The organism is Flavobacterium fryxellicola, assembly GCF_900143245.1.
Classification (GTDB): domain Bacteria; phylum Bacteroidota; class Bacteroidia; order Flavobacteriales; family Flavobacteriaceae; genus Flavobacterium; species Flavobacterium fryxellicola.
Window position 1 is genome coordinate 230,687 of sequence record NZ_FRDK01000003.1, and the last position, 115,343, is coordinate 346,029.

107 protein-coding genes, 3 tRNA genes and 1 pseudogene (2 of these 111 running past the window's edge) are annotated in these 115,343 nt (G+C 35.2%); 59 read left to right on the top strand and 52 right to left on the bottom strand.

The genetic code is table 11. The features are described 5' to 3' along the window. Both BUA03_RS07145 and nadE read right to left on the bottom strand, forming a co-directional pair. Positions 1-41, bottom strand: the 5' end (the start) of a protein-coding gene (locus BUA03_RS07145) for a response regulator transcription factor (protein ID WP_066079986.1). 589 nt of this gene lie to the left of the window's left edge; only the first 41 of its 630 coding nucleotides appear in the window; the start codon lies at positions 39-41; its stop codon lies off the left edge, out of view. A gap of 100 nt (positions 42-141) precedes the next feature. Next, entirely contained in the window at positions 142-942 is an 801-nt protein-coding gene (gene nadE / locus BUA03_RS07150) for an NAD(+) synthase (protein WP_066079983.1), read from the bottom strand. A 100-nt stretch (positions 943-1,042) separates the two neighbouring features. On the opposite strand from nadE, the gene gldB reads away from it, so the two are divergent. Further along, on the top strand, positions 1,043-1,999 hold the full coding sequence (gene gldB / locus BUA03_RS07155) for a gliding motility lipoprotein GldB (RefSeq protein WP_066079980.1): 957 nt from the start codon (positions 1,043-1,045) through the stop codon (positions 1,997-1,999). Further along, positions 1,999-2,337, top strand: coding sequence for a gliding motility protein GldC (gene gldC / locus BUA03_RS07160; protein WP_066079977.1), 339 nt, complete (start codon positions 1,999-2,001; stop codon positions 2,335-2,337). The genes gldB and gldC overlap by 1 nt, the downstream gene beginning before the upstream one ends. Before the next feature lie 229 nt (positions 2,338-2,566). Here the strand turns inward: gldC and yihA are convergent, their stop codons facing one another. Together yihA and BUA03_RS07170 are read right to left on the bottom strand one after the other, a co-directional pair. Continuing rightward, complete coding sequence (gene yihA / locus BUA03_RS07165) at positions 2,567-3,187, bottom strand: ribosome biogenesis GTP-binding protein YihA/YsxC (RefSeq protein ID WP_066079974.1); 621 nt, start codon at positions 3,185-3,187, stop codon at positions 2,567-2,569. A gap of 31 nt (positions 3,188-3,218) precedes the next feature. Then, on the bottom strand, positions 3,219-3,992 hold the full coding sequence (locus BUA03_RS07170) for an alpha/beta fold hydrolase (RefSeq protein ID WP_066080767.1): 774 nt from the start codon (positions 3,990-3,992) through the stop codon (positions 3,219-3,221). A 380-nt stretch (positions 3,993-4,372) separates the two neighbouring features. Here BUA03_RS07170 and mraZ point away from each other — a divergent pair, with 380 nt between their 5' ends. From mraZ to BUA03_RS07245, 15 genes are all read left to right on the top strand, one after another. Continuing rightward, positions 4,373-4,846 carry a division/cell wall cluster transcriptional repressor MraZ gene (gene mraZ / locus BUA03_RS07175; RefSeq protein WP_066079972.1) on the top strand — a complete coding sequence of 158 codons (474 nt, stop codon included), beginning with the start codon at positions 4,373-4,375 and terminating at the stop codon, positions 4,844-4,846. Beyond that, positions 4,821-5,729 (top strand): 16S rRNA (cytosine(1402)-N(4))-methyltransferase RsmH, encoded by a 909-nt coding sequence (rsmH, locus tag BUA03_RS07180; protein ID WP_175542099.1) that lies wholly within the window; start codon positions 4,821-4,823, stop codon positions 5,727-5,729. The genes mraZ and rsmH overlap by 26 nt, the downstream gene beginning before the upstream one ends. A 101-nt stretch (positions 5,730-5,830) precedes the next feature. Further along, a complete protein-coding gene (locus BUA03_RS07185; protein ID WP_066079969.1) occupies positions 5,831-6,178 on the top strand; it encodes an FtsL-like putative cell division protein in 348 nt (115 codons plus the stop codon). Then, positions 6,169-8,172, top strand: coding sequence for a penicillin-binding protein (locus BUA03_RS07190; protein ID WP_066079966.1), 2,004 nt, complete (start codon positions 6,169-6,171; stop codon positions 8,170-8,172). The genes BUA03_RS07185 and BUA03_RS07190 overlap by 10 nt, the downstream gene beginning before the upstream one ends. Further along, positions 8,169-9,632 carry a UDP-N-acetylmuramoyl-L-alanyl-D-glutamate--2,6-diaminopimelate ligase gene (locus tag BUA03_RS07195; RefSeq protein WP_066079963.1) on the top strand — a complete coding sequence of 488 codons (1,464 nt, stop codon included), beginning with the start codon at positions 8,169-8,171 and terminating at the stop codon, positions 9,630-9,632. Before BUA03_RS07190 ends, BUA03_RS07195 begins: the two co-directional genes overlap by 4 nt. 97 nt (positions 9,633-9,729) lie before the next feature. Then, the gene (gene mraY / locus BUA03_RS07200) at positions 9,730-10,959 is read left to right on the top strand and encodes a phospho-N-acetylmuramoyl-pentapeptide-transferase (protein ID WP_066079960.1); all 1,230 of its coding nucleotides are present in this window, start codon (positions 9,730-9,732) and stop codon (positions 10,957-10,959) included. Position 10,960: 1 nt separating this feature from the next. Continuing rightward, the gene (gene murD, locus BUA03_RS07205; protein ID WP_066079956.1) at positions 10,961-12,292 is read left to right on the top strand and encodes a UDP-N-acetylmuramoyl-L-alanine--D-glutamate ligase; all 1,332 of its coding nucleotides are present in this window, start codon (positions 10,961-10,963) and stop codon (positions 12,290-12,292) included. 47 nt (positions 12,293-12,339) lie between these two features. Continuing rightward, positions 12,340-13,629, top strand: coding sequence for an FtsW/RodA/SpoVE family cell cycle protein (locus BUA03_RS07210; protein ID WP_066079953.1), 1,290 nt, complete (start codon positions 12,340-12,342; stop codon positions 13,627-13,629). Positions 13,630-13,684: 55 nt separating this feature from the next. Next, positions 13,685-14,782, top strand: a complete 1,098-nt coding sequence (murG, locus tag BUA03_RS07215; protein WP_066079950.1) for an undecaprenyldiphospho-muramoylpentapeptide beta-N-acetylglucosaminyltransferase — start codon at positions 13,685-13,687, stop codon at positions 14,780-14,782. Positions 14,783-14,805: 23 nt separating this feature from the next. Beyond that, a complete protein-coding gene (murC, locus tag BUA03_RS07220; protein WP_066079948.1) occupies positions 14,806-16,155 on the top strand; it encodes a UDP-N-acetylmuramate--L-alanine ligase in 1,350 nt (449 codons plus the stop codon). After that, a complete protein-coding gene (locus BUA03_RS07225; protein WP_066079945.1) occupies positions 16,142-16,864 on the top strand; it encodes a cell division protein FtsQ/DivIB in 723 nt (240 codons plus the stop codon). Before murC ends, BUA03_RS07225 begins: the two co-directional genes overlap by 14 nt. 6 nt (positions 16,865-16,870) lie before the next feature. Then, positions 16,871-18,253, top strand: a complete 1,383-nt coding sequence (ftsA, locus tag BUA03_RS07230) for a cell division protein FtsA (RefSeq protein WP_066079942.1) — start codon at positions 16,871-16,873, stop codon at positions 18,251-18,253. Positions 18,254-18,307: 54 nt separating this feature from the next. Beyond that, complete coding sequence (ftsZ, locus tag BUA03_RS07235) at positions 18,308-20,257, top strand: cell division protein FtsZ (protein ID WP_066079939.1); 1,950 nt, start codon at positions 18,308-18,310, stop codon at positions 20,255-20,257. Between the two features lie 267 nt (positions 20,258-20,524). Further along, positions 20,525-20,974: a GatB/YqeY domain-containing protein gene (locus tag BUA03_RS07240; protein ID WP_066079937.1), complete on the top strand. Its 450-nt coding sequence runs from the start codon at positions 20,525-20,527 to the stop codon at positions 20,972-20,974. A 72-nt stretch (positions 20,975-21,046) separates the two neighbouring features. Then, a tRNA-Arg gene (locus BUA03_RS07245) sits at positions 21,047-21,120 on the top strand. Positions 21,121-21,179: 59 nt separating this feature from the next. Here the strand turns inward: BUA03_RS07245 and BUA03_RS07250 are convergent. From BUA03_RS07250 to rplU, 3 genes are all read right to left on the bottom strand, one after another. Beyond that, complete coding sequence (locus BUA03_RS07250) at positions 21,180-21,662, bottom strand: hypothetical protein (protein ID WP_066079934.1); 483 nt, start codon at positions 21,660-21,662, stop codon at positions 21,180-21,182. Positions 21,663-22,287: 625 nt separating this feature from the next. After that, positions 22,288-22,554 (bottom strand): 50S ribosomal protein L27, encoded by a 267-nt coding sequence (gene rpmA / locus BUA03_RS07260; RefSeq protein WP_066079927.1) that lies wholly within the window; start codon positions 22,552-22,554, stop codon positions 22,288-22,290. 22 nt (positions 22,555-22,576) lie between these two features. Continuing rightward, on the bottom strand, positions 22,577-22,999 hold the full coding sequence (gene rplU / locus BUA03_RS07265) for a 50S ribosomal protein L21 (protein ID WP_066079924.1): 423 nt from the start codon (positions 22,997-22,999) through the stop codon (positions 22,577-22,579). 227 nt (positions 23,000-23,226) lie between these two features. Between rplU and BUA03_RS07270 the strand changes: the two genes are divergently transcribed. Further along, positions 23,227-24,552 (top strand): M16 family metallopeptidase, encoded by a 1,326-nt coding sequence (locus BUA03_RS07270; RefSeq protein WP_066079921.1) that lies wholly within the window; start codon positions 23,227-23,229, stop codon positions 24,550-24,552. An 11-nt stretch (positions 24,553-24,563) separates the two neighbouring features. After that, entirely contained in the window at positions 24,564-26,612 is a 2,049-nt protein-coding gene (locus BUA03_RS07275; protein WP_066079918.1) for an insulinase family protein, read from the top strand. Positions 26,613-26,796: 184 nt separating this feature from the next. On the opposite strand, the gene BUA03_RS07280 is transcribed toward BUA03_RS07275, so the two are convergent. Beyond that, positions 26,797-27,663, bottom strand: a complete 867-nt coding sequence (locus BUA03_RS07280) for a DMT family transporter (RefSeq protein WP_066079915.1) — start codon at positions 27,661-27,663, stop codon at positions 26,797-26,799. 109 nt (positions 27,664-27,772) lie between these two features. Between BUA03_RS07280 and BUA03_RS07285 the strand changes: the two genes are divergently transcribed. Next, positions 27,773-28,150: a heavy-metal-associated domain-containing protein gene (locus BUA03_RS07285; RefSeq protein ID WP_066079912.1), complete on the top strand. Its 378-nt coding sequence runs from the start codon at positions 27,773-27,775 to the stop codon at positions 28,148-28,150. A 227-nt stretch (positions 28,151-28,377) separates the two neighbouring features. Here BUA03_RS07285 and gldD read toward each other — a convergent pair whose 3' ends face one another. From gldD to mutY, 4 genes are read right to left on the bottom strand one after another with little or no spacing between them, the layout of a single operon-like run. After that, the gene (gene gldD, locus BUA03_RS07290; RefSeq protein WP_066079909.1) at positions 28,378-28,941 is read right to left on the bottom strand and encodes a gliding motility lipoprotein GldD; all 564 of its coding nucleotides are present in this window, start codon (positions 28,939-28,941) and stop codon (positions 28,378-28,380) included. 6 nt (positions 28,942-28,947) lie between these two features. Beyond that, complete coding sequence (locus BUA03_RS07295; RefSeq protein WP_066079906.1) at positions 28,948-30,243, bottom strand: gliding motility-associated protein GldE; 1,296 nt, start codon at positions 30,241-30,243, stop codon at positions 28,948-28,950. Positions 30,244-30,266: 23 nt separating this feature from the next. After that, positions 30,267-30,707, bottom strand: a complete 441-nt coding sequence (locus BUA03_RS07300) for a single-stranded DNA-binding protein (protein ID WP_066079902.1) — start codon at positions 30,705-30,707, stop codon at positions 30,267-30,269. Positions 30,708-30,742: 35 nt separating this feature from the next. Continuing rightward, positions 30,743-31,789, bottom strand: coding sequence for an A/G-specific adenine glycosylase (gene mutY / locus BUA03_RS07305; protein WP_066079899.1), 1,047 nt, complete (start codon positions 31,787-31,789; stop codon positions 30,743-30,745). A gap of 103 nt (positions 31,790-31,892) precedes the next feature. Here mutY and BUA03_RS07310 point away from each other — a divergent pair, with 103 nt between their 5' ends. After that, positions 31,893-32,213 carry an HU family DNA-binding protein gene (locus BUA03_RS07310; RefSeq protein ID WP_262489202.1) on the top strand — a complete coding sequence of 107 codons (321 nt, stop codon included), beginning with the start codon at positions 31,893-31,895 and terminating at the stop codon, positions 32,211-32,213. A 421-nt stretch (positions 32,214-32,634) separates the two neighbouring features. Continuing rightward, positions 32,635-34,179 (top strand): Rne/Rng family ribonuclease, encoded by a 1,545-nt coding sequence (locus BUA03_RS07315; protein WP_066080762.1) that lies wholly within the window; start codon positions 32,635-32,637, stop codon positions 34,177-34,179. A 996-nt stretch (positions 34,180-35,175) separates the two neighbouring features. Here the strand turns inward: BUA03_RS07315 and rpe are convergent. From rpe to BUA03_RS07350, 7 genes are all read right to left on the bottom strand, one after another. Continuing rightward, positions 35,176-35,838 carry a ribulose-phosphate 3-epimerase gene (gene rpe, locus BUA03_RS07320; RefSeq protein WP_066079896.1) on the bottom strand — a complete coding sequence of 221 codons (663 nt, stop codon included), beginning with the start codon at positions 35,836-35,838 and terminating at the stop codon, positions 35,176-35,178. Positions 35,839-36,337: 499 nt separating this feature from the next. Continuing rightward, positions 36,338-37,201 (bottom strand): sigma-70 family RNA polymerase sigma factor, encoded by an 864-nt coding sequence (locus BUA03_RS07325; protein WP_007137700.1) that lies wholly within the window; start codon positions 37,199-37,201, stop codon positions 36,338-36,340. 298 nt (positions 37,202-37,499) lie between these two features. Beyond that, a complete protein-coding gene (locus BUA03_RS07330; RefSeq protein ID WP_066079892.1) occupies positions 37,500-38,126 on the bottom strand; it encodes a hypothetical protein in 627 nt (208 codons plus the stop codon). A gap of 173 nt (positions 38,127-38,299) precedes the next feature. Beyond that, a complete protein-coding gene (locus tag BUA03_RS07335) occupies positions 38,300-40,441 on the bottom strand; it encodes a polyribonucleotide nucleotidyltransferase (protein WP_066079889.1) in 2,142 nt (713 codons plus the stop codon). A 237-nt stretch (positions 40,442-40,678) separates the two neighbouring features. Next, complete coding sequence (rpsO, locus tag BUA03_RS07340; RefSeq protein WP_066079886.1) at positions 40,679-40,945, bottom strand: 30S ribosomal protein S15; 267 nt, start codon at positions 40,943-40,945, stop codon at positions 40,679-40,681. A 134-nt stretch (positions 40,946-41,079) separates the two neighbouring features. Continuing rightward, positions 41,080-42,048 carry an energy transducer TonB gene (locus tag BUA03_RS07345; protein WP_066079883.1) on the bottom strand — a complete coding sequence of 323 codons (969 nt, stop codon included), beginning with the start codon at positions 42,046-42,048 and terminating at the stop codon, positions 41,080-41,082. 37 nt (positions 42,049-42,085) lie between these two features. Beyond that, positions 42,086-42,541, bottom strand: coding sequence for a GAF domain-containing protein (locus BUA03_RS07350; protein WP_066079880.1), 456 nt, complete (start codon positions 42,539-42,541; stop codon positions 42,086-42,088). A 74-nt stretch (positions 42,542-42,615) separates the two neighbouring features. On the opposite strand from BUA03_RS07350, the gene xrtF reads away from it, so the two are divergent. The 8 genes from xrtF to BUA03_RS07390 all read left to right on the top strand — a co-directional run bounded on the left by xrtF (position 42,616) and on the right by BUA03_RS07390 (position 49,712). Further along, positions 42,616-43,161 (top strand): exosortase family protein XrtF, encoded by a 546-nt coding sequence (gene xrtF / locus BUA03_RS07355; RefSeq protein WP_066079877.1) that lies wholly within the window; start codon positions 42,616-42,618, stop codon positions 43,159-43,161. Continuing rightward, positions 43,142-43,585, top strand: a complete 444-nt coding sequence (locus BUA03_RS07360; RefSeq protein WP_066079874.1) for an exosortase F system-associated membrane protein — start codon at positions 43,142-43,144, stop codon at positions 43,583-43,585. The genes xrtF and BUA03_RS07360 overlap by 20 nt, the downstream gene beginning before the upstream one ends. A 47-nt stretch (positions 43,586-43,632) precedes the next feature. Continuing rightward, on the top strand, positions 43,633-44,463 hold the full coding sequence (locus tag BUA03_RS07365) for an ATP cone domain-containing protein (protein ID WP_066079871.1): 831 nt from the start codon (positions 43,633-43,635) through the stop codon (positions 44,461-44,463). Between the two features lie 43 nt (positions 44,464-44,506). Continuing rightward, positions 44,507-45,862, top strand: a complete 1,356-nt coding sequence (locus BUA03_RS07370) for an MBL fold metallo-hydrolase RNA specificity domain-containing protein (protein ID WP_066079866.1) — start codon at positions 44,507-44,509, stop codon at positions 45,860-45,862. A gap of 50 nt (positions 45,863-45,912) precedes the next feature. Further along, a complete protein-coding gene (locus tag BUA03_RS07375) occupies positions 45,913-46,314 on the top strand; it encodes an HYC_CC_PP family protein (protein WP_245792575.1) in 402 nt (133 codons plus the stop codon). Positions 46,315-46,388: 74 nt separating this feature from the next. After that, positions 46,389-48,401 (top strand): TonB-dependent receptor plug domain-containing protein, encoded by a 2,013-nt coding sequence (locus BUA03_RS07380; protein WP_066079863.1) that lies wholly within the window; start codon positions 46,389-46,391, stop codon positions 48,399-48,401. Between the two features lie 15 nt (positions 48,402-48,416). Beyond that, positions 48,417-48,761 (top strand): heavy-metal-associated domain-containing protein, encoded by a 345-nt coding sequence (locus BUA03_RS07385; RefSeq protein WP_066079860.1) that lies wholly within the window; start codon positions 48,417-48,419, stop codon positions 48,759-48,761. 270 nt (positions 48,762-49,031) lie between these two features. Then, positions 49,032-49,712, top strand: a complete 681-nt coding sequence (locus BUA03_RS07390) for a DedA family protein (RefSeq protein WP_066079857.1) — start codon at positions 49,032-49,034, stop codon at positions 49,710-49,712. Positions 49,713-49,784: 72 nt separating this feature from the next. Here BUA03_RS07390 and groL read toward each other — a convergent pair whose 3' ends face one another. The 9 genes and pseudogenes from groL to BUA03_RS16660 all read right to left on the bottom strand — a co-directional run bounded on the left by groL (position 49,785) and on the right by BUA03_RS16660 (position 57,412). Next, positions 49,785-51,413, bottom strand: a complete 1,629-nt coding sequence (gene groL / locus BUA03_RS07395; RefSeq protein ID WP_066079853.1) for a chaperonin GroEL — start codon at positions 51,411-51,413, stop codon at positions 49,785-49,787. A gap of 81 nt (positions 51,414-51,494) precedes the next feature. Next, positions 51,495-51,770, bottom strand: coding sequence for a co-chaperone GroES (locus BUA03_RS07400; protein WP_007137725.1), 276 nt, complete (start codon positions 51,768-51,770; stop codon positions 51,495-51,497). A 139-nt stretch (positions 51,771-51,909) separates the two neighbouring features. Further along, positions 51,910-52,239, bottom strand: a complete 330-nt coding sequence (gene secG, locus BUA03_RS07405) for a preprotein translocase subunit SecG (protein ID WP_066079851.1) — start codon at positions 52,237-52,239, stop codon at positions 51,910-51,912. Positions 52,240-52,242: 3 nt separating this feature from the next. Continuing rightward, positions 52,243-53,094 carry a tetratricopeptide repeat protein gene (locus BUA03_RS07410; protein ID WP_066079846.1) on the bottom strand — a complete coding sequence of 284 codons (852 nt, stop codon included), beginning with the start codon at positions 53,092-53,094 and terminating at the stop codon, positions 52,243-52,245. Between the two features lie 77 nt (positions 53,095-53,171). Then, positions 53,172-53,675 (bottom strand): LptE family protein, encoded by a 504-nt coding sequence (locus tag BUA03_RS07415; protein WP_066079843.1) that lies wholly within the window; start codon positions 53,673-53,675, stop codon positions 53,172-53,174. 97 nt (positions 53,676-53,772) lie between these two features. Beyond that, complete coding sequence (locus BUA03_RS07420; RefSeq protein WP_066079841.1) at positions 53,773-55,029, bottom strand: sigma-54 interaction domain-containing protein; 1,257 nt, start codon at positions 55,027-55,029, stop codon at positions 53,773-53,775. Between the two features lie 49 nt (positions 55,030-55,078). Then, a pseudogene (locus tag BUA03_RS07425) lies at positions 55,079-55,420 on the bottom strand (GxxExxY protein). Between the two features lie 105 nt (positions 55,421-55,525). Then, the gene (miaB, locus tag BUA03_RS07430; protein ID WP_066079838.1) at positions 55,526-56,971 is read right to left on the bottom strand and encodes a tRNA (N6-isopentenyl adenosine(37)-C2)-methylthiotransferase MiaB; all 1,446 of its coding nucleotides are present in this window, start codon (positions 56,969-56,971) and stop codon (positions 55,526-55,528) included. 279 nt (positions 56,972-57,250) lie between these two features. Then, positions 57,251-57,412 (bottom strand): hypothetical protein, encoded by a 162-nt coding sequence (locus BUA03_RS16660; protein ID WP_157492197.1) that lies wholly within the window; start codon positions 57,410-57,412, stop codon positions 57,251-57,253. Positions 57,413-57,655: 243 nt separating this feature from the next. On the opposite strand from BUA03_RS16660, the gene topA reads away from it, so the two are divergent. The 7 genes from topA (at position 57,656) to BUA03_RS07465 (ending at position 67,318) form a co-directional block, all read left to right on the top strand. After that, positions 57,656-60,187, top strand: coding sequence for a type I DNA topoisomerase (gene topA, locus BUA03_RS07435; RefSeq protein ID WP_066079835.1), 2,532 nt, complete (start codon positions 57,656-57,658; stop codon positions 60,185-60,187). An 84-nt stretch (positions 60,188-60,271) separates the two neighbouring features. Beyond that, entirely contained in the window at positions 60,272-61,423 is a 1,152-nt protein-coding gene (locus BUA03_RS07440) for a formimidoylglutamase (RefSeq protein ID WP_066079832.1), read from the top strand. A gap of 127 nt (positions 61,424-61,550) precedes the next feature. Next, positions 61,551-62,951 (top strand): T9SS ring complex lipoprotein PorK/GldK, encoded by a 1,401-nt coding sequence (gene porK, locus BUA03_RS07445; RefSeq protein WP_066079829.1) that lies wholly within the window; start codon positions 61,551-61,553, stop codon positions 62,949-62,951. Between the two features lie 40 nt (positions 62,952-62,991). Next, positions 62,992-63,639 (top strand): type IX secretion system motor protein PorL/GldL, encoded by a 648-nt coding sequence (gene porL, locus BUA03_RS07450; protein ID WP_066079826.1) that lies wholly within the window; start codon positions 62,992-62,994, stop codon positions 63,637-63,639. 46 nt (positions 63,640-63,685) lie between these two features. Next, the gene (porM, locus tag BUA03_RS07455) at positions 63,686-65,230 is read left to right on the top strand and encodes a type IX secretion system motor protein PorM/GldM (RefSeq protein ID WP_066079823.1); all 1,545 of its coding nucleotides are present in this window, start codon (positions 63,686-63,688) and stop codon (positions 65,228-65,230) included. Between the two features lie 47 nt (positions 65,231-65,277). Next, entirely contained in the window at positions 65,278-66,168 is an 891-nt protein-coding gene (gene porN, locus BUA03_RS07460) for a type IX secretion system ring subunit PorN/GldN (RefSeq protein ID WP_066080755.1), read from the top strand. A gap of 97 nt (positions 66,169-66,265) precedes the next feature. After that, positions 66,266-67,318: an NAD(P)/FAD-dependent oxidoreductase gene (locus tag BUA03_RS07465; protein WP_066079819.1), complete on the top strand. Its 1,053-nt coding sequence runs from the start codon at positions 66,266-66,268 to the stop codon at positions 67,316-67,318. Between the two features lie 2 nt (positions 67,319-67,320). On the opposite strand, the gene BUA03_RS07470 is transcribed toward BUA03_RS07465, so the two are convergent. Further along, positions 67,321-67,704 (bottom strand): DUF983 domain-containing protein, encoded by a 384-nt coding sequence (locus BUA03_RS07470; protein ID WP_066079816.1) that lies wholly within the window; start codon positions 67,702-67,704, stop codon positions 67,321-67,323. 73 nt (positions 67,705-67,777) lie between these two features. On the opposite strand from BUA03_RS07470, the gene BUA03_RS07475 reads away from it, so the two are divergent. Beyond that, entirely contained in the window at positions 67,778-69,685 is a 1,908-nt protein-coding gene (locus BUA03_RS07475; RefSeq protein ID WP_066080753.1) for an ABC transporter ATP-binding protein, read from the top strand. 31 nt (positions 69,686-69,716) lie between these two features. Here the strand turns inward: BUA03_RS07475 and BUA03_RS07480 are convergent, their stop codons facing one another. Further along, positions 69,717-70,685: an App1 family protein gene (locus BUA03_RS07480; RefSeq protein ID WP_066079813.1), complete on the bottom strand. Its 969-nt coding sequence runs from the start codon at positions 70,683-70,685 to the stop codon at positions 69,717-69,719. A 64-nt stretch (positions 70,686-70,749) separates the two neighbouring features. Here BUA03_RS07480 and BUA03_RS07485 point away from each other — a divergent pair, with 64 nt between their 5' ends. After that, positions 70,750-71,640 carry a diacylglycerol/lipid kinase family protein gene (locus BUA03_RS07485; protein WP_066079810.1) on the top strand — a complete coding sequence of 297 codons (891 nt, stop codon included), beginning with the start codon at positions 70,750-70,752 and terminating at the stop codon, positions 71,638-71,640. Here the strand turns inward: BUA03_RS07485 and BUA03_RS07490 are convergent. Beyond that, positions 71,633-72,781, bottom strand: coding sequence for an 8-amino-7-oxononanoate synthase (locus BUA03_RS07490; protein WP_066079806.1), 1,149 nt, complete (start codon positions 72,779-72,781; stop codon positions 71,633-71,635). The genes BUA03_RS07485 and BUA03_RS07490 overlap by 8 nt on opposite strands. A 97-nt stretch (positions 72,782-72,878) precedes the next feature. Here BUA03_RS07490 and BUA03_RS07495 point away from each other — a divergent pair, with 97 nt between their 5' ends. Then, complete coding sequence (locus tag BUA03_RS07495) at positions 72,879-73,154, top strand: 4a-hydroxytetrahydrobiopterin dehydratase (RefSeq protein ID WP_066079803.1); 276 nt, start codon at positions 72,879-72,881, stop codon at positions 73,152-73,154. Positions 73,155-73,494: 340 nt separating this feature from the next. Then, positions 73,495-74,349, top strand: a complete 855-nt coding sequence (locus BUA03_RS07500; protein WP_066079800.1) for a leucine-rich repeat domain-containing protein — start codon at positions 73,495-73,497, stop codon at positions 74,347-74,349. A gap of 701 nt (positions 74,350-75,050) precedes the next feature. Here the strand turns inward: BUA03_RS07500 and BUA03_RS07510 are convergent. Further along, a tRNA-Met gene (locus BUA03_RS07510) sits at positions 75,051-75,123 on the bottom strand. A 35-nt stretch (positions 75,124-75,158) separates the two neighbouring features. Then, positions 75,159-75,231 (bottom strand) — tRNA-Met (locus BUA03_RS07515). 118 nt (positions 75,232-75,349) lie between these two features. Here BUA03_RS07515 and era point away from each other — a divergent pair. Continuing rightward, positions 75,350-76,231 (top strand): GTPase Era, encoded by an 882-nt coding sequence (era, locus tag BUA03_RS07520; RefSeq protein ID WP_066079794.1) that lies wholly within the window; start codon positions 75,350-75,352, stop codon positions 76,229-76,231. 297 nt (positions 76,232-76,528) lie between these two features. Here the strand turns inward: era and BUA03_RS07525 are convergent, their stop codons facing one another. Continuing rightward, complete coding sequence (locus BUA03_RS07525) at positions 76,529-77,029, bottom strand: hypothetical protein (RefSeq protein ID WP_066079791.1); 501 nt, start codon at positions 77,027-77,029, stop codon at positions 76,529-76,531. A 108-nt stretch (positions 77,030-77,137) separates the two neighbouring features. On the opposite strand from BUA03_RS07525, the gene der reads away from it, so the two are divergent. Beyond that, entirely contained in the window at positions 77,138-78,448 is a 1,311-nt protein-coding gene (gene der / locus BUA03_RS07530) for a ribosome biogenesis GTPase Der (RefSeq protein ID WP_066079788.1), read from the top strand. 79 nt (positions 78,449-78,527) lie between these two features. After that, complete coding sequence (locus BUA03_RS07535) at positions 78,528-79,319, top strand: SDR family oxidoreductase (RefSeq protein ID WP_066079785.1); 792 nt, start codon at positions 78,528-78,530, stop codon at positions 79,317-79,319. A 97-nt stretch (positions 79,320-79,416) separates the two neighbouring features. Here BUA03_RS07535 and BUA03_RS07540 read toward each other — a convergent pair whose 3' ends face one another. From BUA03_RS07540 to BUA03_RS07570, 7 genes are all read right to left on the bottom strand, one after another. Further along, entirely contained in the window at positions 79,417-79,659 is a 243-nt protein-coding gene (locus tag BUA03_RS07540; protein ID WP_066079782.1) for a hypothetical protein, read from the bottom strand. A gap of 106 nt (positions 79,660-79,765) precedes the next feature. Beyond that, positions 79,766-80,509 (bottom strand): DUF2490 domain-containing protein, encoded by a 744-nt coding sequence (locus tag BUA03_RS07545; protein WP_066079779.1) that lies wholly within the window; start codon positions 80,507-80,509, stop codon positions 79,766-79,768. A gap of 76 nt (positions 80,510-80,585) precedes the next feature. Next, positions 80,586-81,398 carry a TPM domain-containing protein gene (locus BUA03_RS07550; protein WP_066079776.1) on the bottom strand — a complete coding sequence of 271 codons (813 nt, stop codon included), beginning with the start codon at positions 81,396-81,398 and terminating at the stop codon, positions 80,586-80,588. After that, complete coding sequence (locus BUA03_RS07555; protein ID WP_066079774.1) at positions 81,398-81,835, bottom strand: TPM domain-containing protein; 438 nt, start codon at positions 81,833-81,835, stop codon at positions 81,398-81,400. The genes BUA03_RS07550 and BUA03_RS07555 overlap by 1 nt, the downstream gene beginning before the upstream one ends. 93 nt (positions 81,836-81,928) lie before the next feature. After that, complete coding sequence (locus tag BUA03_RS07560; RefSeq protein WP_066079771.1) at positions 81,929-82,516, bottom strand: LemA family protein; 588 nt, start codon at positions 82,514-82,516, stop codon at positions 81,929-81,931. Positions 82,517-82,581: 65 nt separating this feature from the next. Then, positions 82,582-82,914, bottom strand: a complete 333-nt coding sequence (locus BUA03_RS07565; protein ID WP_066079767.1) for a MerR family transcriptional regulator — start codon at positions 82,912-82,914, stop codon at positions 82,582-82,584. A gap of 80 nt (positions 82,915-82,994) precedes the next feature. Continuing rightward, on the bottom strand, positions 82,995-83,972 hold the full coding sequence (locus BUA03_RS07570) for a peptidoglycan DD-metalloendopeptidase family protein (RefSeq protein ID WP_066079764.1): 978 nt from the start codon (positions 83,970-83,972) through the stop codon (positions 82,995-82,997). 341 nt (positions 83,973-84,313) lie between these two features. On the opposite strand from BUA03_RS07570, the gene alaS reads away from it, so the two are divergent. The 4 genes from alaS (at position 84,314) to BUA03_RS07590 (ending at position 89,707) form a co-directional block, all read left to right on the top strand. Beyond that, positions 84,314-86,974, top strand: a complete 2,661-nt coding sequence (gene alaS, locus BUA03_RS07575; protein WP_066079761.1) for an alanine--tRNA ligase — start codon at positions 84,314-84,316, stop codon at positions 86,972-86,974. Between the two features lie 245 nt (positions 86,975-87,219). Continuing rightward, positions 87,220-87,999 carry a hypothetical protein gene (locus tag BUA03_RS07580; protein ID WP_066080750.1) on the top strand — a complete coding sequence of 260 codons (780 nt, stop codon included), beginning with the start codon at positions 87,220-87,222 and terminating at the stop codon, positions 87,997-87,999. A gap of 134 nt (positions 88,000-88,133) precedes the next feature. Continuing rightward, positions 88,134-89,084, top strand: coding sequence for a GSCFA domain-containing protein (locus BUA03_RS07585; RefSeq protein ID WP_066079758.1), 951 nt, complete (start codon positions 88,134-88,136; stop codon positions 89,082-89,084). A 2-nt stretch (positions 89,085-89,086) separates the two neighbouring features. Continuing rightward, on the top strand, positions 89,087-89,707 hold the full coding sequence (locus BUA03_RS07590; protein ID WP_066079756.1) for a DUF4230 domain-containing protein: 621 nt from the start codon (positions 89,087-89,089) through the stop codon (positions 89,705-89,707). Between the two features lie 73 nt (positions 89,708-89,780). Here the strand turns inward: BUA03_RS07590 and BUA03_RS07595 are convergent, their stop codons facing one another. From BUA03_RS07595 to BUA03_RS16665, 6 genes are all read right to left on the bottom strand, one after another. Then, positions 89,781-91,538 carry an aromatic amino acid hydroxylase gene (locus BUA03_RS07595; RefSeq protein WP_066079753.1) on the bottom strand — a complete coding sequence of 586 codons (1,758 nt, stop codon included), beginning with the start codon at positions 91,536-91,538 and terminating at the stop codon, positions 89,781-89,783. Between the two features lie 225 nt (positions 91,539-91,763). Beyond that, positions 91,764-92,897 (bottom strand): esterase-like activity of phytase family protein, encoded by a 1,134-nt coding sequence (locus BUA03_RS07600; protein ID WP_066079751.1) that lies wholly within the window; start codon positions 92,895-92,897, stop codon positions 91,764-91,766. Positions 92,898-92,948: 51 nt separating this feature from the next. Beyond that, a complete protein-coding gene (locus tag BUA03_RS07605) occupies positions 92,949-93,350 on the bottom strand; it encodes a group III truncated hemoglobin (protein WP_066079748.1) in 402 nt (133 codons plus the stop codon). A gap of 59 nt (positions 93,351-93,409) precedes the next feature. After that, entirely contained in the window at positions 93,410-93,946 is a 537-nt protein-coding gene (locus BUA03_RS07610; RefSeq protein WP_066079746.1) for a DUF4136 domain-containing protein, read from the bottom strand. Between the two features lie 49 nt (positions 93,947-93,995). Beyond that, entirely contained in the window at positions 93,996-95,978 is a 1,983-nt protein-coding gene (locus BUA03_RS07615; RefSeq protein WP_066079743.1) for a urocanate hydratase, read from the bottom strand. Positions 95,979-96,097: 119 nt separating this feature from the next. Then, on the bottom strand, positions 96,098-96,274 hold the full coding sequence (locus BUA03_RS16665; protein WP_169807441.1) for a C1orf53 family protein: 177 nt from the start codon (positions 96,272-96,274) through the stop codon (positions 96,098-96,100). Positions 96,275-96,395: 121 nt separating this feature from the next. On the opposite strand from BUA03_RS16665, the gene BUA03_RS07620 reads away from it, so the two are divergent. The 5 genes from BUA03_RS07620 to hemL all read left to right on the top strand — a co-directional run bounded on the left by BUA03_RS07620 (position 96,396) and on the right by hemL (position 102,227). Next, positions 96,396-96,737, top strand: a complete 342-nt coding sequence (locus BUA03_RS07620) for a hypothetical protein (protein ID WP_066079741.1) — start codon at positions 96,396-96,398, stop codon at positions 96,735-96,737. A gap of 452 nt (positions 96,738-97,189) precedes the next feature. Further along, positions 97,190-99,022: a T9SS type A sorting domain-containing protein gene (locus tag BUA03_RS07625; protein WP_082854322.1), complete on the top strand. Its 1,833-nt coding sequence runs from the start codon at positions 97,190-97,192 to the stop codon at positions 99,020-99,022. An 87-nt stretch (positions 99,023-99,109) separates the two neighbouring features. Next, complete coding sequence (locus tag BUA03_RS07630) at positions 99,110-100,006, top strand: 1-aminocyclopropane-1-carboxylate deaminase/D-cysteine desulfhydrase (RefSeq protein WP_139255625.1); 897 nt, start codon at positions 99,110-99,112, stop codon at positions 100,004-100,006. After that, a complete protein-coding gene (locus BUA03_RS07635; RefSeq protein WP_066079735.1) occupies positions 99,999-100,910 on the top strand; it encodes a glucosaminidase domain-containing protein in 912 nt (303 codons plus the stop codon). The genes BUA03_RS07630 and BUA03_RS07635 overlap by 8 nt, the downstream gene beginning before the upstream one ends. 30 nt (positions 100,911-100,940) lie before the next feature. Continuing rightward, a complete protein-coding gene (gene hemL / locus BUA03_RS07640) occupies positions 100,941-102,227 on the top strand; it encodes a glutamate-1-semialdehyde 2,1-aminomutase (protein WP_066079732.1) in 1,287 nt (428 codons plus the stop codon). Between the two features lie 63 nt (positions 102,228-102,290). Here hemL and BUA03_RS07645 read toward each other — a convergent pair whose 3' ends face one another. Then, on the bottom strand, positions 102,291-102,755 hold the full coding sequence (locus BUA03_RS07645; RefSeq protein WP_066079729.1) for a hypothetical protein: 465 nt from the start codon (positions 102,753-102,755) through the stop codon (positions 102,291-102,293). Positions 102,756-103,211: 456 nt separating this feature from the next. On the opposite strand from BUA03_RS07645, the gene BUA03_RS07650 reads away from it, so the two are divergent. The 4 genes from BUA03_RS07650 to BUA03_RS07665 all read left to right on the top strand — a co-directional run bounded on the left by BUA03_RS07650 (position 103,212) and on the right by BUA03_RS07665 (position 108,563). Continuing rightward, a complete protein-coding gene (locus tag BUA03_RS07650) occupies positions 103,212-105,026 on the top strand; it encodes a hypothetical protein (protein ID WP_066079726.1) in 1,815 nt (604 codons plus the stop codon). A 95-nt stretch (positions 105,027-105,121) separates the two neighbouring features. After that, on the top strand, positions 105,122-105,496 hold the full coding sequence (locus BUA03_RS07655; protein ID WP_245792576.1) for a hypothetical protein: 375 nt from the start codon (positions 105,122-105,124) through the stop codon (positions 105,494-105,496). 133 nt (positions 105,497-105,629) lie between these two features. Next, entirely contained in the window at positions 105,630-106,478 is an 849-nt protein-coding gene (locus BUA03_RS07660; protein ID WP_066079723.1) for a hypothetical protein, read from the top strand. Positions 106,479-106,565: 87 nt separating this feature from the next. Further along, positions 106,566-108,563 (top strand): TonB-copper family protein, encoded by a 1,998-nt coding sequence (locus tag BUA03_RS07665; protein ID WP_066079720.1) that lies wholly within the window; start codon positions 106,566-106,568, stop codon positions 108,561-108,563. Positions 108,564-110,357: 1,794 nt separating this feature from the next. Here the strand turns inward: BUA03_RS07665 and BUA03_RS07670 are convergent. The 4 genes from BUA03_RS07670 to lysS form a co-directional block, all read right to left on the bottom strand. After that, positions 110,358-110,735 (bottom strand): amino acid--tRNA ligase-related protein, encoded by a 378-nt coding sequence (locus BUA03_RS07670; RefSeq protein ID WP_394333627.1) that lies wholly within the window; start codon positions 110,733-110,735, stop codon positions 110,358-110,360. A gap of 18 nt (positions 110,736-110,753) precedes the next feature. Next, positions 110,754-111,119, bottom strand: a complete 366-nt coding sequence (locus tag BUA03_RS07675; RefSeq protein WP_066079713.1) for a DUF5615 family PIN-like protein — start codon at positions 111,117-111,119, stop codon at positions 110,754-110,756. Continuing rightward, on the bottom strand, positions 111,119-111,349 hold the full coding sequence (locus BUA03_RS07680) for a DUF433 domain-containing protein (protein WP_066079710.1): 231 nt from the start codon (positions 111,347-111,349) through the stop codon (positions 111,119-111,121). Before BUA03_RS07680 ends, BUA03_RS07675 begins: the two co-directional genes overlap by 1 nt. Positions 111,350-111,444: 95 nt before the next feature. Continuing rightward, positions 111,445-113,154, bottom strand: a complete 1,710-nt coding sequence (gene lysS, locus BUA03_RS07685) for a lysine--tRNA ligase (protein WP_066079708.1) — start codon at positions 113,152-113,154, stop codon at positions 111,445-111,447. Between the two features lie 205 nt (positions 113,155-113,359). On the opposite strand from lysS, the gene BUA03_RS07690 reads away from it, so the two are divergent. Continuing rightward, positions 113,360-114,091 (top strand): hypothetical protein, encoded by a 732-nt coding sequence (locus BUA03_RS07690; RefSeq protein ID WP_066079702.1) that lies wholly within the window; start codon positions 113,360-113,362, stop codon positions 114,089-114,091. 201 nt (positions 114,092-114,292) lie between these two features. Beyond that, positions 114,293-115,343, top strand: the 5' portion of a protein-coding gene (locus BUA03_RS07695) for a glutathione-independent formaldehyde dehydrogenase (RefSeq protein ID WP_066079699.1). The gene runs 101 nt beyond the window's last position; only the first 1,051 of its 1,152 coding nucleotides appear in the window; its start codon is at positions 114,293-114,295; its stop codon lies off the right edge, out of view.

A 115,343-nucleotide genomic window follows, 5' to 3' on the forward strand; every position in this document is an offset into this window, starting at 1 on the left:
TGCACAACAGGGAAATTATCGGCTATACATACTTTAATCATAATTTTTAATTTTTAGAATTGTTTTTAATTGTAATTGGAGCTGTAAAATTAATAAATAAATTCTGTAATTAATTGTAAATCAATATAAAATATGATTTCTTTACTCTTTTATCACAAAACAAACCGGAATTGGTGTCATTTTATGTTGATTAATGGTGTTTAATCGTTTGTAAATTTCGAAAACAATTTTTTCTCTTCCTGAAAAGTCATCCTTATTTTTTCTAGCTTCATCCTGCGTCATTGCCCATTCTAGCTCATCATAACTAGCTCCTAATTGATCTTCATCTGTCCTGTCATCACCAAATAGGCCATCTGTTGGGGAGGCTTCTAATATGGATTCTGGTATTTTTAAAAAACGGCCTAATAAATAGACCTCGGATTTCATTAAATCGGCAATTGGACTCAAATCCACTCCGCCATCTCCATATTTTGTATAGAAACCAACTCCAAAATCTTCTACTTTATTACCGGTTCCGGCAACCAATAAGCCATGAATTCCAGCAAAGTAATATAAAGTGGTCATTCGTAATCGTGCGCGAGTATTGGCTAGTGCTAAGGATACTTTGGCTTCATTTGAATCGCCAGGAACTGCTGATTGGAAGGTGTCAAAAACACGGGTTAAGTCCGCTTCAATACTAGTAACATTAGGGAATCGTTGCTTTAACTGTTCAATATGTTCTCGTCCTCTAGTGACATGACTTGCTGCTTGATGGATTGGCATTTCTACGCATAAAACCTGCAATCCTGTTTGAGCGCACAAGGTTGAGGTAACGGCTGAATCTACTCCACCTGATATGCCTATAACAAATCCATTTACCTTTGCATTCTCAGCATAACTTTTCAGCCAGTTTACAATTTGGATATTCACTTTTTCAACTTGAATTGTACTTTTTTTAGTCATAATAGTTTACGTTTTAAAAAGCAGGAATGTATATTTGCAAAATAGTTGTCTTGTGCTTTCGTTTCCCAGGATTCTTTGGGAACAAATTTAATTAATATATATGAAAAAATATCTGTTTCTTGTAGTCTTTTGCCTCTTCGTTTTGTCTTGTGACAAGAAAAGTAAAGTTGAAAGTGCTGTAATTGCCATTCCTATGGAAGTGAAGGTAGTACGTTTTGACAAAATATTTTTTGAAACACCACCACAGAATTTAGAAAAAGTAAAAAAAGAATTTCCGTTTTTCTTTCCTTTAGGAAATGACAACAGTGTTTGGTTAAATAAAATGCAAGATCCTATTTGGAGAGAATTGTATACCGAAGTTCAAAAAAAGTATGCTGATTTTAAACCCGTGAAAGAAGAATTAGAAACGCTTTTTAAACATATTAAATACTATTTTCCACAAACCAAAACGCCCAAAATAATTACTATAATCTCTGAAATGGATTATAAAAATAAAGCTATCTATGCGGACAGTCTTGTCATCGTATCCCTTGAATTGTATTTAGGGAAGGATCACAAGTTTTATCAGTTTCCAAATTATTTAAAACAAAATTTTGAGCAAAGGCAGATTGCGCCAGATGTAGTTTCAAGTTTTGCTGGCCGTAAAATTGCGCCAATACTAGAGAAGGATTTATTAAGTCAGATGATTTATCACGGAAAGCAATTGTATTTAAAGGATTTATTATTGCCTACTTATTCAGATGCCGAAAAAATGGGATATACTCCTGAACAAATAGTTTGGTGTCAGGAAAATGAAAGTTACATGTGGCGTTATTTTATTGAAAAAGAAATGCTTTATAGCAGTGATCAAAAATTAGTCCCTAGATTTATAAATCCAGCGCCATTTTCTAAATTTTATTTGGAAATTGATAATGATTCACCAGGACAAGTTGGTGCATGGTTAGGTTGGCAGATCGTGCGATCCTATGCAAAAAATAATGATCTGCCTATTGCGGATTTGTTGAAAACAAATGCGAAAGAAATTTTTATTAAATCAAAATACAAACCCAAGAAATAATGTCAAATAAAAACACATCAGAAATTAAGTTTCTAGTCGAATTAGATGAAAATCGTGTTCCAGAAAAATTAATGTGGTCTGCAAAAGATGGAGGAGTCGAGTTAGAGGAGGCAAAAGCAATTATGTTGTCTGTTTGGGACAGCAAAGCAAAAGAAAGTATGCGGATTGATTTATGGACAAAAGATATGCCAGTCGACGAAATGAAAATTTTCTTTCACCAGACTTTAGTAGCGATGTCGGAAACATTTAAACGGGCTACAGATGATGAAAAGATGGCGGATACAATGAAAGATTTCTGCGAATATTTTGCTGAGAAATTGGACCTAAAAAAGCAGTAATGTAGTATGCTTCGGTGCTAATAGTTGGAGGAGAAATTCGACCTCGATTAGGAATTAGTTGATTTTATCTGCATTTCAATTTTTCTGCACGGTCAAAAAATAGTCGGAACAGATATCAAAAAAAACGGAGTCGAATTTTAGTAGTTATGTTAAGGGTGGTACTAAAGCAAAAATCCCAAAACTAAATTAAGTTTTGGGATTTTTTTATTTTATGAAAAGTAGCCTATTTCTAAAACTGAGCATTGTTTTTGAAGACCTCTTGATTTACTTCGTCTATATAACTCAATAATTCTTCCTTCCCAGTAGATTCTGTCGCTGAGGTTACAAAATAATGCGGCATTTCGGCCCAGTTGTTAGCAAACATTTTCTTTTTGTAAGCGGCAACATGAGAATCAATTTTTACCTTACTGATCTTATCTGCCTTGGTAAAAACAATACAAAAAGGAATTTCGCTTTCCCCCATGTACGACATGAATTCGATGTCTATCGTTTGTGCTTCATGACGGATGTCTATCAACACAAAAGCACAAACTAATTGCTCTCTCGTTTCAAAATAATCCGTAATAAATTCTTGGAAAATGGATTTTGTTTTTTTGGAAACTTTAGCATAACCATAACCTGGTAAATCCACTAGAAACCAATTATTATTAATCAAAAAATGATTAATCAATTGAGTTTTTCCGGGTCTTCCAGACGTTTTTGCTAATTTTTTCTGATTTGTTATCATGTTGATCAAAGAGGATTTTCCAACATTTGATCTGCCTATAAAAGCATATTCCGGCAAAAAGTCTTTTGGACATTTGCTTACATCGGAGTTGCTGATAACAAATTCGGCGGTATTAATTTTCATTTTTTCAGGGTATAAGATTCTCCTTCTACGTTTAGTGTACTGCTAAATGAGTATGGGTTAACCAATCTTCTAGTAAGCGATTAAATTCATCGGGATGTTCCATCATAGCGGCATGACCGCATTTGTCAATCCAATACAAAGCCGAATTAGGTAATAATTTATGAAATTCTTCAGCAACATCTGGCGGGGTAACTTTATCATTTTTTCCCCAGATAATGCAAGTTTGAACATGCATTTTTGGCAAATCTTTGGCCATGTTATGACGAATAGCACTTTTGGCAATCGTCAATGTTTTTATTAGTTTTATACGGTCATTTACAGATTCATACACTTCATCAATAAGTTCTTTAGTAGCTACTTTGGGATCGTAGAACACATCCTCAGCTTTTTTCTTAATGTACTCGTAGTCCCCTCTTTTGGGATAACTGTCTCCCATAGCGCTTTCGTAAAGTCCAGAACTACCAGTTATTACTAGTCCAGCTACTTTTTCAGGATACATTTTAGTATGGTATAATGCAATGTGGCCTCCCAAGGAGTTTCCTAAAAGGATCACGCGTTCTAAACCTTTGAAAGTGATGAAATCCTTAACATATTTTGCAAAACTTTTTACATTCGTTTTCAAAATATTTTGCGTGTATATAGGTAAATCTGGAATGATTATTTTGTATCCTCTTGTGGAAAAGTAATTGGCCACAGCGTCAAAATTGCTGAGTCCTCCCATCAGTCCATGCAAGATCACAATTGGAGTTCCTTCGCCAGCTTCATAATAGCTGTATCTACCTTCTTTTTTATAGTGTTTTTCCATTTTTTGTGAAACCGGATTTTCAATTTTGACAAATATAGGATTTAATAAATAAAAATGAATTTTTACAACAATTTTTAATTGTAAAATTATCGAGATAGCTCCTCTATTTGATACTTTTTTTTTCAATTTTAGTCTTCGTTTTATTCTTTTTAAGTGGCCCTCATAGCATTTAAAAACGATAATTCATTGTGTTTTTAATGTCTATTTTTTATAACATTATGTTTCTTACAAATAAGGCAAAGGGAGGCTAATCTTTTGACAGTCTATAAATTAAGGGTTTTTGTCCTAAAGTGGTTAAACTTATTAACAAAGTGGTATATAGTGGTAAATTGTGGTAATATTTTTTATATTTTTGCTCTATATCATTTAATACTTTTTTCTTGGATACAATTGTCGGAACATATGAATGTAAAGTCGATGCTAAAGGAAGGCTGCTTATGCCAGCGCCCTTAAAAAAGCAGTTGGCTACTTCACTTCAAAACGGATTCGTTTTGAAGCGTTCCGTTTTTCAGCCTTGTTTGGAGTTGTATCCCATGAAAGAATGGGATTTAATGATGCAAAAAATCAATAAACTCAATCGATTTGTAAAGAAAAACAATGACTTCATTCGCAGGTTTACCGCTGGTGTTAAAGTAGTTGAGATTGATGCTTTAGGGCGGTTGTTAGTTCCTAAAGATTTGGTGGCTTATTCATGTATTGCAAAAGAGGTAGTTTTCTCTTCAGCTGTAAATATTGTAGAAATCTGGGATAAAGATTTGTATGAAAAATCAATAAGCGGCGATGATGTAGATTTTGCGGATTTGGCCGAGGAAGTAATGGGAAATATAAATGACGACGACAATGGAATATCATAATCCGGTTTTGCTTCAAGCATCAGTAGATGGCCTAAATATCAAGCCTGATGGCATTTATGTAGATGTGACTTTTGGTGGAGGTGGACATTCAAAAGAGATTTTGAAGAGACTCGGTCCAAACGGAAAATTATTTGCTTTTGATCAGGATGAAGATGCTCTGGCAAATGCTCTAACTGATGAAAGATTTACGTTGATCAATGAAAATTTTAGATTTATAAAACGGTTTTTACGCTTTTATGGAGTAAAAAGTGTGGATGGAATTTTAGCAGATTTAGGGGTTTCTTCCCATCAATTTGATGTTGCAGAGCGGGGTTTTTCTACTCGCTTTGATGCCGATTTAGATATGAGAATGAGTCAGAAAAATGATTTGAATGCGTATAGAGTGGTCAATGAATATGATGAGGCTAGTTTAAAAAGAGTGTTCTTGGATTATGGTGAATTGAAAAACGCACCCGTTTTAGCCAGAACAATTATAGAAGCTAGGGAGCAAGATCCAATCAAGACAACGGATGCACTGAAAGAGGTTTTAGCGCGTTTTTTACCAGAGAGAGTCAGAAATAAAATATTAGCTCAGATATATCAGGCCATTCGAATAGAAGTAAATCAGGAGATGGATGTTTTGAAAGAGTTTTTGGAACAGTCACTGGAAATTTTAAATTCAAATGGAAGGTTAAGCGTGATCTCTTACCATTCGTTAGAAGACAGATTGGTGAAGCGATTTGTGAAAAACGGCATGTTTGAAGGAGAACCAGAGCGTGACTTTTTTGGTAATTTTTCGGTTCCGTTCAAAACAGTTGGAAAATTAATCGTCCCCGATCACGCCGAGATCAAAGAAAATAACAGAGCGAGAAGTGCAAAATTACGGATCGCTGAAAAGAGGTAATTCTAAACTTGCGAGGTGGAAAGCAATCTAAAATAGTAACAATAAAATATACCCAATTGCAGATCTTCTCTCCTTTAGAGAGGGGTTGGGAATGATTAAAAATGAAAAACGGAGTATACAGTTTACTAAAAGCAAGGTTCCTTGTCAATGAGGATGCGGTAAAAAACTGGCGTTTTATCGTTTTTATAATTCTGTTGGCTATTCTAATGATAGCAAATACCCAACGATTTGAACAAAAAGTGTTTAAGATTGCTGAATTGACAAATAAAGCCAAAGAGTTGCGCTCAGAATTTGTCGATAGACGCTCAGAATTGATGAAATTGAAAATGGAGTCGACGGTCTCCGAAAAAATGATAGAAAAAGAAATTTTCCCATCAACAGTTCCTCCAGTAAAAATTAAGGTTAAAAAAGAAAAAGAGAAGGGTTTTTTAGAAAAATTATGGCAGTAGAAGATAAACACATATCGTATCGAATCTATCTGGTAGCTTTTGGCATTTTTGTCATGGCTATTGCTATTGCTGTGAAATTAACAAATATTCAGTGGGTCGAAGGTGATTATTATAGAAAGTTAGCCAAGGAAAGAACGGTTAGAAACTTTGTGATTCCAGCTAATAAAGGAAATATTTATTCTGCTGACGGAAGTCTTTTGGCTACATCAATTCCTAATTATGAAATACGTTTTGATGCTGTTACTCCTAAAGCGGAATCATTTGAAAAAAATGTTAAATCACTATCCGATTCATTAGCTACAGTACTAGGCAAGCCGTCTAGTTTTTTTGAAAATGAACTTCGGAAAGCAAGAGCTAACAAAAATAGGTATTACTTAATTGCTCGTAACTTAAGTTATACCCAATACTTTAAAATAAAAGGGTTTCCATTGTTTAATTTAGGTGCTTACAAAGGAGGAATTATAATTGAACAAGAAACAGTGCGAGAGCATCCAATAGGAAAAATTGCTGAGCGTACCGTAGGATATGAACGAACTTCTAATGGTGAGTCTTATGATGGAAAAGGAATTGAGTGGGCATTTAGAAAATATTTGAATGGTAAAGACGGTAAGATTTTAAAACAAAAAATAGCAAAAGGACAGTGGAAACCCATTCGTGATATAAATGAGGTGGACCCTCAAGATGGATACGATGTCATTTCAACAATTGATGTTTATATACAGGATATCGCTCATCATGCCTTATTAAAACAGTTGGAGCTATATCAAGCAGATCATGGCTGTGTTGTGGTTATGGAAACAAAAACAGGTCATGTTAAAGCAATTTCTAATTTGGGAAGAGCTACGGACGGAACCTACTTTGAAACTACAAATTACGCTGTTGCTGAATCTCATGAACCTGGTTCTACTTATAAACTAGCTGATTTAATGGCACTTCTGGAAGATAAAAAAGCAGATACAAGTGCAGTTTATGATAGCAAAGGAGGGGTGATAGTTTATTCCGGGAAAAAAGTACGTGATTCACATCAAGGTGGTTATGGCAAGATTTCGCTAGCAAGAGGATTTGAGTTATCATCAAACACGGTTTTAGTACAAGCAGTATACAATGCATACAAGGATAATCCTTCACAATTTGTAAATCATCTTAATAATTTTGGATTAAATAAACCATTAGGACTTTCCATCAAAGGAGAAGGAAAGCCGTACATTCCGCAGCCAAGCGATAAAAATTGGTCTAATATTTCCCTTCCATGGATGGCTTTTGGTTATGGAGTATCGATCACGCCAATGCAAACTTTAGCTTTTTACAATGCCGTTGCCAATGATGGAGAAATGGTCAAACCACAATTTGTTTCGGAAATTAAAGAATGGAACAGAACCATCAAAAAATATGAAAAAGAAGTTTTGAATCCAAGGATTTGTTCGCCAGCAACTATTGCAAAGCTAAAAGCAGTTTTAGCAAATGTGGTAAAAAAAGGAACGGCTTCGAAATTATATTCTAAGGATTTTTCGATGGCAGGAAAAACAGGGACAGCGGCGGTGAATTATGGAAAGGCTGGCGGAGTTGGAAAATATTATGCCTCTTCCTTTGTGGGTTACTTCCCTGCTGATGAACCTAAATATTCGTGTATAGTTGTCGTGCATAAACCAAGTACAGCACTCAATAATTACTATGGTGCGGATGTGGCAGGTCCCGTTTTTAAAAGAATTGCACAAAAGATTTTTACCGATGCACCTTCAACAAATGAGATTAAAAACATAGACAGAAAAATTCCAAAACAAGAAAATAATTATGACGCTTATTTTGTTAAATCTCAAAAGAACCAACAAATAATTCCAAATTTAAAGGGAATGTCAGGAATGGATGCTGTCGCTTTATTAGGGAATTTGGGCATGAAAGTGAAGGTTATAGGAGTTGGAAAAGTTAAAAAACAATCTCTGGAAGCAGGACAGAATTTAATTAAAAACGCAACGATATTATTGGAATTATCATGAGTGTACTGAAAGACATATTGTACAAAGTAGCTATCGAAGCCATAAAAGGTTCGACAGATATTACCATAAATAAAATGGATTTTGATTCTAGAAAAATAGAAAATAAGGACGTTTTTGTAGCTATTCGTGGATCCATTTCTGATGGGCACGATTTTATTGGAAAAGCAATTTTGCAAGGTGCAGTCGCAGTGATATGCGATACCTTTCCTGAAACTATCGAAAATGGAATTACTTATGTGCGGGTTAAAGACACGAATTCTGCTTTAGCTTTTATGGCTGCAAATTATTTTGGTGATCCGTCGCAAGATTTAAAATTGGTTGGAATAACAGGAACAAATGGTAAAACTACCATCGCCTCTTTATTGTATCAATTGTTTAAAAAAGCGGGTTTTAAAGTTGGTTTGTTATCAACCGTGAAAATACTGGTGGATGATGTAGAATATAAAGCAACTCATACCACTCCAGATTCTATTACGATAAATCATTATCTTAAAGAAATGGTTGCGCATGGGGTTGACTATTGTTTTATGGAAGTGAGCTCTCATGGGATTCATCAAAAAAGAACAGAAGCGCTCCATTTTGTGGGTGGGATATTCACTAATTTATCGCACGATCATTTAGATTATCATCCTACGTTTGCAGAATATAGAGATGTCAAAAAATCGTTTTTCGATCATTTGCCTAAAACGGCTTTTATATTATCTAACATTGACGATAAAAACGGTCAGGTAATGTTGCAGAATACTGCTGCTAAAAAGTGCACTTATGCTTTAAAAACCTATGCTGATTATAAAGCACAAATACTGGAAAACCAATTATCAGGTTTGTTGCTGAAAATAAATGGAAATGAAGTATGGGTTAAGTTGATAGGAACCTTTAATGCTTATAACTTATTGGCTATATACGGTACTGCCGTTGAGCTTGGAATGGAAAGTTTAGAAGTACTCCGTTTGTTATCTGATTTAGAAAGTGTTTCGGGTCGTTTTCAGTTTATCGTTTCTACAACTAACATTACTGCTATTGTGGATTATGCCCATACTCCGGATGCATTAGAAAACGTATTAAAAACAATCACTACTATTCGTACAAAAAACGAACAACTGATAACAGTGGTAGGTTGCGGAGGAAATAGAGACAAAACCAAGCGCCCAATTATGGCTGGGATTGCATCGGAACTCAGTGATAAAGCAATTTTCACTTCGGACAATCCTAGAAATGAAGAGCCAGAAGCTATTATTGCTGAAATGGAGCAAGGAGTAGCGCCTCAAAATTATAAAAAAACATTGACCATAAGCGATAGAAAGCAAGCTATAAAGACAGCTTGCCAATTGGCGCAGCCTAATGATATTATTTTGATTGCAGGCAAAGGACACGAAACATACCAAGAAATTAAAGGAATTCGGCAACATTTTGACGATATGGAAACAGTAAAGGAAGTTTTAGAACAATTAGGGAAATGATGGTTTAATCGGTTGCTATTATTTGTTTTAGCGAATAGTATTTAGATTGAAAAGTAACGAACCGCAAAGCAACGATTAACCAAATAAACAAAGATATATGCTATATTATTTATTTGAATATTTAGATAAAACACTGGATGTTCCTGGAACAGGAGTTTTTCAGTACATCACATTTAGATCGGCATTAGCATTTATGTTATCGTTATTGCTGTCAACTATTTACGGAAAAATAATTATTCGGTTTTTGCAAAGACAACAAGTAGGGGAAACCGTTCGGGAGTTGGGCTTGGCTGGTCAAAATGAAAAAGCAGGAACGCCTACGATGGGAGGGTTAATCATAATTTTTGCAACGTTGGTTCCAGTTTTGCTTTTTGCAAAATTGCATAATATTTACATCGTATTGTTGATAGTGACCACGTTATGGATGGGAACGATAGGGTTTATTGATGATTATATCAAAATATTTAAAAAAGATAAAGCAGGTTTAAAAGGGATATTCAAAGTTTTTGGACAAGTTGGTTTGGGTTTGATAGTAGGAATTGTGCTTTATTTTCATGCAGGTGTTACTGTAAGAACGGATACTGGTAAAACAGATGTTTTTAAAACGGCCACGCAAACCGTGATTATGCCAGCGCCCATCGAAGAAAAATCTACGGCAACTACAATTCCTTTCTTTAAAAACAATGAGTTTGATTATGCCGAATTGCTGGCTTGGACAGGAGACGGATATGAAAAATGGGCTTGGTTAATTTTTATTCCAGTAGTAATTTTTATTATAACTGCAGTTTCAAACGGCGCTAATCTAACAGATGGAATTGATGGTCTTGCTGCGGGAACTTCGGCTATTTCGGTACTCGCATTGGGAATATTTACGTTCGTTTCAGGTAATATTATTTTCTCTAATTATCTGAATATTATGTACATCCCTAATTCTGGTGAAATGACGGTTTTCATAGCAGCATTTGTAGGATCATTGATTGGATTTCTTTGGTATAATTCCTATCCAGCATCCGTTTTTATGGGTGATACAGGAAGTTTGACCATTGGTGGAATAATAGCCGTTCTTGCAATTGCGGTTCGTAAAGAAATGCTGATTCCTTTATTATGCGGAATTTTTCTTGTCGAAAATTTATCTGTGGTTCTTCAAGTAAGTTATTTCAAGTATACTAAGAAACGCTTTGGCGAAGGCCGAAGAATATTTTTAATGTCTCCTCTACATCATCATTACCAGAAAAAAGGGTATCATGAAAGTAAAATCGTAACCCGTTTTTGGATTGTAGCTATTATGTTGGCCATATTGTCAATTGTCACTTTAAAATTAAGATAGTATGCGGCTAGTAATTTTAGGTGGTGGAGAAAGTGGTGTTGGAACTGCTATTCTTGGTAAGAAAAAAGGGTACGAAGTTTTCGTGTCTGATTTTGGAAAAATAAAAGGAAATTATAAAGAGATTTTACTGTTAAACGGAATCTCTTGGGAAGAAGAAAAGCATACGGAGGAGTTGATCTTGAATGCTGCTGTGGTGATGAAAAGTCCAGGAATTCCAGATAAATCTCCAATAGTAAAAAAGCTGCAGGAACGAGGAATTCCAGTAATTTCAGAGATTGAGTTTGCGGCTCCTTTTACGAAGGCAATAATTATAGGGATAACCGGAAGCAACGGAAAAACGACTACAACAATGCTGACACATCATTTGTTGAAATCAGCTGGATTGAATGTAGGATTGGGCGGCAATATAGGGAAAAGTTTTGCTTGGCAGATTGCCGATAATAAATACGATTCCTATGTGCTGGAGTTGAGTAGTTTTCAACTGGATGGAATTATTAATTTCAAACCCCATATTGCTATCATTACGAATATTAGTCCGGATCATCTAGATCGGTACGAATATAAATATGAAAATTACATTGATTCAAAATTCAGATTAACAATGAATCAAACAGAGGATGATTATCTCATCTACGATGCAGATGATGAAGCCATAAGCAATTGGTTCAAAACGCACACAACAAAAGCAAAATTAATCCCTTTTTCATTGACCAAAATTTTCAGCGAAGGAGCCTATATAAAAAACAACAAAATGGAAATTAAGATTAGTCAGGAAGAGTTTACAATGGATACAGATCACATTGCTTTAGAAGGAAAACATAATATGAAAAATGCAATGGCAGCAACCTCTGTGGCTAAATTAATGCAAATAAGAAAGGCTACAATTAGAGAAAGTCTTTCGAATTTTCAAGGAGTAGAACACCGTCTGGAAAAGGTTTTAAAAATTCAAAATGTTCAATATATCAATGATTCTAAAGCAACAAATGTTAACGCAACCTTTTTTGCTTTAGATAGTATGAACACACCAACGGTTTGGATTGTAGGTGGTGTCGATAAGGGGAATGATTATAACGAATTGATGTCCTTAGTTCGGGAGAAAGTAAAAGCGATTATTTGCCTTGGTGTAGACAATAAAAAGATTATAGATGTTTTTGGGAATGTGGTTGACATGATGATTGAAGTTTCTACTATGAATGACGCAGTTCAAATGGCACAACGATTAACTGAAAAAGGGGACTCTGTATTATTGTCTCCAGCCTGCGCTAGTTTTGATTTGTTCGAAAATTATGAAGACAGAGGGAATCAATTTAAACAAGCAGTTAAAAATTTATAGAAAAGTTTTATCGTATTAACGAAAGTAAACTTTAAAAAGAAAGCGGTATGAAACAATTAATAGGCAATCTAAAGGGAGATAAAGGGATTTGGTCATTTGTGGCCTTATTGGCCTTGTTTTCGTTTATGCCTGTTTTTAGTGCAAGTAGTAACTTGGCCTATTTGGGGCATGGAACGGGAAATACGTTAGGGTATTTAGTAAAACATTTGGGTCATATTTTTTTTGGTTTTTTAATCATTTTTTGGGTTCACAAAATTCCGTATCACTATTTTAGATCTATTTCTAAATGGCTGTTGCCCGTTGTTTGGGTTGTTTTAGCCATAACGATGATAAAAGGTACAGTGATAGGTGGAGCCAATGCAAGTAGGTGGCTTCAGATACCATTTGTCGGTATTTCATTTCAACCTTCGGCTTTTGCAGCCTTAGTTTTGTTTGTATTTGTTGCGCGTTATTTGTCTAAAACAAGAGAGAAACCGATTGATTTTGTAGCATCATTGAAGGAGCTTTGGCTTCCGGTTTTTATTACCTTGATTTTTATTCTTCCTTCGAATTTTTCCACTACGGCATTAATTTTTTCGATGATATTAATGTTGGCATTCATAGGGAAGTATCCTATGAAATATATCGCAGTAATTGTAGGTTCAGGCATTGTTTTTCTAACCTTCTTTGTTTTGATTTCTAAAGCCTTTCCCGATGCTAAATTTTTTAGCAGAGTAAGAACTTGGGAAAGTCGTATTGAAAATTTTAGTACCGACAAACCAGATGAAGATGATTATCAAATAGAAAAAGCAAAAATTGCTATTGCATCAGGTAAGATTTATGGACTAGGACCAGGTAAAAGTGTTCAGAAAAATTTCTTGCCACAATCTTCATCGGATTTTATTTATGCAATTATTGTTGAAGAATATGGAATAATAGGGGGAATAGGCGTTTTGTCGCTCTATTTGTTATTGCTTATCCGATTTGTAGTTGCTTCGCATAAAGCCACAACACTCTTTGGGAAACTGGTAGTTATAGGTCTTGGTTTTCCAATGATTTTTCAGGCGATGATTAATATGGCTGTAGCAGTAGAATTATTGCCTGTTACGGGACAAACGCTGCCGTTGATTAGTAGCGGAGGAACTTCTATCTGGATGACCTGCATCGCATTAGGGATCATTATTGGTGTAACGAAGAAAGAAGAAGAAATTGCTCAGGAATTGAAAGATACTGCAAAAAGGGAGGAAGCGCTACAAAAATTAATCGATCGAGAGTTAGACGAAGAGTATGTTTTAGAGGAAGCATATTCTATTGAAGACAAGGCAAAAAATCCAATGCAGGCAGTTTTAAATAAATAAGCCATTTTATAATTTTGAATTTTTAAAATAATTGCAACTTAGGAACTTTAAAAAAATGAAACAGTACAAATTCATATTAAGCGGTGGAGGAACTGGAGGTCATATCTATCCAGCGATTGCTATTGCAAATGAATTGAAGTCTCGTTTTCCGAATGCCGAATTTCTATTTGTTGGTGCCAAAGATAAAATGGAAATGCAAAAAGTGCCGCAGGCAGGTTACAAGATTATTGGACTATGGATTGCAGGATTACAAAGAAGACTGACATTTGACAATACTCTTTTCCCGGTAAAACTGATCAGCAGTTTATTAAAATCACGTACTATAATCGATCAATTTAAGCCAGATGTAGTTATTGGTACTGGAGGTTTTGCCAGTGGTCCACTTTTACAAATAGCGGCAATTGCAGGTATTCCAACGGTGATTCAGGAACAAAATTCCTATCCTGGAATTACCAATAAGCTATTGAGTAAAAAGGCAAAAAAGATTTGTGTTGCTTATGAAAACTTAGAACGCTTTTTCCCAAAAGGAAAAATGATTTTAACTGGAAATCCAGTGCGTCAGGATTTAATTGATATTGATTCCAAAAGAGAAATAGCATTACAGCATTTTGATTTAGACCCTAAGAAAAAAACACTTTTGGTTTTAGGAGGTAGTTTAGGAGCCAGAAGAGTAAATGAGTTAATTGCTAAAGAAATTTTGTTGTTTGCAGCTCATAATGTGCAAGTAATTTGGCAATGTGGCACGTTATATTTTGATGATTATAAACGTTTGGAAGAGAATGAAAACATTCAGATTCATTCTTTTATCGATAAAATGGATCTGGCTTATGCAGCGGCAGATATTGTGGTTTCTCGCGCAGGAGCTTCTTCCGTATCGGAATTATGCATTGTTGGTAAACCCGTGATTTTTATTCCGTCTCCTAATGTAGCTGAAGATCACCAAACTAAAAATGCGCAAGCAATAGTTGATAAAAATGGAGCTATTTTAATGAAAGAAGTAGAGCTGGATTCTCAATTCGGTATTGTATTTGAGTCTTTGATTACAGATGAGGCAAAACAAAAAATGCTAGGTGAAAACATAAAGAAGTTGGCAATGCCAGAAGCAACAAAACGAATTGTTGATGAAATTGTTAAGCTAATAGATAGAAAATAATAGAGATAAAGAAAGAAACGAAAATGAACTTGAATCAAATACATAACGTCTATTTTATTGGAATTGGTGGAATCGGGATGAGCAATTTGGCTCGTTATTTCAAAAATTTGGGAAAACAGGTTTGCGGGTATGATAAAACGCCTTCTGTTCTAACAAATGAATTAATGGAAAGTGGAATTGCAATTCACTTTGAAGATAGTATTGATTTGATACCAAAAGATTTTTTTATCGAGAATACGCTAGTAATTATTACACCTGCAGTGCCAGTTACACACTCGGAATGGAATTACTTCGTGGAAAAAGAGTATGAAATAAAGAAGAGAGCCGAAGTTTTAGGATTAATTACTAAGGATACGTTTTGTTTTGCAGTTGCAGGTACCCATGGAAAAACAACGACATCGGGGATTTTAGGACATATATTACACCAAAGTGGCGCTGATGTCACTGCTTTTATAGGCGGAATAGTTGAGAATTATAATTCGAATTTAATAGGAAGTGGTACAACAGTAACGGTAGTTGAAGCAGATGAATTTGATCGTTCCTTTCTGCATTTACATCCCAATATTGCTTGCATTACATCCATGGATGCTGATCATCTCGATATTTATGGTACAAGTGAAGCTATTGAGGCGTCTTTTATGGAATTTGCAGCTAAAATAGAGGATAAAAATAATCTTTTCATCACAAAAGAATTACCATTAGAAGGGATAACGTGTGCGGTAAATGAAGACGCTATTTATAAAGCGTTTAATATAAGAATAGGAGACGGAAGCTATGTTTTCGACGTACAAACACCTACTGAAATAATTAAAGATTTACATTTTGGTTTGCCAGGACGTCATAACTTAATGAATGCAGTGATGGCTATTGCAATGGCAAATTTATTCGGCACCCCAACCGATGCCATTGCAAAAGCCATAGCATCATTCAAGGGGATAAAAAGACGATTTTCGTATCAAATTAAAACTGATGCTAAGGTGTATATTGATGACTATGCACATCATCCCACAGAAATTAATGCGGTGCATCAAGCGGTTCGGGAATTGTATCCAAACCAAAAAGTATTGGCAATTTTTCAGCCCCATCTGTATAGCAGAACAAGAGATTTTGCTGATGAATTTGCCAAAAGTTTGTCCAACTTTGATGAAGTTCTTTTATTAGATATTTATCCGGCTCGGGAACAACCTATACAAGGTGTAACTTCGCAATGGATCAAGGATAAGATGCTGCTTAATAATAAGAAATTAGTAGCCAAAAATGATTTGGTTACCGCGATATTGGCAAGTGACGCCACGGTCGTTGTCACTATTGGAGCAGGAGATATTGGAGAATTAGTACCATCAATTAAAAAAGCAATCAATGAAACTCTTTAATTGGACCAATATTCGATTGATACTGATGTTTGCATTAGTGGTTTTTCTGTTTTCTTTTACGTCAAAACGAAATGAAAACAGGAAATTGACTAAATCTGAAGTTATTTTTGTTGGAGACAATGACCCTTTTGTTAAACAAGAAACGGTTAATAAATTGTTAATAGAAAATAATAAAGAGGCATCCAGCATTCAAAAAGTTAATTTAGATTTGAATACGCTGGAGACAAATCTCAATGCACAAGAAATGATTGAAAAATCAGATGTCTATGTGAGTATTGATGGTGTGTTAAAAGCAGTGGTGAAACAAAAAACTCCTATTGCTAGAGTTTTTGATAATGGAGGTTCTTTTTATATTGATTACGAAGGGAATAGAATGCCATTGTCAGCTAATTTTACAGCCCGAGTTCCACTTGTTTCAGGGGGAATAAATAAAAATAATAACGAAGATTTAGCCCGCTTATTTCGCGTAATTTATGATGATGCATTTTTGAAAAAAAACATTATCGGAATTGAAATTATGCCAAATGGTAGCTTAAAAATGCACAACAGAAATTTTGATTACCAAATTGATTTTGGTAAATTGATTAATGTGGAGCGTAAATTTAAAAATTACAAAGCTTTTTTTCAAAAAGCAGTTTTAGATAGTTCGTTGTATAAATATAAAAAAATTGACCTCCGGTTTACGGAACAAGTAGTTTGCACTAAATAATAGATAATGGAAAAAGAGAATATTGCAGTAGGTCTAGATATTGGGACAACTAAAATAGTTGCCATGATAGGCAAAAAGAATGAATATGGTAAACTAGAAATTTTAGGTGTTGGGAAATCTAAAAGTTTGGGTGTGGCACGAGGTGTTGTAAATAACATTACACAAACCATACAATCCATACAGCAAGCAATTCAAGAAGCGGAGAATAACTCAGGCTATAAAATAAAAGATGTGGTTGTTGGAATTGCAGGACAACACATCCGCAGTATTCAACACACAGATTATATTAGCAGAAACAATCCCGAAGAAGTGATTGGTGGGAATGATATTCAACTTTTGATTGATCAAGTCAATAAATTGGCTATGTTACCTGGTGAAGAAATAATACATGTTTTGCCACAAGAATTCAAAATTGATGGACAATCTGAAATCAAAGAACCTATAGGAATGTACGGTGGAAGATTAGAGTCTAGTTTTCATGTAGTAGTGGGTCAGGCTTCGTCGATTCGCAATGTCGGTAGGTGTATTCAAAGTTCAGGAATTGAACTGTCAGGTTTGACCTTAGAACCATTAGCTTCTGCCGATGCAGTTTTGAGTCAGGAAGAAAAAGAAGCAGGGGTTGCATTAATCGACATTGGTGGTGGTACAACCGATCTAGCTATTTTTAAAGATGGTATTATTCGGCATACAGCAGTAATTCCGTTTGGAGGAAATGTAATTACAGACGATATTAAAGAAGGATGTTCTATAATTGAAAAGCAAGCTGAATTACTAAAAGTTAAATTTGGATCTGCTTGGCCAGGAGAAAATAGAGATAATGAAATTGTTTCTATTCCCGGTCTACGAGGTAGAGAGCCAAAAGAAATATCGTTAAAGAATCTATCCAAAATAATCCATGCGCGCGTTGTGGAAATTGTGGATCAGGTGTTTACAGAAGTAAAAGCATACGGTCATGAAGATCCTCGAAAGAAACTGATCGCAGGTATTGTATTAACAGGTGGTGGGGCTCAATTGAAACATATTAAGCAACTAGTAGAATATATTACTGGAATGGATACAAGAATAGGGTATCCTAATGAACATTTAGCTGGGAATTCAGATGAGGAAATCTCAAGTCCATTGTATGCAACGGCAGTGGGTTTAGTAATGAAAAGTATTGAGAATAAAACGCAAAGCGCGGTACGCATGGATGCAGTAGAGCAACCAAAAGCGCCCACGTACAGGTCTACAGTTGTTCAAGCTCCAGTACAAGAGGTTTATGAGAACGTAGAAAAGGAAGTAGATCATAATGCGCATGAAAAACAAAATTCTACAGTTAACAGAATTCAGAAAAATTTCTTTGATCGGTATGTAGATAAGATCAAAGACTTTTTAGATAATGCAGAATAAAGGCACGGCCTGAAAAATATAAGAATTAATAATAAATATCAAAAACCCAAAATTATGCCAAGCAACACAGAATTTGGAAGTATTTCATTTGATTTACCTAAAAACCAATCAAATGTAATAAAAGTTATAGGGGTCGGTGGTGGCGGAAGTAACGCTATAAATCACATGTTTAAGCAAGGGATCAAAGGCGTGGATTTTATCGTATGTAATACGGATTCTCAAGCTTTGCAGAGTAGTTCTGTGCCAAATAAAATTCAGTTGGGAGTTCATCTAACCGAGGGACTTGGTGCTGGAGCAAACCCTGATGTTGGACAGCAGTCCGCAATTGAAAGTATTTCAGAGATTGAAAAAATGCTAGATCGCAATACTAAAATGGTGTTCATTACAGCCGGAATGGGCGGTGGAACTGGAACTGGTGCTGCACCTGTCATTGCACAATTGGCAAAAGAAAGAGATATTCTCACGGTTGGGATTGTGACATTGCCTTTCTTATTTGAAGGTAAAGTGCGTCAGGAACAAGCGTTAATTGGTATAGAAAAATTGCGTAAACAAGTCGATTCTTTAATTGTTATCAACAATAATAAATTAAGAGAAGTATATGGGAATCTTGGTTTTAAAGCTGGATTTTCAAAGGCAGATGAAGTTTTGGCGACAGCCTCAAGAGGGATTGCCGAAGTAATTACGCATCACTATACACAGAATATCGATTTAAGAGATGCTAAAACGGTATTGTACAATAGTGGAACAGCTATTATGGGATCTTCTGTTTCTTCAGGCGAAAATAGAGCTAAGGAGGCAATTATTGCCGCTTTAGATTCTCCTTTGTTAAATGACAATAAAATTACTGGTGCCAAAAACGTATTGTTGCTTATCGTTTCTGGAACAAATGAAATTACAATTGACGAAATTGGAGAAATTAATGATCATATTCAAGTGGAAGCAGGACATAATGCTAATATTATTATGGGGGTTGGTGAAGATGAATCTCTTGGAGATGCCATCGCAGTAACTATTATCGCTACCGGATTTGATATTGAACAACAAAATGAAATCGTAAATACGGAGCCGAAAAAAATTATTCACACATTAGAGGATGAACAAAGAAGTGTACATAATCTTAGCAGTAAAACAGTAACGGCATTCGATTTAAATACAGAATCGCCTATAGCAAACACTAGCGAAAGAATCGTTTTCGATCTAGTTGAAGATGTGGTTGTTGCTGAGCCTGCAATAGTTTCTGCACCAGTGATTATAGCCACTACAATTGATAAAGAAGAGTTGATGGTTATGTCTGAATTTATTAAAAATTTAGATGTAACTTTTGAAATCGTTTCTCCTATTACTGATATTGATTTCACAATCACATCTCCTGTAGCCGAAGTAAAAGCAGTACAGCCAAAGGTTATTGAGAGACAAGAACAAACTACTTTCTCTTTTGATTTGCCGCTTTTTAAAACAGAACCAGCAGGTCAAGTGCAAGAAAATAAAGTATTGTATGAGGTAACGAATGAAACTCGTGATATCAAAGTAAATGAGGCCGTTCAATTTGTTCCCGTGACAGAATTAAGTGATAACGGAATCATCAAGTACTCTCTAGAAGAATATATGGATCAAGAGCCTGATTTCATGGCCAAACCAGTCGTAAAAACACCAGAAGTTGTTATTCCGGCTGAGTTAAATATTACCATGAAACAAGTGGAAAGATCGGTACAGGCGCCAGAAGATTTTGAGACAATCTCTCCAATGGAAATGACTATTGAAGAATCGTTGAGAATGAGAGCTGATGAAAGAAGAAAAAAGCTAAAAGAATTCAATTACAAGTTTCACAACAATGTTTCTAAAATTGATGAGTATGAAAAAGAGCCAGCTTACAAAAGATTAGGAATAGATATTTCAAACAATCAGGCGAATAATACAAATTCAAGAATTTCTGTAGGAACAGATAGCAACAATGATTTACAGTTGCGTTCTAACAATTCCTATTTGCATGACAATGTAGATTAAGGACCTCAAGTCAAAAGAAGGTAACCCGAAAATTTATTTTTCGGGTTATTTTTTTTATGCAACGAGAACAAAGTAATCTGTTGTAAATTCCAGTAAATTTCTTTAAATTTGCACTTTCTTAATCCGGTTTTCGTTTCTAGCTTTTGTTGAAAAGAAACTTTTTTACTGAAAGCCTTTTTAGTACCGCTGGTTCAAAAAATAATTGTAAAGTAATAGTTCAACAATCGATTAGCCAATGATCGATTAACCAAATTAATAATAAAGAATATGAGTTTATCAATACAAATCATGGACGAAATCAAAACCGCCATGAGAGCCAAAGATACAGTAGCTTTAGAAGCTTTAAGAGCTATTAAATCTGAGATTTTATTGGCGCAAACAGCAACAGGATCAAAAGAGGAAATTACTGACGATGACGAAATAAAATTGTTGCAAAAGTTAGTGAAAACCCGAAAAGACAGTGCTAAGATTTTTACAGAACAAAATCGTATGGATTTAGCTGAACCAGAATTAGCTCAAATTGCAGTAATAGAAAAATTCTTACCAGCTCAATTAAGCGAAGCAGAAGTAGAAGTAGTAATTGCAAAAATTATTAGCGAAACAGGTGCTTCAGGGATAGCTTCAATGGGTAAGGTGATGGGTTTAGCAGCAGCACAATTAGGAGGAACTGCTGAAGGAAAAACCATTTCTACGATTGTTAAAAAGTTACTAACGTAATAATTAAGAATTCTTGTTAATCGGTTTTAATCGTAAATATAAAATCGTTAATCATAATTTTCAAATTAATTTGACTGCGTAGTTCAACTGGATAGAATATCAGATTTCGACTCTGAGGGTTGCAGGTTCGAACCCTGCCGTGGTCACATAAAAAAAAACCGTAAAGTACTATTTTGAAGTGTTTTACGGTTTTTTTTGTGTCTTTTTACCAATCGCTTTTTGCAGGCTTTTTGATTGTAAACAGCTGTATCAAATGCGGATTTAAAGTTTCAGTACTATTATTGAATAGAGATGGTTTTTTTATGGTTTTATTCCTTTTTAATAAGGCTTGCTCGATCGTATACTCATTAGTAGCTTGAATTAGCAAGCCATCTTTGTTAATAATACGTGGTTCTTCAATAAAGCGTGTGTTAAAAACAGAGACCCGATATTTATTTTTCTTCACTTCAATTTTGAATTCAGCGACAATCGGATGGAGCATTTTGTCACTGAAATTTGTTTTTTTTATAATTCCGGTGGAATCGGTTTTAAACTCTAATCGTGGATTGCTTTTGAGTTTGGAGATGCTTGTTGAATCTTCGTAAATATATCTCCACATTATCAATTCGTCCTCAACTATAAAGTTTTTATTTTGTGCAAATGAAATGGTGGTAATCAATAGGAAAGTGATGGATATTAATTTTTTCATTTGTACTTATTTATAATTGTTTCTTTGCGTTAGTTAATGGTTTTATTTCTTAATGTGATTCATAAGGATGCCATCGTGATTTCTAATTCTTTTTTTAAGCAGTGTAGCAACAAATGATGCATTTAGTTTTTTTATAATTAGTATCATTAAATAGTGGTTGTCTTTGATGTGTTAGCGATACTTTCGTGATATATCTTTAACAAATGTCCCAACCAATATTTAGTCGCTAATAAAAGATAGAATAATGCTATTTATTAGTAATGACTCATTTATCAAATTTCATACCTAAAAAGGAGAATATAAAGGAGTTGTTAAATTCAAGACGCAAACGGTAGCGGTTGCGTTTTGCTTTACAAGCGGTTGGACATGCGAATACAATTGAATTCCTATCACCTTTTTGTTTCTTTTTGAGAACACTTTAAAAATTTGGTATTTCTGCAAATTATAAAGTTTTACGAAACTAGAAGTTTCTGCAGCGCTTTTTATTAGGCTTTCTGATGGTTTTGGTTTCAATTCATTTTTAATTTTGAAATAAAAATCTATAATCAAAGTAGTCTGAAATTATTCTGCAAAAAAAAACCTCTAGATTTCTCTAAAGGTTTTTATTAATTGGAAGGCAATTCAATTATGCTTCAACTTCGAATGGAAGTATGGAAACGTATGATTTGTTATCTCTTTTCTTTTGGAACTTAACAACTCCATCTACTCTTGCGTGTAGAGTGTGGTCTTTACTGATGTAAACGTTTGCACCTGGATTATGTTTTGAACCTCTTTGTCTTACGATGATGTTCCCAGCAATAGCAGCTTGACCACCAAAAATCTTCACGCCTAGACGTTTTGATTCTGATTCTCTACCATTCTTAGAACTACCGACACCTTTCTTGTGAGCCATGACGTATTAGTTTATTTTGTTATTATTCTTGAGTATCTTCTTTTTTAGCTTTAGCTACTTTTTTCGTAGGAGCTTCTACTTCTTCTGTATTAGCTTCTACTGCCGCTTTTTTAGGAGCTGCTTTCTTAGCACCAACACCAGTAATTCCTTCGATTACAATTTGAGTAAGATATTGTCTGTGACCATTTCTCTTTTTGTATCCTTTTCTTCTTTTCTTTTTGAAAACGATAACTTTATCTCCTTTTAAGTGTTGTAACACTTTAGCTTCTACTGAAGCACCTTCTATAGCTGGGGCGCCTAAAGTGATTGTTCCGTTATCATCTAATAAAAGAACTTTGTCAAAAGAAACTTTTGAACCTTCTTCATTAGTCAAACGGTTAACATAAACCTTTAAGTCTTTGCTTACTTTGAATTGTTGCCCTGCTATCTCTACGATTGCATACATACTGAATTGTTTTAATAATTTTTAAGGTTGCAAATATACAATTAAATATTTAACCTGCAATTAGTACTGTAAAAATTATTCTCAATCACTAACCTGTTGCTATGGTTGGAATTTAAATAAAAAGAATGTAATTAAACAGTTGTTAAATTTTTGTTTAGGTTTAGTTTTTATGTAACATTGTTCGCATAATTGCGACTTACAAGTATATTAACAAAATTATTAACCTTATGAAAAATTCATTAATGGCTTTAGGTGCTTTGTTTATGCTAGGAGGGGTCGCTTCAGCGCAAAAAGTAGCTTTTGAGGAATACAAATTAGACAATGGTTTGCATGTGATTTTACACAATGATCCATCTGCTCCTACTGTTATTACATCTGTAATGTACCATGTGGGTGCTAAAGATGAAAATCCCGAAAGAACCGGGTTTGCCCACTTTTTTGAACATTTGTTGTTTGAAGGAACTGAAAACATCAAGCGCGGGGAATGGTTTAAAATCGTTACAGGGAATGGTGGAGTAAATAATGCGAACACTACGGATGATAGAACGTATTATTATGAAGTGTTTCCTTCCAATAATCTTGAACTAGGTTTGTGGATGGAAGCGGAAAGAATGTTACACCCTGTGATTAATCAAATTGGTGTTGACACTCAAAACGAAGTGGTAAAAGAAGAAAAAAGATTGCGTGTTGACAATCAACCTTATGGAAATTTTTTAGCGGAAGTAAAAAAGAATATCTTTAGAAAACATCCATACCGCTGGGCAACGATAGGTTCTATGAGCCATTTAGATGCTGCAACTTTAGAGGAATTTCAAGCTTTTAATAAGAAATTTTATATTCCTAACAATGCTGTTTTGATTGTTGCTGGTGATTTCAAAAAAGAACAAGCGAAGGAATGGATTCAAAAATATTTTGGACCTATCAAAAAAGGAGCGGCTATTCAAAGAGAAACATTTGTTGAAGAGCCAATCACTCAAACCATCAAAGCAAAGTTTGAAGACGCCAACATTCAAATTCCTGCAATCGTAGCTGCGTACAGAACGCCCTCTATGAAAACTAGAGATGCAAGAGTATTGGATATGATATCTTCAATTTTAACAGATGGTAAAAGTTCAAGGTTGTACAAAAAAATTGTCGACGATAAGAAAATGGCCCTACAAATAGGTGCTTTTAGTAACAGTCAAGAAGATTATGGAAGTTATATCATTTACGGCTTGCCGCAAGCTCCAAGTACTGCCGATGACATTCTTGTCGAAATTGACGCTGAAATTGTAAAACTACAAACAGAATTGATAACGGAGAAAGATTTGCAAAAACTGCAAAACAAATTCGAAAACCAATATGTAAATAGTAATTCAACTATTGACGGTATAGCAGATAACTTGGCTTCCTATCACTTATTATACGGTGATGTAAATTTAATTAATACCGAAATCGAAATCTACCAGTCAATTACTCGTGAAGAAATCAGAGATGTTGCCAAGAAATATTTAAATCCAAACCAAAGATTAGTTTTGGATTACGTTCCATCTAAAGACAAAGCTCAAAACTAAGATATCTCATTATGAAAAAATCAATATTAATTTTATCAAGTTTGTTCTTAACAGTACTTATGCAAGGACAAATCATCCCTCAGCCAAAACCCGGAGTTGCTCCAACCATAAAAATTGGAAAACCAGTAACCTTTGAGTTAAAAAATGGTTTAAAAGTTATGGTTGTCGAAAACCATAAGTTACCACGAGTATCCTTCAATCTTACTTTGGATAATGATCCGTATACAGAAGGTGACAAAAAAGGAGTTGCTGATATGACCAGTACTTTAATAGGGAGTGGAACCACTAAAATTTCGAAAACGGCCTTCAATGAAGAAGTAGATTTTCTGGGTGCTAATATCAATTTTAGTTCAAACGGTGCTTCAGCAAGCGCATTATCTAAATATTCTGGACGAGTTTTAGAATTAATGGCTGATGGTGCACTAAATCCAAACTTCACCCAAGAAGAATTTGACAAAGAAAAAACCAAACTTATTGAAGGCTTAAAAGCAAATGAAAAAAGTGTTTCAGCGGTAGCAGCGAGAGTAGTAGATGTTTTGACTTATGGAAAAAATCATCCTGCAGGGGAATATGTAAGTGAAGCTACTTTAAAAAACGTAACACTTGCTGATGTCAAAGCGAACTATAGCACTTATTTTGTTCCTAGCAACGCCTACCTAATTATTGTTGGGGATGTAAAATTCAAGGAAACAAAAAAAATGGTAGAGAAGTTCTTTGGTTCATGGAAAAAAGCTTCTGCTCCTTCAATCACATTTAGCGATCCTAAAGATGTTGCTGTTTCACAAATCAACTTTATTGATATGCCAAACGCAGTTCAATCAGAAGTTGCTGTGGTTAACATGTCGAATCTTAAAATGACGGATCCTGATTATTTTGCGGTCTTAGTGGCGAACCAAATTTTAGGTGGTGACTTTAATAGTTACATCAACATGAATTTAAGAGAAGCTCATGGATGGACGTATGGTGCAAGAACAAGCATCTACGGAGACAAACGCGTTTCTACTTTCAATGCATCAACACAAGTTCGTAACGCAGTAACGGACAGTACTGTTGTTGAGATTTTCAAAGAATTCAAAAAAATCAGAACGGAGAAAGTGACTGATGAAATGTTAGCTAGTGTAAAAGCAGGATACATCGGACGATTTGTAATGCAAATTGAAAAACCACAAACGGTAGCAGGTTACGCTTTAAGAATCCAAACACAAAGCTTACCAGCTGATTTTTATGAAAATTACATTAAAAATATCAGTGCTGTAACTGCTGACGATATTTTGAGAGTGGCTAATAAATACTTCTTGGCTGACAATAGCAGAATTGTAATTGTAGGAAAAGCTGCCGATGTAGCTCCTAGCCTAGAAAAATTAAAATTTCCAGTATCGTACTCCGATAAATACGGAAATCCAACAGCTAAACCAGAATTCAAAAAACCGGTTCCAGCAGGAGTTACTGCCAAAATTGTTATTGATAATTACATCAAAGCTATTGGTGGCGAAAAAGCAGCATTAGCTGTAAAAACAGTAGTAATGAACGGAACTACAACTATTCCACAAGCACCATCACCATTGAACTACACATCAAAAATAGATGCTAAAGGAAAACTTATGGTTGAATTAGCTATGGGAACGATGAGCATAATGAAGCAAGTGGTGAATGAAAAAGGAGCTTACGTGATGCAACAAGGGCAGCGTCAAAATATTGAAGGAACTATGCTTGCTGATTTGAAAGCAGATGCAACACCTTTTGTAGAATTAGCTCTTTCTAAAAAACAAGGTTTAACGCTAGAAACTATTGAGTCTGTAAATGGAAAAGATGCTTATGCCGTTAAAAATGGCAAAACGACATTGTTTTACGATGTAACTTCGGGATTAAAACTTGCGGAATCTAAAGTTATAGAACAAGGTGGACAAAGCATCACGCAAACTACAAATTACGGAGATTACAAAGAAGTAAAAGGAGTTAAAGTTCCTTTTAATATCATCCAGAATGTAGGGTTTGAATTGGATATAAAAATGTCTGACGTAAAAATCAATGAAGGTGTTACAGATGCAGATTTTCAATAATCAAATCTAAAATTTTTATTAAAGGCTGTCTAGAAATAGGCAGCCTTTCTTGTTTTTATCCTATTGTACTCAAAAAAAAGACATCAGTCAATTAGCAAACATAAACTCTAATTACTACAAACAGTACACTGAATGTTGAGCTCTGAACACTACAGACTGAAAACTGAGCTCTGAAAACGTAACACTACTTCTTAGCTGATAAATACACACCAATCAAAATAATAAAGGCGCCAAAAAACTGAACTGGCGTAAGCATTTCATGGTCTAATAGTCCCCAACAAAAAGCGACAACAGGAATCAAATACGTTACTGAAGTAGCAAAAACCGGTGAAGACATTTGGATGAGTTTAAAGAACAAAATATTGGCAATTCCAGTTCCTACAACCCCCAGAATCATTATAAACAAAATGGATTCTTGAACTTTTACAGCACCAATAACTTCAAAAAAACCAGACAAAAACAATACAGTAAAAGCGGGTACAAACAATACCATGAAATTACCAGTAGTGATACTCAATGGACTCAAGTCATGCAGGTATTTCTTGATTAAATTGACGTTGACAGCATAACAGATTGAAGCTATTAAAACTAAGATCGCATAGTAATAATTTTGCTCTGGATGATGAATTGCACCATTCAAAATCAATAAAGCACTCCCTATTAAACCAATTAAAATTCCAAAAATTTGATTTCTCTTGAATTGCAGTCCAAAAACCAGAGCACCTAATATTAAGGTATTCAAAGGTGTCAGGGAATTCAAAATAGAGCTCACAGAACTGTCAATTTCGGTTTGGGCAATGGCAAACAAGTAGGCGGGTATAAATGTCCCAAATAAAGAAGTTAATGCAATATATTTCCATTTATAAGATGGGATTTTAGATAAGCTCTTGAATCCTATCAGTAACAAAAAAATAGCAGCAAAAATGATGCGTAACGATCCCAATTGTAAAGCGGTCAAACCAATTAACCCCTTTTTTATTAATATAAAGGAACTTCCCCAAACTAAGGCAAGAACTACTAAGTAAACCCATTTTAACTGCTTTGATTCCATGAAGATAATTTTGCCTCAAAATTGTAATTATTTTATGAATTAGTCCTCCTTTTTTTAATTAATTTTGTAATTCATAAAACTGATTTTAATCTTTAAAATTTTTATCCTAATGAATATCAAAAAATCAATACTAACGATCGCCTTTGCAACTATTTTATTTGTGGGTTGTAAAGAAAAATCTAACGAAACAGATTTGAAAGAAAGTACAGAAATTGCTGCTCCAGTCGCTAAAAAAAAGATAGCTGCTGCCAACCTTCAGACGGCGAGTTTTTCTGTTGAAGGAATGACATGTGCTGTAGGTTGCGCCAAAACAATTCAAGAAGATTTAACAGGGCTCGAAGGAGTTCAAAAAGCAACAGTAGATTTTGAAACAAAAATGGCTACTGTAAGTTTTGACAAAACAGTCCAGACTCCAGAAAAGTTGACGAAAGTGGTCGAAGCTGCTGCGGATGGCAAGACCTACAAAGTTTCGAATATGAAGTCTTAATTGATTTCCTAAATAGTGTATTAAAAGAAAAGCATTCGTTAACAGCGAATGTTTTTCTTTTAAAACATAAATCTGCTTTGGATTGTTCGCAGTGCAACAAATAAAATCTAAATCCTTAGGACAAGAAGTTAAAGGGAGGCTATTAATCCCTTGAATGTCTTACGGATTCAAAACAGACTATAAATTAGAGAAGGCTGGATTTAATAGCTCGCTATTAGGTCCTAAAATTATTTCCACTTTAAGGTTTCCATTAAGCGCTGCATATCGTTTTTTATGTAACTCGCTGCAGGCATAATAGAATCATAATTTGGTTTAGCGTAAAAATAAACGGAACCCGTTACAAAGTGTTTGGTGCTATCTGTTGCGTAAAACTGTGCATTTGTTGCCGCATTTCCTTCTACTTGATAAAACATTCCGTACACTTTTTTGTTTGCATTTAAATACGGTTGCTCCAGAATGTCGTCTGCTTTTATGACGTGTTCGAATGTTAATTTTTGTGCATCACGCAATAGTTCAGTAATATTTTTTGCTACTGGTTTATAAGTAAGATAAATTGTTGCCTTCATTTTTGGATACGTAATGGTGAAACCACAATCTGCTTCTTTTTTGATAACTGCCTCTGAATTCATATCGAAAGCAAAAGGGCATTCGTTTTCAAAACTCACATATTTTGCTTCGGGATAATCCAATCGTAAGTAACTTGAGGGTTTAGGCAAGACATCGTCTTTGCAGCTAAAACTCAAGAATGAGGTGGTAATTAATAGCGAAAAAGTGATTATTTTTTTTGTCATTAGTACTTATTCAATCGTTACTTTTATTTGTTTCACTCTTTTTTCATCAACTGTTTCTATTGTAAAAAGGCAGTTTCCAAATGCAATTTTTTGATTTTTTTTTGGAAAATTCCCTAGAATTTCGAGGATAAATCCAGCCAGTGTTTCCGCTTCTCCCTTTTTGATCTCGAATGATTCTTCATCAACCTCCATAATTCGGTAGAAATCCTTGAGGTTTATTTTCCCTTCAAAAAGGTAGTTTTTATCGTCAATTTTCGAAAAATTAATGTGTTCATCATCAAATTCATCACTGATATCACCTACGATTTCTTCGATAACGTCTTCAAGAGACACTAATCCAGAAGTTCCTCCATATTCATCAACAACGATTGCCAAATGGCTTTTCATACTTTGAAAATCTTTAAGCAAGTTGTCTAACTTTTTATTTTCAGGAACAAAAAAGGGCTTTCGTAACAGCGATTTCCAGTCAAATTCGTTCGTGTTGATATGCGGAAGCAAATCTTTGACAAATAAAACGCCTTCTATTTGGTCAATATTGTCTCGATATACTGGAATTCTAGAATACCCTTTTTCTATGATTTTGGGACAAATAACTGAAAAAGACTCCTCAATTTCTAAAGCAAAAATATCAATTCTGGGACTCATTACTTGTCTAGTATCTGTGTTTCCAAAGCTTACAATGCCTTCCAATATTTTTTGTTCTTCAGTAGAAGTTTCATCCGAAGCAGTAAGTTCCAGTGCTTGGGATAGTTGATCTACCGAGAAATTTGTTTTTTGCTTTCCTAATTTGTTATGCAGGTAAATTGTAACGGCTCGCATGGGCAAGCTTATTGGCGACAGTAACTTGTCCAAAAAAGCAATAGGGTAGGCAACTAGCTTGGCAAACTTTTTATTATTTCTACTAGCATACACTTTGGGAAGTACTTCTCCAAATAACAAAATCAAGAAGGTGATGATCAATACTTCGACGATGAATTTTAAAAGCGGTGCCGTTATGGTTACAAACAGGCTTTTGCCTACATACGAAAATAATAGTATTATTGATATGTTGATGAAATTATTAGCCACCATAAGTGTTGCTAATAGTTTTTTTGGTTTTTCTAAAAGTCTGGAAATTAAGGTAGCTTTAGATTTGTTTTCCAGCATCATTTCGTCAATGTCTTTTTGTGACAACGAGAACAAGGCGACTCCTGCGCCAGAAATTAATGCAGAACAAAAGAGTAAAGCGACTACTATTGCAAGGCCAAAAGCTAAAGTAGGATCGATAACATAAGTAAAAAACAAACTGGGCTCTGGGTCCACATTAGTAAGGATTAGTTAGACAATTAAAATGGCAAGTCATTAATAGGCAAGACCTTTTTTTCTGGGTCAAAATTAGTGTTTTTTGAAACATCAGCTGCAGTGAATTGCTTGTTAGTTTCCCCCTCTTTTTTGGTGGTGAGAAAAGTAAATTCGGTTACTTGAATTTCAGAGGTGTGTTTGGTGCTCCCGTCCTCTGACTGCCATTGGCGGGACTTAATGCGTCCTTCCACATATATTTTATCTCCTTTAGACAAGTATTTTTCGCAAAGTTCAGCCGCTTTGTTGCGCACAACTAAATTATGCCACTCTGTAGAGGTAATTTTTTCGTTGGTAGTTTTGTTGATGTAGACCTCATTTGTTGCCAATTGAAATCTACCAATACAATTGCCTCCATCAAAATAGTGCATTTTGATGTCGTCGCCAAGAAAACCAATTAGCATTACTTTATTTAATGTTCCGTTCATTTTAGGATGTGGTATTTTATCAAAGATACAGTTTTTTAGAAACTCTGTAATTCCTTTTCAATAAAATTATGAATAACAATTGGGAAGGGAAAACTTCTTAAGGTTTCAATATCTATTCCGTTCTTTAAAGTTTCTGGTACTTGAACATTCCAAAACTTAATGTGTAAATGCTGGTGCGATAATTTATGCAAAATACTTTTAGCGCTGTACTCATATATACTAGCGTTAGTATTCCCTTTGCAATATTCATCTTGAACATGCTTATTTACATAGTCCCAATCTTCTTCTTTTTCTGTTTCTATCAAGGGAAACTCATACAAATTATGCCAAATCCCTTTGCCGGTCCGTTTTTGGATAATTGTATTCTCAACTTCATCGGCAAAAACCAAATAATTAAAATAGCGGTTCCTGACTTTTAGTTTTTTGGATTTGAGTGGCAACTGATCGACTTTATTTTTTTGTAAAGCAGCACAACTTTCGTTGAAAACACAAATGCCACAATTAGGACTTTTGGGAACACATTGTAAAGCGCCAAACTCCATAATGGCTTGATTAAAAATAGCGGGATTATCTTTTGGCATCAATTCGAAAGCTAAGGCAGCGAATTCTTTTTTGGCGGAAGCCAAAGTAATATCAGTTTCAATATCGAAATAACGCGACAAAACCCGAAATACATTTCCATCAACAACAGGCACAGCTTCATTGTAGGAGAAAGAGGCAATAGCTGCAGCTGTATACTCCCCAATTCCTTTTAGTTTAAGCAAATCGATATACTTGTCCGGGAATATACCGCCTAAATCAGAAGCTACGTATTGCGCCGTTTTATGCAAGTTTCGGGCACGAGAATAGTAACCCAGACCTTGCCATAGTTTTAGAACTTGTTCTTCACTCGCCTCAGCTAGGTCAAAAACAGTGGGAAAGGCAGTGGTAAAAGACAAAAAATAAGGTGTCCCTTGAGCAACTCTAGTCTGTTGTAACATGATTTCAGAGAGCCAAATAGGGTATGGATTAGTGGTATTTCTCCAAGGTAATTCGCGTTTATTTTGTAAATACCATTTTATCAGTAGGTTAGAAAATTTCATCTTTTAATATTAGACTGCAAAAGTAAAAGTTTATGTGATTAAAATTTAATCAATTAGCTTGAATAATTGTTTTTTAAATTCCTATATTTGCAAACTCAAAAAAATAGTACAACATTATAAATTAGGAAAGAAAATGACGAAAGCAGATATCGTAGCAAAAATTTCAGAAAAATTAGGTCTTGAAAAAGGAGATGTACAGGCAACTGTAGAGACTTTTATGAATGAAGTAAAAAATTCATTAGAAACTGGAGACAATGTTTATTTAAGAGGTTTTGGAAGTTTTATAGTGAAAACTAGAGCGGAAAAAACAGGAAGAAATATCTCAAAGAATACGACAATAAAAATTCCTGCACACAACATTCCTGCATTCAAACCTGCAAAAGTTTTTGTAGAAGGAGTGAAAACAAATAACGAAGCAAAATAATAATATTAATTAATCATAAAATCGACAAGATATGCCAAGTGGTAAAAAAAGAAAGAGACATAAGGTAGCAACGCACAAACGTAAAAAAAGAGCGAGAGCTAACCGTCACAAAAAGAAAAAGTAGTTTTAAACTACTTTTTTCTTTTTTAAGTTTAAAAGTTCATTGAAATTGAAACGGAATGATTTAAGAATTAAGATTGACGATTGCAGATTGCGGATTTTTTTAAAAATATCTGAAATCAAGAATCAAAAATCAAGAATCAAAAATCTTTAAGTTTCCCCGGGTACAATACCTGTTAAAATATTGTTTAATCCATCCTAACAATTCAGTTATAAGTTCTAAGTTATGAGTTATTAGTTGTAAAGCTAAAGCTGAAAACCGAAAATTGAAAACTAAAAAGTTCGGATAAAAATGTACAGCGTGAATAAAGAATTAATCATCCGATCCAGTTCTGAAGCCGTAGATTTTGCCTTATTAAAAGATGGAAAACTAATTGAATTACACAAAGAAGAAGAGAAAAGCAACTTCCAAGTTGGTGATATATTTATTGCCAAAATCAGGAAACCTGTTGCAGGACTTAATGCTGCTTTTGTGAATGTTGGCTTCGAAAAAGATGCCTTTTTACATTATCATGATTTAGGACCTAACTTGGCTTCCCAACTGAAATTCATAAAACTTGTAAGCGCAGGTAAATTAAAAGATTTCTCCCTAAAAACCTTTCAGTTTGAAAAAGAAATAGACAAAGATGGCACCATTACTGATGTTTTGAGTTCCAATCAATCTGTTTTAGTACAAGTCGTCAAAGAACCTATATCTACCAAGGGACCAAGAATTAGCGCTGAGCTTTCTCTTGCCGGAAGATTTATAGTTTTGGTTCCGTTTTCTGACCGCGTTTCTATTTCACAAAAAATAGAAGACAAAAAAGAGAAAGAACGCTTAAAACGATTAGTACAATCCATCAAACCAAAAGGATTTGGTGTTATTGTTCGCACAGTAGCCGAAGGCAAAAGCACAGTAGAATTAGAAAAAGATTTGCAGAACCTGCTCAGCAGATGGACTGCAATGTGTAAAAAATTACCAACTGCTCATCATCCGTCTAAAGTATTAGGAGAACTCAACAGAGCCTCTTCGATATTGAGAGATGTATTTAATGATACCTTTAGCGGTATCCAGATCGATGATGAAGAGTTGTACAACCAAACCAAGGATTATTTGCAAGAAATTGCACCATCCAAACAATCAATTGTTAAGTTTTATCAATCAAAAGACACACCCATTTTTGAGAAATACAACATAGAGAGACAAATCAAAACTTCTTTTGGAAAAACAGTATCCATGAGTAAGGGTGCTTATCTTATTATTGAACATACAGAAGCCTTGCACGTTATTGACGTCAATAGTGGAAACCGTTCTAATAAAGCGACCAATCAGGAAGATACTGCCATGGAAGTGAATATGATTGCTGCTGCTGAAATCGCTAGACAATTGCGTCTTCGAGATATGGGCGGCATCATTGTAGTCGATTTTATCGATATGTCAAATCCCGAAAATCGTAAAGTGTTGTTCGACTTCTTGAAAGAGGAAATGAGCGATGATAAAGCGAAACACAAGATCTTACCTCCAAGTAAATTTGGTTTAGTCCAAATTACACGTCAAAGAGTAAGACCCGAAGTTAATATTAAAACTAGAGAAGAGGATCCAAACAATGAAAGTGGCGAAATTGAAGCGCCAATTCAAATCATTGATAAAATCGCTTTTGATCTAGAACGAATTTTAAAAATCCATAAACACGTTGTGCTTAATGTACATCCATTTGTGGCTGCATACCTCAGTAAAGGTTTTCCATCATTACGTTCAAGATGGTTTCTTGAACATAAGAAATGGGTGAAAATCATACCTCGTGACGCTTACACGTATTTAGAGTATCATTTCTACGACAAAAAAGGAAATGCTATTTTAGAATAATTTAAAAAACTCCTCAAGAAATTGGGGAGTTTTTTTTTGCTCTTTTTTAAACAAGTAGTCTCTTTTTTTAGGAGCTATTTCCAGCTTTACACTACAATCTTTTTATTTTTGTAGAAAAAATAAAAAGGATTTTCGCTTCAATCTGGGCTAGGGTATTTCTATTTAAGACGATAGCATCTGTAATAATCCAGAAATAAAATAAATTGAAAATAATTAGTAAATAAACCAGCTACTCTTGACAGCAAAATCTATGAAAAGACTTAAATTTTGACAAAAGTTCATCCTAGAACACACTGTTTTTTGCCGCTTAAGTAACCGTCATGTAGTTTGCAGGATTAAGAAAGGCTACAGAGAAATTTAATTGTGTCTAACCTTGATTTGTAAATTTAGTTGCGTTTGTACCATATTATTCCTCGGAGGAGTTTATTGAAATGGTAGTTTTGCGTATTAAATTAGATAATTGTTTTAGTGTAGATGTCAAATTTTCTAAATTTAAACCCATCACGTAGTAATTAAAAACAGCAGGTGGTTCAATTTGCTGCTAGTAGTATTTTTTTGAGGGCTGTGCGGATAAAAACGGATAAACGAAGTGCTATTTTAAATAATCGCCTCTGTTTCTTTGCATGTTGAGCAGTTATGGATGTAAAGACGTATTCTGCAAAAGAAGTGCGGATTACTAAGGTGTATTTTAATTTGTAATTTTATTAAAGGAACTGTAATACAAGAGAAAAAAATTCGACTACATTCAATAGAAATTAATATCGGATCGCTTAAAATCACTAAATTAAGTGTGGTAATAAATAATTTGTAATCCTTTGCGAGAGAATTCTCTTATGACTACTTTTTAAAAATAGTTCCTTCCAATGCCATTTACAGCTTTATCTGTAGGGAAAAGATTTTTTAATTAAACAGGCAGTAATTTATTATTTGATGTAAGTCAAAATAGTAAAAGTCCCGAACTAATTTAAATCAGAACGGAACTTTTTATTTATTTTTTTAGAAATTAGTTAGCGTCTTTAAATCTTGTATGGTTTGTGTTGGGTTCTCTGCTTTGAAGACAAAGCTTCCTGCAACCAGGACATCTGCTCCAGCTTCTACTAGTTGTTTTGCATTTTTGTTAGTAACACCACCGTCAACTTCGATTAAGGTTGTAGCTCCTTTTCTAGTGATTAAAGCTTTTAGCTTTTCAACTTTTGCATAGGTGTTTTCAATAAAGGATTGTCCTCCAAAACCTGGATTCACACTCATAATACAAACCAGGTCAATATCATTGATTACGTCTTCTAACAGATCAATAGTAGTATGAGGGTTAATTGCTACTCCAGCCTTCATTCCTTCAGATTTGATCGCTTGTAGCGTTCTGTGAAGATGTGTGCATGCTTCATAGTGTACGCTTAGTATGTTCGCGCCTAAATCAGCAAAAGTTTTGATATAACGATCTGGATCTACAATCATTAAATGTACATCGATGGTTTTTTTTGCATGTTTGTTAATCGCTTCCAGAACGGGCATACCATAAGAAATGTTGGGAACAAAAACGCCGTCCATGATATCAATATGAAACCAATCTGCTTCGCTGTTGTTAATCATTTCGATGTCGCGTTGCAGGTTTCCAAAATCGGCGGCCAGTACGGACGGTGCAATAAGTGTATTCTTCATGGTGTTGTTTGTTTAATCTGCAGTTGAAGCAGATTATTAAGTTGTAGTTTTTGCAAAAGTAGTTTTTTTGCATCAATTAGCGAAAGTTTTATTGTGAAGACCATTCGTGAATTTACACCTAGGTTTTGCGTGAAGGATTGCAGTGGAAATCCTTTTTTATTTTATGTAGCGGTAGCGGTATAAAATGAAAAAGATTGTAACGTAAAGCCTGGCCCGAAGGGACACGCCCAAATAAATTTCAAAAAAAGCAATTTCAAATATATTTACATTACTCTGTCCACCGGGCTAGGGGTGAAAAGCAAAACTCCGTAAACCCGAGAGCTTTGTTCGAACTGAACTAGGCTTTATGGCAAAAATAAAACCTCGGTAATCAGCCGAGGTTTCAATCATCAATCAAAAAACGAACAGTTAATCAGACCGTCGTTACTTATTCGTCCAAAGCCAAAAGTCATAGTGTTACTTAACGGTATGACTTTTGACTTTATGACTTGTAGCTATTTTATCCTAAATAAGTTTTTAGTATTTTGCTTCTAGAAGTATGTTTTAATCTGCGGATTGCTTTTTCCTTGATTTGGCGCACGCGCTCCCGAGTTAGGTCGAAAGTTTCTCCAATTTCTTCTAACGTCATTGGATGTTGATCGCCAAGACCAAAGTACAAACGAACTACATCAGCTTCTCTTGGAGTCAATGTCTCTAAGGAACGCTCAATTTCGGTGCGCAATGATTCGTGGATTAATTCTCTGTCTGGATTTGGAGATTCACCAGAACGTAAAACGTCATATAGGTTAGAATCTTCTCCTTCTACAAGAGGTGCGTCCATGGATAAGTGACGACCAGAGTTTTTCATAGACTCTTTTACGTCATTTACGGTCATGTCAAGTTCTTTTGCAATTTCCTCAGCAGATGGTGGACGCTCGTTAGATTGCTCTAATAAGGCATACATTTTGTTGATTTTGTTTATGGAACCAATTTTATTTAAAGGCAAACGAACGATACGAGATTGCTCAGCTAATGCCTGTAAAATAGATTGACGAATCCACCAAACGGCATACGAGATGAATTTGAAACCACGTGTTTCATCAAAACGTTGTGCTGCTTTGATTAATCCTAAATTTCCTTCGTTAATTAAATCAGGAAGTGTAAGTCCTTGATTTTGGTATTGTTTTGCTACCGAAACAACGAAACGTAAATTAGCTTTTGTCAATTTCTCTAAGGCTTTTTGATCCCCAGCTTTTATCTTTTGTGCTAATTCTACCTCTTCGTCAGCGGTGATAAGGTCAACTTTTCCAATTTCTTGTAAATATTTGTCTAATGATGCAGTTTCACGATTCGTTACCTGCTTGGTGATTTTAAGTTGTCTCATGTTTTTGTCTCCTCAATTTTTTAAGTGTACAAATAGTTATACGTAGAGAGTTGCAAAAAAGTTACACTATTGTGAATTTTTTTTTTAATTTTAGTATTTCGTGGATCTATATTTGGGCATTACCTGCGGCCTGGGCTATCCGCACTCGCTTTATTGTTCCGCTACGCTGCACAATAAGAGGGCAAACAATTGCTTCTATCCCTAATGCGGTCTATTGCTCTAACTATGTTTTGGTTTCAATTTCTTTATAATTTTAAAAATCTAGGTGTACGGATATCTTAGCTGGCAACCAAAATACTTATTTCAAATATCCTTGTTGTCTAACATTTTTATGATAGGCAACAATATTTTCAGGAATTTCACCATTTATTAGCCAGTTTACGTCTAAGCCATTATGAATAGCAGTTTTCATTAATAAAGAATTGTTGCCTATTAACACTCCAAGCTTTTCCAAATCTTCTTTGAAATCTAAAAAATAATCGTCGTCAATTGCTTTTATCAAGATCAAAATTTTAAAAGCTCTTGCAATTACATAGATACACATCGTGTAAGCCTTTGCATAACTTTGGCTTTGGATTCTTTCATTGTTGAGCAGTAGGAGGTGGTTTAGCATTTTTATATTCAAACTGATTTCGCCAAACTTGTCTTTAGTGATTTTTACGTGTTCACTTATATCACCGCTAACATAACGGGTGTCTTGAAGTAAATACCCAACAGAATAAAACCGCTCCGTAAAATGATTGATTTTATTAAGCATCAATTTTTCAAAGGCAATCCTTTTATCCTCGACCGTTTCTGTATCTACCAGTTCAAAATGGAGCCTGTTGGCAAGATCTACATCTCTTTTTAGCAGCCTGAAAATTAATTTATCCTTTTCCGCGCTGGGTAACTCTTGTATCGCTTTTTTAAATTCTTTGGTAAACATATTTTACAAGTTAGAAGTGTAAATATAATAATTTGTGCTCTACTGAAACATTGTATTTTAATTTTTAAAGTAAAATCTCCAGCAAGCGGCGGCATTATAAAAATCGAAAACCCCAATTCAAATACATGAATTGGGGCTTTCTATAAATAAACCTTTAGTAAACTAAGATGTGATTACTCTCTTCTTTCCTCACGTGGAGGTCTTGGCATAAGTGCTTTTCTAGACACTTTTTCTTTTCTTGTTTTAGGATCCATACCTAAGTATTTCACTTGGAAAACATCGCCCATGTTCACAACGTCAGAAACATTTTCAGTACGTTCCCATGCAAGCTCAGATACGTGAAGCAATACTTCATTTCCTGGAGCTTCTAGGTATTCTACCACCGCACCAAAATCAAGCATTTTGATTACTTTCACTTCATACGACTCATTCATTTGAGGTTTGAAAGTGATGGATTTGATTTTAGCCAATACAGCTTCAATTCCAGCAGGATCAGTTCCTAAAATTTCGATAACTCCTTCTTCCGTAGTTGGATCTTCATTGATAACAATTGTCGTTCCTGTTGTTTTTTGTAATTCTTGAATCACTTTTCCACCAGGTCCGATCAATGCGCCAATAAACGCATTAGGAATTCTTCTTGTAATAATTTTTGGAGCGTACGCTTTAACGTCTTCTTTAGGTGATGCTAAAGTTTCGATTAATTTCCCAAGGATATGCAAACGACCATCACGAGCTTGCGCCAATGCTGCTTCCATAATCTCGTATTTCAATCCATCAATTTTGATGTCCATTTGACAAGCTGTAATTCCTTCTGCAGTTCCAGTTACTTTAAAATCCATATCGCCTAAGTGATCTTCATCACCAAGAATATCAGACAATACAGCATAACGATCTCCATCAGTAATTAATCCCATTGCAATTCCAGAAACGGGACGAATCATTTGGATACCAGCATCCATTAATGCTAATGTTCCAGCACAAACGGTTGCCATAGAAGAAGAACCGTTAGATTCTAATACTTCAGAAACCACACGGATTGTATAAGGACAATCAGTAGGAATCATGTTTTTCAACGCTCTTTGCGCTAAGTTTCCGTGACCTACTTCTCTTCTTGAAGTTCCTCTTAAAGGACGAGCTTCACCAGTTGAGAAAGGAGGGAAGTTATAGTGTAAGTAAAAACGCTCTTCTCCTTGTTGAGATGGAGAATCAATTTGGTTTGCTTCTCTAGAGGTTCCTAAAGTAGCTGTTGCCAAGGCTTGAGTTTCTCCACGAGTAAACAATGCAGATCCGTGTACCGATGGAAGATAATCTACTTCACACCAGATATCTCTAATTTCTGTAGTTTTTCTTCCGTCTAAACGTGTTCCTAAATCTAGGGTTACGTTCCGAACTGCTTCTTTGTTAGTTTTGTAAAAATATTTAGAAACTAAATCACCATTTTCAGCTAATTCTTCTTCTGTGAATAATGTTTTTACTTCTTCTTTTACTTCTGCAAATGCAGCTGTACGCTCTTGTTTAGAAGAACCTTTGCTAGCAATAGCGTAAATTTTATCGTAAGAGGCGTCTTTTACTTTTGTGTAAATAGCTTCATCTTCTCTTTCTCCTTCGTAAGTACGAGTTTCTTTTTTACCAAAAGCAGCTTGTAAACGCAGTTGAGCAGCAATTTGATTTTTGATGTGTTCGTGAGCGAACTTAATTGCTTCCAACATTTCTACTTCTGAAATCTCTTTCATTTCACCTTCTACCATGGCAATAGAATCCATAGAGGCGCCAATCATCATATCGATATCTGATACTTCTAATTGAGCACGTGATGGGTTGATGATGAATTTTCCGTCAACTCTTCCAACTCTAGCCTCAGAAATTAATGTTTCGAAAGGAATGTCAGACAAAGCTAAAGCTGCTGATGCTGCTAAACCTGCTAATGCATCTGGCATTACGTCTTCGTCGTGAGACATCAATTGAATCATCACCTGAACTTCAGCGTGGTAATCATCTGGGAACAGCGGACGCAATACTCGATCAACTAAACGCATGGTTAATACTTCGTTATCACTTGGACGTGCTTCTCTTTTGAAGAAACCACCAGGAAAACGTCCTGCTGCAGCAAATTTTTCACGATAATCTACCGTAAGTGGAAGAAAATCGATCCCTGGACTTGCTTTTCTTGAAGATACAACCGTACCTAAAATAACAGTTTTACCTATTCTTACTACTACAGATCCATCCGCTTGTTTGGCTAAACGACCTGTCTCGATTGTGATGTTTCTGCCATCACCTAAATCGATACTTTCTACAAATAATTGTGGAATCATAAATTTAATTTATTAGTTAAACATGGGTTCTAGTTGTGTTGTAGTTGTTGTTTTGCGTAGTTAATGCCTAAAACCCAATGAAAAACCAAACTTTTTTTTATTTGTCATTTACGAAATGGTAAAGACTTTGTGGAGGAGTATTGATTCTAATCCCTTTTGTGTCAGGATCGAAATAGAATTTTTAGACTCTAAATTATAAAATAAAAAAGAGGCACTTTCGCACCTCTTTTCTATTGATTATTTTCTGATATTCAATACTTTGATAATTTCACGGTATCTGTTGATTTCTGTTTTCTTCAAGTAATCCAACAAAGACCTTCTTTTACCTACTAGCAATACTAATGAACGCTCTGTATTGTAATCGTGACGATTTTTTTTCAAGTGCTCCGTTAAATGGCTAATTCTGAAAGTGAACAAAGCAATTTGAGCTTCTGATTTTCCAGTGTTTGTTTTTTCTCCGTGTTTAGCGAAGATTTCTTCTTTAATCTCTTTAGTTAAATACATTCCAATATTTGTTTAATGATTTTTATGTATGTCATACATCTATTGTACGACGGGTGCAAAAGTACCATTTATTTTCTAAATCTAAAATTAAACTTTGATAAACTTTTAAAAACTTTATTCTCAAGTATTTAATATTATATTGCTTTAACTGTAATGGGCAATGAGTATAGAAATCGAACAGGAATTCCCCTTATTTTGCCGGGAATCCAATTTTTGGCCTCCCTTATAACCCGCAAAGCCTCAGAACCCGTTCCAAAACCTAGATCACGTAGTACCTTAGGCTCTACTAGTTTTCCATCTTTATCCACAACAAAAGTCAAATAAATTTTGCCAATATGACCTTGTTTTTTTGGTGTTTTAAAGTTTCTACCCACGTATTTATAAAAATCATTTATTCCATTTTTAGGAGCTGCTTTTTGGCTTACTTCGGTATAACTATATTGGGTGTTATTTTTATCGGTACTGGTTCCCGTGATCAATTTACCATTTTCGTATTCTTCAATAAATGTAATTTTTGGATGGGAAGAATTTCCTTTCCAAACTCCATGTCTAAATCCATTCTTGATTTCTCCTTTCTCATAGAGTGTATCTTTTTCGGTATTACCTTTATTATAATTTTCAATTAATGCATCATATTTTCCACTGCCATCAATAACTTGCTGTAATTTATTTGTATCCCAATACTGCATCAGCTTTTCAGTGCTTTCCATTTTTACTTTGTCAAATGTAAAATCTTTTTCAAATTGCATTACTCCGTTTTCATACCATTGAAATTGTTTTCCTTCTAAACGGGAATCAACATAATTTGAAATTTGCTTTTTATTGCCATTTTCATAATATGACACCGCAGTTCCATCTAATATTATCCTGTCTCGGTCTTTGGTTGTTCCCGTTAATGCCACTTTACCAGATTTGTAGTAATCTGAAAATTTATACTCTTTTTTAGGTAGGTAGTATTCTTTTACCGATCTTATGAATTTGTAATTAAATTCTTCACCAATATTGCCTAAAGAGTCAATATAGAATGCGGCATCTTTATTGTCTTGCGCAAAGGAAGGAGTTAAAAGTAATAAAAGGAGCAAAGTAAAAAAGTAATATTTCATATTAGGATGGTTGTACTGATGTTTAATACCAATAGTTTTAATACAATTTCGCTATTGTCGCACAAACAAATTCTAAGAATAATTCATCCTCTTTAGTAAATGGATCTAGTACATGACTGTCAATATCTATTTGCCCTATGTTTTCGCCATTTACAAATAGAGGGACAACAATTTCAGATTTTACGGTAAAACTACAAGCAATATAATTGTCTTGTGCAGCAACATCAGGCACGATAAAGTTCTCATTTGAAACTGCCACTTGTCCGCAAATTCCTTTTCCAAAAGGAATTACAGTATGATCCGTTTCGGCTCCTACATAAGGGCCTAAATGTAGCGTTTTCGCTTGGTGATTGGCAAAATAAAATCCAACCCAGTTGTAGTACGAGATGGAGTCGCTAAGCAATTGACAAATTGACAATAGTTTTTCGTCTCTCGATTGTGTTGTATTCAATGTTATTTCGGTTACTTTTGGATGTAATTCTTGAAATGTCATGGTTTTATGTTTATTTCTACAAAAGTATTAAAGCCAGTTTTAAAATTTGTATAAATTTGTTAAAAAAATAGACGTTGAAAAAATATTTAATTCTGTACAAACCTTTTTTGCTTTTTCTGGCAGTCTTTTTTTTGACTTACATCGTTCTTACCTTTTTGTATCAAAACTATTTGAATAGTTTTGAGGAAAATAAAACGGATTCCATAACAAAAATGGTAGGTAAAAATACAGAACAAGTACTATTGTTGTTTGTTGATGATGCGGCAATTGAAGAGAGTACGGCGCACCCTTACATGAAGCTGTTTTATAACACTAAGTATGTAGCGCGAATTGTTGAAGGCTGTAATGCAGTTAGTGTGATAATTTTATTCCTTTCATTTGTGATTGCTTTTTCAGGAAAGCTTATAACGACAGTGCTTTATATAATTGGCGGAAGCCTGGTTATTTATCTATTAAATGTTTTGAGGATAGCGGCTTTAAGTGCGCTTATTTTTTATTTTCCAAAACAGGAGGCATTATTGCATGAAGTTCTTTTTCCATTGTATATTTATGGTGTGGTATTTATTTTATGGTTGATTTGGGTTCGTAAATTTTCACGATATGCTTCAAACGGTAATTAAAAATAAAGTTCGACTGATGCAACTCCTTTTTTTGGTGTTGTTGCTAATACTAATCCGTGCTTTTGAAAACCAGTTGTTTTATGATCCTTTTTTGGATTTTTTTAAAAAAGATTTTACTAGCCTGAGATTGCCAGCTCTAAACTCCTTTTCTTTATTTTTAAGCTTGCTTCTGCGATATACTTTAAATACTTCTATATCACTCGGTATTATTTACGTGCTTTTTAAAGAGCCAGCTATGGTGAAATTTGCTTTTGTCTTGTATTATTTTTTCTTTCTGATCTTGATAGTTGCTTTTTTCTACATTGTTTACTTCACTAGTGAAAATCACAACTGGATTCTTTTTTATATTCGTCGTTTTTTAATTCAGCCTATTTTTCTGTTGTTATTCGTTCCTGGATTTTATTACCAAAAGCAACATCAATAGTTTTTTTTGCGTATCTTTAATTTACTAACTATCAATATTGTAAAGGCATGAAAATCATCAAGCATTCTGGGGATATTGTCGAATTTAGTTCGGAGAAACTTAAAAAATCACTACTGAAATCAGGGGCAAATACCGGTACAGTAGATGAGATTTTGGAAACCATAAAAAAGCAAATGTATGAGGGCATCTCTACAAAGCAAATCTATAAAATGGCTTTTTCATTATTAAAAAAAACAGCTAATGCTCATGCGGCTCGTTACAATCTAAGAGAAGCCATTCGCTTGTTGGGTCCAGCAGGTTTTTTCTTTGAAAGATACGTTGCGCGACTTTTTGCCTCTGAACATTATACGACCATTATTAATTTAACATTGCTTGGGAAGTGTGTATCTCATGAAATTGATGTTTTAGTGAAAAAAAATGAAGTGATAGCAATGGTGGAATGCAAGTATCATGCGGGTAGGGAAGCAGCGTCTGATGTCAAAGTTCCCTTGTATATCTTGTCTCGTTTTAATGATTTGAAAGATAAAAAACATCCCATTTTTAATGTAAAAGATATTGTTTCCAGTTGTTGGATTGTCACTAATAATCGGTTCACTTCTGATGCGATCAAATTTGCAAAATGTTCTGGTTTGAAACTGTTAAGTTGGAATTATCCAGAGGATAATAATTTGAAAACCAAGAATGATACAAATGCGCTGTATCCTGTAACCTGTTTAACCACTTTGTCTCTTTCGGAGAAGGATAAATTATTAATTCTGGACGTAATTTTAGTAAAAGAGATTATAAATAATTCCGATTGTTTGAATAGAATAGGGTTAAGCCCAAATCGAATAAAGAATGTGTTAAAAGAAGCATCAGAGTTATGCAGGTATATTTGAAAAGAAAAGTTGGCAAGCTAGTTTAATCTTAAAATCTAAATAAATGAAAGTTAAATTTATAGGTGGCGTGGGAACTGTAACTGGTTCCAAAACATTGATTGAAAGTAATGGGATTCGGATTTTGATTGATTGTGGATTGTTCCAAGGGATAAAACCTTTGCGTGAACTCAATTGGGATCCTTTGCCTGTTCTGCCTTCTACAATAGATTTTGTCTTGTTGACTCATGGTCATTTAGATCATTGTGGATGGTTGCCTAGGCTAGTCAATCAGGGTTTTAAAGGAAAAATATATTGCACAAGTCCCACCAAAGATATCACGAAACTAATCCTTTTAGATAGTGCCAAAATTCAGGAGGAAGAAGCCAATAAAGCCAATGAAGGCAAGTATTCTAAACATGAAGTTGCCGAGCCGCTCTATACGATTGAACAAGTAGAAAAAGTTTTTCCGTTGTTTAGAGTGATCAAAATTCAGGAGCCTATCGCTTTAGATGCTGAAATTGAAGCTATTTATACGAATGCGGGACATATTTTAGGTGCTTGCAGCATTGCGTTAACATTAGAAAATAAGACCTTAGTTTTTTCAGGAGATATCGGTCGGGACGATGATGTACTGATGTATCCGCCTACTAAACCTAAAAAAGCCGATTATGTTTTTCTCGAAAGTACCTACGGTAACCGACTGCACCCGCATTCAGATACTAAATTGGAACTGGAAACCTATATTAACAATACAATAGAGAAAGGCGGTACCGTCATTATTCCAAGTTTTGCTGTAGAGCGTGCTCAAACAATCATGTACTTGTTGTGGCAGCTTAGGGAGGAAGATAGAATTCCTAATGTTCCTTATATCATCGATACACCAATGGGAATTAATGCCCTAAATATCTTTTCAGATAATCCAAAATGGCATAAATTATCGGTTGAGGAATGTGCCCAAATGAGTAAAATGTTTTCATTAGTTTCTGATTATCAAGAAACAATGGAATTAATACTCAATGAGCGACCTAAGGTGGTCATTGCTGCTAGCGGAATGGTTACCGGTGGAAGAGTTTTGAGTTATTTAGAACATTATATTGTTTTGCCGCAAACCACCGTGATACTGGTAGGTTACCAAGCCGAAGGAACACGTGGAAGGAAATTACTCGAAGGAGCTGAAGAAATTAAAATTCATGGGCACTATTATCCCGTAAAAGCAAATATTTTAGAAATAGGCGGTTTGTCCGCACATGGAGATCAAAAGGATTTGCTAAATTGGTTGTCAGAATTGGAGAATAAACCAACAAGAGTTTTCTTAGTTCATGGTGAAAATGAGCCATTAGATGAACTCCGGATAAAAGTGTATGAAAAATATGGATTTGATTGTAAAATTCCATTAATGGGGCAAGAATTTGAATTATAAGTTTTCACGAATTTGATTTTTTGAGGTGATAAAATCACTAATTTTGCAGCGTGAAACAGAATAAAAATAGATGTATTCTTTTGGCTTTTTTCGTATTGGTTTCCAATATGGGATTCGCATTTAATGTCCGTTATTGCGGTAATGTTATTACTTCGGTCACTCTAAAAACACCTGTTCAGGATCAAAGTTTAGAAAAAGATTGTTGTGGCGTTATTGAAAAGAAATCACATTGTTGCAACGACAAAGAAATTAAATTTCTGAAAAAGACCGATCATTTAATTCAAAAAAATGTTCCTTTTCAAACGGATTTTGTATTTCAAATTAATGAATGGAATGCTTTGGAGGTCTTATTTGTTTCAAATTTTAGAAACGGACAATTTGCTTCATATTACTGCGATGCAAATGCGCCTCCTTTTTTTAAATTATACCACCAATATATTTTCTACGCGTAGTTTTAATGTTCTTCTAAAAGTTTAAATCACATTTTTTGTGGTATAATATTTTTCTACAACATTAATAATCTAGCATGAAAAAACAAATTACAATTCTTTTATTGTTTTTGTTCTGTACTTCTAATTCGTTTTCGCAAGATACTTTGCAGGAGATAAAAGTACAGAATGACCGTAAAAGCTTAAAAAAATCATATCGCCTGACGGCTAACACTACAGTACTAACAAGCAAAGAATTACTCAAAGCTGCTTGTTGTAATCTTGCAGAAAGTTTCGAGACCAATCCTTCAATCGATGTCAATTTTTCCGATGCTTTGACGGGCACGAAACAAATAAAAATGTTAGGATTAACAAGTCCTTATTTGATGATAACCGAGGAGAATATTCCTTCGGTCCGCGGCGCTTCTCAAGCTTACGGATTGTCATTTACGCCAGGAACTTGGGTTGAAAGTATACAAATTACTAAAGGTGCCGGAAGTGTAGTCAATGGGTTCGAAAGCATTTCAGGACAAATTAATACCGAATTGATAAAGCCAATCAGTGACATTCCATTTTTTTTGAATGTATACGGTTCGACTGATTCCCGGTTTGAATTAAATACGCATTTCAACACCAAAATTTCGGATAAGTGGAGCAGTAGTTTGTTTCTTCACGGAAACACGAGAGTTTCAAAAAACGATATGAATGACGATGGTTTTCTGGATAATCCATTAGCAAAGCAAATCAATATTTTAAATCGTTGGCAATATACCAATGCCGAAAAAGGTTGGGTGAGTTTCATTAACTTCCGATATATGGATGATCGAAAACAAACTGGAGAATTAAATTTTGACCCAGACAGAGATAAGGGAACAACTAATTATTGGGGTTCTGAAATCAATACACAGCGTTTTGATGTTTCCACTAAATTAGGATATGTTTTTCCCGACATGCCGTATCAGAGCATTGGTTTTCAAAATGCGTTCAACAGTCACGATCAAAACTCCTATTTTGGATTGAATCAATACGATATCAAACAAAAGAGTTATTATTCAAATCTGATTTTCAATTCGATTATCAACAATACTAAACATAAATTTTCAACAGGATTGAACTTTACCTATGATCAATATGGAGAGTTTGTCAATGTGAATGATTACAGCAGGATTGACAACTCAGTGGGCGCTTTTTTCGAATATACCTATGACAATACGGATAACTTCAGCGTAGTCCTGGGCGGTAGAATAGACAATCACAATCGTTTGGGGACTTTTGCTACCCCAAGGTTGCATGTGCGATACAATCCTTGGGAAAAAGGAGTTTTGCGATTTTCTGCAGGAAGAGGGAAACGGAGTGCAAATGTTTTTGCCGAAAATCAACAGCTTTTGGCAAGTGCAAGAACGTTTGATTTTTTAGATACCAATGGAAAAATATACGGATTGAATCCTGAAATTGCTTGGAATTACGGGCTAAGTTTTATGCAGGGTTTTTTGCTTTTTGGTAAAAGCGCCGATGTAGGTTTTGATTTCTACAGAACCGATTTTCAAAATCAAGCGGTTGTTGATGTTTTACAAAGTCCGCAACAAGTTTTGTTTTATAACGTAAAAGGGAAATCGTTTGCAAATAGTTTGCAAGTAGAGTTCAACTACGAACTGAAAAAGCATTTTAATTTGAGAACAGCCTACAAATTCTATGATATTCAAACGGATTATTTATCAGGAACTTATCAAAGACCATTGCAGGCAAAACATCGGTTTTTTGGGAATTTAGGATATGAAACTCATATTTTAGATAAGGGAAAACAATGGAAGTTTGATTATACTTTCAATTGGCTCGGAAAGCAACAATTGCCTAATACTTCAACTAATCCTCAAGAAGACAGGCTGCCTGAATTTTCGCCGTCATTTTCTGTAATGAATGTGCAAGTTACCAGAACTTTTTCCGCTACTTTTGAAATCTACATCGGTGGAGAAAATATTGGAAATTACAAACAAGATAATGTTATTCTGGGTAATGAAAATCCATTTGGACCTACTTTTGATGCGTCAATAGTCTATGGTCCGATTTTTGGACAAATGTATTATGCGGGTTTACGTTTTAAAATTAAATAGTCTTAAATAATTTAAATGATGAAAAATATAATAGTAGTAATGTTGTTGTCATTCGTTGGTTTTACAGCTCAGGCTCAGAATATGAAAAATAAAAATGCTAAGGTTGAATTTCATGTTAGCGGCAATTGTGAAATGTGTAAAAAGAGAATTGAAAAAGCGGCATTGAGTGTTCCCGGGGTAAAATCCGCCGATTGGCATATGGACTGTGGCACTTTATATTTGATTGTAAATGAGCAAAAAACCGATGGATCAACCATACAAAAATCAATTGCAAAAGCAGGTCACGATACTGATGAAATCAAGGCACTAAAGGAAGATTATGATAAGTTACATACTTGTTGTCAATATGAACGAAAATAATAGTACAGAAAACCAAAGGTAAAGCTTTGGTTTTTTTAATGTCGGACTTGAATGTTTTTTACAGTTATGTTATGGTCGGAAACTAAAAAAAGCTGTTTTATTATGATTGAAATCGCGATTGTTGCAACCGGTATTTAGTTAGTCTTTATGTAAAGTGAATTCAGGTCATTTAAATAGTTAATTAAACTTTAAAATAGTATCATAAATTGTGGTTAAGATATATTATCCGTACTTTCACACACGAATAATTTTAGCATAAAACACCGTAGAATGAACGATTTTGATTGGAAGAATTTAATTGACCCACTTTTTTATATTCATTTTGATGTTAATGGAATTAAATTGGGTATTTATATAGTTTTATTTATTGTATTTGCTGAAACAGGTCTTTTTGCGGGTTTCTTTTTACCAGGAGATAGTTTGTTGTTTTTAGCAGGAATTTATAGTCGGGAATTAATAGAAAACATTTTATTTATTAATAATGACTTTCTTAATGTTGTCCTTTTATCAACATTGGTAGCGTTATCTGGTATTTTAGGAAACATTGTTGGGTATTGGTTCGGTTCAAAAAGTGGGTACTATTTGTACAATAAAGAGGATAGTTTTTGGTTCAAGAGAAAGTACTTGGTGCAATCCAAAGATTTTTTCGAAAAATACGGAGGGAAAGCAATAATTTTTGCTCGGTTTCTTCCCATATTTAGAACCTTCGCACCTATAGTTGCAGGAATTGTTTCAATGGACAAGAAAAAGTTTATGTTTTATAATATTTTAAGTTCATTTATATGGTCCTTCACGTTAATTTTTGCAGGACATTATTTATATGGCTTCTTACTCAATAATTATCAGATTGATTTGAAAGAGCACATCGAGTTAATTGTATTAGCTTTAGTAGGGATTACTGTTTTACCAGTCATTTATAAATTTAGCAAAAAATCTAAAGTTCAGGAATAAACAAAATAGTGAAACAAAAAAAAACCGTCCTGATTTTTATCAGCACGGTTTTTTAAGTTAAAGGAAGTGATATTACATCATTCCTGGCATACCACCACCCATTGGGTTTCCGCCACCATTATCTTCTTTGATATCAATCAATGCACATTCAGTAGTCAAGATCATCCCAGCAACCGAAGCAGCATTTTCTAATGCTACACGTGTTACTTTCTTAGGATCTATAATTCCTGCAGCAAGCATGTCTACATATTCGTCTGTTTTAGCGTTGTATCCAAAATCTCCTGAACCTTCAGCCACCTTTGCAACTACAACAGAGCCCTCAAGACCTGCATTTTCAACAATAGTTCTCAATGGAGATTCTACTGCGCGAGATACAATTTGGATTCCAGTTGCTTCGTCAGCATTGTCTGCTTTAATTGCGCTAAGTACAAGTTTAGCTCTCAAAAGCGCCACACCACCACCAGCAACAATTCCTTCTTCTACAGCAGCACGAGTAGCGTGAAGTGCATCGTCAACTCTGTCTTTTTTCTCTTTCATTTCCACTTCAGACGCAGCACCAACATAAAGTACAGCAACTCCACCAGCTAATTTGGCCAAACGCTCTTGCAATTTTTCTTTGTCATAATCAGAAGTAGTAGCTTCCATTTGACCTTTAATTTGGTTGACACGATTTTTGATGATATCAGCTTCGCCAGCACCACTTACAATTGTTGTGTTGTCTTTATCAATAGTCACTTTTTTGGCAGTTCCTAACATTTCGATAGTGGTATTCTCTAAAGTGTACCCTCTTTCTTCTGAAATTACCGTTCCTCCAGTTAAAATAGCAATATCTTCTAACATGGCTTTTCTTCTATCGCCAAAACCAGGTGCTTTTACAGCCGCAATTTTCAAGGCTCCACGCAATTTGTTTACCACCAATGTAGACAATGCTTCACCATCTACGTCTTCAGCGATAATCAATAATGGTTTTCCTGATTGTGCAACTGGTTCTAAAACGGGTAACAACTCTTTTAAAGAAGAAACTTTTTTATCGTACAAAAGGATGTAAGGGTTTTCCAACTCTACTTCCATTTTTTCTGAATTGGTCACAAAATAAGGAGAAAGATATCCTCTGTCAAACTGCATACCTTCTACAACATCAACATAAGTATCTGTTCCTTTGGCTTCTTCAACGGTGATTACACCTTCTTTTCCCACTTTTGCGAAAGCAGTAGCGATTAGTTCCCCAATTACTTCGTCATTATTAGCTGAAATAGAGGCGATCTGTTTGATTTTTTCAGAATCACTTCCTACTACTTTAGCTTGTTTCGCTAAATCAGCAACAATAGCTTCAACTGCTTTGTCAATACCACGTTTTAAATCCATAGGATTCGCACCAGCAGCAACGTTTTTCAAACCTTCTTTTACTATAGCTTGCGCCAAAACAGTTGCAGTTGTGGTTCCGTCTCCAGCTAAATCATTGGTTTTAGAAGCAACTTCTTTTACCATTTGAGCACCCATATTTTCCAATGGATCCTTCAATTCTATTTCTTTTGCGACAGTAACACCATCTTTAGTAACAGTTGGTCCGCCAAAAGCTTTTCCAATAATTACATTACGACCTTTTGGTCCAAGAGTTACTTTTACTGCATTTGCCAATGCATCTACACCGCGTTTTAATCCGTCACGTGCTTCAATATCAAATTTTATATCTTTTGCCATTTTAATTTTTGTTTAATGTTTAAAGTTGTTTTTGTTCAACGTTTAGGATTTTATCTTAAAACCCGAAACTTGAAACAAAATTTAAATAATTGCAAGAATATCATCTTCACGCATGATCAAATAATCTTTTCCTTCTAGTTTTAATTCAGTTCCAGCATACTTTCCATAAAGTACAGAATCTCCAATTTTCACTGTCATCGTGTGTTCTTTTGTACCATTTCCAACTGCAACAACAGTTCCTTTTTGTGGTTTTTCTTTGGCTGTATCTGGAATAAAAATCCCTGACGCAGTTTTTGTTTCAGCTGCGACTGGTTCGATAAGAACTCTGTCTGAAAGTGGTTTGATGTTTAAAGCCATGATTTTATGTTTTAGTATTATTTAATATATTAAAGGAATAAGATTTCAGAAATTATGCCAGCCTATGATAACTGACACATTTTCTTATAAAAAATGCCAGCTTTGACAAGCTGGCATTTTTAAAATAGGAAACGTATTTTTATTTTGCTGGATTTGTTGCAGCAGGTGTATTTTGAACTGGAGCTACTGGTGCAGTCGTAGTTGTATTGTCTATGATTTTAGAATCAGTATCACTCAACGTTCCAGTAAAGCTTAAGCTTGAAAAAAGGATAAGTACAATTAGTATAGTTGCTAATGTCCAAGTGCTTTTGTCTAAAAAGTCTGTTGTTTTTTGTACGCCACCTAACATCTGAGAACCACCTATTGTAGAAGATAACCCACCACCTTTAGGGTTTTGAACCATGATAACTACGATTAATAGAAAACAAACGATAGTTATTAAAACTAAAAAAATTGAAAATGTACTCATTGTTTAATTATTATTATGTTGTAAAATCTTAATATCCGTTATGCGGTCCGCAAAGAAACTACTTTTTTCTGGATATTTCAAAATTAATATTTCATATGCTTGAATCGCTTTTTGATATTTTTTTTGTTCCAAGTAAACTCGCGCTAAAGTCTCTGTCATCAAATAAGAATTGTCAGCCGCATTTAGATCAAAAGCAACAGTTGAAGGAACGCCATGTTTTACAGGTGAAATCTTCGGACTCGTTTCAATAAACTTATCAATTAATTCTATTTTTTTTCTTTTGTCAGCATCTATTGCAGGATTGGATTGACTAGACGTAGACAGTTTCTCCCTTTCGATAGGGTCGGTTCGGGACAGTTGTAGCCATTCTTGAAAGGAATGTTGTTCCTTTTTCGAAAAGTCTAACGGTTTTCCAATAGCGAGTTTTTCTTCAACTGATTTTGAATAAACTTCAGTTTCAACTGGTGCCGCTTCCTTAATTGAAGTCAGAATGGAGTGTTCTAATGTATTTATTTTAAGTTCTGATTTTCCTTCCGGAATAAGAATTTCACTGTCTACCACTTGGATTGCAAGAATTTCTAGTGCTTTTCTATCGTATAAACTTTTGTGAATAGAAGTAAACGTATCCGAAGTGATGAAATCAAATAAAATGGATCTGTCCGTAGTATGTGCTGCTGTTATTTTTAAAGCCGTATTGTATCTATAACTGTCTTGATTGTACAATCCTTTTAATTGAATCGCCCTAGCACTTTGAAAATAAGGAAATTCATTTAATACTATTTCTAAAGCTTCCGTTTGCTTTTCGTGGATTGCATCGGGTTTGTTAATCAAATAGGTATAATCGGTTACATTCATTGTTTTGTATTTAAGTGCCGTATGGTTTAACTGTCTAATTGAGTAAAAAAAAGACGTTTAAATAAGCAAACTTTAATTTACCATTTAGCTAATGATTCATTAAAAATATCTTGTGTTATTCGTTCAAAAATTTCTTTTAAAGCTGCGTTTAGTGTAGCTCCCGTTAATTGTTGCTCTGCCGGATAATCAAAGAAAAAGGTAAATGGTTTTTCAAAATCATCGGTTTCTTTTTTCTTATTGGTGAAACGTACATTTATCCGAATCGTTAATCGATTTTGAGCGGCCCTTTGATCTGCCGTTGCCGTCATAGGACTAACTCTGTAATCTATGATTTCTCCCTCATAAGTTAAATCAGCACCGTTTTTGACTAAATTTAAATTAGTTTGGTTCTGGATCAAATCTTGTAATTCTAATGTGAATGTTCGATCAATTCCAGGTTCAATTAATTCAGCATTATTTTGAAAAAATCCAACTTGAAACGTCTCTGCGTCAATTTTTCCAGTTCCGGTAAAGTTATAAACCGAGCAACTAGTGATGCTCAATATAATTATTGAAAGAATAATTAGTTTTATATGTTTCATTTTCTAATTTAAAAATTGCTTGGTAAGTTCTAAAGGTCAGGTCAAATATATTCATTTTCAATCAAACCATGTCCCACTTCGTATCTTTGTAAAGAAGCTACAAATCAAATTGTTTGATTTTTCGATATAACGTCCTTTCTGAAATGCCCAGTTCATCGGCGGCAGCTTTTCGTTTTCCTTTATTTTTTTCTAACGATTTTTTTATCATTTCAATTTCTTTTTGCTCTAAACGCAAGGTTTCTTCTTCCTCAATTGTTTCTGCAAAAAGATAATTATCGTCATTCTCTTGGTATGCGTCTTCGGTGTTTTGTGAGGTGATTAAGGCTGATCTTGGCTCTTCTTCAAAATCGATTTCACTATCGTTTTCTTTGGAGCCGTATATTTTTTTAATCAAATTCTGATTGGTCTCTTGTACTTTTGAACTTCCGTTTTGAATCAGTTCCAGCGTTAGTTTTTTTAAATCATTCAAGTCACTTTTCATGTCAAAAAGAACTTTGTACAAGATTTCCCTTTCGGTGCTAAAATCACTTTCACTCTTTTTGTCTTTAATGACAGAAGGTAAATTACTTCCTTGTACTGGCAAATAGGATTGCAGGGTTACTGAGGAGATGTCTCTATTGGTTTCTAAAACCGAAATCTGTTCTGCAACATTTCGTAATTGTCGAATGTTTCCGCTCCAACGAAATTTCTGTAGTAATTGAACTGCATTTTCATCCAGTTTTAAAGGAGGCATTTTATATTTATGGGCAAAATCGGCGACAAATTTTCGAAACAATAGGTGAATGTCATCCTTACGGTCTCTTAAAGGCGGTAAAGTAATGTCCACGGTGCTCAATCGATAATACAAATCCTCTCGAAACTTTCCTTTTTCAATGGCATCGAATAAATTAACATTAGTAGCAGCCACAATTCGGACATCTGTTTTTTGAACCTGTGAAGAACCCACTTTGATGAATTCTCCATTTTCCAGAACGCGTAACAATCGGACCTGTGTGGTAAGTGGAAGTTCGCCTACTTCATCCAGAAAAATAGTACCGCCATCGGCTACTTCAAAATAGCCTTCGCGCGTATTTGTTGCACCAGTAAAAGCGCCTTTTTCATGTCCAAAAAGTTCACTGTCAATAGTTCCTTCAGGAATGGCTCCGCAGTTTACGGCAATATATTTCCCGTGTTTTCTATGGGAGAGCGAATGAATAATTCTAGGAATATTCTCTTTTCCCACGCCACTTTCTCCTGCAACTAATACCGTAATGTCGGTAGGAGCAACCTGAATGGCTTTTTCTATGGCACGATTTAACTTAGTGTCATTCCCAATAATCTCAAATCGTTGTTTTATAGCTTGAACTGTATCCATATTTTATTTCTCAACCACAAAATACACAAATTTTCGCAAATTTATAATTTTATGTGTTTATTAATCTTTTGTGAACTAACGATTTATTTTGAAAGTTTGCTAGTATTCCTATTGGAGTGTTAGCTAATTTCATATAATTTAATGTTTGTGCAAGATGATCATTACTGATTTCCTTTATTGATTTTATTTCTAGAATAATATCAGTGTAAACTACAAAGTCAGCATAAAATTTATGGGGCAAAATAATCCCCTTGTATTCTACATTTTACTCTTTTTCTCTTTCGTATCGAATATTATGGTTTTTGAATTCGATTTCTAAAGCATCTTTATAAACGATTTCAAGTAAACCAGGTCCTAATATTCTGTGTACTTCCATGCAAATACCAACAATTTCTTAGTTTTCATCTTTTTTGTAATAATACTGATTAGAATCGGTCATATTAGAATTTTCAGTGTATCGAATTTGTGGAAATTTGCGTAATTTGTGGTAAAAAAATTAATTCATTTCGGATAATTCAACCGCTTCCCCTTTTAAAGTTCCACTGGTGCAGCTCGTAATTTTCACATTCACAAAATCCCCAATTTTATAATCTTCTTTTGGGAAAACCACCGTAATACTTTGTGAATTTCGCCCAGAAAACTCTTCCGTTGATTTTTTCGAAACTTTTTCTACTAAAACTTCTACCGTTTGTCCAATAAATTCCTCCGAGCGCAACCAAGCATGTTTTTGTTGCAAATCGACGATTTCTTGTAATCTTCTTGCTTTGGTTTCTTCGGGTACATCGTCTTCCATTTTTCGTCCTGCTAATGTTCCCGGACGTTCCGAATACGAGTACATATATCCAAAATTATATTTCACATATTCCATCAAACTCAAAGTATCTTGATGATCTTCCTCTGTTTCTGTTGGAAAACCTGAAATCATATCTTGCGAAATCGAGCCATTTGGAACTATACTTTTTATTTTATCAATCAAAGTCATGTATTCTTCACGGGAGTGCAAACGGTTCATTGCCGCTAAAATCCTATTGCTTCCGGATTGTACCGGCAAGTGAATGTGCTTGCAGATATTAGGGTATTTTGCAATAACGTGCAAAATGCTTTCGTGCATGTCTTGTGGATTGGAAGTTGAAAATCGGATTCTCATCTTAGGAAAACCAACCGCTACCATTTCTAGTAATTGGTCAAAATCGACCGCTGTTGCTTTTTGCATTGCTGAGGCAGTCTCAAAATCTTTCTTTAACCCGCCACCGTACCACAAATAACTATCCACATTCTGACCTAAAAGTGTGATTTCTTTAAAACCCTTATCCCACAAATCTTGAATTTCGGTCATGATGCTTTGTGGTTCCCGGCTGCGTTCGCGACCGCGAGTAAAAGGCACCACGCAAAACGTACACATATTATCACAACCACGTGTGATTGAAACCAAAGCTGTAATTCCGTTGCTCATCAATCGAACCGGCGAAATATCTCCGTACGTCTCATCTTTCGATAAAATCACATTGATCGCATCACGTCCTTCCTCGACTTCAGCGAGTAAATTTGGTAAATCTTTATAAGCATCTGGACCCACAACGAGGTCTACTATTTTTTCTTCTTCTAGGAATTTGTCTTTCAATCGTTCTGCCATACAGCCCAAAACGCCAACTTTCATCTTTGGATTAATGCGTTTTACGGCATTGTATTTCTCCAAACGTTTCCGAATAGTTTGCTCCGCCTTGTCCCGAATAGAACAGGTATTGACCAAAACTAAATCGGCTTCCTCTAGAATTTGTGTTGTGTTGTAGCCGTTCCCAGACAAAATAGAAGCTACAATCTCGCTATCCGAAAAATTCATCGCACAGCCGTAACTTTCTATAAAAAGTTTTTTAGTGTTCTCAGGTTTATGTTCTAAAACTAAGCTTTCGCCTTGTTTGCTTTCTTCAATAATCTTCTCCATTTGGTAATTTAAAGTGCAAAGATAACGCAATTCCAATAAATATGACAAGATGTCAGACTAAGAATTAACATTGTTTTAAACATTAAGCGCAGTTGCATTTTTAGGAGCTGTTTCCCGCTTTCCGTTGCAATCTTTTTGTTTTTTAAGAAAAAAACAAAAAGGATTTCCACTACAATCGGGGCTAGAGAGTTGTGGATTCAAGCTGTTTTTTATTTCAATTAAATATTTTGATGTCTACTTTGGATATGGCGTTGTCAATTGAATTGAAAATGATCATTTTTAAAGCGATACATACGAATTAGAGTAAACAGTTGATTGTAAAATGACTTCTTTAGAATCTTCCTCAGCAATATGAATTGTACATTCAAAATTATCATAGCTGTCACAATCGTTAATCGGATACGTTAATGAACCTACCAGTAAAACTTCATTTTTACTCATAAAATAATACGTTGAAAGTATGACAAAGATTCGGAGTCTTATAGTTAAAATGAGTACTACGTTGTGAATTTTCGCCGCATTATTCTCCGTATTTACAACTCAATTAAATAATAAAATCGTCAAAATATTATTTAATTTCTGTCATCTGTAGGCCGCATTTCAACGAAAAATTTGACTTTTAAAATTTAAAAAACTCAAAATTTAAAAAAATCATATACTTTTGCCGACATAAACAATCGGGATATGGCAAAGAATTTAGTTATAGTGGAGTCACCTGCAAAGGCGAAAACAATCGAAAAATTTTTAGGAAGTGATTTTCAAGTAGAGTCGAGTTATGGACATATTGCCGACTTACCTTCCAAGGAAATTGGCGTAGACGTAGAAAATGGCTTTAAACCTAAATACGAGGTTTCTGCGGATAAAAAAGCATTGGTTTCCAAATTAAAAACTTTAGCCAAAAATGCCGAAATGGTCTGGTTAGCAAGTGATGAGGATCGCGAGGGAGAAGCAATTTCTTGGCACCTTGCCGAAGAACTAAAATTAAATCCAGCCAAAACAAAGCGAATTGTTTTTCATGAAATTACCAAAACTGCTATTCTAAAAGCAATCGATAATCCGCGTGAAATCGATTATAACTTAGTTAATGCGCAACAGGCTCGTCGGGTTTTAGATCGATTAGTGGGCTATGAATTGTCTCCTGTTTTATGGAGAAAAATTAAAGGAGGCTTGTCTGCGGGTCGTGTACAATCCGTCTCTGTTCGTTTAATCGTAGAGCGAGAAAGAGAAATTCAAAACTTTAAGGCCATCGCGAGTTATTCTGTTGTAGCCGAGTTTACTAACGAAGCTGGAAAGTCATTCAAAGCAAAACTGCCTAAAAATTTCAACACCAAAAAAGAAGCGGAAGATTTTTTAAAGAAAAATATAGGTTCCACATATAAGGTAGCCGACTTAGAGACGAAGCCTACTAAAAAAACACCAACAGGTCCTTTTACGACTTCCACTTTACAACAAGAAGCCGCTAGGAAACTGTATCTGCCAGTTGGAATTACCATGCAATTAGCACAACGTTTGTATGAAGCTGGACTCATTACATATATGAGAACAGATAGTGTGAACTTATCTAAAGATGCTATGGATGCTGCTCAAGCAGAAATCATCAAATCCTACGGAAAAGAATTTTCTAAGCCTCGAACTTTTGTCAATAAAAGTAAAGGAGCTCAAGAAGCGCACGAGGCAATTCGTCCAACGGATATGTCCCGTCATACCGTGGATATCGATAGAGATCAAGCGCGTTTGTACGATTTGATTTGGAAAAGAACCTTGGCTTCGCAAATGAGTGATGCACAATTAGAACGTACTAACGTGAAAATTGAAGCAAACAATCATGGTGAAATTTTCACGGCTTCAGGTGAAGTATTGCTTTTTGAAGGATTTCTAAAAGTATATCTAGAAGGGCATGATGACGATGAGGAGGAGCAAGAAGGCATGCTGCCAGCGATGAAAGTCAATGAAAAATTGCAGAATAATTACATCACAGCTACTGAGCGATATTCTCGAGCTGCCGCAAGATATACTGAAGCTTCCTTAGTGAAAAAACTAGAGGAGTTAGGAATTGGTCGTCCGTCTACTTATGCGCCAACGATTTCTACCATTATTAATAGAAATTACGTCGAGAAAGGAAATCTTGATGGACAAGAAAGAAATTACACACAGCTGACATTGCAATCAGGCAAAGTAGGCGAAAAGCTGCTCAAAGAAAATACCGGTTCAGACAAAGGAAAATTAGTTCCAACAGATATCGGAACCATCGTTACGGATTTCTTGGTTAAAAATTTCGGGAACATCTTAGACTATAATTTCACCGCCAAAGTGGAACAGGATTTCGATGAAATTGCGGAAGGAAATATCGTTTGGACAAAAATGATGAAGGAATTCTATGATAAATTTCATCCAAACGTAAAAGACGTAGAGGCTAATGCAGAGCGCGAAAGTGGAGAGAGAATCTTAGGAACCGATCCAAAAACAGGAAAGCCGGTTTCGGTACGTTTAGGGAAATTTGGACCTATGGCTCAAATTGGAGCTCCAGATGATGAAGAGAAAAAATTTGCCAGCTTAATGAGCGATCAAAACATTGGGAACATTACTTTGGAGGAAACGCTGAATTTATTTTTGTTGCCAAAAAATCTTGGGAATTATCAAGAGGAAGAAGTAGAGGTGAGTAATGGCCGTTATGGTCCTTACATTCGTCACGGCGCAGCTTTTGTTTCCCTGCCTAAGGGAGAAAATCCTTTAGATGTAGATTTTGAAAGAGCCAAAGAATTAATTGATGAAAAAGCGCTAGCTGATGCACCAATAGCGGTTTACAAAGGCGAAGGAGTTCAAAAAGGAGTAGGTCGTTTTGGTCCTTTTATCAAATGGGACGGTTTGTTTATCAATGTGAGTAAAAAATATGATTTTGATAATTTGTCGCAACAGGATATTGAAGTCTTGATTGAAGACAAATTGCAGAAAAATATTGATAAGGTTTTACATAACTGGGAGGAAGAAGGAATTTTGGTCGAAAAAGCCCGATGGGGACGCTCAGTCATTACCAAAGGCAAAATCAAAATTGAATTGAGTAAAGAGGTAGATGCAACAAAATTGACATTAGCTGAAGTTCAAGAGATGATTGCTAAGAAAACTCCAGCCAAAAAAGTGGCGGCAAAAAAGGCTCCAGCAAAGAAAGCAGTTGCAAAGAAAGCAGTCGTGAAAAAAGCAGTTGCAAAAAAGAAATAACAAACTCTTAATTCATAACACCTTGACTGCTGCTATTATGTAAAGTCCCGAAGTTTCAGCAGGAGAGAGGAAAAAAATAATAAAATGGAATTTGATTTTCTAAAACCGATAGCGAATGAGGTCCTCGTATATCTAGACGGATTAACTTCTCAGCAATTAGGGAGTAAAATAGTTTTGCATACCGCTGAACAATTTCCAGATTTAAATAAAATTAAAATTGCAATAATTGGTGTTCTGGAAAATCGAGGTTCTAACAACGCGATTTCCAATAGTGATTTGACACCGGTTAGAAAAGAATTATACGGACTTTTTCCAGGAAATTGGAATGCGTCTATTGCTGATTTAGGGGACATTCTGCCCGGTAATTCCATTGAAGATACTTATTTTGCGCTAAAAAAAGTAGTTGCGAGCTTAATCAAAAAGAAAATTACTCCCATAGTAATTGGAGGTTCTCAGGATTTAACTTACGCCCTTTATAGAGGATATGATGATCTGGAACAGATGGTCAATTTGGTTTCCGTAGATTCTAAATTCGATTTTGGAAAAGAAAATGAAGATGTCTCAGCTTCTTCTTATTTGACTAAAATAATCATTGATGAGCCTAACAATCTTTTTAACTATTGTAATATAGGATATCAAACGTATTTTAATTCGCAGGAGGAAATTGATTTAATAGAGAAATTGTTTTTTGATGCCTACAGGTTGGGGGAAGTGTCAAACAATCTTTCTATTTCGGAGCCTGTTTTTAGAGACGCTGATGTAGTAAGTATAGATCTACATTCCATTAAATCAGCTGACTCTGGTAATTTTATCTCGTTTCAACCGAATGGTTTTAACGGAAAAGAGATTTGTACTCTGGCCCGTTATGCAGGAATAAGCGACAAGGTTTCTTCGTTTGGGATTTTTAACCATAATAATTCGGCACAAGAATCAGTTATTATTGCACAGATTATATGGTACTTTATTGAAGGATTTCATTATCGTTCGAATGAATATCCATTTGGTAGTAAAGAAAATTATATAAAGTACAATGTACCACTAGAGGAAGAAGAACTTGTTTTTTATAAAAGTGATAAAACAGATCGCTGGTGGATAGAAATTCCATTTATTTCAAATGGTAGTAATAAATTAAAAAGAAACACGTTATTACCCTGTTCCTATGATGAATATTTATTGGCTTGTAATCAAGAATTACCTGAAAGATGGTGGAAAGCCCAAAGAAAAAACATCGTTTAGAATCTTTTTTTACTTATTTATTATTTTTTTATAAAAAACACTTTGTTTAGTGTAAAAAAATTGTTTTTCTAAAAAATAATAAATAGGTTTACACACTTAAAAATAATGAATAGATAACCAAATTTATATGAAGAAGTTCATAGCTTTTACGACAATTTTGACCCTTTTAATTGGCTGTGGTAAATCAGGCGATAAAGGAGAATTAGTTGGTATTGATGGAGGAAAATGGCATCCTGAAAAGCCTTATGGAATGACATTAATTCCAGGTGGTGCTTTTATTATGGGTAAATCAGATGCTGATTTAGCTAATGTAGAAGATGCTCCTACAAAAACGGTTACCGTTCGTTCGTTCTACATGGATGAAACGGAAATTACTAATAGTGAGTACCGTAAATTTGTAGAATGGGTAAAAGATTCTACAATGAGAGTTCGTTTGGCCATTCTGGCTGATGAAAGCGGTCAAACAGCTGGAACAGGTAAAGGAAAAAATGCTGGAAGCATTGGTGATTTTGCTTTTAACGACTCAGATCCTGAGAAAATGACAGCGTACGATAAGTATATGTATGACAATTATTATAGTGTTGGAACTGCTGATGATCCCTACGCTGGTAGAAAACTAAATAAAAAAGTAAAATTAATTAAAGATACCAAATTGTATCCTGATGCGTATTATGCTGAGGTTATGGACTCTATGTATTTGCCAATAGAGGAGTCGTACAATGGCTTAAGAACTATCGATGTTAATAAATTAAAATTCCGCTACTCATGGATGGATATTCAGGCTGCTGCCAAAGCAAAAGTGGGACGAAGAAAAGATTTTATCAAAACAGAGGAAGTTAATGTTTATCCAGATACAACCGTTTGGATTAAAGATTTTGCCTACTCTTATAATGAACCAATGCACAATGATTATTTTTGGCACAAAGCGTATGGTGGTTATCCAGTGGTTGGAGTGAAATGGACCCAAGCAAAAGCATTTTGTGCTTGGAGAACATTGTATAAAAACAGTTATATTAAATCAAAAAAGAAAGGTCAAGATTTAATCAATTCTTTCCGATTGCCTACAGAAGCAGAATGGGAATATTCTGCAAGAGGTGGTCTCGAGTCTGCTACTTATCCTTGGGGTGGTCCGTACACAAAAAATGATAGGGGTTGTTTTTTAGCTAATTTTAAACCAAATAGAGGTGATTATGCTGCTGATGAAGCGTTGTATACTGTCGAAGCTAAATCATACGATCCAAATGGATATAATCTGTATAACATGGCAGGTAATGTATCGGAGTGGACGGATTCTTCTTATGATCCAAATGCTTATGAATATGTGTCTTCTATGAATCCAAATGTCCTTGATGCTTCTAATAAGCGTAAGGTACTTCGTGGTGGATCCTGGAAAGATGTTGCTTATTTCCTACAAGTAAGTACCAGAGATTATGAATATGCTGACTCTGCCAGAAGTTATATTGGTTTTAGAACCGTTCAAGATTACATGGGAATTCAAACCACCGGCAACGGGAAAAAGAAAAAATAAACAAAAAAACCAAATCTATTAAATTTTAAATTACACTATTATGGCATTATTAGGCAAAAAAGCGATGAATTTCGCGTACGGTATGGGAGCAGCGGTTGTAATCATTGGCGCATTATTCAAAATTACCCATATTGAATTTGGTCCAATTACGGGTAATCTTATGCTTACTATTGGTCTTGTTGTAGAAGCAGCTATTTTTGCACTTTCTGCTTTCGAGCCAGTTGATGACGAATATAAATGGGAAATGGTTTATCCGCAACTTAAGGACAAAAACGCGATTCCTTTAGCTAAACAAGTAGTAGCTGAGCAAGATGCACAAGGAATGTTATCTCAAAAATTAGACGCCATGTTAAAAGACGCTAAAATTGATGGGGAATTAATGGCTAGTTTAGGGAGTAGTATTAAAAATTTCGAATCAGCGGCTAAGGGAATTGCTCCAACTGTGGATTCTATTAATTCTACTAAAAAATACAGTGAAGAATTAACTTTGGCTGCAGCCCAAATGGAATCTTTAAATAGCTTATACAAAATACAGTTGCAAAGTGCTTCAAGAAATGCTCAAATAAACGAAGAAGTTGCTGAAAACAATTTAAAATTAAAAGATCAAATGCAGTCATTGACTTCTAATCTATCGTCTTTAAACAACGTATATGGAGGAATGCTTTCTGCAATGAGTAATAAAGGATAATTAGTTTCGAACTATACAAAAACAATAAACTAATTATTTAGAAAATATGGCAGGAGGAAAACTAACCCCTAGACAGAAGATGATTAACCTAATGTACTTGGTTTTTATCGCGATGTTAGCATTAAATATGTCCAAAGAAGTATTATCCGCTTTTGGATTAATGAATGAAAAATTTGAAGGTTCAAATACTTCAGCTGTACAGTCAAACGCTCAAATGTTAGCAGGATTAGATGCAAAAGCTGCTGAAGCAGGTGGAGAATTTAAAATAGCGGCAGTGACGGCTCACAAAGTAGAAGGTATTACAAAAAACTTTTACGATTATATTGAAACAATAAAATCAGAAGTTTTAGTAGGTACAGAAATAGATCCTGAAACGGGTAAATTACCTTACGAGGCAATGGACAAAGGAGACAATATTGATAATTTATGGTTTAGCCCTGCGGGTTATTCTGCTAAAGGGAAAGAAGTTATTGCCACAATAGAAAAGTATAAAGCTGATATGAAATTGGCTTTAGGTGATAATAAAAAATTAGCGCCAATTTTATCTGAAGTTCAGACTAAGTTTAGTTTGGCAGACGTTACAAATAAAGACGGCATAGCGATACCTTATTTAGATTATCATTTTAAAGGTTTTCCAGCTGTGGCATCATTGGCAAAATTATCTGCATGGCAGAATGATGTTAAAAAAGTTGAATCCGATGTGTATAGCACTGCATTGGGTAAAGCGGCTGTTGCTGCTGCTTCTTACAGTAACTATCAAGCTATTGTGGTATTAGATAAAAATGCTTATTTTCAAGGTGAGCAAGTCACAGGAAAAGTAGTATTGGGTCGTTATGATGAGAATACTAAACCAACTAGCGTTACTGGTGCAAGATTGGATCCGGCTACAGGTCAAGCGAAAATAGCTTTAACCGCTGGAGGTGTAGGTGAACAAAATATTTCGGGACAATTTACCTTTGTTGAAGATGGTAAAACAATCCCCTTAAAATTCGCTGGGAAATATGTTGTTGTACCAAGACCTAATTCTGCTACAATTTCAGCGGATAAAATGAATGTTGTCTACAGAGGTGTATCTAATCCAATGACGATTTCATTTGCTGGTATTCCGGATAATGCTGTTAATGCTTCTGCTCCAGGTTTATCAAAGGTGGGTAATGGCAAATACGTTATGAATCCAGGTGGAGGCAATGAAGTTGTAGTAAGCGTTTCAGGTAAAATGTCTGACGGAAAAGTTGCGAATGACAAAAAAGTATTTAGAATCAAAGGTATTCCAGGTCCTACAGGAACAATCAGAGGAGAAACAGGTGTGGTAAAAGGACCTAAATCTAATCTTGAAATTGCTACAATTGGAGCCAAATTAGAGGATTTTGATTTTGAAGTTGGTTTAAATGTTGTTGGATTTAATCTGAAAATTACGGGACAACCGACAGTTGTTGTTCAAGGAAATAGATTGAATGCACAATGTAAAGCGGTTCTTTCCAAGGCAGGAAGAGGAGATCAAGTGACTATCTCTGAAATTAAGACGAAACTTGTTGGAGCTGGTAATTATTTATTGCCAAGAACTGCTCCGGTAATTTTTGAAATACAATAATAAGTAGGTTTTGGTAACCTATTTCAATATCTTATAAGGATAACATGATGAATGTAAGAAATTTTTTAATCGCCATTATCTCTATTTCAGGAAGTTTTGCGTCAGTAGCGCAATCTAATCTGCTTAACGCAAAAATTCCAGAAGAAATAGGGCTTAAAACTGCTGCTCAACTTGATTCAGATAACGATAAGCCTCTAGCTTACGGTTATGTGCATGATAGAGATGTTTTGATGGGAAAGACTACATGGGAAATTATTGATTTGAGTGAAAAAATTAATTTTGCCTTGTACTTTCCAATTGATACTGCAAACATAGGATCAGACAGGAGGTCTTTGTATGACGTGTTGACCAAAGCAATGAAAAATGGTGAAATCACGGAAGTATATACTGATAGCTATTTTAACACTAAGAAATCTTTACAAGATATCCAGGGTTCGCTAACACGCATCGATACGACGGATGCAGGTAGAGAACAAATTAACGCTGGTAATCAAATCTCTGATGAATATATTTTAAGAACGGATTTATCAGCACAAGATGTAACACAATATAAAATTAAAGGATATTGGTATTTTGACAAGCGTCAGAGTGAATTGAAATATCGTTTGCTAGGATTGTGTCCTGTCACTCCTGATGTATACACGGTCAACAGTGATGAAAAAGATTATATTGAACTATTCTGGATCTTTTTTCCCGCAGCTAGAGAGGTTTTGCATGAAGCAAAAGCTTTCAATGATAAAAATTCAGCGATGCCCGTGTCATTTGATCAAATATTAAATTCAAGACGTTTTAATGCGGTTATTTATAAAGAAGAAAATGTATACGGAGATAGATCTATTGAGGAATACATGAAAGATAATGCACAAAATCAACTGTTAGAGTCCGAGAGAGTGAAGGATAAAATTCGAAATTTCGAATCAGATATGTGGAACTATTGATTTTTTTTTTAACATTATTAAAAAACTCTTACTGTAATGGTAAGAGTTTTTTGTTTTAAAGGGTTTTCTTTGTATTTCGATTTTAAAGAGTTTTTATATGATTGATTATTTAATTATAGGCGGTGGTTTAGCAGGGATTTCATTTGCAGAAAAGGCCTTGCAAAATGACAAATCTATTTTTGTCATGGATAATAATTCCCAAAATTCTTCCAAAATTGCTGGTGGGCTCTACAATCCAGTTATTCTAAAGCGCTTTAGTGAAGTATGGAAAGCGAAGGAACAATTAGAATTAATGGAACAGTTTTATTCTGTTTTAGAAGATAAATTAAAATGTACTGTTGATTTTAAAAGACCCATCTTACGGAAATTCTTTTCTGTTGAAGAGCAGAATAATTGGTTTGCGGCTTCCGATAAAGTAGCTTTAGCCCCTTTTTTATCTACTCAATTAGTTTCTACAAAATATCCTGGAATTGATTCTCCTTATGGATATGGAGAAGTTTTACAAACCGGCTATGTGGATACTGCTTTATTGATAGAAAAGTACAAAGAATACTTGATAGACAATACGCTATTTCAAGACGAATTTTTTGATTATGACGCTTTACAACTTGAGACAGGTGGTATTCGTTATAAAGACATTCATGCGAAGCATATTGTTTTTGCTGAGGGTTTTGGCATGCATTCAAATCCTTATTTTAAATATTTACCATTAGACGGTACGAAAGGGGAGCTCTTTATAATAAAAGCACCCAAATTAGATTTAGATGTAATTGTTAATACTAGCGTGTTTATTTTACCGCTAGGTAACGATTTATTCAAGGTGGGTGCAACTTACAATTGGAAAGATAAAACAAATTTGCCTTCAGAAGAAGGTAAAACAGAATTGATAGAAAGAATACAAGAAATAATAACCTGTGATTTTGACATTATAGCCCATTTTGCTGGAGTTCGCCCTACGGTAAAAGATAGAAGGCCGTTAGTAGGAACGCTGGAGAATCAGAATGCTATTCATATTTTGAACGGCTTGGGTACAAGAGGTGTTATGCTAGGGCCTGCCATGGCAAAAGAATTGTTTGACTACATTGAATACCAAGCGCCTTTAGATCCTGCTATTGATATTAGACGATTTAAAAGTAGAGAAAAGAAGTAAAACTATTTTAGTTTGTTCTTTGGGTCGTAGGAAACAAACATGTTAATATAAATGTTTCTAGCCCACCGTAAAACGAATGGGAATGATATAAGAAGAGAAGCGATAATTACTATAAAGGCTATCTTAAGGCTAGATCCTATAAATAAAAATGAGATAATAAAGGCTGCAACTCCTATGGCAACATTTAGGCCGTAACTAACATACATTGCACCATAAAAAAAGGAAGGCTCAATTTGATAATGTAAGCCGCAATGACTGCAATTTTCATGCATTTTTAATATTTTATTTAAATGAAGTGGATTTTTATCTAAATACATACTCTCATTCTGACATTTAGGACAAGTTCCTGTTAAAATGCTATATAATTTGGATCCTTTTTTTAACATTTGCAAAAAATTTAATTTTTCCTTTTTTGGAGTTACAAATTTACGCATTCGAAAAGGAATAAAATCACAATACATGCTTAATATACACAATTTATCTGTTTCTTTTGGTGGTACTTATTTGTTTGAAGAAGTTACCTTTCGATTGGGTGCCGGAGACAGAGTTGGTCTTGTTGGGAAAAATGGAGCCGGAAAATCTACCATGCTTAAAATGTTGGCTAGAGATTTTGCTCCTGATTCAGGGGTTATTTCTCAAGAGAAAGATATCCGTATGGGATTTCTACGTCAGGACATTGATTTTGAACAAGGGAGAACAGTTCTTGAAGAAGCCTATGAAGCTTTTACGGAAATAAAAATTGTAGAGAAAAAGCTGGAGGAGATTAATCATTTGTTAGTAACCCGCACTGATTATGAAAGTGATGAATACAGTCAAATCATAGAAGATTTATCAGACTATACCCATCGATTTGAGTTATTGGGCGGTTATAATTATGTAGGTGATACGGAGAAAATTCTTCTGGGATTGGGTTTTAAAAGAGAAGTGTTTGACAATCAAACGGAAACGTTTTCTGGTGGTTGGAGAATGCGGATCGAATTAGCCAAATTACTGTTGCAAGCCAATGATGTTTTGTTGCTGGATGAGCCAACGAATCACTTGGATATAGAAAGTATTATCTGGTTAGAAAGTTTTCTGCGTAATTATCCAGGTGTGGTAGTAATTGTATCGCATGATAAAATGTTTTTGGATAATGTAACAAACAGAACCATTGAAATTTCGTTGGGGAAAGCCTATGATTTTAACAAACCCTATTCTCAGTATTTAGAATTACGCCATGAAATCCGTGAAAAACAATTGGCAACGCAAAAAAATCAAGCCAAAAAAATTGAAGAAACGGAGAAATTAATTGAAAAATTTCGTGCCAAAGCTTCCAAAGCTTCAATGGCACAATCTTTAATAAAAAAACTAGATAAAGTAGAACGCATCGAAGTCGATGAAGATGACAATTCAGTGATGAATATTTCTTTTCCTGTTTCTAAAGAGCCGGGAAGAGTTGTTATTGAAGCGGAGCATGTGACTAAAAGCTACGGTGCTGTTACGATTTTGAAAGATATTAACTTGTTAGTAGAGCGAGGCAGCAAGATTGCATTTGTTGGACAAAACGGACAAGGAAAATCGACGTTTATCAAAGCTATAGTTGATGAATTTGAGTACCAAGGAAACATTAAATTAGGTCATAATGTGCAACTAGGCTATTTTGCACAGAATCAGGCCGAATATTTGGATGGTGAAATTACTTTATTGCAAACCATGGAGGATGCGGCGGCAGATACAAACCGAATGAAGGTGCGTGATATGCTGGGCTCTTTCTTGTTTAGAGGTGATGATGTGGACAAAAAAGTAAAAGTACTTTCAGGAGGCGAAAGAAATCGCTTAGCGTTGTGTAAATTATTGTTGCAACCTATTAACGTTTTGTTGATGGATGAGCCGACAAATCACTTAGACATTAAATCAAAAAATGTTTTGAAAGCTGCGCTTCAAAAATTTGGTGGAACTTTATTGCTGGTTTCTCATGATAGGGATTTCTTGCAAGGAATGTCAAATTTGGTATATGAATTCAAAGACCAAAAAATAAAAGAATATTTAGGTGATATCAACTACTTTTTAGAGCAACGCAATATGGAAAACATGCGGGAAGTGGAGAAGAAAGATGCCGAAAAAGCTGCTGCACCGAAAGAAAGTAACAAAGCCTCTTATGAAGATCAGAAAAAGGGAAAAGCATTGCAAAACAAACTAAGCAAAGTGGAGAGCCAAATTAAGCAATTAGAAAAAGACATACAGCAGGATGATAAAATGCTGGCTTCAAATTATGATAAGCACATTGAAGACGCAAAATTTTTTACAGCCTACAATAAGAAAAAAGCAGAATTGGACAAACTCCTGCTGGATTGGGAAGTTGTTCAAGAAGAAATTGATCATTTATAATAGCAGAGAGTTCCACATTGGAGCTCTTTTTTTATGCAATAATTCCTATTGATTTGGAATGTGCAATGGCCTCACTACTATTTTTAAAATAACAAATAGAAACATTCAATGTTTCTAAATTTTTCATAACAGTTATTATTTTTTCTTTCTTAGTTTCGCCGGTTTGTCGTATGTAAACTGCTTTTACTGTGACAGGGAAAATCTTGCAAATTGCCTCATACAGAAATGGATCGTGTTGCGAATCGTCCCCAAGAAGCACATATTCTAAAGTGGGGTAAAATTCTAAAATGTGTTTTATTTTATCAAATTTATGATTGTGGTTTCCTCGGCCAGTCATGAAGAAATCGGTGAGACTCGTTTTAATATCTTTTAGCAATAAAACAGCTTTTGGAAGCTTGTGAATTTCGGTAAATTTTGTAATAAAACGATATAAGTTCCATTCACTACTAGACACATAAAAAAAAGCATTAAATTCTTCTTTGTTGTTTCTTCCTGCAGTACTTAAAGCCTGATAATGTGTAACAACGTCTTCATATATTTTTCTCTTATTTACATTTTTAAACAATAGCACATATAATTTTTTCAACGGATTTAGCGTGTGTGACACTAAAAAAGTATCATCAATATCAGATATAATTCCTAAATTCCCTTTGTGTGGCCTAATGTAACTGTCTCTCGTGGTGATGGTTCCATTTTTATAAATAATACTGACTTCATAATCAATCCAGCCGTAATTCGTGTCTTGGTCTAAAGGCACGCAAAATTTGAAATAACCATCTACTAATGTTTTGGTATGAATTTTGGAATTGTTGTGTTTTAGATAAACATCAGCATTGGCCTGAGTTTTTATTTGGAACATTTTGATAACAGAAGTAGCATTTTTTAGATTCTTTTTTTGAAAATTATACTCCTCAATCGATGTGGGCTTGAACACATGTCCCATGACAATTAATTCTTGTTCATTAGCATAACCTCGATATAATTTTAAAATTGGTTTCATATATTGTAGTACTTTTGATAAAAGATGAATTTAATGGTTTTAAATCAATAAAACAGAATAAAATTTGAAAAATAACGTAATCCTAGTTGTTAATCCCATTTCGGGAGACGTTGATAAGTCTGAACTTATTGATGAGGTCACTTTTTTTGCTGATAAGGAAAATTTGAATCTAGTGATTTATAATACTTCTGGAGTTTCAGATAGTGACAATATAAAAGCGCTTTATGCAACCTATGCGCCAAAACGAATTATTGTAGCTGGAGGCGATGGCACAATAAAAATGGTAGCGGAAGCCATGGAAACACTCGATGTGATCATTGGTATTTTACCGGCTGGTTCTGCCAATGGTTTAGCTGTTGATTTGAATTTGCCCTCTGAGATTTCAGAAAATTTGGAAATCGCTTTTCACAATGATTATATGGAAATTGACATGGTTTCCATTAACGGAAAAAAAAGTATTCATTTAAGCGATTTGGGAATCAATGCAGAAATGATTAAGAATTATGAGAAGAGCAGTATTCGTGGAAAATGGGGGTATGCGTTGCAAACGGTAAACACTTTGATCGATTTAGAAGATCCATTTATCGCGACCATTACCGGTGATTTCCCTACTATAGAATGTGAGGCGAGAATGATCGTAATCGCTAATTCTCAGAAATATGGTACTGGGGTTTCTATAAATCCAAATGGTATAATGGATGATGGAAAGTTTGAATTGGTTATCTTGAAAAATATGGATTTAGTGGTATTGGGTAAAATCATAACCGGTAACATGCCCATAGATGTCAATGATGTAGAGATTATTTCGACTGATCAAGCCTTTATTACAACAAATATTCCGGTTAGTTTTCAAATCGATGGTGAATATTGCGGAACAGAAACCAAACTGATTATTGAAATTCTACCCAAACAAATGAAAGTGGCTATTCCTACACCGCCACTTAAAATTATTTAAACGGATTTCGTTCTTGCCAAATGCTTTCTGGTTCTAAATATTTGAATATTTTTGACATATAAGGATTCACTAAAGTATTGGTGTGCGCTATAAGTCCGTACATTTTCACGGGCTTAGCACCAACAGAACTTTTTATTTCCAAAGCTGTTCTGGCAAAAACTATTTCCTTGAACCCTTTATTGATGGAGTAGGCAATCATATCATATAACATGTTTAAATAAAGCATCTTTTCTCGTTGAATGCTGTCATCATATCCAAGAAAATACGTGTCCATTATTGCCCCATTTTTTATTAAAGTATTAAAGCCAATTAGTTTTTCGCCGATAAAATAACCGTAGAAAAGGAATTTGTCTTTAAAGATTTCTTTGAAAATTCTAAAATGATTTTTCGGTAGAAAAAAAGTATTAAAAGGAGCATTTTTTGCAACATGAAAATACAGCTCATAAATGGTTTCTTCCAATAAAATAATGTCTTCAAGATGTAATTTTCGTTTCTCTATGTCAGCTGCTTTCTTTCGGGCTCTTTTATATTGATCTCTGTATTTTTTTGAAAGAGAATCAATGTAATCTTGCTCTGATTTCCAATTTTCATTTATGGAAAAAATCATATTTGGCTGCGTCGAAAATTGATAATCATTTTCGAATTCTGGGATGGCGAAGTTTTTGATTTCCTCTTCTCCAAAATCTTTGTAGGTCGTAATATGAATAGTAACACCTTTAGATTTAAATATTTTTTTTAACTCTGTTGTCGCAAAATACAAGGCCTGCATCGCCTTTTTCTTATCAATGGAATCGGATAAAGCATAGCAATTTTGTCCTGTTAACATGTTGTTTCCAAGGACCAAAACTTGTGATCCGAAATTTCTAAAAACAATATTGCGGACGGCAGTTTTGATACATTTGTCTCGTTCTCCAAAAGATTCTAATTTGTTTAGATTTAGAAATTGAGAAAGGGAAATGCCTACTAAAGTATCATTTTTGAAAATGCCAATGAAATGACAAATCATGTTTTCGGGTGATGATTTTTCTAAAACCTCTAAGTATTTTTTGGATAAAAAAATAGTTGAAATTGCGACATCATCCCAATTTAGAGGAAGGTGTGCTGTTGAAGAAAAAATTTTGAAGGAATAATCTGTGTTCAAATTGAGTAGAAATGTTTTTCCAAAATTAGTTAATAAAGTTAAAGTATCAGTGATTGTCTAGAAATTAAGTAACTTTATATGATAAAATAAATAAATTATGAAAACCTATTCAGAGGAATCCATTAAAACCCATTTGGAAGAACTAAAAGACTGGACATTTAACAATAGCGGAATCGAGAAAAAATTTAAGTTTGAAGATTTCACTCAAGCTTTGGGTTTTATCGTACAAGTGGGAGTAATGGCGGAGAAAAGAAGCCATCATCCCGAATTATTTAATGTCTATAATAAGGTTACTATTCGATTGACCACTCATGATGCAGGTGGAGTCACGGATAGGGACATTGATTTGGCGCAGGCCATAGAAAAAATTTAGTAAAAATTCGTCTTGACTATCACAAGACGAATTTTTTAATTAAAACCATTTGTACTTTTGTACTTAGGCTTGTTTTATTCATCAAATTCATAGGAAACGGTGTGCAGGTTGCTTCCAGTAAGGAGATGCATTAAAAGCTGAAAGTCAACGTCTTAAAAATTTATTTCTATAATTTTATGTTGCTTTTGTTAACAGCTTTAAAAAAGAAAAATAACGTTACATTAATGTAAAAAGTAAGTTATTACTGCATATAAAATCAAATAGTATGTAGTTTGTCGATTTTATTTGCTGATTAACTATTTTGTAAGTAGTTTTAGATGTGCAAACTAAAATTCTATTTATGAAAATTATACCTACCTTACTTTTAACTATTTTGTTTTCTTTTTCAATGCTTGCAAATGTAACTCCATCAGATAAAGAGGCTTTGGTGAAATTGTATGAAGCTACAAATGGAAAGCAATGGAATACTAAGTGGGATTTGTCATTGCCAGTCTCTACATGGTATGGCGTCAAACTTCAGGATGATAAAGTAATCTCAATTCGATTAGTGGATAACAATTTAGTTGGCGAAATTCCTAATGAGATTGTAAATTTGACTGGTCTTCAAGAATTAGACTTACATAAAAATAAGATATCAGGAATGATACCTGTTTTTATCGGAAAGCTGAAAGAAATGAAAGTATTGAATCTTTCTTTTAATAAGTTATCAGGATCAATTCCTACTTCAGTTTGTGACATGGCTAATCTGAAAGATCTAGAATTGTATATGAATGCACTCACTGGAGAATTGCCAATGCAAATTGGTGCGTTGAAGCAATTAGAAATTTTGTCGTTATTCAACAATGAAATTGCTGGAGAAATTCCAAATTCTCTTTATGATGTAAAAACGATGAAAGTTTTGTTGCTAAACAGTAATAAACTAGTAGGAGCATTGAGTAGAGATGTTGAAAATATGACTGCCCTTGAAAATCTTAGTTTATTTGATAACAAGATGGACGGTCAAGTGCCATTTGAATTAGAAAATTTGAACAATCTTAAAGAAATGAATATTTCTTATAATAGATTTAAAGGTTTGGTTTCTAAAGACTTAGCTGTTTTGGATACTTTGAACATGACGATGTTGAACGAGCAGGGAATGATCGTTTTATTAGATGTAGCAACTAATAGAAATTCAGCTATTGTTTCAGAGGATTAATTTTAAATGTAGACACTATTTGTAAATAAAAAATTTAGTTGGTTTCGGATATTTAATTTTAGTAAAATTAGTTGGTTGAAAACCTGTATGACTTGTCGTATAGGTTTTTTTCATTTAATCAATATGAGTAAGCTATAAATAATTTAATTTTATTGGGTTCGGTCAAATCCTTTATGAACTAGGAAATTTTTTGATTTATAAGTAATTCAGTATCATGTCGATACTAGGGAAAATATCGAATTCAAAGGCAATTATTTCTAAAGGCTTTACCTGAATTTTTAATCTGTCGGCACCTGTACCTTTTTTGGATTTCCAAATATTCACTATTTTTCAACAAATATTTGGCCGTTTAATTGCACTATCAATCGGTTTTGAGACGTAGTCCAAAGTGATTTTTTCAGTATTGTTTTCAACACTTAAAGATCTGGAAGATAATCTACTAATAAAAGGGGACAGAATAGTACAAACATAAAAGCAAAAATGGAGATGGTGAGTTGGTTTTTCAATCCAGTTTAGGCAAGCAAAGTTCATTTTGAAGGTAACGATAGCAAATAGGAAATTTCAGAAGGTAAATCGAAATGGTTTTGGCATTGAGATTTTTGATTTTTTTTGTTTCCTGGAAAAGGATGTATTCAATTAAAATTAAATGGTTGTCGCTACCATAAATAAAAAAGCTCCACATTTCTGTGAAGCTTTCTTAGTAGCGGGAACAGGACTCGAACCTGTGACCTTCGGGTTATGAGCCCGACGAGCTGCCTACTGCTCTATCCCGCGATGTGCGTTTTGTACTCTCAATAAGGCTACCTTAGTAGCGGGAACAGGACTCGAACCTGTGACCTTCGGGTTATGAGCCCGACGAGCTGCCTACTGCTCTATCCCGCGTTGTTTCGGGTGCAAATGTACAACTAAATTTAAGAAACCCAAACATAAATTTAATAAAATGTTTTATTTCATCTATTGACTTGATATAACTACCTTTGCAAAATAAATTATAATAGAAATGTCACACAAAGCAGGTTTTGTAAATATCATAGGAAATCCAAACGTTGGTAAGTCCACATTAATGAACGCTTTCGTAGGAGAGCGATTGTCCATTATTACATCTAAAGCACAAACAACTCGTCACAGAATTCTTGGAATTGTCAACGGAGAAGATTTTCAATTGATCTTATCTGATACACCCGGAATCATTAAGCCAGCCTACGAAATGCAAGCATCGATGATGAACTTTGTAAAGTCGGCTTTTGAAGATGCAGATATATTAATTTATATGGTAGAAATTGGCGAACAAGATCTAAAAGACGAAGCTTTTTTCAATAAAATTATTTATGCTACAATTCCAGTTCTTCTTTTACTGAACAAAATAGACAATTCAAATCAAGAGCAACTAGAGGAGCAAGTTGCTTTCTGGACTGCTAAAGTGCCAAACGCGGAGATTTTTCCCATTTCAGCTTTGCAAAATTTTAATGTTCCCGAAGTATTTGGAAGAATAATAGAATTATTACCGGAATCGCCAGCGTATTATCCAAAAGATCAGCTGACGGACAAACCAGAACGTTTCTTTGTAAACGAAACCATTCGGGAGAAAATTTTGTTGAATTACAGTAAAGAAATTCCGTACGCAGTTGAAATTGTTACCGAAGAATTCTTTGAAGATGAAAATATCATTAGAATTCGTTCGCTGATTATGGTGGAACGTGAAACTCAAAAAGGAATTATAATAGGGCATAAAGGTGCTGCTTTGAAAAAAGTAGGAATGGAAGCGCGTGTCGATTTAGAGAAGTTTTTTGGAAAACAAATCCATATCGAATTGGTAGTGAAAGTAAATAAAAATTGGCGAAGTAACGTTAATATGTTAAAGCGTTTTGGATACAATCAGTAAGGTTGATATCTTTTAAATGATACTCAAGAATGCGGGGGAATTCATTTTTATCTGTAGAAATTAAAAATGTTTTTGGATTAGTTTAAATTGTAGTCGCAGCTGTAAAAAAAATAGAATCAAGATTGGAATTCGTGTTCCAATCTTGATTCTATTTTTTTTTAGCCCAGATAGCAATGGAAACCCCGCAGGCAGAAGTTGTAGTTTTTATTGTCCTAAAAAAGCGACCAAAGGAAGCTCTTTTTAGGACTTATAAAAACACAACTTCTGGCGAGGAGTTGCAATGAATAGCTGGATTAGCTACTTAGAATTTACTATTTCTTGGAATAAATCGTCTAAATATTCCATTTGATTGTTGCCATTTTGTCGAATTTGTTTGGCGATGAAGTACAATAGAAACCAAACGATAACCATTAAAATCATCACGATGAAGTCGAAGGTTGTGTCTTGTTTTAAAATGGAATTAGAATAGGCGATGCCACCAAAGATTAAAAACAGTCCGGCTGTAATAAAATGGAGAAATATAAAAAAGGTCCACAAGTTTGGATCGGGTCCATATAAACCCCTGATATGCGTTTCTGCAGTACTAGTGGGCTCTAATTCAATATGTAAATGTGGGGAATAATATTTTTTTTTCGGGCCTTTTAGATTGAGCCAAATGTGGTATCCTCGTACTTTAACAAAGTAATCATTAGATTTTATTTGAGTATAATTTGCAAATTTTTGGCGAACTATATCTGCATTTTCAGCAATGTCTTTGTGAAAACGTAAACGAAGGCTAATTTCATTATCAATATCCATGAGATTAATTTTAGTAGGTTTGATGCAGCTTGATAATGCTAATATATTAAAAATATTGATATTCAAGTTATTTAACCCTACCTTTGCAAAATATTTGAATTTAGGATTATGAATAACATTGTAGCTATAGTAGGAAGACCAAATGTTGGAAAGTCAACACTTTTTAATCGTTTGATACAGCGAAGAGAAGCAATTGTAGATTCAGTTTCGGGAGTTACCCGTGATAGAAACTACGGGAAAAGTGAGTGGAACGGAAAAGAATTTTCTGTAATTGATACGGGCGGCTATGTTCGTGGATCTGATGACGTTTTTGAAGCAGAAATTCGTAAACAAGTGGAACTTGCTATTGATGAAGCCGATGTAATCATATTTGTGGTTGATGTTGAAGAAGGAATCACTCCAATGGATGATGCTGTTGCAAGACTCTTGCGTAAAGTAACTAAGCCAGTTTTACTTGCCGTAAATAAGGTAGATAATGCCATGCGTGAGAAAGATGCCATTGAGTTTTATAACCTAGGTTTAGGGGAATATTACACTTTTGCAAGTATTTCTGGAAGTGGAACAGGCGATTTATTGGATGCCTTAATTGATGCTTTTCCAATAAAACCAGAGCCAACTCAGGAAGAAATTGTGTTGCCTCGTTTTGCAGTTGTAGGGCGTCCTAATGCTGGAAAATCAAGTTTTATCAATGCTTTGATTGGTAAAGAGCGTTACATTGTTACTGATATTGCAGGTACTACTCGTGATTCTATAGATACAAAATTTGACCGTTTTGGTTTCGAATTCAACTTAGTTGATACAGCTGGGATTCGTCGTAAAGCAAAGGTAAAAGAAGATTTAGAGTTCTATTCCGTTATGCGTTCGGTGCGTGCTATTGAACATGCCGATATCTGTATTTTGATTATTGATGCAACACGTGGATTTGAAGGCCAGGATCAAAGTATTTTTTGGTTGGCAGAAAAAAATAGAAAAGGGGTTGTAATTTTAGTTAATAAATGGGATTTAGTCGAAAAAGAAACGATGTCAACCCGTGATTATGAAGAAAAAATTAGAGAAGAATTAATGCCATTTACGGATGTGCCTATTCTTTTTGTTTCTGCTTTAACAAAACAACGTTTATTAAAAGCATTAGAAGCAACGGTAAAAGTTTTTGAAAACAGACAACAACGTATTGCTACTTCAAAATTTAATGAGTTTATGTTGAAAGTGATTGAAGCCTACCCACCTCCAGCAACTAAAGGGAAGTATGTGAAAATAAAATATTGCATGCAATTACCAACACCAACTCCTCAGTTTGTATTTTTTGCTAATATGCCACAATATGTTAAAGAACCGTACAAAAGATATTTAGAAAATAAAATTAGAGAAAATTGGGACTTTTCAGGAGTGCCAATTGATATCTATATCAGAGAGAAGTAGTTTTTATTTCCGCTCTTCTATTATAAAGTTTATTGAGTTTGTAAAAACTCGGTAAACTTTTTTTATTTTTAGAAAAAAAATGGGAGCAATAAATAGTAAAGTGGTTTGGATTACGGGAGCTTCAAGCGGAATAGGGGAGGCTGTAGCGTATGAATTAGCAACTAAAAATTGCAAACTAATTCTTTCGGCTCGAAATACGGAAGCTTTAGAAACTGTGAAATCTAAATGTTCAACATCAGAAGTTGTGATCTTGCCTTTTGATCTGTCTGATTTTGACAATGCTAAAAATCATGTAGAAAATGCAATTGCTGCCTTTGGAAAAATTGATATTCTAGTGAACAACGGTGGAATAAGCCAACGCTCCTTGATAGCAGAAACCGATTTTGAAGTAGATAAGAAACTGATCGAGGTTGATTATCTTGGCACAGTTGCGTTGACAAAAGCTTTGTTGCCTCATTTTATCAAAAATAAGAAAGGACATTTTGTTACTGTAACCAGTTTGATGGGGAAATTTGGTTCGCCATATCGTTCTGGATATTGTGGTGCAAAACATGCTTTACATGGTTTTTTTGATGCTTTGAGAATGGAACATCAAAAAGACAATATAAGTGTGACACTTGTCTGCCCTGGATTTATTCAAACCAATGTGGCTAAAAATGCGCTAATCGCAGACGGATCTAAACAAAATGTAGATGATGAAGCAACTCAAAATGGAATGCCAACAAGTGTTTTTGCCAAAAAATTTTTGAAAGCAGTTGAGTCGGATAAATTTGAAGTTTATATTGGTGGCAAAGAAACGTTGGGGGTTCATATGAAACGATTTTTTCCAAAGTGGTTGCATCATTTTGTTTTAAAAAGCAAAGTGAGATAAATTTTAATAGTAGCTATTGAAAATTTAAATCAGAAATTCATAGGAATAGAAAATCCTGAGCAATCGGAGTTTTTTGAGTTAAAATAGATTGGAATGATTAGTTTTTTTCTTTTTCTTCTTCCAAAGTTTCCATTGAATGATCACCGTACCAATCTTTAAAAGTTTTTGCAGTTTTATAATCATCGGTAAGGACGGCATAAACCATTAATAGTATTAACGGTATACCAACGCAATATAGTGTCATTATTACTGGTAAAGCAACGCTAGTTTGACATAAACCGGCAAATACAAAAACATAAATGGTGGTGAACCAAACGAGTTTAATTGCGAAATTTTTCATGGCTATATCTTTTTATTAAAGGTACGCCAGAAATTGCAAATATTAAGTTAACGTATTGGTAATCAATGTTTAAAATAATTTATCAGTTTAAAATTACAAAGGATCATTATAATTTTTTCGATCTTTTAATTTTATGAAAGATGCTAATTCGGATAATATCTCTGTTGAAATAATCGGTTCCACTGCTTCTTCTTTGGAAACTGTTCAGGTAACCGAGTTCAAATGCTACATTGCTATTGAGACCATAATGTATAGCGGTATAAATCCGATTTTGATCAAACGTGTTTTCAATTATATTTTTTCCAAAATTGAACATTATTTCATCAGATAGAACTGCTTTTAATAGCTGTTTTTCTTTCTTCCAAAAAGTATAATCCGTTTGCAATCGGTACCTGAATCGCCATGAAAAAGTACTTCCAGGAAGTAAATTCTCTTTATTAGCGTTGTGAATGAATCGTTCTTCTAATTGAAAACGTTGGTTGATTGTGAATTTTCCCAAATTTTGTTTCCATGTAAGGTCTTGCTGTCCTCTGTATTCAGGAATAGTAAAGTCGGGATTCACTTCTGGTATTTGGGTGTTTACAGAGAAATAGGCAATGCCAACTCCAGTTTCCAAATGCTCATTTATTTTGTAGCGCCCTTGTACTCGGGCAAGAAATACATTTTCTTGAATCGGTTTCAAAAAAAGGCGGTTGTCAATTTCAGAATGTAAAGACCATTTTTCATTAAAGAATACCTGATTGTAATAGCGTGTCCAAAGAATGCTTTGATGATCAATGTTTTTTTCTTTTTGTCCTTGGCAGTACGATGTTGCAAATAAAAAGAATATGAAAAAGGGATAAAATTTCATTATTTTAAATTTGTGCCAAATATAAAAAAATACCCTGTCAATTCGATAGGGTATTCATATTTTTAGAATTAAGGAGTTACCAGCCTCCGCTAGATCCACCGCCAGAGAAACCTCCGCCACCAAATCCACCGCCGAAACCGCCCCCGCCAAATCCACCGCCAGAGGAGCCACCACCGAAACCTCCACCGCCACTGTTTCTACCAAGGCTGCTAAGTATAATGACATCCAGTAAGCTAGGTCCTATGCCGCCACCTCTGTTTCCAGAATTACCGCCACCACCTTTGTTTCTAGAAATAAGTACCAGTATAATGATCACAATAACAATTAAGGGTAAAAGAGGGAATCCTTTATCTTTTGTTTTTTTAACGCGCTCCCCTTTGTATTTTCCTTTGAAAACATCAAACAAAGCATCTGTTCCTTTGTCTAAACCGTTGTAATAACTTCCTGCTTTAAATTCAGGAATAATAATATTTCGGATTATTTCGCCACCAATTCCTGCGGTTAACCGATCTTCTAATCCATAGCCGGGATTGATAGCTATTTTTTTTTCGGCTTTGGCCAATAAAACAATAACACCATTATCGTCTTTCTCCGTCCCGCCAATTCCCCATGTTTGTCCCCATTTCGTTGCTAATTGACTGACATCTTCGTTTTGAAGACTTTCAATAGTAATGACTACAATTTGGGTGGTGGTTGAATCAGAATATTTAATCAGTTTTTCTTCTAGCTGTGCTTTTTCTGTTGCGCTAAGCACATTTGCATAATCATAAACCGAAGTTTGTAAAGTTGGTTTTTTAGGAATGGTAAACTGCGCAAAGCCAATTTGTGTAAATAATAAACAGATAAAAAGTTTTAGTGCAATTAGGGTAGTCTTTTTTTGTAATAGCATTATCCTTTAGATATTTCGTTTGATAATTCATTTGTATCGCCTTCTAGCCAAGGGAAATACTGCTGCAACTGTTCACCTGCTCTAGCAATTCCATCAATAAGACCTTGCTTGAAATCTCCTTTTTTGAATTCCGTGACCATAATATCACGGGTGCAATTCCAAAAATCATTTGGTACAACATCATTAATTCCTTTGTCTCCGCAAATAACAAAATGATGATCTTCAACTGCTAGGTAAATCAAGACCCCATTTTGCAGCTCAGTTTCATCCATTTTTAGCTCATGAAAAACTTCCAAAGCGCGATCATACACATCCATGGAAGTTGTTTTTTCTATATGAACTCTAATCTCGCCAGAAGTGTTTTTTTCAGCCATACGAATAGCTTCAACAATTTCTTGTTCTTCTTCTTTGGTTAAAAAATCTTCTACTTTTGACATGGGATAAATTTTTGAATGAAGAGTAACGATTTTTAACTTTAGAAGTTTTCATTCTGCAGTCAAAAATCGCTACTCGAAAATCTGAAATCGTTTTTAGAATTTTACTTCAACTGGTTTATCTGCGCCTTCAACAGCATTGAAGTATGCTTTCTCTTTGAATCCAAACATTCCAGCAAATAAGCTATTTGGAAACGTTTTAATATGGGAATTATAGGGTTTAACTGCTTCGTTAAAACGTGTTCTTGCCGTTAGAATTTGATTTTCAGTACTGGCCAATTCGTCTTGCAATTTCAAGAAGTTTTGGTTGGCCTTCAATTCTGGATAAGCTTCTACCGTTACTAACAATCGAGATAAGGAACTGCTCACGCCGCTTTGAGCTTTGTTGAATTCTGCTAATTGTTCCGGGGTAATGTTTGCAGGATCAATTTTTACAGCAGTTGCTTTGGAACGCGCTTCAATTACCGCGGTTAATGTGCTTTTTTCAAAATCAGCGGCTCCTTTTACGGTATTCACTAAATTGCCAATAAGGTCATTTCTTCTTTGATATGCCGTCTGAACATCACCCCAAGATTGTTCTACATTTTGGTTTAACGTTACTGCAGTATTGTTAATCCCTTTAACCCAGCTGTAAATTACAAAAATTACAACAGCCGCAATAATCCAAGGCAAAAATCTTCTCATGTTTATTTAATTTAAGTTTAGTATTTAATTGTTTAAAAATTTTAATTGGGAAGTAGTCTTGCTAACTACAATTCCTTTTTAATATTTGTTAACTGTGCACGTATCGTTTCTAATTTCCGAATAATTTCAAACTTATCCAAGGTTTTCTTCTGTCCTTCTTTCAAATGGGTTTTGGCACCTTCCAATGTAAAACCTCGTTCTTTGACTAAATGATAAATCAATTGTAAATTAGTAATATCTTCTGGAGTAAACATCCGATTGCCTTTAGCATTCTTTTTTGGTTTCAGAATATCAAATTCATTGTCCCAAAAACGAATCAGCGATGCATTTACGTCAAATGCTTTGGCTACCTCGCCAATGCTGTAATATCTTTTATCTTTAGAAAGTTCAATGTGCATGTTTTTTTTATTTTAATCTTTTCTCTGAACACTTCTTTTTATAAACTGTCAATCCTGAATAATGCTACTACCTCGGCGTCTTAATCAAGCGATTGATTTTCTTGATTGGCTAATTGGGCAATAACTACATATTCTACAGCCGATATGTTTCCGTAATAAAAATTAAGCGGATTCACTACTTTTTTGTCTTTATGAACCTCATAATGTAAGTGAGGCCCTTCGGATCTTCCTGTGCTTCCTACATACCCTATAATATCTCCTCGTTTTACGCGTTGTCCCGCTCTCGCTTTGTATTTACTTAAGTGAGCATACAAGGTTTCGTATCCAAATCCATGCCGAATCACAATATGATTTCCATATCCTGAGGCCGTATTGTCTGCTTTTACAACCATTCCGTCACCAGTGGCATAAATAGCCGTTCCTGTTTTTGCCGTAAAATCCATGCCTTCATGCATTTTTCTTGCTTTTGTAAAGGGATCGGTGCGGTATCCAAAACCAGACGCCATTTGTTTTAAATTTTCATTTTGTACGGGTTGAATGGCAGGGATGGCTGACAGAAAATCACTTTTGGCTTCTGCCAATTTCAAAATAACATCTAATGATTTCGACTGAATTGCTAATTCTTTGCTCAGCACATCAATCCTTTTTGTCGTATTAAGTACCAGCTGCGAATTGTTGTAACCCTCTAATAATTGATACCTGTTTTTACCCTGAAATCCCGCTTTCCGAATAGAATCAGGAATCGCCGTTTTGTTAAAATAGACCCGATACAAATTATTATCCCGATTTTCAATAGCATCAACAACACCATTTACCTGATCCATTTTTTTGTTTAGCAGCGCATAATTCAATCTCAAATTTTCAATTTCACGTGCTTGCAAACGGTCTTTTGGTGTTTCAAAATAAGGGGTGTTCAATAAAATGATAAAACTTAAAGAACCAAACAGCGCTGAAGCTAATAAAAACAAGACAATAACACCAAATTTTGTTCTTTTACGTGTTTTTATTTTTCGGTACGCTAGATTTTCGGAATCGTAATAATATTTTACTTTCGACATATTTTAAAATACCCTATTTTTGCACACTGTAAAAGGTTAGACGAACAAATTTAAGAAATGTTTCATTCGTTACACCCTTTTTTTTAAGGAATAAATAAATTAATGTGCCTATTCCAGCTATTCGTTGCAAGTTCTCGTCTTGAAATCTTTTTTTCTATTGAGTCAGCAGGAGCTCACTGCGGTCGCTCTGCCAGCTCAAGAAAAAATAGATTTCAAAACTTCAAAGCTTTCCACTGCTATCTGGGGCAAAAAAATTAAAAGATCTAATGATTAAAAGATTGAAAAATTCAATTCTAAATAATCTTTAAATTTTTGAATCTTTAAATATTTAAATTAAATCAATGACATCACAAGACGTACGCAAACAATTTCTAGATTTTTTCGCATCAAACGGACATTTAATCGTTCCTTCAGCACCCATCGTTCTAAAGGATGATCCTACGCTGATGTTTAATAACTCTGGAATGGCGCAGTTTAAAGAATATTTTCTGGGTAACGGAACTCCAAAAAGTAACCGAATTGCGGACACACAAAAATGCCTTCGTGTTTCTGGAAAACATAATGATCTAGAGGATGTAGGTTTTGATACGTACCACCACACTATGTTTGAAATGCTAGGAAACTGGTCATTTGGCGATTATTTTAAAAAAGAAGCTATTTCTTGGGCGTGGCAACTTTTGACCGAAGTCTATAAAATTCCAAAGGAAAATTTGTACGTTTCTGTTTTTGAGGGAAATCCTGCAGAAAATGTACCATTTGACCAAGAAGCTTGGGATATTTGGAAGGAATTGATTAACGAGGACCGCATCATTCTTGGCAACAAAAAAGACAATTTCTGGGAAATGGGAGATCAAGGACCATGCGGACCATGTTCGGAAATTCATGTTGATTTACGCACTGCTGATGAAAAAGCATTGGTTTCAGGAAAAAGCTTGGTCAACAATGACCACCCACAAGTAGTGGAAATCTGGAACAATGTATTTATGGAGTTCAACCGTAAGGCTGACGGATCTCTTGAAAAATTGCCTGCAAAACACGTGGATACCGGAATGGGATTTGAGCGTTTGTGTATGGCTTTACAAGGAAAAACGTCTAATTATGATACCGATGTTTTTACACCGCTTATTGAAAAATTGGAGCAAATTACAGGATTTAAATATACGTCCAATGATGTCATTCTGAACGATAGTGAAGAATCTAAAGAGCAAAACAAAACCAATATCGCTATTCGTGTAGTGGTCGATCACGTACGTGCCGTAGCATTTGCAATAGCAGATGGGCAATTGCCATCCAATACTGGTGCTGGTTATGTAATTCGTAGAATTTTGCGTCGTGCCATTCGTTACGGGTTTACGTTTTTGAATACTAAAGAGCCTTTTGTCAATCAATTGGTTGCTGTTTTAGCCAATCAAATGGGAGAATTTTTTCCAGAAATCAAAGCACAACAACAATTGGTTACCAATGTGATTCGGGAAGAAGAAGCTTCTTTTCTAAGAACCTTAGATCAAGGATTGCAATTGTTAGATAAAGTTATCGAAGACGAAAAAGGAAAAATAGTAGCGGGTACCAAAGCATTTGAATTATACGATACGTTTGGATTTCCAATAGACTTAACAGCGTTAATTCTAAGAGAAAAAGGATTGGAACTAGACGAAGTTGGTTTTACTGTTGCCATGCAAGAACAAAAAAATCGTTCCCGTGCCGCATCGGAGGTTTCAACCGAAGACTGGTCAGTTCTAATTCCTGGTAATGTGGAAACATTTGTAGGCTATGACCAAATTGAAAATGAGGTTAAAATCACTCGTATTCGTAAAGTGGATAGTAAAAAAGACGGTGTTTTATACCAAATCGTTTTAGATAATACGCCTTTTTATCCAGAAGGTGGAGGTCAAGTAGGCGATAAAGGAAATTTGATTTCGGCAAACGAAACGATCGAAATCATCGATACTAAAAAAGAAAACAACTTGATTTTGCATTTTGCAAAAAAATTACCAGAAAATGTAAACGCTAGTTTTGTGGCCAAAGTGAATTCCGATTTGAGAAGTTTATCTTCTAGAAATCACTCGGCGACACACTTGATGCACCAAGCGTTAAGAAGTATTTTAGGAACACATGTCGAACAAAAAGGTTCCTTAGTAAATCCAAATTATTTACGTTTTGACTTTTCGCATTTTGCTAAACTGACCGAAACTGAATTGCAACAAGTCGAAGATTTTGTAAACGCAAGAATTCAAGAGCAATTACCATTAATTGAGAGAAGAGATATACCTTTTGCGCAAGCAGTAGAAGAAGGTGCAATGGCATTATTCGGAGAGAAATATGGCGACCATGTTCGTGCCATTAAATTTGGCAACAGCATGGAGTTGTGCGGTGGAATCCACGTTAAAAATACGGCTGAAATATGGCATTTCAAGATTATTTCTGAAGGAGCAGTGGCTGCAGGAATTCGGCGTATTGAAGCCATAACAAGTGATGCGGTAAAAGCCCATTTTGCTTCCTATGAGACTACATTAAATGAAGTGAAAACAGCCTTGAAAAATCCCCAGGATATTTTGAAAGCCGTTCATTCGATGCAAGAAGATAACGCCAAACTTTCGAAGCAAATTGAGGCGTTGGTTAAAGACAAAGTTAAAAATTTGAAAGCGAGTTTGATTGCTGAAATACAAGAAATAAACGGCGTTCAATTCCTAGCAAAACAAGTCGATTTAAATCCAGAAGGAGCAAAAGACTTGGCGTATGAATTAGGAAATTTAGGGAATAACCTATTCCTAGTTTTAGCCACAGTGAATCTCGATGCTTCGGGAGAAAAACCAATGTTAACGTGCTATGTTTCGAAAGAATTAGTAGCGGAGAAAAATCTCAATGCCGGACAAGTGGTTCGTGAGTTGGGTAAGTATATCCAAGGCGGTGGCGGTGGACAACCGTTTTTTGCAACAGCAGGAGGAAAGCATGTGGCAGGAATTCAACAAGCTTTAGCGAAAGCAATAGATTTTGTAAAGTAGCCCAAATTTATTTTTCAGAGTACAATCCCTTTTGGAACTAGATAGTAGTTCTAAAAGGGATTTTTTTTGCGGGGAAAATGATTCCTCTGGTCTGCAGTTAGTAGGTGCGTTCGGTTTGGAATTAGTAGTTTAACCGAAATATAGGAATTGTAACGATGAATATTGTCGCCTTTATATAATTTCTCTAGGTTTGTCAGTTATTATGCCACGCAATTATGGAAAGGAGAATGGCTTTATTTTTTAAAATGAAAAGATCAAAAAAAATAGTTTGTTTACTATCGGTTTTCATATTGACACTTTTTTCGTGTTCAAATGATGATAACAGTAGTATCAAATTACTGCAGAAGATGGTTGAGACTTCAGAAGGAGGTCTTCCAGAAACAACATTGTATGTTTATAACGGAAATGAATTAGTTAGTGTTGACAGTGCTAAAAAGCGAACTGACTTCACGTATACTGCGGGTTTAATTACTAAAACTGTAACATTCAATAAAATGAACCAGTCTCGTGAGACTACTGAATATAGTTATTTAAAAGATAAAATAGTTGAAGTTGCATCTGTAGGTAAGTATCGAATAAGTTACGTTCATAATTTAGATAAAACGGTTTCTTACCAGAAAATCACATTTGCCTCGGGAAATCAAGAGGTAAAGGAATTCCACGGCACATTGTATTTTGAAAATGAAAATTTAATAAAAGACGAAAGAATTGCAGACAACACCGCAACAGGCGTTACTTCAATTTACAGTATTAGTTTTGATTATGATGCTAATAAAAATCCACTTTTTCATATAAAAGGACTCCGCGAATTATTAGATCACAATGAAAAAATTTCCATTAACAATAGTTTAATTAACATTGAGACTACAAGTCTTACACAAGACGACCAAATAATAAGCGCTGCTGCGTTATATAAAAGTATTTTTAAATACGATTTGGATAAGTATCCAACAGAACGAGTTTCAGAAAATGCAATACTCACCAATGGGAATAGAGGTTATTTAAAAACAGAATATTTCTACTAAAAAAAATTAAATTTATTTCTTAAAACCCTTTCAATAGTGCTAAACAATGAAAGGGTTTTTTTATACCCATAAAAAAGAGGCAAACGTACAATAATTGCCTAAAATAATTGAAATTTGTAGTAAATAGAACAGCCATGCATTTTAGAACTCAAATCCCAATTCTTAAAAGTATTTCTCCAGTTGATTACAATTCTAAAATAGTCTCATTAGGTTCTTGTTTTGCGGTTAATATGGCAGAGAAATTAGATTATTTCAAGTTTAGAAATAGCTGTAATCCCTTTGGAATTCTATTTCATCCTTTGGCGATTGAAAAGCTTCTGGATTTTGCTGTTTCTGGAAAGCAATTTACTGCTAATAATGTTTTTTTTCACAACGAACGCTGGCATTGTTTTGATGTGCATTCTGATCTGAGCAATCCTAATAAAGAGGAATTAGTAGCAGCTCTAAATTCAATTATTATAAATACTAGAAAAGATCTAGAGCAAGCTTCACACCTAATTATCACGTACGGAACGTCATGGGTTTATAGGGATATTGAAACTAACCAAATTGTAGCTAACTGTCATAAGATTCCGCAGAAGCAGTTTGAGAAAGAATTGTTATCTATAGAAACGATTCAAAAATCAATTGAAAATACCATTGATTTAATCGAAAAGGTCAATCCAAAGTGCAGTATTATTTTTACGGTTTCGCCGGTGCGGCATATCAAAGATGGTTTTGTAGAAAATCAATGGAGTAAAGCGAATTTAATTAGTGCGCTTCATCAGACTTTTGACTTGCGACTTTCGACTATAAGTTATTTTCCTTCCTACGAAATCATGATGGATGAACTTCGGGATTATCGCTTTTATGCCGAAGATATGCTGCATCCCAATCAAGTAGCAATCGATTATATTTGGAAACGATTCCAAGAAACGACCATTTCAGAAACTGCTATGACCACGATGGAGGAAGTTGGGAACATTCAAAAAAGCCTTTCTCACAAGCCTTTTAACCCAAAATCAGAAAGTCATTTAAAGTTTGAGACGAAACTTAGGGAAAAAATCACTATCTTAGAAAATCAATATTCATTCATGAAATTTTAGTTATGCTTAGAAGAATACTTATTGGACTCGCAGTGGTTGGTGGAATATTTTTATTGTTCAAATACTGCGATTTTAAAAAAAATGACGACCAAGACATCACCTACAACACGAATCTCATTCAACAGCAAATTCTGAACGTAGGGAAGCTCGTGGTTACTGAAGGACATTTCTCCGAAGTTATTACCTATAAAAATCAGCAAAAATACTTGATGGATATGCTTTCTTTCGAGAAGAAAGCGTTGGTTGTTGTCAATGCCGATGTGACTGTCGCGTATGATTTGCACCTCATGAAATATGAAATAGACTCCATTAATAAAACAATTACGATTGTTAATATTCCAAAAGCGGAAATTAAAATCAGTCCAGATATTCAGTTTTATGATGTGGAGCAAAGTAAATTGAATCCGTTTACCGGAGATGATTACAATAAAATCAATAAATCAGTAAAAGCGAACTTGGCAAAAAAAATTGAGAAATCATCTTTGAAAACCAATGCGCAAAATAGATTAATAAGTGAATTGTCTAAACTGTTAATTACTACAAGTCAGTTGGGATGGACCCTAAAATACGATGGAAAAGTGATTGAGACCGAAAAAGATTTTGGAAAGCAAATCAAAATGTAATTTAAAATAGTAACCGCAGATTCACTGATTTTAAATAGTTCTAAAAATCTGTGAATCTGCGGTTTATTTTTATCTAGGCTTTCTCACTGTGAAAAATCAAATCTAAACCTCCAGCAATCAAATGCGATACTTCAGGTCTTTTTTGTTTTAATTGATCCAGATAAACCAGTAGTTCTTGTAACAATTGTGGCTCATTTCTATCGTTTAAAAGTTCAATAATTTCTACCGCTAACAACCAATCTTGTGGGTGATTTGTTTTTAGTTTTTCAAAAACTGAAACTAATGAAGTTTCCGTGTCGTTTGTTTCTCTACTATTTCGAACCGTTTGGTACAAAACCTCTAGATCATCGCGCACAGCCGAATGCTTGGCTTTTATCGTTGTGCTGGACGGAAGAGGTGAAATCAAGTCAAAACTATTCACGTCTGCAGGACCTGAAAAAGCAGAGGTCACTTTCTTTCCCACTGCCATATCATAGATGCCCCATTCTGGTTGAAACAAAACTGTTTCGCCATGCGTAACTGTACAGTTTTTAAAGCGAATCAACGTGATTTCTCCTTGCAAGTTGCGGGAACCCGTAATGATTTCGCCTTCAACAGCAATACCGCCTTCAAACTCCAGTTTCACCGTTTTAGACTCGAGAATATCGTAGGCATTTAGGTCCTTTGGACTCATGTCTTCAATAGCAAGATTGATGCCTTCTAGTTTTCCTATCGGACTTCCAAAACCTTCCGAGTGTGTCAGAGTACCATGACCAACCAATTCTTTTTCTCTATAGGCCAAAGCTGTTTTGCCAGTAGTTTGAACGTAAATAGGTTTGCCGTCCTGCTCAATAACCGAACTGAAAACACCCGATATTTGCAAACCGGTACTCAATTCAATTGTTCCTAGAGCATTCGAGTCGATCAGTTTGTTAATGCCCGATAAACCCCCGGTGCGCAACGCCATTTTAGTAGCAAATTCCTCTAAAACCAAATTCAAGTACGCAAATGTAGGCGTAACATACAATTGCGGTTGCAGTTTAGTAATATCAAAATTTTGTGTAGCAGCCGAAATATCATAGGGGATTTTAGTAACCTCAGGAGTCATGCAGTGCGCACTTTCACCTATGGACGATAGCAAGCCAGCGCCGTAAATCTTTGGATTTTCCACTGTTCCGATCAAACCGTATTCCACCGTCCACCAGTGCAGGTTCCGTATTTGGGCCATTTCAGATAGTTCGCCCATGTTATTCTGCAAATCTTCCACCGCTTTTTCAGCAGAATCAATCGTAACTTGTGGCGTATCTTCGGCCTCTTTCACAATCGAAAGCAGTCGAATCGCTTCGTACATTTCGTAGTCTTTGTGCGAAGAAATCGCCTTGCAGCCTATCTCTCCAAAACGGCGTAAGTATTCCGCATACTCAGGATTGGCAATAATGGGTGCGTGACCAGCACCTTCGTGAATAATATCTGGCGCAGGAGTGTATTCTATATGTTCAAGTTGACGAATGTCAGAGGCGATTACAAGCACATTATACGCTTGAAATTCCATAAAAGCATTAGGCGGAATAAAGCCATCTACCGCAACCGCAGCCCAACCTATTTCGGTTAAAATACGATTCATTCCATACATACTCGGGATGTTGTCCACTTCAATTCCAGTCTTTTTTAAGCCTTCTAAGTAGGAACTATGCGCTACTTTTGATAAATACGCTACGTTTTTACGCATCACATAACGCCAAACCGCTTGGTTTATAGGTGTGTAGTCGCTATAATCCTGAGGCTTAATAAATTGTCGTAAGTGCTTTGGCAATCGGTCTAGTAACGGATTGCTTTCTATAGTTGAGTTCATATCGAAAACGTTGTAGTTTTACTGCAAAAGTACGAATTTCAGGAGCCATTTCCCGCTTTTCATTGCAAGTTTTTGTAAACCCATTTGTTTTTCTAATGTTCCCGCAGGAGCTTCCTCCGGTCGCTCTGCGGCAACAAGAAAAACGAAAACGGCTTTTACAAAAAGCTTTCCATTGCAATCGGGGCTAGGGTAGGTGTACTTTAAAAGAGAGCTTTCAATACATACTTACCTCACCACCTCAAACAAAAAAACCTGCGTTTTTTGCTTCTCTGAAAAATTATTATCAGATACCAAAACTAAAGATTGATTGCCATTAGCCAGTTTTGGACCAAAAGTAATTCCTTCCACATTGTCAATAAATAGACCCAAATCATCCATGTTTAGAATCAGTTTTTTGGAGGCTAATGCTACCCTTTGATTTTGTAAGGAAATATAATTTTTAATATCAGTAGCCTTTTTCAAATCACATAAAAATAGTTTTATCGTGCAGGCTTGCGTTCCAGTAGAGTAGGAGCGCTCTACTACCAGCAGTTGATTTTTGTCATAATACTGAATTGCCGAAACACCATTGACTGCAAAGCTCCCTTTTGGATTGGGTTCAAGAGCAATTGGTTCTAATTTATAGCCAAACTGAGCGGTGTTCTTTTTTGTTTTAGCATCAAATTGATAGAAACGAATCAAGCCGCCATAACTGGTACTGGATTGTGAGCCATCTTCAAAAAGCGGTTCTTCAGTATGCGTATACATGGTTTTAAATTTTGAATCAAAAGTAATTCCTTCCAAAGTGCCATTATTTCTGGGACCTTTTTCAGTTTGTTGCATTTTTAAATTTTCTGGTAGCGTATTGGTGCTTATAAAATTACCTTGTAGATCCATCAAATTCAAGGAAGGATTTTGCAGAACTTGTTTGTCTCCAGTAAGTACTCGAGCACCTTCACTGCTCCAAAGTAAGGTGTTTGTTCTTGGATTGTAGCGCATGTCTTCGGGATCTGCTGAAGTAGCGGGTGTGTTACTCCAATTGCCATAAGCAGTTCCGCTTTCATTTTTTAGGATGATTACGCTTTGAAAATCGATACTTTGTATTTTACTTTCAAGTAGCGGAATTTTAGCGGTATAAAATCTAGAATCATTAAACACGGATCTATCGTCGCAAATGAGGTAGTACAAATCCTTTTTTGCATCATAATCGATACCGGATAAACCACCTACTTTCGTATTTTGGAATTGTGCATCAAATGGAATTTCAATAGAGCTAAGTAGTTTTAAACTAGGAACCGACTTGCTTTCAGCACCTTGTTTTAAATTGGAACAGGAGAAAATAAAAAAAGGAAAAACGAAAAGGAAGACTAAATTACGCATAAAAAGGAATATTGTAATGGGGAAAACGGCATTATTGTAGATATGAAAATGCTACAAATGGTTCGTTTGATTCTTCTCGGCATTGCGGAAATAATCAATTTTATAATTAAACATTTCTGCCATGTTTTTAGCGCGCAACTTGGCTTCATCAGCTAACGGACCTGTAAATAAACTATCGGTAGTTTGAGTAAAAATTTCCATCCAACGATCAAAATGTTCCTTGGAAACGGGTAACTGTTTGTGTGGTGGAAAAGGACTTCCGGAGTAAGAATGCACTTCAAGTAAAATCGTTTCCCAAAAACCATACATTTTTTGCAGATGTTCTGGCCAGCGATTGCCTATTTTTTCGTTGAAAATGGGTCCAATGAAGTCGTCTTTTTGAACTTTAGAGTAAAAAGTATTGACTAATAATTTAATATCTTCCAGTGTAGAAATGTCGTGGTGTGGTGTCATAATTGGATATAAAAAAGCCTACGCAAAGGTAGGCTTTTCTGTTTAAATGTAATGGGTAACTATTTTGCTTTCGGTGGGAATTGCTCTAATATTTTAGCGACAAATTCATTAATTCGATTTTCTTTATTTTTTCTGTTTTCTGTCAGATATCCAATGCCTTCGCCCTGCCATACTAATTCTTTTTTCTTACCGTCAATTAAATCTATATACAAAGTTCCTTCCGTTGAGGACGAAGCAATAGTGTTTTGTCCTCCCCACATGAAAGGATTCCAGCCCCAACCCCAACCGTATCCCCAACCCATGTTGAATTGATTGACATCTATTTTCTCTCTTTCTTTAGTGAGAATGTTGATTAGTAAATCAGGATTTTCACTTTTGGTCATTCCTTTTTTACTTAATTCCCGATCAATGGCGTTGAGTATTCTTTTCTTGTCCAATTCTGAAATTTCAACTTTATCAATTCCTTTTTTATGAAAGGCGTACGTTTTGTATTGACTAAAATCTACTTTATTATCAAAATCAGAATATACTCTTACAGAACTACAAGAGGCAACTACTAAAAGCAGCAAGACGGGGAGGAGTTTAATTGTTTTCATAATGTATTTTTTTGATAATTAAATTTTGATTAAAGATAAGTCCAAAAATTTAGAAATCCAACAAATCATCTGCGACCAAAGTAGGGAGGGTTACTTTCAATAAAGGTTCTGTCTCCATCGCTCTTTTGATGGCAAATACCGCTCCTTCATTTCTAGCCCAACTTCGTCTCGATATTCCATTGTTGACATCCCAGAAAAGCATTGATGCTAAGCGTTTTGAAGCTTCTTTAGATCCATCAAGAACCATACCAAATCCACCGTTAATTACCTCGCCCCAGCCAACGCCGCCGCCATTATGAATAGATACCCAAGTTGCACCACGGAAACTATCTCCAATTACGTTTTGAATCGCCATATCAGCTGTAAAACGAGAGCCATCATAAATATTTGAAGTTTCTCGGTAAGGGGAATCAGTGCCAGAAACATCATGGTGATCCCGACCTAAAATTATCGTTCCTATTTCGCCATTGGCTATAGCCTGATTAAAAGCTTCCGCAATTTTTACGCGACCTTCGCTATCAGCATACAGGATTCGGGCTTGCGAACCTACAACAAGCTTGTTTTCTTGTGCTCCTTTGATCCAGTGAATATTATCTTGCATTTGCTGCTGAATTTCTACTGGAGCTGTTTTTGCCATTTCTTCCAAAACCTGGCAAGCAATTACATCTGTTTTGGCTAAATCTTCTGGTTTTCCCGAAGCGCAAACCCAACGAAATGGACCAAAACCATAATCAAAGCACATAGGTCCCATAATGTCTTGTACATAACTAGGATATTTAAAGTCAATCTGGTTTTCAGCCATAACAGCAGCACCGGCGCGGGACGCTTCTAACAAGAACGCATTTCCATAATCAAAGAAATACGTTCCTTTGGCAGTGTGTTTGTTGATAGCTGTCGTGTGACGACGTAGTGTTTCTTGTACTTTTATTTTGAATAAATCAGGACTTGATGCCATCATTATATTTGCTTCTTCAAAAGTAATATCAGCAGGATAATAACCACCTGCCCAAGGATTGTGTAACGAGGTTTGATCGGATCCTAAATCGATATGAATATTTTCTGTATCAAATTTTTCCCAAACATCGACTACATTTCCTAGGTAGCCAATAGACACGATTTCTTTGTTGGCTTGCGCCAAAGCAACTCGTCGCACTAATTCATCTGCGTTTTCTATTACTTCATTGATCCAGCCTTGACTGTGCCGAATGTGGGTGATTTTTGGATTTACCTCGGCACAAACGGTAATGCAGCCCGCAATATTTCCTGCTTTTGGTTGCGCACCACTCATTCCGCCCAAACCTGAAGTGACGAATAATCCTCCTTTTGGACTTCGTTTAATTTTGCGGAACGCATTCAAGACCGTAATTGTTGTTCCATGTACAATTCCCTGCGGACCAATATACATGTAACTCCCTGCTGTCATTTGTCCGTATTGCGAAACGCCTAAAGCATTCATTTTTTCCCAATCGTCTGGTTTAGAATAATTAGGAATAACCATTCCATTGGTCACGACAACTCTGGGTGCTTCTTTGTGGGAGGGAAATAAACCCATAGGATGTCCGGAATACATGGTCAAGGTTTGTTCATCGGTCATTTCAGACAAGTACTGCATCGTTAAAAGGTATTGTGCCCAGTTTTGGAACACAGCTCCATTACCGCCATACGTAATTAATTCATGCGGATGCTGCGCCACGGCATAATCCAGGTTGTTCTGAATCATCAGCATAATGGCTTTTGCTTGTTCGCTTTTTCCAGGATATTCTCCTATTGGTCTCGCAAACATTTTGTAATCTGGTCGAAAACGGTACATGTAAATGCGGCCGTAAGTTTCTAGTTCTGCTGCGAATTCTCCAACTAATTCAGTGTGATGTTGTGCCTCAAAATAACGTAAAGCATTGCGCAACGCTAATTTTTTTTCTGCTGTTGATAGGATATCTTTGCGCTTTGGAGCATGATTGATATCGGTTTCGTAGGGTTTAGCTTGAGGTAAAACGGAAGGAATTCCTTGTTGTATTTGTTGTTGAAAAGTCATTTTACGGGTGCTTTTTGTTTGCATGAGAGATTGAACAATTGTTGGAACTTTTTTTGTCTGGTGTAGTAAAAAAAACTTAACGTAAAAGTCCGCATTGCCACGGCGAATATGGTTAAAAACTATTTTTTAATCGTTCCTGTTTTTTTATCAAATCCATAGGGACAATGTCTACAACCGCTTTTACAGCAATAACCCCTTTTTAAATGGTGCTTTTCAGTGAAGCATTTATAGCCTTCAGGTGTATAATAGAAATCTTCCCCTTCTGTCATTTTATTTTCCTTACTTTGTTCCATCATAATTGGGATTGTTCTGTGGTGCGTAGTACCAATTTTTTCAATGAACCGCAGCTCTCAAACGATTGCGTTTTTGATTAAAGGATACGCCTTTATCAATACAAATTTATAAATTTTATAGCGAATGTTTCTAATTGTTGCTAAATATTTAATTCCGAAAGGATATCGCGGTGTCACTCTATTTCCGTTTGTATTGTTAAAATACCGGGAAGATTTAAAAGACACTACTCTGATCAATCACGAAAAAATCCATCTGCGGCAGCAAGTAGAACTTTTGATAGTGCCGTTCTTTATTTGGTACCTGTTGGAATATAGTTTTCGGTTGTTCCAATATAAAAGCGCCAATCTCGCTTACAGAAACATTAGTTTTGAAAGAGAAGCTTATGCTAATGAAAAGAATAATCACTATCTAGCTAGAAGATCTTTCTTTCGGTTTTTAAATTATGTAGTCCTACGTAAAAAATAACTGCATCGAAATAAAGATAGTACTATTTTTATACTTTTTGGCACCTCCTTTCTAAGGCGCACTCTATTTAAAGCTTACTCGTTTTTAAGTCTCATTTAAAGTCTTTTTTGATACTTTTTTTTCGAGTCTTTATTTGGATAATTTCCGATTCCTCTTCAAATTAATTTTATAAGAAAATAAGTATTTAAAATCAAAAAAGATGTACTTAAACGATTATTTGTACTTTTTATCGGTATTAATGACGTTTGCTATTGTCTTTTTATTGTAATTTTAGAAGAAAATACGAGGTTTTGTATTTACGTTATCAAAAACAAAACCATTACATGCACTAGCTAACCTATTTTTTTAGATATAAGGGATTCATTTTTAGACTTTAAAGCAGTCCTGTTCTTGTAAGGACTATCGTATGTAAAACAAATAAATAAGCATTAACTCAATTAAATTATACGGTTATGGAAAGAGAACTACTTAAAAAAATAATGGTATTAGCAACTGTGCTTTTAGTTCAAAATTCAGTTGAAGCCCAAATGTATGTTAGTGCTAATAGTTCCGTTTTTGCCAGCAACGAGGTTGTTTTTATTGGGCAAGATTTGGCGTTAAATGCCGCTACTAGTACTTTTTATTTGAGGGAAAATGCACAGCTTTTACAAGGTTCGACAAGTGTTGGAGCGAATAAAGGAGTAGGTAGTTTGTCCGTTTTTCAAAAAGGATCAACAAATAATTTTCAATACAACTATTGGTGCTCGCCTGTAGGAGGCACTGTTGGAACTGCCGGAAATTCGCCTTTTGGAGTGACGCAACTTAAAGATATTGACGGTTTGATCACGTTCAAAGAGCCTACTATGTTGCCTTTGAACAACTATAATGGGACTGCAAGTCCGTTAGCCATAGCTCCTTTTTGGATTAATAAATTAACAGCTTCATCGGACTATTCTAATTGGATTCAGGTGGGATCTAGCTCTAGTCTGAATGCCGGAGAAGGATTCACAATGAAAGGAACGTCAGGAACTAATGGGTTTACGGTCAATGGAGTTCAAAATAACCCGGGAAGCCAACAGCGTTACGATTTTAGGGGGAAGCCAAACGATGGTACTATTTCCATACCTGTTGCAATTGCGCAATTTACTTTGACTGGAAATCCGTATCCTTCTGCAATTGATTTATCTGCTTTTCTATTGGCTGAAAACAATTGTAGTGGTATTGCTTATTTTTGGGAACAAGATCCTACTGTGAATTCGCATTTTATAGCAGACTATAAAGGAGGTTACGCGACGTTCGCTCCAGGAGATTTAGGAAGTTCTGGAGTTTATGTACCAGCGACATTTTATTCTTATGACGGTTCTGGAAATGAAGGAACGGCTGGTGTAAATGGGGCTACTTATGAAAGACGTTTTTCGCCAATAGGGCAAGGGTTTCTAATTGATGGTATTGCAAATGGGGTGGTACAGATGAAAAATGTTTACAGAGTGTTTGTCAAAGAAACGCCACCTGTTGAGTCTCCAAGTAAAATGATGTCTACTGCAAAAGCAAAAAGTGCTACGGGTTTTATGACTGCAATGCAAGCAGTGTCCGGATTTGATTATGCGACGGTAAGTATAGCTCCAACACCGCAAATAAGATTCAATACCTTGATGAACAATCAAGGCGTGCGACAATTGGCTTTGGCATTAATTCCTGAAGCAACTGATGGGGTCGACCGTGCCATGGATGCGCTGTCTTCTGGAGATAATGTCCAGTCGGATGTTTACTTTGTCATAGACGGCTCAGAGTTTATTATTAATGCTGTAAATTTTGATATTGATAAAAAAATTGCAATTGGTTTTAGAAACGATAAACCAGCCAATTACAAAATCACAGTAAAAGAAATGGTGAACTTTACAGGCGCAAATGCGCTTTATTTGCACGACAAAGTAAAAGACACCTATTATGATATTGTAAATAATTTTCATGAATTAGATTTGCCAACGGGCGAAAATAACTCGCAGTTTGAAATAACATTTAAAAGCAACGGTAACTTGGGTGTTGATGAAGCGGCAGAAGAAAATTTTGTGATTTTTCAAAATAATCCAACTAAAAATGTAGTGATTAGTAACCCTTTACTTATGGATCTTGATACTTTTGGTTTGTATGATGTAACGGGCAAATTGATTTTCGTCAAAAAAGATTTAGGAGTGAACGCCTCTTATCAATTTTCTACTTCGGGATTAGGAGATGGTATTTACATTGTTAAGTTGGTTACCAAAGATAAAGGAGTGGTTGGCAAAAAAGTGATCATTAAAAACTAAAACTCATTAAAATAATTCAAAAATGCAATCTGAAGTGGTTGCATTTTTTTATATTTAAGCTTTACCTTTGTACCAAAAGCAATTCCTTTGAATCAAAAGTTGATAACATCATTTTCGAACTCTATTTCAGTACAAATCAAAAGAGAAGATTTGATTCATCCTTTTGTTTCTGGAAATAAGTTTAGAAAGCTCAAATACAATTTACTTCAAGCCAAGGCAGAAAATCAACAAACCTTGCTTACTTTTGGAGGTGCTTTTTCCAATCATATTGCTGCGGTAGCTTTTGCAGGCAAAGAACGAGGATTCAAAACTATTGGAATCATTAGGGGAGATGAATTAGCACAGAAAGTCAGTGACAATCCCACCTTGTTATTTGCCCAAAATTGTGGAATGCAATTAAAATTTATTTCGAGAGAAGCCTATCGCTTAAAAAATGAAGCATCGTTTGTTGAATATTTAAAACATAAATTTGGAACGTTTTATCTTATTCCAGAGGGCGGAACAAATGCGCTAGCAATCAAAGGCTGCGAAGAAATAATTACGTACGAAGATGCTGATTTTGATTATATTTGTTGTTCCATAGGGACTGGCGGTACCATTTCGGGAATAATTAATAGTGCTTTGCCGCATCAAAAAGTTTTAGGTTTTCCTGCATTAAAAGGGGATTTTTTAAAAGAGGAAATTCGTAATTTTGTGCAAAATGAGAATTGGGAGTTAATTACGGACTATCATTTTGGTGGATATGGAAAAATAAATGCAGAACTAGTGCAATTTATAAATCATTTTTATGCTGAAAACCAAATTCCTTTGGATCCTATTTATACTGGTAAGATGGTTTTTGGCGTTATAGATTTGATACAAAAAAATTATTTCCCTGCAGCATCAAAAATTTTAATGATCCACACTGGAGGAATTCAGGGAATTCAGGGAATGAATATTAAATTAAAAAACAAACAGTTACCAACAATAGATACCTATGTTTAAAAAAATCCTACTCCTTTTTACCATACTTACTTTGATAGGCTGCACTGCCACTAAACCAGTTATTTTAACCACCAAAAAAGCACCTTTAAAATCAAAAACGGAGGTTGTCAGAACGGTCAGAAAGACAAACACAATTACCCCAAATAGAACAAATAGCAGCGCCTCGATTCCAATAAAGGCGGAATCCAAGAAAAATGATACAGAAACAATCGTTTCCACTTCAAAAACCGTAGTCACAAATGATATTGTTCGCGTTTACATTTCTAAGTATAAAGAGGTGGCAATGGGAAATATGCGAAATTACGGAATCCCAGCAAGTATTATATTAGCACAAGGAATTTTAGAATCGGGTGCAGGAAGAGGCGATTTAGCGATGAATGCTAACAATCATTTTGGTATAAAGTGTCATGTAGGTTGGACGGGAGATAGTATCAAACATGATGATGATGCAGCACAAGAATGTTTTAGGAAATATGATAATCCATCGGAATCATTTAAGGATCATGCTGTGTTTTTAACCGGAAGAAGCAGGTATGCAAAACTTTTTGGATTTTCAAAAGGCGATTATAAAGCTTGGGCCAGAGGGCTTAGAACCGCTGGATACGCGACAGACCCTAAATATCCAGATAAATTAATCTCCTATATTGAGCGGTACAATTTATATCAGTATGACAATCAGGTTTTGGATGTCAATTATGTTTCCAATGAAAAACAGCTGGTAGAGGAACTCACCATCGAAGCCAGAAATCCTGTCAATACTAGTTTGGGTTCCTACGTAGTTCAAAAAGGAGATACGCTCTATTCGCTTTCTAAAAAATTTGAAGTACGCATAGAAGATTTAAAACAAAGAAATAATCTTTCTGACAATACACTTTCTATTGGGCAGAAACTGGTCGTAAAATAATTTGAAATAATGATAACTTATAATTCATAAATGGTATACAAAAGAAGTAGTCAGCTTTTTGCTGAAGCAGAACAAGTAATTCCAGGAGGTGTCAATTCCCCAGTACGTGCCTTTAAAGCGGTGGGTGGAACGCCAATTTTTGTAAAAAGTGCCAAAGGAGCCTATTTGTATGATGAAGACGGAAACCGTTTAATAGACTATATCAACTCTTGGGGGCCTATGATTTTAGGACATGCTTACGAACCGGTGGTTCAAGCCGTGATTGAAAAAGCGAAATTAGGAACTTCGTTTGGAATGCCAACAGAATTGGAAACGCAAATTGCAGCTTTAGCCGTTTCGATGGTTCCAAATATCGATAAAATTAGATTTGTAAATTCCGGTACCGAAGCCTGTATGAGCGCAGTTAGGCTTGCTCGTGGATTTGCCAAAAAAGATAAAATAATCAAGTTTGCAGGTTGTTATCACGGCCATTCCGATTCCTTTTTAATTCAGGCGGGAAGTGGAGCGATTACTTTCGGTTCCCCAAACAGCCCAGGCGTAACAGCAGGAACGGCTAAAGATACTTTGCTAGCAACATACAACGATTTAGAAAATGTGGCGACTTTAATTGAAGCGAATAGAAATGAAATTGCGGCGATAATCGTAGAACCAGTTGCTGGAAATATGGGATGCATTCCGCCAAACAAAGGATTTTTGGAGGGCTTACGCCAAATGTGTACTGACAATGGCATACTGTTGATTTTTGATGAGGTAATGACCGGATTCAGACTTGCAGCAGGAGGTGTTCAAGAATTACTCCAGGTAGATGCTGATATCGTCTGTTTCGGAAAAGTAATTGGCGGAGGATTGCCCGTCGGAGCTTTTGCGGCACGTGCTGAAATAATGGATTATTTGGCTCCTTTAGGTCCCGTTTACCAAGCAGGAACGTTGTCAGGAAATCCTTTGGCCATGGCTGCAGGATTGGCCATGCTGCAAGCGTTAGATGCTGATCGCGCTATTTTTACCCGCCTAGCAGCAAAAACAGCGTATTTAGCCGCAGGAATTAATGCCGTTTTGAAGGCAAATCAGGTTGCTTTTACAATTAATACTATTGGCTCCATGATTTCCGTACATTTTGATGCAACTCCAGTTGTAGATTTTAAAACAGCTGCAAAGGGCGATAACGAAACGTTTAAGAAATTCTTTCACGGTTTGTTGCAGGAAGGAATCTACATAGCGCCATCGGCATACGAAACGTGGTTTATAACGGATGCCTTAACCTATGAAGATTTAGACTTTACTATTCAAGCAGTAGACAAAATTTCTAAAACATTTTAAACAAAAAAAAGACCCAATTTGGGTCTTTTTTTTGTTTAAAATGAAATAGTTCCTGTGAATTAATTATTTTTTGTCAACCCTATTTGCTGCTTTTCTGCCGTTATGTTGCGCCCTTCTTTGATTCATTCGGTAGTGCTTTTTTCCTTTCATTTCATCCCATTTTTTAAATTGGTCTTGCGAAAGAATTTTTTTCATTCTCTCTTTCATCACAATTTGGTCGTCTAACATTTGATTTCTTTTAGCAAATCGTTCTTCCGAAGTAAGTTGTTTTTTAGTCGCCTCTTTGGTGGCTTTTCTTTCGGCTATTCGAGCTTCTCTTGTAGTGCTTTGTTCAGCTATGATTTTGCTCATTTCTTTTTGCTGTGAAGCATTCAAATCTAATGCCAGTGTCATCTTTTTCAATTGCAGCTGATTTCTTTGCTCTGGAGTCATTTTTTCCATTGAAGTGCGCTCCATTCTTCCTTGTTTTTCTTGTGCAAAGCTGGTCATTCCGACAACTAATAATGCAACAATAAATAATTTTTTCATGTGTAGTGTTTTAAGTTTTATAGAGATAAGACACGGATGAAATTCAAAAGTTTAATCGTTAACAAAAGTTTATCGTTTGACTTCTTTCTTCGAAAATAACAAAAAAGAAAATGAATCACACGAATAGGAAGCACAACCAAATTCAAGAAGTGAATCTAGTCCAAAAGTGGTTCGCCAATTCTAAAAATTAGTTTGAAATAGGAGCCTACTTTTTTGGTGGGTGCATTCCATTGCGAACAGCCCATGGCAACTCTTCAAAAACCACCGCTGACTACTCAATAGGTACCGCAACCTCTTCTTTATAATCAGTGACAGCGCTGCAGGATGCAACTGCCTTTTACTAAGGTTTAAAATAGCTAAGGTATTTCAATAAAGTGAACTGCCGCATGATATTTATCAGTTTTTAAATGGTTTTGTTTCTCGAATTTTGTAGTTTATTTATTAAATCATTTTAGCATGAAAACACCGCAACCACTTCATACCTTTCATATTCCAGTTATGGGACTTGCCTATACAATTGATAGTCCGATACGCGTGGCTAAATATGGAATATCGTCCGTTATTTCAATTATGGATGATGATCTTATCGAAAAAATGAATGCTTTTTATAGCGAAAAATTTAATCTCCCTTATCAGGAAATTACCCAGAAAATACATGATTATCGTGCAGAACGCATTACTTCCTATTTGAACTTAGTTGATAAAATCGTAAAAGGTAAGTTCGAAAGTTTCAAAACGGAATTATCCGAAAGCAAATCAGCTTTGGAAAATTTCATCGCCATGCTGCCCAACAAATCAGCTATTAAAGCAGGATTGCAAAATTTTGTAGAGGATGGTTTAGCGTTCAAAGAAACCATTAAAAACTACCTGGAAGAACATCTTTGTCCAGGAGATATTGATGTTAATATCATGACTAAACTGGATAAGGATAACTTCATCAAAGACGAACAATTGCCAATTGCTTTTAATGACGCGCACGCCGCTCTTCGTGGTTTTGTGAATAGCACATTAGAATCTTCGGTTGTTTTATCAGCTGGGATGAATCCAAGATTATACAGCTATTTCGAAAGTTTTCCCGCTTTCTTTCCAGATTTGAATAATGCACTGAAAAAGAAAATTACGCTAAAAGTAAGCGATTTTCGATCGGCGATGATTCAAGGGAATTTTTTAGCCAAAAAAGGACTTTGGGTTTCTGAATATCGAATCGAATCTGGACTGAATTGTGGCGGACACGCTTTTGCCACCGAAGGCTATTTGTTAGGACCGATTCTAGAAGAATTCAAACAGAAAAAGGAACAGTTGATTCAATCTGCTCATGAATTGATGGTGAAAGCATTGGGTCAAAAAGAAATGCATGTCCCGCAGCAACCTTTGGATTTGAAGATTACTGTTCAAGGTGGGGTAGGAACTGCTGAAGAACACGATTTTCTATTGGATCATTATGATGTGGATTCTGTAGGTTGGGGTTCTCCGTTTTTACTGGTTCCTGAAGCCACTTCAGTTGATAAACACACGAGAGCATTACTGGCTGGAGCCAAAGAAGATGATTTGTATTTGAGTCCTATTTCTCCGTTGGGAATTCCTTTTAATACGTTGCGAGGAACGACCAATGAAAAATTGAAATTGAAACGAATTGAGGAAAGCAAAGCGGGAAGTTCGTGTCCAAAACGATTTTTGGCGTTAAGCAAAGAATACGATGCGAAAGGAATTTGTACGTCTTCCAAGAAATACCAAGACTTGAAACTGGAAGAATTACTACTTCAAAAAGATATTTTAACTGCTGAAGTTTTCGAAAAAAAGAAAAATAGCATTACGGAGAAAGCGTGCCTTTGTGTGGGTTTAGCTAATGCTTCTTATCTTGAAAATGACATTAAGATAAAAGGACAGGCGCAAGGCGTAATCATTTGCCCAGGACCCAATATGGCTTATTTTGATCAAGAAGTTTCACTTTCTAAAATGGTGCGGCATATTTACGGAAACACTTCTGTGTTGACGGTAACTGATCGACCCAACCTATTTGTGAAAGAGTTAAAAATGTATCTGGATTATCTGAAAAATGAAATTTCAGCGGTTACTGAAGAAATAACTTTGGGACAAATTAAAAAATGGAATTCGTTTAAAAATAATCTGCTCAGCGGAATTGAGTATTATGAAACGTTATTTTCCGCCCATTCTTTTTTCGAAAATACAAAACAGGAGATGCTAAATCAGTTTGATTCCTATAAAACGGAATTGACTAAAATTGAAATTCCCGAATTACATTTGGCTTAAAGCCAACAGCTATGTGTTTTAAATAGAACGCTCTTTTACACGATTATTCTATTTAAAACATTTTTTTACATTTTATGATTCTGTACCTTTGCACCGTGAAAAAAATAATATTCATAATTGTTCTCATTCTGCTCGTAAAACCCATTCTGCCGGTTTTAGAGTATGTTGTCAATTATGAATATATATCAAAAGTGCTTTGCATCAATAAGGACAAACCCAAGTTACAATGTAACGGTAAATGTCATTTGATGAAAGAATTGGCCAAAGCTTCTGATGCTGGAAAGCCGCTTTCTTCTGATAAAAAGGGAAATGCTCCACTGCTGGATGTCATCTTTTTTGAAGAAATTAAAACCTTCGAAACGATGCCATTTTGTATTGGTACCAAAGAAAAAATAAACCAAGGCTATTCTAATTTATATTTCTATCTGAAGAGCGACTCTGTTTTTCACCCACCCACTTTCATTTCTTAAATTTTTTAGGCACATAGTGTGCTTTTTTCTTCCGTTTTATGCAACGGATGCCATTCTGTTTGCTTTTTTTGGAAATAAATAGCCAAAAAACGGCATACAAATCAATACCTAATATTTAAAAAAAACTTAAGAAATGAAATTTCAATTAAAAAATATACTAGCTGTAATGGCTATCTCGATTGTATTATTCTCCTGTTCCTCAGATAGTGACACGCCGGTTGTTGATGAATTGGCAGAATTGACCAAATTCAAAGAAATCGCAAACTCCACCCATACAATCGAATTGTACGCTCACCGGGGAGCTTTAGAACAAGGTTATAATGAAATCAGTTTAAGAATTAAAGATAAAGCAAGCGGCGAATACATAAAAAATGCCACTATCACTTGGATACCACTGATGCACATGACTATGATGACGCATTCATGCCCAAAATCAGGAGTTGGGAAAATAACGGCTGATGGAACTTTATACCAAGGAACTATTGTTTTTCAAATGCCTCAAAACGCCACGGAATATTGGGATTTAAAAATAGATTATACGATTAATGGAACCGCTTATACGGTGACTTCAATAATTGATGTTCCGGCTTCTGCAAAACAAAGGGTGACTACTTTCACCGGTTCTGATAATGTAAAATATATTGTGGCTTATGTTGAACCACAGCTTCCAAAAGTGGCACTGAATGATATGACGGTGGGTGTTTACAAAATGGAATCGATGATGAGTTTTCCAGTAGTGAACAATTTTAAAGTTAAAATTGATCCAAGAATGCCAAGTATGGGGAATCATGGTTCGCCAAACAATGTTGATTTAACACAGTCTATTTCGGATAAATTATACCACGGAAAATTAGCATTGACGATGACTGGTTTATGGAAAATTAACTTACAGCTCGTAAACGCTTCTGATGTTGTTTTGAAAGGCGAATCCATTACGGATGTAGTTCCGGCAAGCAGTATTTATTTTGAGATAGAATTCTAATTCTATTTCATTTTCTCAACTAAAAAAGGCCAGTATAATTAAATGTAATGGCAACTATTGTATTGGCCTTTTTTTAATTTTTTTATCATGAAAAAGAAATTATACGGTTTTGTACTCTTATTTTTCACTTCGATACCTCTTTTTGCACAAGACCAAGTTACAGATACGGTCGTGCAAAAAATACTAAAAGAAGTGATTGTAATTGGGAAAAAAACGCAATTATACCAGCAGCAGACTAAGCCACTGGCTACAGTAGAGGAGTATTTGCAACAGTCAGGAAAAGTGGGAATGATTAAAAGAGGTGCTTATGCGTGGGAGCCCATCATTAATAGTATGACTACCGAAAGAACGTTGATAACCATAGACGGAATGCGTGTTTTTGGAGCCTGTACGGACAAAATGGACCCGATAACTTCCTATGTTGAGGTTTCCAATTTATCGGAAGCCACAATCACATCAGGACAGCAGGGTGGGAATCACGGGGCAGCCATTGGCGGATCTATTGATTTAAAAAGAAACCGCAGCGGATTTGTAAATTCTGGTTGGGATGTTTTAATACATTCTGGTTTTGAAAGCAATGGCAATCAAAAAATTGTGGGATCGGCGGTCAATTACGCAAACAATCGTTTTTATGTTGATACTGATTTCATGTATCGCGATGCCGAAAATTATACTGCAGGTAACAATCAAGAAGTTTTGTTTTCGCAGTTTAGAAAATTTAATATTTCTGCTACCTCCGGTTTTTCTTTTGATGAAAATAAAATGGTAGAAGCTTCCTTAATCTATGATAAGGCAACTGATGTGGGCTATCCGGCCCTTCCTATGGATGTTTCTTTGGCGGAAGCTTTAATCACTTCATTGAAATTTGAATATGTTCCAAAGTCTTCAAAAATTAAAAATTGGGAAACTAAAATTTATTACAACACCATCAAGCACAGAATGGATGATACTAAACGTCCTTTTGTGCCTATTCACATGGATATGCCGGGTTGGAGTGATACGTACGGATTCTATTCAAAAGCCACTGGAGTTTTTAAAAGCCATCATTTGATGGTCGATTTAAATTCGTTTTATAACCGTTCTGTTGCTGAAATGACGATGTATCCGAGCAATCCAAACGAAAGTTTGATGTTTATGTTTACTTGGCCAGATGTGCGAACACTTTATAATGCGTTGTTTCTAGAAGATACTATCCTGTTAAACAGTCAGTCCAGTTTGAGATTTTCAGCGAGTGTTGCGAATCATTTTAATACAGTTGCCAATGATTTAGGGCTGGAAAGTTTGCAAATTTTCTATCCTAATATGAAAAATAGCAAAAATAGAATTTTAAAAAGCATTTCGTCAAATTACACATACGCTAAAAATGGGTTTCAGTATGGATTTGGACTTGCTTATGGGGAGCGCGCTCCATCGGTTTCTGAGGGTTATGGGTTTTATTTATTCAATAGTTTTGATAGATACGATTATATTGGAAACCCAGAATTAAAAAACGAAAAAGCATCAGAAGCGAACGCTTTTATTGGTTTCAAAACCCAAAAATTAAGCACTAAACTCTCGTCTTCCTATTTTCATATTTCGAATTATATTGTTGGTAAACCTGCTGACAATATGATTCCGATGACTATTGGCGCAAGCGGAATAAAAACGTATACCGCACTGGATTATGCTACTATTGTTAATACTGATTTGAATATCGAATACCAATTTGACACGAACTTTAAATGGTTAGGTCAATTGGTTTACAGCTACGGACAAGATTATAAAAAAGAGAATTTACCTTTTATAAGTCCGCTGCGTTATTCCGCCGCGTTCCAGTATAACGTAAAAAAATTCTCCTCTGAAATGGCCGTTCAAGGAAATGCGGTTCACACGCAATACAGTCCTTTTTACGGAGAAGACAGAACGCCGGATTATGCTATTTTAAACGTCGCTTCGAGTTATTCCTTTCAGATGGATAATAGCAAATGGTATGTAAAAGCAGGCATAGAGAATGTGTTAGATGCCTATTATTCCACTTTTTCAGATTGGAACACTATTCCTCGAAAAGGAAGAAATTTCTTTTTGAATATTAGTTTTGGTTTATAGAAGCGAACAACGTTAGGGTTTGTAATTAGAAGTAAACTTCGATTTGGACTTTTTACATGCGCGCGATTTGGACTCAAAAAAGCAATACTTATAGTATTAATTGATTTGGTGTGCAATAAAATGCTGCCATCAATCAAAACCTGAGTGGTGGAAACGTAAAAGCCAACTACCGGTGGAGCATCAACTTAAATTATAGTTTGTAGCTAGAACTCGATTAATAATTTGGACCAAATTATTAATCGAGTTTAAGTTTTTGTGGAAACACGATACGCCACTTTTTAGCTCGTTTTTCCTTGATAAAACGGGCTGTGGAGTGCGCTAAATGCGGCTTTAAAAACCACTCGAACCGACGTGCGTAGCAGGCGTTTTAGTTTAACAAATAGTATTTAGTATTGTATACTTTTCCTTTCCTCTACGTCTCTTTCGTTTATCCCAAACTTGTTTCGGGAAGTGTTTTGGCTTTTATCGAATTTCGAGGACTAACCTCAAACCCGTAAATCCAAAAAAGTATCGAGAAGCGCTTAACGTGATAAAGTTCTCCTCAGTAGGTACTATTCGTGTCCTTGACGCCTCTTCGAGTGTTTTTGGCTTGTAATGGGTTTTTCATATTAAACTCAGACCTGTCAAGTCAAAAATGTATCGAGAAGTTCTTTTTGTAATCAGTTCTCGATACAATTTTTAAAGCAGTCCATTTAGTTTAAAAAGCGAGCTCGATTTTAGCTTTAAAAACCACTCGAACAGACGTGCGTAACAGGCGTTTTAGGTTAACAAATAGTATTTAGTATTGTATACTTTTCCTTTCCTCTACGTCTCTTCCGTTTATCCCAAACTTGTTTCGGGAAGTGTTTTTGGCTTGTAATGGATTTTTCATATTATCCTCAAACCCGTAAAGCCAAAAAAGTATCGAGAAGCGCTTAAAGTTATAAAGTTCTCCTCAGTACGTACTATTGCTGTCCTTGACGTCTCTTCGAGTGTTTTTGGCTTGTAATGGGTTTTTCATGGTAACCTCAAACCTGTCAAGCCAAAAATGTATCGAGAAGTTCTTTTCGTAATCAGTTCTCGATACAATTTTTAAAGCAGTCCATTTAGTTTAAAAAGCGAGCTCGATTTTAGCTTTAAAAACCACTCGAACAGACGTGCTTAACAGGCGTTTTAGTTTAACAAATAGTATTTTGTATTGTATACTTTTCCTTTCCTCTATGTCTCTTCAGTTTATCCCAAACTTGTTTCGGTAAGTGTTTTGGCTTGTTTAGAATTTAGCGTACTAACCTCAAACTCGTCAATCTAAAAAAGTATTGAGAAGCGCTTAACGTGATAAAGTTCTCCTCAGTAGGTACTATTCCTGTCCTTGACGTCTCTTCGAGTGTTTTTGGCTTGTAATGGATTTTTCATATTAAACTCAGACCTGTCAAGCCAAAAAAGTATCGAGAAGCGCTTAAAGTTATAAAGTTCTCCTCAGTACCTACTATTCCTGTCCTTAACGTCTCTTCGAGTGTTTTTGGCTTGTAATGGGTTTTTCATATTAACCTCAGACCTGTCAAGCCAAAAAAGTATCGAGAAGTTCTTTTCGTTATAGAGTTCTCGATACAATTTTTAAAGCAATCCATTTAGTTTAAAAAGCGAGCTCGACTTTAGCTTTAAAAACCACTCGAACAGACGTTCGTAAATAGCTAGGTAGAAGGAGTAGATAATTAGATTTTGCATCTTGTTTTTTCAAGTACATAAATAATATTTGAATTAAAAAAAAAGGAACTCCATTACGAAGTTCCTTTTAATATTCTATTATAAAATAAATTACTCTTTCAATCTACACGCTTTAGTATCACCATTTACGACAACTTCAGTCAATCCCAGAGAAGATAAGTTTTTCATGGCTTTATCCCATTTTTTACCGCTTAATCCAGAGGTCATTTTTAGTGCGCCAAACTCCATTTGGTTTTCATTGGTTTTCAACAGCGCAACAATCAGTTTCTCATCGTCTTCCAACTCGATTTGAACTTGTTTTTTCTCTTGTCGCATTTGTGGAAACAACAACACTTCTTGAATCGAAGCATTATTCGTAAGGAACATCACCAAAAGGTCTATTCCCATTCCTAATCCAGATGTCGTTGGAATTACGTATGGAACTACTGTAAACCATAAAGATTTAATAGTATCATTCGTTAAATAAATCTTAGGATTAACTGTAGGTTATGGATAACTCGTCACTCTAATGAAATGGCTATCAATTTCAATCATAAATAGATTATGGTTTTTATTGACTGTTTCAATTTCAGAGATATATTGGTCAAAAATTTCAATTAGTTGCGTGTTTGAAATATTGCCTAAGTTTATCTTTAATAGTTTTTTTGGAGATTTATTAATAAGAAATGAATTTTTAAAATCAAAATCTTTTGTGATGAGGAGGAAATCGTTTAAGTCTGAAAATTTTGCAATAGCATCATCAGTTGTTAACCATTTTTCAAGGATAGTATTGATGTGAATGCATTCAAATCCTTTATTACTGATATGTTTTGAAAGTTTTATTGGAATATGGACATCACATAGAAATTTCATTAACTTACTTCCTTTAGAATATCACCTGAGATTGATAATTTGGCATAATACAACGTAGCTAAAATATCTTCTTTCTCTAATTCAGGATGATCTTCTAGGATTTCACTAGTTTCCATGCCAGAACCTAACATATCTAATATTACTTCGACCGGCCATCGCATATTTCTCACGGTTGGCTTGCCATGGCAAACTTCAGGGTTGATTGTAATTCGTTTAAGTAAATTTTCCATCGCATTAATTTTATATCAAATATAATGAATTGTTAGATATAAAAAACGGAGCTTCAATTGAAGCTCCGTTTTTTATATCTTTAAATTAGTATAAATTACTCTTTCAATCGACACGCTTTAGTATCACCATTTACGACAACTTCAGTCAATCCCAGAGAAGATAAGTTTTTCATGGCTTTATCCCATTTTTTACCGCTTAAGCCAGAGGTCATTTTTAGTGCGCCAAAATCCATTTGGTTTTCATTGGTTTTCAACAGCGCAACAATCAGTTTCTCATCGTCTTCCAACTCAATTTGAACTTGTTTTTTCTCTTGTCGCATTTGAGGAAACAACAACACTTCTTGAATCGAAGCATTATTGGTCAAATACATAATCAAACGATCCATTCCTATTCCCATTCCAGACGTTGGAGGCATTCCGTATTCAAGCGCTCTCAAGAAATCTTCATCGATAATTCCGGTAGCCTCATCATCTCCTTTTTCAGCCAAACGCATTTGGTCTTCAAAACGGGCTCTTTGGTCAATTGGATCATTCAATTCTGAATACGCATTGGCCACTTCTTTACCACAAACCATCAATTCAAAACGTTCCGTCAATTCTGGATTGTCACGGTGTTGCTTACACAAGGGTGACATCTCTTTTGGATAATCCGTGATGTAAGTAGGTTGAATATAATTTCCTTCACATTTGGCACCAAAAATCTCATCGATCAATTTTCCTTTCCCCATTGTAGCATCCACGTCAATTCCCATGCCTCTTGCAGCATCAAAAAGTTCCGTTTCACTTTTTCCAGAGATATCAAAGCCAGTAAAATGTTTGATCGAATCTGTCATCGTAACCCGAGCATAAGGTGCTTTAAAGCTAATTTTGTGTTCTCCAAAGGTAACGTCACTCGTTCCGTTCACGGCAATGGCACAATATTCCAAAAGGTCTTCGGCAAATTTCATCATCCAGTTGTAGTCTTTGTAGGCTACATATATTTCCATAGCGGTGAATTCCGGGTTGTGCGTACGATCCATTCCCTCATTACGGAAATTTTTCGAAAACTCATAAACCCCTTCAAAACCACCAACAATCAATCTTTTTAAATACAATTCATTGGCAATACGCATGTATAATGGCATGTCAAGTGAGTTGTGGTGTGTGATAAAGGGACGCGCTGCAGCACCACCGGGAATCGGTTGTAACACTGGGGTTTCCACTTCGAGATAGCCTTTATCATTAAAGAACGTACGCATTGCATTAAACAATTTGGTTCTCTTGATAAACGTTTCTTTCACATGGTCGTTCACCGTTAAATCAACATAACGACGGCGGTATCTTTGTTCTGGATCTGCAAAAGCATCGTGCGTTTTGCCGTCCGCATCCGTTTTTACTACTGGAAGTGGTTTCAAGGCTTTCGCCAAAACCGTTAATCCATAAACATGAACGGAGATTTCGCCTACTTGCGTTTTAAAAACAGTCCCGCAAACCCCAATAAAATCACCAATATCCAATAACTTTTTGAAAACCACATTGTACATCGTTTTCTCTTCATCCGTCGAAATATCATCTCGCGATACATAGATTTGAATACGCCCTTCCGCATCTTTCAATTCCGCAAAGGAAGCTTTCCCCATGATGCGTTTTCCCATCAAACGACCGGCCAAAACCACCTCTTTACCGTCGTACTTCTCGAAATCAGCAAGGATTTCGCTAGAATAGGCGGTGGTAATAAATTCGGCTGCAGGATAAGGTTCAATGCCTAAATTGCGTAAATCGGTCAGTGCTTCTCTGCGTAATATTTCTTGTTCGGATAATGCCATTTTGTGCTGATTTTAAGAGCGCAAAGATACTGTATAAGTACCAAAGTAGCAAAGTGCTAAAGGTTTTTTGGAGCTATTTCCAGCTTTCCGTTACAATCTTTTTATTTTTAAAGAAAAAATAAAAAGGATTTTCACTCTAATCTGGGCTAGGAATTGTAGTTATTAATTTACATTTGGAAAAAATAACGATTCAAAATCATAAAAATTGAAAAATAAAATTTACGTCTTACTGCTTTTAGTAGTGTTTTTAACAAGCTGCCACGTCACAGAAACCCTTCATTTAAACGAAAATGGAACCGGTGCAATAGAAATTGTGAAATTTAGAGACGAACAAAGTTACATGCAAGTCATGGGTGAAAACTACGCTAAGGAAGAAATTTTTCGCGATACAACTTACATTTTCAAGGATTTAATAGCACAGCATGCAGAAACATTTTCCAGACTACCTGCCTTTGAAAAAGCTATTTTCGAAAAATTTAATACGGTGGAAGTACACAGCAAGAAAAGCTCTTTCGAGAAAGAATTTCGCACGACAATCCGTCAAAAGTTTACTAAAATAGAGGAAGTTGCCGACTTGTACAAAACCGAAGAGTATGCGGACGACATAGAAAATAATTATGCTTTGGTTGCCGAAGAGCATTATTACAGTGTGAATTTTACTTTTGATGGAAAAATTTTTAAAAGAATAGTCAAAATCACGGACGCTGTCGAACTAAAAAAACAACAAGATAAAATTTCAGAATTGAAAACTCAAGTAGCCAGTCTTAAAATTAACCAAACTTATGTTTTAAAATATCATTTTCCTCGAAAAATAAAATCGGTTTCAAATCAAAATGCAAAAATAAGTGAAGATAAAAAAGCATTGGAATTGCAATTTCTTATAACCGATTGTTTGGTAAATCCTGAGCGTACCAATCTAGAGGTTTTCTTAGAATAACTAACAGAACTGAGTGTTGTTTTTCAGAGCTGAATTGAGCTGCCAAAAATTAACAAATTTTTTAAATGTCTGAAAATTAAATATATGTAAAATTATCGCTAACTTTAAGTTCTTTAAAATTCATTTAAAATTGCATCCCTTATTCCAAGTTTAAACGGAGGTGATTTTAAGAAATAAGTAAACAATTTAAATAAAGATAGTATGAAAGCACTTGTTTATTTCGGTCCTCGAGACGTGAGGGTGGTACAAATGCCGGATGCCAAAATTGAGCAACCGACGGATGTATTGGTTAAAGTAACCACAACTAATATTTGTGGATCAGATCTTCACATGTACGAAGGGAGAACAGATATGGAATCTGGAAGAATTTTGGGTCACGAAAACATGGGTAAGGTGGTTGAAGTTGGTAAAGCTGTAACTCAGATAAAAGTAGGAGATATGGTTTGTCTTCCGTTTAACATTGGATGCGGTCATTGTCAAAATTGTGAACGAGGCTTAACTGGTTTTTGTCTCACAATGAATCCGGGAACTGCCGGTGCTGCTTATGGTTTTGCGGGAATGGGACCTTACAGCGGGGGTCAGGCTGAGTACCTGCGTGTACCTCATGGCGACTTTAATTGCCTAAAATTACCCGAAGACGCCATCGAGAAGGAAAATGATTATGTGATGTTATCGGATATTTTTCCTACTGGATATCATGCCACGGAATTGGCTGGTGTAAAGCCAGGAGACTCTGTGGTGATTTATGGCGCAGGTCCGGTTGGACTTATGGCAGCACATTCAGCGAGTATTAAAGGAGCCAGTAAGATTATGGTTGTTGACAATCATCCTGACCGATTGAAGCTTGCTGAAAAACTAGGGGCGATTCCTATTGATTTTTCAAAAGGGTCAGCAGTAGAGCAGGTTTTGGAACTTACCAAAGGAATAGGCGCCGATACAGGTTGCGAATGTGTAGGCTACCAATGTTGTGATAAACATGGTACTGAACATTCTAATATAACGATGAATGAACTCGTACAAGCAGTAAAAGCTACAGGTTCAATAGGGGTAGTGGGGGTTTTTGTTCCCAAGGACCCGAAATCAAAAGAAGATTTACAAAAAGAAGGGCACATGGATTTTGATTTTGGCCAATTCTGGATGAAAGGACAGCGAATAGCAACTGGACAGGCAAATGTAAAATCCTATGATCGTCAGCTTTGTACATTAATTTCTGCTGGTAAAGCTACACCATCATTAATTATTTCACATGAAC

Coding starts and splice junctions, on each gene's coding strand:
- nadE (WP_066079983.1), bottom strand. CDS start 942: ATGACTAAAAAAAGTACAATTCAAGTTGAAAAAGTGAATATCCAAATT.
- BUA03_RS07600 (WP_066079751.1), bottom strand. CDS start 92,897: ATGCGTAATTTAGTCTTCCTTTTCGTTTTTCCTTTTTTTATTTTCTCC.
- BUA03_RS07590 (WP_066079756.1), top strand. CDS start 89,087: ATGCTTAGAAGAATACTTATTGGACTCGCAGTGGTTGGTGGAATATTT.
- miaB (WP_066079838.1), bottom strand. CDS start 56,971: ATGGAGAAGATTATTGAAGAAAGCAAACAAGGCGAAAGCTTAGTTTTA.
- BUA03_RS07540 (WP_066079782.1), bottom strand. CDS start 79,659: ATGAAAAATTTCGCAATTAAACTCGTTTGGTTCACCACCATTTATGTT.
- BUA03_RS07620 (WP_066079741.1), top strand. CDS start 96,396: ATGTTTCTAATTGTTGCTAAATATTTAATTCCGAAAGGATATCGCGGT.
- BUA03_RS07330 (WP_066079892.1), bottom strand. CDS start 38,126: ATGTTTACCAAAGAATTTAAAAAAGCGATACAAGAGTTACCCAGCGCG.
- BUA03_RS07595 (WP_066079753.1), bottom strand. CDS start 91,538: ATGAACTCAACTATAGAAAGCAATCCGTTACTAGACCGATTGCCAAAG.
- BUA03_RS07500 (WP_066079800.1), top strand. CDS start 73,495: ATGAAAATTATACCTACCTTACTTTTAACTATTTTGTTTTCTTTTTCA.
- BUA03_RS07285 (WP_066079912.1), top strand. CDS start 27,773: ATGAATATCAAAAAATCAATACTAACGATCGCCTTTGCAACTATTTTA.
- murG (WP_066079950.1), top strand. CDS start 13,685: ATGAAACAGTACAAATTCATATTAAGCGGTGGAGGAACTGGAGGTCAT.
- BUA03_RS07615 (WP_066079743.1), bottom strand. CDS start 95,978: ATGACTTTTCAACAACAAATACAACAAGGAATTCCTTCCGTTTTACCT.
- BUA03_RS07480 (WP_066079813.1), bottom strand. CDS start 70,685: ATGAAACCAATTTTAAAATTATATCGAGGTTATGCTAATGAACAAGAA.
- BUA03_RS07190 (WP_066079966.1), top strand. CDS start 6,169: ATGGCAGTAGAAGATAAACACATATCGTATCGAATCTATCTGGTAGCT.
- rpmA (WP_066079927.1), bottom strand. CDS start 22,554: ATGGCTCACAAGAAAGGTGTCGGTAGTTCTAAGAATGGTAGAGAATCA.
- ftsZ (WP_066079939.1), top strand. CDS start 18,308: ATGCCAAGCAACACAGAATTTGGAAGTATTTCATTTGATTTACCTAAA.
- rpsO (WP_066079886.1), bottom strand. CDS start 40,945: ATGTATTTAACTAAAGAGATTAAAGAAGAAATCTTCGCTAAACACGGA.
- lysS (WP_066079708.1), bottom strand. CDS start 113,154: ATGGCATTATCCGAACAAGAAATATTACGCAGAGAAGCACTGACCGAT.
- BUA03_RS07605 (WP_066079748.1), bottom strand. CDS start 93,350: ATGACACCACACCACGACATTTCTACACTGGAAGATATTAAATTATTA.
- topA (WP_066079835.1), top strand. CDS start 57,656: ATGGCAAAGAATTTAGTTATAGTGGAGTCACCTGCAAAGGCGAAAACA.
- BUA03_RS07350 (WP_066079880.1), bottom strand. CDS start 42,541: ATGACATTTCAAGAATTACATCCAAAAGTAACCGAAATAACATTGAAT.
- BUA03_RS07610 (WP_066079746.1), bottom strand. CDS start 93,946: ATGAAAACAATTAAACTCCTCCCCGTCTTGCTGCTTTTAGTAGTTGCC.
- BUA03_RS07280 (WP_066079915.1), bottom strand. CDS start 27,663: ATGGAATCAAAGCAGTTAAAATGGGTTTACTTAGTAGTTCTTGCCTTA.
- BUA03_RS07195 (WP_066079963.1), top strand. CDS start 8,169: ATGAGTGTACTGAAAGACATATTGTACAAAGTAGCTATCGAAGCCATA.
- porL (WP_066079826.1), top strand. CDS start 62,992: ATGGCATTATTAGGCAAAAAAGCGATGAATTTCGCGTACGGTATGGGA.
- BUA03_RS07585 (WP_066079758.1), top strand. CDS start 88,134: ATGCATTTTAGAACTCAAATCCCAATTCTTAAAAGTATTTCTCCAGTT.
- BUA03_RS07370 (WP_066079866.1), top strand. CDS start 44,507: ATGAAAGTTAAATTTATAGGTGGCGTGGGAACTGTAACTGGTTCCAAA.
- BUA03_RS16665 (WP_169807441.1), bottom strand. CDS start 96,274: ATGATGGAACAAAGTAAGGAAAATAAAATGACAGAAGGGGAAGATTTC.
- BUA03_RS07535 (WP_066079785.1), top strand. CDS start 78,528: ATGGGAGCAATAAATAGTAAAGTGGTTTGGATTACGGGAGCTTCAAGC.
- BUA03_RS07335 (WP_066079889.1), bottom strand. CDS start 40,441: ATGATTCCACAATTATTTGTAGAAAGTATCGATTTAGGTGATGGCAGA.
- BUA03_RS07665 (WP_066079720.1), top strand. CDS start 106,566: ATGAAAAAGAAATTATACGGTTTTGTACTCTTATTTTTCACTTCGATA.
- BUA03_RS07410 (WP_066079846.1), bottom strand. CDS start 53,094: ATGAATGTAACCGATTATACCTATTTGATTAACAAACCCGATGCAATC.
- BUA03_RS07470 (WP_066079816.1), bottom strand. CDS start 67,704: ATGTTAAAAAAAGGATCCAAATTATATAGCATTTTAACAGGAACTTGT.
- ftsA (WP_066079942.1), top strand. CDS start 16,871: ATGGAAAAAGAGAATATTGCAGTAGGTCTAGATATTGGGACAACTAAA.
- BUA03_RS07570 (WP_066079764.1), bottom strand. CDS start 83,972: ATGTCGAAAGTAAAATATTATTACGATTCCGAAAATCTAGCGTACCGA.
- BUA03_RS07270 (WP_066079921.1), top strand. CDS start 23,227: ATGAAAAATTCATTAATGGCTTTAGGTGCTTTGTTTATGCTAGGAGGG.
- BUA03_RS07380 (WP_066079863.1), top strand. CDS start 46,389: ATGAAAAAACAAATTACAATTCTTTTATTGTTTTTGTTCTGTACTTCT.
- BUA03_RS07420 (WP_066079841.1), bottom strand. CDS start 55,029: ATGGATACAGTTCAAGCTATAAAACAACGATTTGAGATTATTGGGAAT.
- era (WP_066079794.1), top strand. CDS start 75,350: ATGTCACACAAAGCAGGTTTTGTAAATATCATAGGAAATCCAAACGTT.
- BUA03_RS07440 (WP_066079832.1), top strand. CDS start 60,272: ATGGAATTTGATTTTCTAAAACCGATAGCGAATGAGGTCCTCGTATAT.
- BUA03_RS07240 (WP_066079937.1), top strand. CDS start 20,525: ATGAGTTTATCAATACAAATCATGGACGAAATCAAAACCGCCATGAGA.
- yihA (WP_066079974.1), bottom strand. CDS start 3,187: ATGAAAATTAATACCGCCGAATTTGTTATCAGCAACTCCGATGTAAGC.
- BUA03_RS07345 (WP_066079883.1), bottom strand. CDS start 42,048: ATGAAATATTACTTTTTTACTTTGCTCCTTTTATTACTTTTAACTCCT.
- murD (WP_066079956.1), top strand. CDS start 10,961: ATGCGGCTAGTAATTTTAGGTGGTGGAGAAAGTGGTGTTGGAACTGCT.
- BUA03_RS07390 (WP_066079857.1), top strand. CDS start 49,032: ATGAACGATTTTGATTGGAAGAATTTAATTGACCCACTTTTTTATATT.
- murC (WP_066079948.1), top strand. CDS start 14,806: ATGAACTTGAATCAAATACATAACGTCTATTTTATTGGAATTGGTGGA.
- mraY (WP_066079960.1), top strand. CDS start 9,730: ATGCTATATTATTTATTTGAATATTTAGATAAAACACTGGATGTTCCT.
- BUA03_RS07635 (WP_066079735.1), top strand. CDS start 99,999: ATGTTTAAAAAAATCCTACTCCTTTTTACCATACTTACTTTGATAGGC.
- BUA03_RS07325 (WP_007137700.1), bottom strand. CDS start 37,201: ATGAGACAACTTAAAATCACCAAGCAGGTAACGAATCGTGAAACTGCA.
- rsmH (WP_175542099.1), top strand. CDS start 4,821: ATGACGACGACAATGGAATATCATAATCCGGTTTTGCTTCAAGCATCA.
- BUA03_RS07170 (WP_066080767.1), bottom strand. CDS start 3,992: ATGGAAAAACACTATAAAAAAGAAGGTAGATACAGCTATTATGAAGCT.
- BUA03_RS07580 (WP_066080750.1), top strand. CDS start 87,220: ATGAAAAGATCAAAAAAAATAGTTTGTTTACTATCGGTTTTCATATTG.
- der (WP_066079788.1), top strand. CDS start 77,138: ATGAATAACATTGTAGCTATAGTAGGAAGACCAAATGTTGGAAAGTCA.
- BUA03_RS07275 (WP_066079918.1), top strand. CDS start 24,564: ATGAAAAAATCAATATTAATTTTATCAAGTTTGTTCTTAACAGTACTT.
- BUA03_RS07365 (WP_066079871.1), top strand. CDS start 43,633: ATGAAAATCATCAAGCATTCTGGGGATATTGTCGAATTTAGTTCGGAG.
- BUA03_RS07650 (WP_066079726.1), top strand. CDS start 103,212: ATGAAAACACCGCAACCACTTCATACCTTTCATATTCCAGTTATGGGA.
- BUA03_RS07675 (WP_066079713.1), bottom strand. CDS start 111,119: ATGAAATTTCTATGTGATGTCCATATTCCAATAAAACTTTCAAAACAT.
- BUA03_RS07360 (WP_066079874.1), top strand. CDS start 43,142: ATGCTTCAAACGGTAATTAAAAATAAAGTTCGACTGATGCAACTCCTT.
- porN (WP_066080755.1), top strand. CDS start 65,278: ATGAATGTAAGAAATTTTTTAATCGCCATTATCTCTATTTCAGGAAGT.
- porK (WP_066079829.1), top strand. CDS start 61,551: ATGAAGAAGTTCATAGCTTTTACGACAATTTTGACCCTTTTAATTGGC.
- gldD (WP_066079909.1), bottom strand. CDS start 28,941: ATGACAAAAAAAATAATCACTTTTTCGCTATTAATTACCACCTCATTC.
- BUA03_RS07525 (WP_066079791.1), bottom strand. CDS start 77,029: ATGGATATTGATAATGAAATTAGCCTTCGTTTACGTTTTCACAAAGAC.
- BUA03_RS07250 (WP_066079934.1), bottom strand. CDS start 21,662: ATGAAAAAATTAATATCCATCACTTTCCTATTGATTACCACCATTTCA.
- BUA03_RS07495 (WP_066079803.1), top strand. CDS start 72,879: ATGAAAACCTATTCAGAGGAATCCATTAAAACCCATTTGGAAGAACTA.
- gldC (WP_066079977.1), top strand. CDS start 1,999: ATGTCAAATAAAAACACATCAGAAATTAAGTTTCTAGTCGAATTAGAT.
- BUA03_RS07225 (WP_066079945.1), top strand. CDS start 16,142: ATGAAACTCTTTAATTGGACCAATATTCGATTGATACTGATGTTTGCA.
- mutY (WP_066079899.1), bottom strand. CDS start 31,789: ATGAAATTTTCTAACCTACTGATAAAATGGTATTTACAAAATAAACGC.
- BUA03_RS07475 (WP_066080753.1), top strand. CDS start 67,778: ATGCTTAATATACACAATTTATCTGTTTCTTTTGGTGGTACTTATTTG.
- BUA03_RS07415 (WP_066079843.1), bottom strand. CDS start 53,675: ATGAAACATATAAAACTAATTATTCTTTCAATAATTATATTGAGCATC.
- groL (WP_066079853.1), bottom strand. CDS start 51,413: ATGGCAAAAGATATAAAATTTGATATTGAAGCACGTGACGGATTAAAA.
- BUA03_RS07625 (WP_082854322.1), top strand. CDS start 97,190: ATGGAAAGAGAACTACTTAAAAAAATAATGGTATTAGCAACTGTGCTT.
- BUA03_RS07660 (WP_066079723.1), top strand. CDS start 105,630: ATGAAATTTCAATTAAAAAATATACTAGCTGTAATGGCTATCTCGATT.
- rplU (WP_066079924.1), bottom strand. CDS start 22,999: ATGTATGCAATCGTAGAGATAGCAGGGCAACAATTCAAAGTAAGCAAA.
- BUA03_RS07400 (WP_007137725.1), bottom strand. CDS start 51,770: ATGGCTTTAAACATCAAACCACTTTCAGACAGAGTTCTTATCGAACCA.
- BUA03_RS16660 (WP_157492197.1), bottom strand. CDS start 57,412: ATGAGTAAAAATGAAGTTTTACTGGTAGGTTCATTAACGTATCCGATT.
- BUA03_RS07555 (WP_066079774.1), bottom strand. CDS start 81,835: ATGTCAAAAGTAGAAGATTTTTTAACCAAAGAAGAAGAACAAGAAATT.
- BUA03_RS07560 (WP_066079771.1), bottom strand. CDS start 82,516: ATGAGAAGATTTTTGCCTTGGATTATTGCGGCTGTTGTAATTTTTGTA.
- BUA03_RS07545 (WP_066079779.1), bottom strand. CDS start 80,509: ATGAAATTTTATCCCTTTTTCATATTCTTTTTATTTGCAACATCGTAC.
- BUA03_RS07565 (WP_066079767.1), bottom strand. CDS start 82,914: ATGCACATTGAACTTTCTAAAGATAAAAGATATTACAGCATTGGCGAG.
- secG (WP_066079851.1), bottom strand. CDS start 52,239: ATGAGTACATTTTCAATTTTTTTAGTTTTAATAACTATCGTTTGTTTT.
- rpe (WP_066079896.1), bottom strand. CDS start 35,838: ATGAAGAATACACTTATTGCACCGTCCGTACTGGCCGCCGATTTTGGA.
- alaS (WP_066079761.1), top strand. CDS start 84,314: ATGACATCACAAGACGTACGCAAACAATTTCTAGATTTTTTCGCATCA.
- BUA03_RS07210 (WP_066079953.1), top strand. CDS start 12,340: ATGAAACAATTAATAGGCAATCTAAAGGGAGATAAAGGGATTTGGTCA.
- BUA03_RS07550 (WP_066079776.1), bottom strand. CDS start 81,398: ATGCTATTACAAAAAAAGACTACCCTAATTGCACTAAAACTTTTTATC.
- gldB (WP_066079980.1), top strand. CDS start 1,043: ATGAAAAAATATCTGTTTCTTGTAGTCTTTTGCCTCTTCGTTTTGTCT.
- BUA03_RS07465 (WP_066079819.1), top strand. CDS start 66,266: ATGATTGATTATTTAATTATAGGCGGTGGTTTAGCAGGGATTTCATTT.
- porM (WP_066079823.1), top strand. CDS start 63,686: ATGGCAGGAGGAAAACTAACCCCTAGACAGAAGATGATTAACCTAATG.
- BUA03_RS07185 (WP_066079969.1), top strand. CDS start 5,831: ATGAAAAACGGAGTATACAGTTTACTAAAAGCAAGGTTCCTTGTCAAT.
- BUA03_RS07385 (WP_066079860.1), top strand. CDS start 48,417: ATGATGAAAAATATAATAGTAGTAATGTTGTTGTCATTCGTTGGTTTT.
- BUA03_RS07645 (WP_066079729.1), bottom strand. CDS start 102,755: ATGAAAAAATTATTTATTGTTGCATTATTAGTTGTCGGAATGACCAGC.
- hemL (WP_066079732.1), top strand. CDS start 100,941: ATGGTATACAAAAGAAGTAGTCAGCTTTTTGCTGAAGCAGAACAAGTA.
- BUA03_RS07300 (WP_066079902.1), bottom strand. CDS start 30,707: ATGAACGGAACATTAAATAAAGTAATGCTAATTGGTTTTCTTGGCGAC.
- BUA03_RS07680 (WP_066079710.1), bottom strand. CDS start 111,349: ATGGAAAATTTACTTAAACGAATTACAATCAACCCTGAAGTTTGCCAT.